The sequence below is a fragment of the Cupriavidus pauculus genome (genome assembly GCF_008801835.1).
In the GTDB taxonomy this organism is placed as follows: Bacteria; Pseudomonadota; Gammaproteobacteria; order Burkholderiales; family Burkholderiaceae; genus Cupriavidus; species Cupriavidus pauculus.
Map to the genome: position 1 here is coordinate 56506 of NZ_VZOW01000009.1, position 110814 is coordinate 167319.

The following is a 110814-nucleotide window of genomic DNA, read 5'->3' on the forward strand; positions in this document are numbered from 1 at the left end:
TAGCGAAACGGCTCGCTGCCTTCGGCGGCAAAGCGCGCTAGCGTCACGTCGTCGGCTTTCAGGTAGCACTGGCCGCCGCTGACCAGCGCGAACATCAGGCCATCGTAAAACAGACCGTGCCCGCCAAACATGCGTTTGGCCGTGATCGGGCCGATGCCGGACGCCAGCGGCGCCATCAGTTCGAGCAGGTGCTCGACGAACGGATCTGGGCGGCGCGCGGCGGGCATTGCAGGATCGGCGGCGGTGGGCGGCGTTACAGCTTCAGCCGCTGCCAGATCGCCTTGGTGGCCGCGGCGGTATTGAGCGTGTAGAAGTGCAGGCCTGGCACGCCGGCGGCCAGCAGGCGCTCGCACAAAGCGGTCACCACATCGAGGCCGAAGGCGCGGATCGCTTCCTTGTCGTCGCCGAACGATTCGAGCCGCTTGGCCACCCAGCGCGGCACTTCGGCGCCGCACATCTCGGAAAAGCGCATCAGCTGCGAGTAGTTGGTGATCGGCATGATGCCCGGCACGATCGGCACGTCCACGCCCATCTTGCGCACGTCGTCGACGAAGCGGAAGTACGCGTCGGCGTTGTAGAAATACTGCGTGATCGCCGAGTTGGCGCCGGCCTTCACCTTGCGCACGAAATTGTCCAGATCGTGCTTGGGCGAGCGTGCCTGCGGATGGTATTCGGGATAGGCGGCGACTTCGATGTTGAACCAGTCGCCGGTCTCCGCGCGGATGAATTCGACCAGTTCGTTGGCATAGCGGAACTCGCCGATCTCGCCCATGCCGGACGGCATGTCGCCGCGCAGCGCGACAATATGGCGGATGCCGCCGTCGCGATACGTCTGCAGGATATTGCGGATGCTCTCGCGAGACGATCCCACGCACGACAGATGCGGCGCGGCTTCGATGCCTTCGCGCTGGATTTCCAGCACGGCGTCGAGCGTGCCTTGCTGCGTGGTGCCGCCCGCGCCAAACGTCACGGAGATGTACTTGGGCTGCAGCGGCGCCAGTTGCGCGCGCGTGTTGCGCAGTTTCTCCGCGCCTTCCGCCGTCTTGGGCGGGAAGAATTCGAAGCTGTAGTAGCGATCAGTCATGGTTGGCACGCCGCATTCGCGGCGCCCGATAAGAATCGTTGAAGCAGGCCATCGGCGCCGCGCGGGGCGCCCGGACGGCTGGTCAGTTGCGCTCGCCCAGCAACACGCTGGAGAGGATCCACGAGATCACGCTGTACAGGATCGAGCCCAGCAGCGCGGCGCCAAACCCGTTCACGACGAATCCCTGCAGCAGGTTGCCGACGAACAGGAACAGCAGCGCGTTGATGACGAAGATGAACAGACCCAGCGTCACCAGCGTGACCGGCAGAGTCAGGATGACCAGGATCGGCCGGATCAGCGTGTTGACCAGACCCAGCACCAGCGCGGCGATCATCGCGGCGCCGAAGCCTCCGAGATGGATTCCGCTGATCAGGCTGCCTACCAGAAACAGTGCAGCGGCATTGATGATCCAGACGGCCAACAGTCTCATTGCGACTCCTTTGTTTTCAGGGCGATGCAATCGCTTGCGAAGGCGATCGACGTCGATCGATCGCGTCGGCCGGCGAGCGTCGCGCCCGTCGGCCAGTAGAGAAGGACCGCGCACCGCGGCGCCGGTTCATCGGGCGCGGCCGCCGCTTGATCGCGCCGCAGGTTTGGCCGCCCGCGACGCCGGATCGAGCGGCCGCCAGCGCCGAGACGCCGGTGCGCGTTCCACGCCCCTCGTCCGCCGCGTGGCGGGAGGGGCACCGCCAATCAATAGCGGTAGTGGTCGGCCTTGTACGGGCCTTGCTTCTGCACGCCGATGTAGGCCGCCTGCTGGTCGGTCAGCTCGGTCAGTTGCGCGTTGAGCTTCTTCAGCTGCAGGCGCGCGACCTTTTCGTCCAGGTGCTTGGGCAGCACGTACACGCCCACCGGGTACTTGCCGCTGTCACGCTCGGCCCACAGTTCGATCTGCGCGATCGTCTGGTTGGCAAACGAGCTGCTCATCACGTACGACGGGTGGCCCGTGGCGCAGCCCAGGTTCACCAGGCGGCCCTTGGCCAGGATGATCAGCTTCTTGCCGTCCGGGAACACGACGTGGTCGACCTGCGGCTTGATTTCGTCCCATTCGTACTTTTCGATCGACGCGATGTCGATCTCGTTGTCGAAGTGGCCGATGTTGCAGACGATGGCCTGGTCCTTCATCTTGACCATGTGGTCATGCGTGATCACGTGGTAGTTGCCGGTGCAGGTCACGAAGATGTCGCCGTGTTCGGCAGCGTAGTCCATCGTGACGACGCGGTAGCCTTCCATGGCGGCCTGCAGCGCGCAGATCGGGTCGATTTCCGTGACCCAGACCTGGGCCGACAGCGCGCGCAGCGCCTGTGCGCTGCCCTTGCCCACGTCGCCATAACCCGCCACCACGGCGACCTTGCCGGCGATCATCACGTCGGTGGCGCGCTTGATGCCGTCCACCAGCGATTCACGGCAGCCGTACAGGTTGTCGAACTTGCTCTTGGTGACCGAGTCGTTGACGTTGATGGCCGGGAACTTGAGTTCGCCCTTTTGCGCCATCTGGTACAGGCGGTGCACGCCGGTGGTGGTTTCCTCGGTCACGCCGCGGATGGCTGCGAGGTTGCGGCTGTACCAGCCCGGATCCTTCGCCAGCTTTTCCTTGATGGCGGCGAACAGGTAGGTTTCTTCCTCGCTGGTCGGCTTGGCGATCAGCGACGCATCCTTTTCGGCGCGCGCGCCCAGGTGCAGCAGCAGCGTGGCATCACCGCCGTCGTCCAGGATCATGTTCGGCGTGCCGCCGTCGGCCCAGTCGAAGATGCGGTGCGTGAAGTCCCAGTATTCCTTGAGCGTCTCGCCCTTGAACGCGAAGACCGGCGTGCCCGATGCGGCGATGGCGGCAGCGGCATGGTCCTGCGTCGAATAGATGTTGCACGATGCCCAGCGCACGTCGGCGCCCAGCGCCTTGAGCGTCTCGATCAGCACGGCGGTCTGGATCGTCATGTGCAGCGAGCCGGCAATGCGCGCGCCCTTGAGCGGCTGCGCGGCGGCGAATTCGTCACGGATTGCCATCAGGCCCGGCATTTCGGTCTCGGCGATGGCGATTTCCTTGCGGCCCCAGCCGGCCAGGCCGATATCGGCCACGAGGTAATCTTGCTTCAGGTCGGTCACAGCGTTCATGTTTCACTCCGATGTAAGAGTGGCGCATGGAACGGGAGAAGATGCGGACGCGCCGCGATGATGATCGCGGCGGGCAGACAGGTCGACTCGCGTCCCGTGCAAACCACGGAACAGCGAGCGCCGTTGAGACATTCCGAGCCTGGCGAATGGCGCTGGGACAGGGCGTGACCGCCTGTGCCGCGAAGTCCATCCGTTGCAACGCTCCTCGGAGTGGCGGTATTGTAGCGTCCTGTTTGCGCCCTGCGGCGTGAACCCCTAGTTTTTTTCCTGCTTTTGTTCGCCACCCTCCCCTCACCCCGCGCCTTGCACATGCTCCCCACGCCACCCCGCACCCTGACCATCGCCGGTTCCGATTCCGGCGGCGGCGCAGGCATCCAGGCGGATCTGAAGACTTTCGCCGCGCTGGGCTGCTTCGGCATGAGCGCGATCACCGCCATCACGGCGCAGAACACGCTCGGCGTGACCGGCGTGCACGCGATTCCCGCCGACATGGTCGCGGCGCAGATCGACGCGGTGGCCAGCGACATCGGCGTCGACGCCGCCAAGACCGGCATGCTGGGCACAGCCGCGATCGTCGAAGCGGTGGCCGATGCAGTCGATCGACATGGCATCCGCCGGCTCGTGGTGGATCCCGTCATGATTTCCACTTCGGGCGCCACGCTGTCCGACGATGCAACCAGCCAGGCGATGGTCAGGCTGCTGTTTGCGCGCGCCACGCTGGTCACGCCGAATCTGCCCGAGGCGTCGTATTTGCTGGGCCGGCGCATCGCGCGCCGCGCCGAGATGGAGGCCGCTGCGGCCGACCTGCTGGCCATGGGCTGTCAGGCCGTGCTGCTCAAGGGCGGGCACCTGGAGGACGACGGCCCGGGCGCGGCGGGACTGGACGACCTGCTGATGCTGGCCGACGGCACCGTGCGCGTGTACACGCATCGGCGCATCGACACGCCGAACCTGCACGGCACCGGCTGCACGCTGGCCGCGGCCATCGCGGCCCAGTTGGCGCGCGGCGAGGCGCTGCCCGACGCCGTCAGCACCGCGCTCGATTACGTCGCCCAGGCTATCGCCGCCGGCGCGCAACTGCGCCTGGGCGCCGGCAACGGCCCGCTGAACCACAGCTTCGCGCCGCGCGCGCTGGGATGACCACGATGGAAATGCTGACCGACATCGACCTGCGCCAGGACCCCGACGCGCGCTGGTACGTGAAGGACGAAACCGTGCAGGTGACGTTTGCCGCCGGAGCGGGCGAGCTGATCAGCCGCGAGGGGCCTAACCGCTATGGACGCGGCGACGCCATTGTTACCGGCGCCACCGGCGACCGCTGGGTGGTGTCGCGCGCGCGCTTCGATGCGCGCTACCTGCCGGCCGCATCGCACGCCCATGGCGAGGACGGCGCCTATCGCAACAAGCCGACGCCCGTGCTGGTCAAGGAGATGTCGCGCGCCTTTGCCATCGAGCGATCGGCGGGCGGCGACGTGCTCAACGGCAAACCCGGCGACTGGCTGATGCAATACGCGCCCGGCGACCATGGCATCACCGAGCGCGCAAGATTTCTTGCCGTGTACCGGCCCGCGCCGTCGCAACCGTCGGAACGCGCGGAACCGGAAGATCCGAAGGCCTAGTTGCCGCCCACCAGCTGCACCAGCTTGAACGCGGCGCGGGCCGAGCAAACCACCGTACCCGCGGCGTCGCGGGCCTCGCCCTCGACAAAGGCGATCTTGCCGCCGCGGCGCATGATGCGCGCCTCGAACGTCAGTTCACCGCGCGCGGCGGCCAGGAAATGCGTGGACATGTCGATCGTGATCACGCCCACTTCCAGCGGCGCATGCGAGCGCGCCGCGCCGCTCAGCGTGAAATCGAGCACCGCCATCAGCGTGCCGCCGTGCACGTCGCCACGGCTGTTCACAACGTTCGGGTTGGCGGGCAGCCGGGTGCGGCACAGTCCGTCTTCCATGTGTTCCGGCTGCAGGCCCAGCAGGCGCATCAGCGGGATGTCGATACCGAAATAGGGCTTGTCGGGCGTGCCGGGAGCGGCGGGCTTGATGTCGTGCACAGCTGTTTCCTCTCTGCCGGGTTCCGTAGGTCGGAACCTCATTGCTCTGGTGACTGGACGAGAGAGGATATGCGGATTGGTGGGGCGCTGCCAGATGGAGTGGCCGGTTAGCGCCCAATCTGTCGGATTTCGTGACGCGCCGGCGCCGGACGGGGAATTCGTCGCCGCCCTGCCCCCTTGGCGTCCCCTCAGGGCGCGCCGGGGGCAGGCCGGGCGGCCTCAGGCGAACATGCGGGTCAGGTCCGCCACTGCGGCGGGCACGTCGTCGGCCTCGGTGATCGCGCGCACCACCGCCGCGCTGCCCACGCCCACGGCCAGCACTTCGCGCATATTGCCGGCGTTGACGCCGCCAATGCCGACCAGCGACGGAATCACCGGCTGCATCAGCGCCACATACGACTGGAAGCGCCCCATGCCCTGCGGCTGCGTCGGCATGACCTTGGTGGTGGTCGGGAAAATGGCGCCGAGCGCCAGGTAGCTGGGGCCGATGGCCGCCACGCGCAGCATCTCCGCGTAGCCGTGCGTGGACACGCCCAGACGCAGGCCCGACGCCCGGATCGCATCGAGATCGGCCGCGTCCAGGTCTTCCTGACCCAGATGGATGCCATAGATGCCGCTGTCCCCGCCGCACGCCGCATGGTGGTCGATCGCCACGCGCCAGTGGTCGTTGATGAACAGCCGCGACGACTGGCCCTTCGCCGCATTGGCGGCGCGCACCACTTCGGCCTTCACCGCGGCGGGATCGTCGGACTTGAAGCGCAACTGCACGGTCGGCACCTTCAACGGCACCAGCTTTTCGATCCAGGCCGCGCTTGGCATCACCGCGTACAGGCCCAGATCGGGCGGACACGGCGCAAAAGCGGGCGCGGATTGTCCGGCCGGCACCAGCGCGGCATGGCGCACCTTCGGGAAGCGCGCGAAATCGGTCGGCCACGCCGCACTGCCCGGCTGCCACGCGCGCGCGATGCACAGCGCGTCGTGCGCGGGAAAATGCAGCGACAGCGCCGCGCACAGCACGGCCACGAAGGCCGGCGAATGCGCGGTCTCGTCGTCGGCCGGCACGTCGAGCACCCAGGTGCCCATCGGCGAACGCACCGTGTCGATCCAGCGGCCGCCTTCGCGCTCGGTTTCGATCAGCACCGCATTGGCCGCCGCAACGCGATCGATCGCATTGGTCTCGGCCTCGCCATCGGACAGCACCACGTCGTGGCCGCCCAGCGTGGCCGGCGCATTGGCCAGCGGCCACGCGCGCCATGGCGTGTCATCGCGCCCGAACCTCGCGGCAAAGCGCTCCATCAGGTCTTCGAACAGGGCGGCGTCGATGGCCGCGGCAACACCCGGGCGCGTCATGCGCGATCCTCCGCGCCTTCGGCGTGCCAGAACGGCATGCCGACCACGGGCGTGCTGGCCTGCGCGACTTCGCGCTCGGGCATCGGCCCGGCCAGATAAGCGGTGCGGCCGGCCTGCACGGCCTGGGCGAACGCGCGTGCCATGTTCACCGGATATGCTGCCTGCGCGACGGCGGTGTTCAGCAACACGCCGTCGTAGCCCCACTCCAGCACCTGCGCCGCATGCGACGGCAATCCCAGCCCCGCGTCGACGATCAGCGGCGTATCGGGCAGGCGGTCGCGCAGCGTGCGCATCGCGTGCGGATTGACCGCGCCGCGCCCGGTGCCGATCGGCGCGGCCCACGGCATCAGCGCCTGGCAGCCCACATCCAGCAGGCGGCGGCACAGCACCAGGTCCTCGGTGCAGTACGGCAACACCTTGAAGCCTTCCTTGATCAGCGTTTCGGCCACGGCCGGCATGTTCAGCGTATCGGGCTGCAGCGTGTAGTCGTCGCCGATCAGTTCGAGCTTGATCCAGTCGGTCTCGAACACTTCGCGCGCCATCATCGCCGTATTGACGACCTCGTTGGCAGTGAAGCAGCCGGCGGTATTGGGCAGCACCGGCACGCCCAGCGTGCGCAGCATCTGCCAGAAGGTGTCGCCGCCCAGCGTCTGGCCGTCGCCGCTGCCCACCGCGCTCTGGCGGCGCAGCGCCACGGTGATCATGGCCGGGCGCGACGCCTCGACGGCGGCCTGCAGCGTGGCCGGCGACGGATAGCGGGCGGTGCCCAGCAACAGGCGCGAATCGAACGATTCGCCATACAGCACGAACGGATCGCGCAACGATTCAGCAGGTTCGAATGTCATGATGATTTAGCCTCCCGTCACCGGTTGCACGAGATCGATCTGGTCGCCCGCGTGGAGCGAGGTGGCCGCATGCGCGGTGCGCGGCACGAACTGGCCGTTCACCGCGGCGGCAAACGGCGGCGCGATGGCAGCCGCGCTTACCGCGTCCGCCAGCGTGGCGGCGTCGGGTAGCTGCAGCGGTTTGCCATTGAGCAGGATTTCCATGGTGTTGTCGGATTAATGGAGCAGACCGCCGCCGGCGTCCGGAAAGCCGCCGCGCGCGAGCGACGCCGGTTCGTGCACGGGAGCGATCATGCCGGGCCAGCGCAGCGACGACGGCACCGCGTGCGCGGCCGGATCGCCATCGAGCAGCGCGCGCACCACCTGGCACGCGGCCTCGGTCACCGCCGGCGCAATCAGCCAGCCGTGGCGGTACAGCCCGTTCACGCGCACCACGCGCGACGGCTGGTCGACGCGAATCGCGGGCAGGTGATCCGGGCGCGTCGGGCGGCGCTGCACGTTGAGTTCGAGCACGCGCGCCTCGCCGAACGCGGGATGCAGCGAATGCGCCGCCGAGAGCAGTTCCAGCGCGGATCGCACGCTCATCGGCGAATCGTCTTCGCTTTCGATTTCGGTGGCGCCGATCACGTAGAGATCGTTCGGCTTGGGCGCGATATAGATCGGATAGCGCGGATGCAGCAGGCGCACCGGCCGCTGCAGCTTGACGTCGGGCGCATGCACGCGCACCACCTCGCCGCGCAACCCGCGCAAACCCGGCAAGGCCGCGCGCTGCGCGTCGGTAGCATCGGTCCACGCCTCGCGCGCGCCCAGGCCGCGGCAGTCGAGCACCACGCCCGCGTGGATGCCCATGCCCGGCAGCGCAACGGCATCGATCTCGCCGGCCTCCCAGACGCAATGCATGCCGTGCTCGATGGCACAGGCCAGCAGCGCGCGCATCGCGCCGCGGTTGTCGAGCTGGCCTTCGCCCTGCAGCAGCAGGCCCTGCGTGAAGCGTCCGGCCAGCGCCGGTTCAACCTGGCCCACGCCGTTGCCGTCCAGCGCGCGCAGGCGGTCCTGCACCAGCTCGGGGGGCGCCACGGCGCGCATGCGGCTGGTGAACAGCGAGACTTCGGCGCGGTCGCGCGCATGCCATACCACCAGCGTGCCGTCTTCCTGGAAGAACACGCGCTCGGGCAATTCCTGCAGCCAACTGCGCCACAGATCGACGCTGGCGATGCCAAGGTCGACGATGCGGCGTTCGGCAATGGCGGATTCGGCCAGCGGCGCGAGCATGGCCGCGGCCACATGCGCGGCCGAGCCGCTGCCGTCGGGGCCGCCCCGCTCGATCAGCGCCACGCGGGCGCCGGCGCGCACCAGTTGCCAGGCGGATAACCGCCCGGCGAGACCGGCGCCGAGGATGGCGACATCGAAGGACTGTACTGCTGTCATGGCTTGTATGCCGGCGGCGTTGACAAAGCTGGTACGCCGTCCGGCCTCCTGTTGGGTGAATACCGCCGCGCCGCGTGGGGGCGCCGCGCGCGGGACTCGGGTACTGCGGCACTGCCGGGCGCCGGCGCGAAAGCACGCGCGGCGCCCGTCCTGCAAGGTACGGCTTACGAATAGATCTTGGCGCCCGACTTCACGAACTCGATCGACTTCTCCTCCATGCCGCGCTGCGCATCGGGCAACGACGCCGCGTAGTCGCGCACTTCCTGGGTGATCTTCATCGAGCAGAACTTCGGCCCGCACATCGAGCAGAAGTGGGCGATCTTGGCGCCTTCGGCCGGCAGCGTCGCATCGTGGAAAGACCGTGCGCGTTCCGGATCGAGGCCGAGATTGAACTGGTCTTCCCAGCGGAATTCGAAGCGTGCCTTGGACAGCGCATTATCGCGCAGCTGCGCACCCGGCCAGCCTTTGGCCAGATCGGCGGCATGCGCGGCGATCTTGTAGGTGATGATGCCCTCGCGCACGTCTTCCTTGTCGGGCAGCCCCAGATGCTCCTTCGGCGTGACGTAGCACAGCATGGCCGTGCCCATCCAGCCGATGTTGGCCGCGCCGATGCCGCTGGTGATGTGGTCGTAGCCCGGCGCGATGTCCGTGACCAGCGGCCCCAGCGTATAGAACGGCGCTTCGTAGCAGTGCTTGAGCTCCTCGTCCATGTTGGCCTGGATGCGCTGCAGCGGCACGTGGCCCGGACCTTCGATCATCACCTGCACGTCGTGCTTCCACGCCTTGGCGGTCAGTTCGCCCAGCGTGCGCAGCTCACCGAATTGCGCGTCATCGTTCGAATCGGCGATGCAGCCCGGACGCAGGCCGTCGCCCAGGCTGAACGACACGTCGTACGCCTTCATGATTTCGCAGATCTCGTCGAAGTGCGTATAGAGGAAGTTTTCCTTGTGATGGGCCAGGCACCACTTGGCCATGATCGAGCCGCCGCGCGACACGATGCCGGTCACGCGGTCGGCCGTCAGCGGCACATAGCGCAGCAGCACGCCGGCGTGGATCGTGAAGTAGTCCACGCCCTGCTCGGCCTGCTCGATCAGCGTGTCGCGGAACATTTCCCAGGTCAGGTCCTCGGCGATGCCGCCGGTCTTGTCCAGCGCCTGGTAGATCGGCACCGTGCCGATCGGCACCGGCGAATTGCGCAGGATCCATTCGCGCGTTTCGTGGATGTGCTTGCCGGTGGACAGGTCCATGATGGTGTCGGCGCCCCAGCGGATCGACCACACCATCTTTTCCACTTCCTCGGCCAGCGACGACGTGACCGCCGAATTGCCCAGGTTGCCGTTGATCTTCACGCGGAAGTTGCGGCCGATGGCCATCGGCTCCAGTTCCGTGTGGTTGATGTTGGCGGGAATGATGGCGCGGCCGGCGGCCACTTCGCGGCGCACGAATTCCGGCGTCATGTCTTCCGGACGCAGCGGCATCGACGCGCCCAGCGCGTTGCCCGGATGCTGGCGCAGCAGCGCCTTGTACTCGGGCTTGTCGTACAGCGCCTGCAGGTTCAGCGATTCGCGCAGCGCCACGTATTCCATCTCGGGCGTGATGATGCCGCGGCGCGCGTAGTGCATCTGCGACACGTTGGCGCCGGCCTTGGCGCGGCGCGGGTTGGTCAGCTGGGCAAAGCGCAGGTGCGCGGTGGCGGGATCCTTGGCGCGCGCCAGGCCGTATTCCGACGACAGGCCGGGCAGCACCTCGGTGTCGTTGCGTTCCTCGATCCATTTGGCGCGCACGGGCGGCAGGCCGGCCTTGAGATCGATGTGCACGTCAGGGTCGCTGTACGGACCCGAGGTGTCATAGACCGGGATCGGCGGATTCGCCATTTCGCCCTTGTCGGTGCGCGTGGCGGTTTGCAGGATCGTGCGCAGCGGCACGCGGATATCCGGGCGGCTGCCCGTGATGTAGGTCTTGCTGGAAGCCGGATAGGCAAACTTCTGGTCGAGATCGCTTTCGAGCGATTCGAAAGATGCGGCGGGGGCAGTACGGGCCATGGGTGTCGTCCTCTCTCTTGCGGGGATGGACGAAACCAGGAGCCCTGTGAGCCCGCCAGCGCGGCGGCGCCGGTGGCGGCGTCCTCTGGATGCGGAAGACCCGGGGGACAAGAGCGATTCGGTTCTGTTTGAAACTTCCCACGCCGGTACTAGCCGGATCGGGTTCGAAGGGACTCTCTCAGCCGCCCGGCCCATCCGGACGGCACCCCTGTTTCATCCAACGGGCTGAATTTAAGCACATGGGCCCGACCAGCGCTACCCAAAATTCTGTCGCAACAGTCGTGCATGCCGGTATCGAAGCGATCGTGCTGCACTGCACGACGCGCGCGATGTGTGCGCGCCGACACTTGGAGGCGGGTCGCGCGCCGGGGACATGCACCGATGTTTTGAACGCGGGAGTTGCCGTACCATGGCCGGCACCGGTAGTTCCATGTGCCAACAGCGGCCCGCAGCGCCGCCCCAGGAGATGCCATGACCGCCACGCCCGCCGCCGACGTCGAAAGCGCGCAGACGCACCGCGTCTTCAATCAGGTGCCCGACCTGGCCTACTACAACCTGTTCGACAGCGATCCGGCCCTGCGCGCCGCGCTCGACCGGGTTGGCGGCGGCTGGCATAGCGACGCGCTGTCGCGCTACGGCGCGCGGCTGGGCGAACCGGAAGTGCAGGCGTGGGCCGCCGACGCCAACCGTCTCACCCCTGAACTGCACACGCACAGCCGCATCGGCGAGCGCATCGACCAGGTGCAGTTCCACCCCGCCTGGCACCACCTGCTGGCGTTGCTGCGCAGTCAGCAATTGCAGGCGCTGCCGTTTGCGCAGCCGCGCGCGGGCGCATGGGGCGCGCGCGCGGCCGGCTATTTCCTGCAGGCCCAGGTCGAATCGGGATCGCTGTGCCCCACCACGATGACCTTCGCCAGCATTCCGGTGATGCGTAACGAGCCGGCGCTGTTCCGCGATCTGGAGGCGCGCCTGTTTTCCACCGAACACGACGCGCGCGACCTGCCGTGGCGCGACAAGAGCGCGGTGATGATCGGCATGGGCATGACCGAAAAACAAGGCGGCTCCGATGTGCGCGCCAACACCACCGTGGCCACTCCGCTGCGCGGCGAGGGGCGCGGTGCGGAGTACGCGCTGACCGGCCACAAGTGGTTTTTCTCGGCGCCGATGTGCGACGCGCATCTGGTGGTGGCACGCATGGGCGCCGCCGATGGCCCGCTGTCGTGCTTCTTCGTGCCGCGCTTTCGTGACGACGGCAGCAAGAATCCGATCCTGATCCAGCGCCTCAAGGACAAGCTCGGCAACCGCTCCAATTCCAGCAGCGAGGTGGAATTCCGTGGCGCCACGGGCATCCTGATCGGCGAGGAAGGCCGCGGCATTCCCACCATCATCGAGATGGCCACCAATACGCGCCTCGACTGCGTGATCGGCAGCGCGGCGCTGCTGCGCGCCGCACTGGTGCAGGCGCTGCATCACGCGCGCCACCGCATGGCGTTTGGCAGGCTGCTGGCGGACCAGCCGCTGATGCGCAACGTGCTGGCCGATCTGGCGCTGGAATCGGCCGCGGCCACGCAGATGATGATGGCGCTGGCCCACGCCTTCGAGCACGCCGACGACGATCCACTGGCGGCCGCGTGGAAGCGCGTGATGACGCCGGCCGCCAAGTTCTGGATCTGCAAGCGTGCGCTCGAAGCCACCGGCGAGGCGATGGAAGTCTGGGGCGGCAACGGCTATGTCGAGGAAGGACCGATGGCGCGGCTGTACCGCGAAGCGCCGGTGAATTCGATCTGGGAAGGCTCGGGCAACATCATGTGCCTGGACGTGCTGCGCGCGCTGCAACGCAATCCCGACGATGGCCTGCGCATCCTGCAGGACCTCGCGCGGCTGTCGAACGGCGACGCGGCGGTGCGCGCGGAGCTGGCGTCGCTGCAAGCGATGCTGCATGCACCGGCCGACACGCTCGAAGCCAACGCGCGCCGCTTTGCACAAGGTCTGGTGCTGACCGCGCAGGCCGCGCTGATGATCGCGCATGCCGACCCGACATCGGCCAGCCACTTTGTTGCCAGCCGGTTGGGGCGGCAGCATGGACGCGTGTTCGGCACGCTGGATGCCGATGTCGGCACTTTGGCGCGCATCGCCGAAGCTGCCTGGCCGGCCTGACACGCAAAACTGTGCGGCAATCGCACAGCAACGGCTGCATCGCTATCCCCCACCTTCAGGGGATATCGCCGCTGCCGTAAACGTTGTGGCGACGGGCTCCCGCCCGCCTGCGAACCAAGTCGTCACAATCGGCGGCGCGCGCCAACCAACGTGCGCCGTAAGCCCCCCATGAATATCAGCAAACGTCTGCTCCTCACGCTGTCCCTTGCGTTGTTCGCCCTGTTGTTTGTCGGCCTAGGTGGTATCTGGCAGATGACCCAGTCGGAAGCGCGCTTCGAATACTTCAACGACAACACGCTCGGCAGCGTGCGCGATCTCAACAATGTCAGCAGCGCGCTGGCCAACGTGCGCGTGGCGCTGTATCGCCATGCGATGACCGACGATGTCGGCGCCAAGGCCGATGCCGAGGCGCTGCTCGACAAGGCCAACAAGCGCTTCGATGAACTGCTGGCCAAGTACGAACGCGACGATCTGTCCGACGATACCGACCGCAAGATGCTCGAAGCGGATCGCGCGGCGATGAAGCTGTATCGCGATCAATTTCCCGCCTTCCTGGAACGCTCGCGCAACAGCGACTTCGCCGCCACGCAGAAAATGCTGACCAGCGGCGAGGTGCACCAGGCGTCGAGCGCCGTGCGCAAGGCGCTCGACGATCACCTGGAATACAACACCAAGCTCGGCGAGGAGGCCGTGGCGCACAACAAGGCGCAGTACCAGACGTCGGTGCGGGTGTTTTCGGTCGTCATCGTGCTGGCCGTGGCGATCACCGCGTTCATGGCCCTCGGGCTCTATCGCCGCATCCGCGGCAGCCTCGCGGAAATCCAGGGCACGCTCGAACATGTGAGCCAGTCGCTCGATCTCGATCACCGCGCGCCGGTGGACCGGCTCGATGAAATCGGCCTCACCGCGCAGTCGTTCAATGCGCTGATCGAGCGTGTGGCCGGCACGCTGCGCGAAGTGCGCCGCTCGACCGATTCGGTCGGGGTGGCCGCCGCGCAGATCGCCGCGGGCAACGTCGATCTGTCCACGCGCACCGAACAACAGGCCGCATCGCTGGAAGAAACCGCATCGAGCATGGAACAGCTCACCGCCACCGTGCGTCAGAACGCCGAGAACGCGCGCCAGGCGTCGTCGCTCGCGTCCAACGCGGCGCAGGTGGCCGACGAGGGCAATCAGTCGGTGCAGCAGATGGTCGATACGATGGGCGCCATCAGCAGTAGTTCGGAGCGCATTGCCGAAATCACCAACCTGATCGAGGGCATCGCTTTCCAGACCAATATCCTCGCGCTCAATGCCGCCGTGGAAGCGGCTCGTGCGGGCGAACAGGGGCGTGGTTTTGCGGTGGTGGCCGGTGAAGTGCGCAGCCTGGCGCAGCGCTCGTCGAGCGCGGCCAAGGAAATAAAGGAACTGATCGAGACATCGGTGGACACGGTGCGCACCGGGTCGGCGCAGGCGCAGGGTGTGGGCGACACGATGACCCATATCCGCCAGGCCGTGAAGCGCGTGTCCGACATCATTGCCGAAATCTCCGCGGCGTCGCAGGAACAAAGCGCCGGCATCGAGCAGGTCGGCCACGCTGTCGGGCAGATGGATCAGGTGACGCAGCAGAACGCCGCGCTGGTGGAAGAAGCGGCCGCCGCCGCGCAATCGCTGGACGAACAGGCAGGCAAGCTGCGCGAGATGGTGAGCCAGTTCCAGATGCGCGGGTGATGCACGCGGCCGGCGCGGCGTGTGTGGCACACGCCGCGCCGGCCTGTTCGAACTGTTCGGCCGGATCGAACTATTCGGCCGCCACGGTCTCGCGAATGCGCAGCGTCACGTGCGGCGCGTAGCGGATCAGGTCGTGGGCGCGCTCGCCGATCATGATCGCTGGCGCGTTGGTATTGCCGCCGATCAGTGTCGGCATGATCGATGCATCGACCACGCGCAGGCCCTCCACGCCGCGCACGCGCAATTGCGGATCGACCACGGCCAGCGCATCCATGCCCATGCGGCAGGTGCCCACCGGGTGATAGATCGAATCGGCGTGAGCGCGGATCAGCGCGCGCGCCGCGTCGTCATCGCTACCATCGAGGCGCAAGCCGTTCGAATATAGTTCGCGCCCGCCGAACGTGGCCAGCGGCGTCTGCGCGAGGATCGCGCGCACGATGCGCAGGCCGGCCAGCATGTCGTCCAGATCGCGCGGATCGGACAGGAAGCGCGGATCGATCTGCGGCGCCGCGCGCATGTCAGCGCTCGCCAGCCGCACCTCGCCGCGGCTACGCGGGCGCAGCACGCAAACATGACACGAGTAGCCGTGCCCGAAGTGGATGCGGCGCATGTGGTCGTCGGCCATGCCGACCACGAAGTGCAACTGCAGGTCGGGCTCCGCCAGCTCGGCGCGGCTGCGCACGAAGGCGCCCGCTTCGGCAAAGTTGGACGCCAGCATGCCCGTGCGGTCGCGCCGATACCGCAGATATTCGCCGAGCAGCCGCCACGCGCCGGACAGCGAGAGGCCGAACAAGCCCGCGTCCGCTACGCGCTTGTGCAGCACGATGTCGAGGTGATCCTGCAGATTGCCGCCGACGCCCGGCAGATCGTGCACCACGGCGATGCCATGCGCGCGCAGATGATCGGCCGGCCCCACGCCGGACACCATCAGCAATTGCGGCGATCCGAATGTCCCGGCGCTGACGATGACTTCGCGCCGCGCACGCAGCACGATTTCGCGCCCGTCGCGCCAGGCCAGCACGCCCACCGCGCGGCGTTTTTCAAACAGGATGCGCAGCACCTGCGTGCCGGTCATCACATGCAAGTGATTGCGCCCGCCGTTGCTGCGGCGATCGCGCGCATTGCCGCCATGCAAGTAGGCGCGCGCGGCGTTCCAGCGCTCGCCGCTGTGCTGCGTGACCTGATACCAGCCCACGCCTTCCTGTTCGTCGCCATTGAAATCGTCGTTGCGCACGATGCCGGCGCGCTGCGCGGCCTCGATGAAATACTGACCGAATGGATTCGGCGTACGCGGATCGCAAACATGCAACGGGCCGGTGCCGCCGTGCAGCGGATCGTCGTCATGGCCAGCCACGCGTTCGTTGCATTCGGCGCGACGGAAATACGGCAGCACGTCGTCCCACGACCAGCCGTCGCAGCCGTGTGCCGCCCAGCCGTCGTAATCGCTGGGACGCCCGCGCATGTAGATCATCGCGTTGATCGACGACGAGCCGCCCAGTCCGCGGCCGCGTGGCTGGTAGCCGCGGCGCCCGCCCAGGCCGGGCTGCGGCACGGTCTGGTAACCGTAGTTGCGCGCCCCGGCGCGCGGCAGCATCGCCGCGCATCCGGCAGGTGTGCGCACCAGCACATGATGATCGTGCGCGCCGGTTTCCAGCAACGCGATCGTGTCGTTGCCGCTATCGGCCAGGCGTCCCGCCAGCGCGCAGCCGGCCGATCCGGCGCCCACCACGAGATAGTCGAAAGTCGTTTCCATCTGTCTCCTCGCACGCCGGGCGCCGGGCCCGTGCCGCACAGCCCTGGCGATTCCCGACGCATGGCTGCCGCGAAAATCCAGTGTAGGCGCTGCCGGGGGGCTGGTGAAGCGGAGCACGGCGTCGCCCGGGGCGGACGGCACTGCGCGCAGCTGCGCCGCGCGTTTGAGAGCGGCGCTCCATTGCGATAACGTGCGCCGTGCCTTATGGTGCGCGATGGCCCATGAAAAGCAGAAGCCGGCAAGGAGACAGCCAATGAGAGAAGTGCCCGCCATGTCCACGGTGTTCGACGCCATGCGCGCCGCGTCACGTCACGACCAATCGCCGACGTGGGATGTGCGCGCCGACCGGCTGCGCCGGCTCAAGCGGCTGGTGCGCGATCACCACGAAGCGATCGCCGCGGCCATCAACGCCGATTTCACGAATCGGCCGCGTCAGGAAACCGCGCTGCTGGAAGTGTTTCCCAGCCTGGCCGGTATCGATGACGCACTGCGGCATGGCAAGCGCTGGATGCGCGTGCGGCGCGCCCGCACGGGCCTGTGGTTCAGGCCCGGCAAATCGCGTCTGATGCCGCAGCCGCTGGGCGTGATCGGCATCGTGGTGCCCTGGAATTACCCGCTCTATCTGACCATCGGGCCGCTGACCGGCGCGCTGGTGGCCGGCAATCGCGCGATGGTGAAGCTGTCGGAATACACACCGCGCTTTTCCGAACTGTTCGCGCAACTGGTGCAGGCGACGTTTGCGCCGGACGAAGTGGCCGTGGTCAATGGCGATGCGGAGGTGGCCGCGGTCTTCAGCGCGCTGCCCTTCGACCATCTGCTGTTCACGGGATCGACCAACGTCGGCCATCACGTGATGAAGGCCGCGGCGGCCAACCTGACGCCGGTGACGCTGGAGCTGGGCGGCAAGTCGCCGGCGATCGTGGGGCCCGGCGCCGATTTCGAGCGCGCCGTCGAACGCATTCTGGTCGGCAAACTGCTCAACGCCGGGCAGACCTGCATCGCGCCGGACTACGTGATGGTGCAAGCCGAGCAGCGCGACCGCTTCGTGGACGCCGCGCGGCGCGTGGCCGGCCGACTCTATCCCGATATCGCGCGCAATGCCGACTACACCAGCATCATCAGCCCACGTCACTTTGACCGTCTGGTGTCGATGATCGACGCCGCAGGCGCGGCCGGCGCGCGCGTCGTGCCGCTGACCGACGCCGCGCCGGACGCCGCCGCGCGCCGTCTGCCGCCCGTGTTGCTGACCGATGTGCCCGATGATGTCCGGGCGATGCAGGAGGAAATCTTCGGACCGGTGCTGCCCGTGGTGACGTATCGCACCGTGGACGAGGCGATTGCCTTCGTCAATGCGCGCCCGCGCCCGCTGGCGCTCTACGTGTTCGACAAGCGCGGCGATGTGGTCGATCGCGTGATGCGGCAGACCGTGGCCGGTGGCGTAACCGTCAACGACACGCTGTTCCATATCGCCCAGGACGACCTGCCGTTTGGCGGCGTCGGCCCGAGCGGCATGGGCGTGTATCACGGCGAGGCTGGTTTCGAGACGTTTTCGAAGCTCAAGCCGGTGTTCCATCAAGCCGGCCTAAATGGCGCGGGGCTGCTGAAACCGCCCTACGGCAAACGGTTCGAATCGATGCTGAAGATGCTGATGCGCTGAATCGCCGGCCGCCTGCGCCACTTGCGGCGCGTGGCGCCCATGCGGCACATGCGGCGGACCGGAGGCAAGAACCGCCTCAGGCGGCCAGCATCGGCTTGCCCAGCATGCGCGACAGCACCGCTTCCGGCGAATGGGTGCGGTCGGCGATGGCGGCCGGATCGAGATAGATCGTCTGCTCCATCATCGCGCGCCCGCGCATCGCCGCGTGCAACAGCTGGTCGCTGAACACGATCCACGTGGCGCCGGGCGGGAAATGGAATTCCTGCTGCGGCACCGTCTTCTGGTAATCGAGGTCCGCCTTGGCCAGATCGTGCAACTGCAGCATGCGATGATCGTATTCGCTGCGCTTGCGCTTGGTGATGTGCAGCGTCTTCATCAGCCAGGCCTGGCCGGGCCACATGCCATGGGTTTTGGGCACGAAGCGTTGCGCGAAATCGGCAAACGGCTCGCCCACGCGCCAGACGCGCGGCGCTTGCGGATCGATGTTGTGGAACACGCGCAGCAGGCGCTTGCCCAGCATCGGATTGGACGGAAAGGAATCGACGTGCAGGCGCGTGTCGTCCTTGCGCCAGCTCACCGGGCGTCCGGCAATCTCGCTCGGCCGCAGCGACGTGCCCGCGCGCGTCATGTGCGGCAGGTATTCCGGCAGCAGCGCGCGAATCAGCGCCTCGCTCGATTCGGCATAGCGGCGGATCAGGTTGTACAGATCGGTCAGGTCCTGCTGGCTGCCCGCCGCGCCGCGCACCGCATGCTCGTTGGCGCGCAGGTTGATGTTCTTGGATTTGCCGTCCGAATAGCGCGAATCGAGAAACCGTTCCTCGCCGGCCTGGAAGTGGAAATGCAGGTTGGGGAAATACAGCACGGCGCCCTGCTCCAGCTCGCGCCGCAGTGTGGCGCGCGTTTCGGGCGATACCTCGGGAGACCAGTCGGTGTACGGCTGGGTGCGGATCAGGTCCAGGGCCATGGCGGTTTTGCGTGAAATCGGTCTGCCCGGATTCTACCCGCATGCAAGCCAGGCCCCGCTGGCGCGCCGTCAACAAAAACCCCCGCGCGGTCCGTCGGACCGGCGGGGTTTTCCGTCAATGCGGGCGAAGCTTACAGGCCGGCCGCGGCGCGCAGGGCGGCCGCCTTGTCGGTGGCTTCCCACGAGAACTCGGGCTCTTCACGGCCAAAGTGACCGTAGGCGGCGCTCTTCTCGTAGATCGGGCGCAGCAGGTCCAGCATCTGGACGATGCCCTTCGGACGCAGGTCGAAATGCTCCTGCACCAGTTCGGCGATCTTCGCGTCCGAGATCTTGCCGGTGCCTTCCGTGTACACGGTGACGTTGATCGGACGGGCCACGCCGATCGCGTAGCTCACCTGCACCTGGCACTGGCGCGCCAGGCCGGCGGCCACCACGTTCTTGGCCACGTAGCGCGCGGCGTAGGCGGCCGAGCGGTCAACCTTGGACGGATCCTTGCCCGAGAACGCGCCGCCGCCATGCGGCGATGCACCGCCGTAGGTGTCGACGATGATCTTGCGGCCGGTCAGGCCGCAGTCGCCCTGCGGGCCACCGATCACGAAACGGCCGGTCGGATTCACCAGGTACTTGGTTTCCTTGAGCATGTCGGCCGGCAGCACCGGCTTGATGATCTCTTCGATCACGGCTTCGCGGATCTGTGCCTGCGAGATGTCCGGCGCGTGTTGCGTCGACAGCACCACGGTGTCCACGCTATGCGGACGGCCGTCCACGTAGCGAACCGTCACCTGCGACTTGGCGTCCGGGCGCAGCCAGGGCAGGCGGCCGTCGCGGCGCAGTTGCGACTGGCGCTCGACCAGGCGGTGCGCGTAGTAGATCGGGAACGGCATCAGTTCCGGGGTTTCGTCGCAGGCGTAGCCGAACATCAGGCCCTGGTCGCCCGCACCCTGGTTCAGGTAGTCGTCCGAGGCGCGGTCGACGCCCTGGGCGATGTCCGGCGATTGCTTGTCATACGCAACCAGCACGGCGCAACCCTTGTAGTCGATGCCGTAGTCGGTGTTGTCGTAACCGATGCGCTTGATGGTGTCGCGTGCGACCTGGATGTAGTCGACGTTGGCCGTGGTGGTGATTTCGCCCGCCAGCACCACCAGACCGGTGTTGCAAAGCGTTTCGGCCGCCACACGCGCGTACTTGTCCTGCGCCAGAATGGCGTCGAGGACAGCGTCCGAAATTTGGTCTGCGACTTTATCGGGATGGCCTTCGGAAACGGATTCCGAGGTAAAGAGGAAATCGTTCGACACGATCAAGTTTCTCCAGATTGGCTATTGCGTGCCACCCTTCGAGATCGTGCGGCGACGCTTTAGCGGTATTTTCAAGCCACCCGGGTAGAGCGGCATCGCCCCGCAAGTTGTCAGTTAACTCGGCGATGGCAGGTATTATACGCGGCTGCCGCGTTCGTTGCAGCGCGCCAATGATGGCAAAGCCACACTCCGGATTGGCCCGGGTTGCGCGGACCTGTTCCCGGGTCGATCGGCCGCGCGCCTGCGGGCTTCCGGTCTGGAGAATCCGGGCCGCACGGCGCTCTGGTTTGGTATTGCCCCCGGATAAATGTCCCTTACGTTGCCATGACTTTTCTTTTCTGGCTCATCTCCCGGCTGCCCCTGCGGGCGCTGCACGCCATCGGCGGCGCGCTGGGCCTGTTGGCCGCGCGGCTGCCGGGCCGCTACGGGCAGCGGCTCACCGAAAACTTCCGCCGCGCCTTTCCCGACGCCACCGACGCCATGCTCGCCGAAGCCGCGCGCCACGCCGGCCGGTTGATCATGGAGATGCCGTATTTCTGGAGCCGCAAGACGATCACCGTCCGCACCGACAATTTCGACGATCACCTCTGGCCCGAACTGGCGCGCCTGGAGGCCGCGGGCAAAGGTGTGATCGTATTGACGCCGCACCTGGGCTGCTTCGAAGTCCTGCCGTTGTCCTACGCACGCCTGCGCCGCGTGACGGCAATGTTCAAGCCGCCGCATCAGCCGTGGCTGCGCGAATTCGTCGAACGGATGCGCACCCGGCCCAACATGGCGATGGCGCCAGCCACGCCGCGCGGCGTTCGCATGCTGGTCAAGGCGCTCAAGCGCGGCGAAGCCGCCGGCATCCTGCCCGACCAGGTGCCGACCGGCGGCGAAGGCACCTGGGCGCCGTTCTTCGGCGCGCCCGCCTATTCGATGACCCTGGTGCACCGCCTGCAGCAACTGACCCGGGCGCCGGTGGTAATGGTCTACGCTGAGCGCCTGCCGCGCGGTGCCGGCTATCGCGGCCATCTGCGCATACTGTGCGACGGCGGCATGCTGCCGGACGACCCGGCCGCGGCCTCGGCCGTGATCAACGCGACGATCGAAGATCTGATCGCGATCGATCCGACGCAATACCTTTGGGGATATAACCGCTACAAGCATCCGGCCGGCGCCGAACTGCCGCCGGAGACCCCGACCGCCATGCAAGCGGTATCCCACGACAATATCCAATGAGCCGCATATTTACCTGGCTTGGCATCGGCCTGCTGACGGTGCTGGGAAAACTCCCATACCCATTTGTTGCACGTTTTGGCGAGGCGCTGGGCGGCCTGCTCTACCACATTCCAAATCCCCGCCGCGAGGTAGTGCGCGCCAATCTGCGCCTGTGCTTTCCCGAGCGCACGGCAGAGGAAATCGACGCGCTCGCGCGCGAGACCTATCGCAAGGTGTTTCGCAGCTTTGCCGAAGGCGGCATTTTCTGGACCAGCGACGAAGCCAAGATGCGCCGCCTGGTGCAAATTAATGACCAGGCCAATCTGGTCGCGCTGGACGGCACGCCCCATATACTCGTCACGCTGCATCTTTCCGGGCTGGAAGCCGGCGCGATCCGCCTGACGATGCACCTGCGCGATAACGTCGGCCGGTCCGGCGCCTCGCTTTATACGGTGCAGAAAAACAAGCTGTTCGACGATTTCCTGAAGGTGGCGCGCGGGCGCTTCGGCGCGAATATGATTTCGCGTAACGACAGCGTGCGCAACATTCTCCGCGTGCTCAAGAAAGGCGAGGCGCTGCAGCTGATTTCCGATATGGATTTTGGCGAACGCGATTCGGAATTCGTGCCGTTCTTCGGCGTGCAGGCGCTGACGCTAACCGCAGTGTCGCGCCTGGCGCGGCTGGCCGGCGCCAAGGTGGTGCCGATCTTCACCGAGCAGTTGCCCGATTACAAGGGCTATGTGCTGCACATTCTGCCGCCGTGGGAGAACTACCCCGGTGACAGCGTGACCGACGATACGCGGCGCATGAATGCATTTTTCGAGGAAGCGATCCGCCCGCGCGTGGCCGATTATTACTGGGTCCACAAACGCTTCAAGCATCGCCCGCCCGGCGAACCCGACATCTACTGATTACAATCGTCGACATGAAACTCCAGTTCACCAAGATGCACGGCGCCGGCAACGATTTCATCGTGCTGGACGGCATCAACCAGCAACTCGATTTGACCGACGCGCAGTGGCGCGCGCTGGCGAGTCGTCATTTCGGCATCGGCGCGGACCAGATCCTGATCGTCGAAAAATCGACGCGCGACGATGTGGATTTCCGCTATCGCATTTTCAATTCGGATGGCGGTGAAGTCGAACATTGCGGCAATGGTGCGCGCTGCTTCGTGCGCTTCGTGACCGACAAAGGTATGACGGATAAGCGCTCGGTGCGCGTGGAAGTCATGAATGGCGTCATCACGCTGACGCTGCAGGACGACGGCCAGGTCACCGTCGACATGGGCGCGCCCGAACTGACCCCGGCGCGCGTGCCGTTCGTGCCCGAAGGGCTGCCCACCCGCGTCGAGGGCGACGACACGCTGTACGGCCTGGAAATCAACGGCCGCACCGAGTGGATTTCCGCGGTGTCGATGGGCAACCCGCACGCGGTGCAGGTGGTGGACGACGTCGAGCAGTTTCCCGTCCTGCAGGACGGCCCGGTGATCGAGCATCACAAGTCGTTTCCGAATCGCGTCAACGCGGGCTTCATGCAGGTGGTCGATCGCCATGCGGTGAACCTGCGCGTGTTCGAGCGCGGCGCTGGCGAAACGCTGGCCTGCGGCACCGGCGCATGCGCGGCGGTGGTGGCCGGCATCCGGCGCGGGCTGCTCGATTCGCCGGTGAAAGTGCGCACGCACGGCGGCGACCTGAGCATCGCGTGGCAAGGCGAGGGGCAGTCCGTGCAGATGACCGGTCCGGCGACGACCGTGTTCGAAGGGTCTATTGACCTCGCGGCGCTACCTGCCTGACCATGGGGCCTGTCCCGCCATCTGGCGGGCCGTGTGGAATGCGGGGTGCCCCACCCCGCCACCGGAGAGCCCATGAGTCTGGACGATTTCCGCATCACCTCCGGCAAGCAATTCAAGCTTGCCAGCTTCGACCCCGGCAGCAAGCCGCTGTCCACGGGCAACAAGACTTCCGACAATGCCCATCTGACCGAGCTGAGCACCCAGCTCGACGCCTTGCAGGATATTTTCTACGCCGAGCACACGCACAAGCTGCTGATCGTGTTGCAAGGCATGGATACGAGCGGCAAGGATGGCACCGTGCGCTCGGTGTTTCGCAGTTTCGATCCGCTCGGCGTGCGCGTGGCCAGTTTCAAATCCCCCACGCCCGAAGAACTGGCGCACGACTACTTGTGGCGCGTGCATGCCCAGGTGCCGCGCAAAGGCGAAATCGCCATTTTCAACCGCAGCCATTACGAGGACGTGCTGATTACGCGCGTGCACGGCTGGATCGACGAGCGCGAATGCGAACGCCGCTACAAACAGATCCGCGCATTCGAGCAAATGCTGGTGGAAACCGGCACGACCATCGTCAAATGTTTTCTGCACATTTCAAAGGACGAGCAGAAAAAACGGCTGGAAGAGCGTATTGCCGATCCACAGAAACACTGGAAATTCGACATGCAGGATCTGGCCGAGCGCAAGTTCTGGAAGGAATACCAGAAGGCTTACGAGGACGCCATTGCCGCGACCGCCACGCCGGATGCCCCCTGGTATATCGTGCCGGCCGATTCCAAGAGCCACCGCAACCTGATGGTGGCTGAAATCCTCAAGGCGGTATTCGACACCATCAAGCCGGCATATCCCCCACCCAACCCTGCGCTGGCCAAAGTGGTGGTCGAATAGCGCGGGGCGATTAGGCGATCGGCGGCGGCCCACGGCTTCAGGTGTCGCCATTGCCGCGATGCACGTCGTGCGTGACGAACGGTCGCTCGGCGCCCGGCATGGCCAGCCAATGCGGATGTTTCAGCGTGTCGCGAATATCGTCGAGCCCGCTGGACCAGTGCTCGTGCATCGTCAGCACGCCAAACTGATAATCCTTGGCGCTGCCCTCGAAAGTCTTGTCGCGATAAATCAGCTGGATGACGTTGCGGCGCGCGTCGCACGCATGATCGGCGGCGCGCCTGTACCAGGGATCGTCGCGTTTTGACGGCGGCACCAGCGCCATCACCTCGCTCAACATGCGGCGATAGTTTTGCTGTTCGCGCATGTAATCGGTAATCGCGCGGGTGCGGCTCGAATACTGGATGTCTTTCTGACGCTCGGCCACATCCAGCAGGTTATGCGGCAGCTTGCCGCGCGCGCTCCATAAATCCACCTGGAAAATCAGCGCATCGCGGCGCGGCTGGGCGGTCAGCACTTCCTGCAACGGCGTGTTCGAAACCAGGCCGCCATCCCAGTAATACTCGCCGTCGATTTCGACCGCCGGAAATCCCGGCGGCAGCGCCCCCGACGCCATGAAATGCTCGGCGCGCAGCGTCATGCGGGTATTGTCGAAATAGGCGAAATTGCCGGTGCGCACATTGACCGCGCCCACCGAGACGCGCATTTCCTTGGGCCGGTTGATGCGGTCGAAGTCGACAAAGCGTTCGAGCGTGGCCTTCAGCGGAGCGGTGTCGTAGTAGCTTGCGCGACCCGGATCCTCGCCGCGCGCCCACAGGTCGGCGATGCCGCGCGGCGTGAAAAAGCCGCGCTGGCCTTCCACCAGCGCCCGTGCGGCGTTCAGGCCATCGAACCAGACGCGGATCGGTTCCGGCCACAACGGCGCCGCCTCGGTCAGCAGGTCGAGCGGCAAGCCGGGCAGCCACGGCTGCGCGCAGATGTATTCCCAGAACGCACGCAGTTGTGCCACGCGGGTTTCGGGCGGATTGCCGGCGATTACAGCCGCATTGAGCGCGCCGATCGAAATCCCCGCTATCCAGTTCGGATGGATGCCGCCCTCCGCCAGCCCCTGATAGACGCCGGCCTGATAGGAGCCAAGCGCACCGCCGCCCTGCAACACCAACGCGCGGATCGCATAGGCTTCATGCGCGGGGCCGTCGTGTGCCGGTTCATCCGCCGCGCAATGCTCGAGCGGCGGGCGGCCACGCGTGGCGGCCGACGCCGTGCGAGCCTTGGCCGGCGTGGCCGCATCGGGCGCCGAATCCTGCGGCGGCGCGCCCTGCTCGCCAATCTCGCGTTTGATCGCCTGCCGGTCCTGCTGGTCCTGCCGCCGCTTTTGCGCCACGCCGATGCTCCCCTGGAAATGAAAACGGCCCCGAGCGGGGCCGTGTTTGCCGTCAGACGCCGTACTTCTGACGATAGGCAGCGACAGCGTCGCGAGAGTTCCCGAGCGCCGGGTCCTGCGAGGCATCGAGATAGGCCAGCAGATCCTTGAGCGTGGCGATGGCGATCACGGGCACGCCGTATTCGCGCTGCACATCCTGGACCGCGGAATGCGTGCCGATGTTGTCGGCCGTGCCGCTTTTTTCCATGCGATCGAGCGCGATCAGCACCGCGGCCGGCTCTGCCCCCGCGGCGCGAATCAACTGCATCGACTCGCGCACGGAAGTACCGGCCGAGATCACGTCATCCACGATCACAACCTTGCCGCTGAGCTTGGCGCCCACCAGCGTGCCGCCTTCTCCATGGTCCTTGGCTTCCTTGCGGTTGTAGGCAAAACCGACGTCGCGCCCCATGCCCGCCAGCGCTACCGCGGTGGCCGACGCGAGCGTGATGCCCTTGTAGGCCGGGCCGAACAGCACATCGAACTGCAGGCCCGAGCCAAGCAGGGTCTTCGCGTAGAATTGCGCCACCTGGCCGAGCATCGCGCCCTGGTTGAACAAGCCGGCGTTGAAGAAATACGGCGACTTGCGGCCAGCCTTGGTCACGAACTCGCCAAAGGACAGCACGCCCGCATCCAGTGCAAAGCGAATAAAGGACTGGCTAAGGTCGTCCGGCGTGGTCTGCTGCGTCATTTTCACTCTCTGAATTCAAAATTTCCCGAGATGTTACGGATTATCAGCGCCAACCTCAACGGCATCCGGTCGGCCGCCAAGAAAGGTTTTTTCGACTGGATGGGCAAGCAGGAAGCGGACATGGTCTGCGTACAGGAACTGAAGGCGCAGGAAGCCGACATGACCGAAGCTTTCCTTGCGCCGCATGGGTATCACGGCTATTTCCATTACGCCGAGAAAAAGGGCTACAGCGGCGTGGGCCTGTACACGCGCCACAAGCCCGAGCGCGTCATCACGGGCTTCGGCAACGCGGAATTCGACGCGGAAGGCCGCTATGTCGAGGTGCAGTATCCGCACCTCGCCGTGATTTCGGTGTATGTGCCGTCCGGGTCCAGCTCCGAGGAGCGCCAGCAAGCGAAATTCCGTTTCATGGAATCGTTCCTGCCCCATCTGCTGCAGTTGAAGGCCAGCGGCCGGGAAATCGTCCTGTGCGGGGATGTGAACATTGCGCACAAGGAAATCGACATCAAGAATTGGAAGGGCAACCTGAAGAATTCCGGCTTCCTGCCCGAAGAGCGCGCATGGATTGGCGAGCTATTCGACAACCATGGCTATGTGGATGTGTTTCGCCAGCTCGATCCCCGGCCCGAGCAATATACCTGGTGGAGCAACCGCGGCCAGGCATATGCCAAGAACGTGGGGTGGCGCATCGATTACCACCTGACCACCGCGAAGATCGCCGCAACCGCCAAGGTCTGCTCGATCTACAAGGACGAAAAGTTCAGCGATCACGCGCCACTGTCGATCGACTACGACTTTCCCCTGTAAGCCCGCGCTTGTAACGCGGCGAAACTACCCTGACTGGTGATTTTTGGCCGGTTGGAACCGTGCCGGACGGCAATGGGCGGTTTTGGCGTAAACCCTGCGTCCGGCCCTCAACCTCGCTACAATGCAGGTTCGCCATCCGTTCGGACAGGCGATTTTTCGCATTTTTCAGAGTGAGTCCGCCATGGTTTTCAAAGTGTTCGTCGATGGTCAGGAAGGCACCACCGGTCTCCGGCTGCTTGACTATCTCTCGGGCCGCTCCGATGTGGAGCTGCTGCGCATTGCCGATGACAAGCGCAAAGACCCGCAGGAGCGAGCACGCTTTCTGAACGCCTCGGATGTGTCGTTCCTGTGCCTGCCGGACGTGGCCTCGCGCGAGGCCGTGTCGCTGGTGACCAATCCCGATACCTGCGTGATTGACGCCAGCACGGCGTTCCGCACCTCGGACGCCTGGGCCTACGGCCTGCCGGAACTGACGCGCGGCCAGCGCGACAAGGTGCGCGCCAGCAACCGCATCGCGGTGCCGGGTTGCCACGCCAGCGCCTTCGTGCTGGCGGTGCGCCCGCTGGTGGAAGCGGGCCTGATGCCGGCCGACTACCCGGTCACGGCGTTTTCGCTGACTGGCTACAGCGGCGGCGGCAAGTCGATGATTGCCGAGTTCGAAGCGGGCGGAAATCCGAAGCTGATGAGCCCGCGGCCCTACGCCTTGGGCCTCGCGCACAAGCACTTGCCGGAAATGCGCGTGCAGGCCGGGCTGACGCAGGCGCCGATCTTCAACCCGATCGTCGGCAACTTCCTCAAGGGCCTGGCCGTGACGGTGCCGGTGTATCCGTCGCTGCTGTCGCGCAAGGCCGACGCCGAGGCCATTCTCGACATCTATCGCAAGCACTACGAAGGCGAACAGTTCGTGCGCGTGCATCCGTTCAACAGCGATGCCAACCTCGACAATGGTTTCTTCGATGTGCAGGCCAGCAACGACACCAATCGCGTCGATCTGTTCGTGTTCGGCAATGAAGAACGCCTGAATCTGGTGGCTCGGCTGGACAACCTGGGCAAGGGCGCAGCCGGCGCAGCGGTTCAGTGCATGAACGTGCGCATTGGCGCCGACGAGGCGGCCGGCCTGAAGGCTTGATCCGCCGCGCCGCGGTCAACGAAAAAAAGCCGGCTCACTGCGAGCCGGCTTTTTTGTCGTCCGGGGTTTCCAGCTTCAGCGGCTTGCGCTGGTCGTCGTCGCCGTTGTCGACCGGCGCACCACCAAGATTGGCCATGTTGGTCTGGTAGGGCGAGAGCTTTTCCATCGGCATTTCCATCGCCCGGGCGTACAGCGGCAACACTTCCTTCATATGGGCTTCCAGCACCGCAATGCGGCTGCGTCCGGACGGATGGGTCGACGAGAATTCGTCGCCGGCCCGCAGGAACTTGCCCATTTTCTGCCACAGCGTGATGGCCGCGCGCGGGTCGTAGCCGGCGCGCGACGCGATGTCCATGCCGATCAGGTCCGCCTCGGTTTCTTCCTGGCGCGAAAAACGCAGCGACAGCATCTTCGCGTTCGATCCAATGTCCATGTTGCCCAGATTGCCAAACCCGGTCAGTTGCGACACCACGTTGGCGCCCAGATTGGAGATCTCGGCCTGCGCGGCGCGCTGGCGCGCATGTTCTTCCAGCGCGTGGGCGATCTCGTGGCCCATCACCATCGCCACTTCGTCGTCGGTGAGTTTCAGGTCGTTCAGCAAACCCGTGTACACGGCCATCTTGCCGCCCGGCATGCAAAACGCGTTGACCTGATCGGCGCGAATCACGTTGATTTCCCACGCCCAGCGGCCGGCGCGCGGATTCCACAGCACGGTCTGCGGCAACAGCCGGACGCCGATCTCGCGCAGGCGCAGCACCTGGGGATCGGAATCGTCGAGCAGCGTATGCCGGGCGATGGCTTCCTGCTTGACCTGTTCGTATTCGCGCGCCGCCTGCTGGTCGATGACCGCCATCGGCACAATCTCGCGCACGCGGGATTCGCGCCGCGCCAGCTGCACGCCATCGGTGGGCGCGGCCACCTGCGACAGCTCCTGCGCACTGGCGGCTGCCGCGGCGGCACATATCGCAACCGCCAGGGCGGCGCGCAAGCAGAACTGACGCATGGTCTCGGGTGCGATGGAATTTACGGCAGGGGTCGATGCGAAAGAACTCGCGGCGGTTCACAAGGCGGCGCGAACGGTGATGCAATAATACACGCCAGCCCAGGCGCCACCCCATCATGAATTTCCACACTTATCTCGACATTTTTCGCAATCGCCGCATCGGCGCGATGCTGACGCTTGGCTTTGCGTCCGGATTGCCGCTGGCCCTGACGTCCGGCACCTTGCAGGCCTGGATGACGGTGGAAGGCCTGGACATCAAGACCATCGGATTTTTCTCGCTGGTCGGGCAAGCCTACATCTTCAAATTCCTGTGGGCCCCGCTGATGGACCGCTACACGCCGCCGCTACTGGGCCGGCGGCGGGGCTGGCTGATGCTGACGCAGCTTGGCCTGGTGGCCGGCATTGCGGCGATGGCGTTCTGCCCGCCCCATCAGGCGCTCTGGGCGCTGGGCGCTCTGGCCGCGCTCGTCGCGTTCCTTTCGGCCTCGCAGGACATCGTGTTCGACGCCTACAGCACCGACGTGCTGCGGCCCGCAGAGCGCGGCGCCGGCGCGGCGGTCAAGGTGCTGGGCTATCGGCTGGCGATGCTGGTGTCGGGCGGGCTCGCCCTGTATCTGGCGGATCGCGTACTGGGCTGGTCCAGCATGTACCTGCTGATGGCCGCGCTGATGAGCGTTGGATTGCTGACGCTGTTCTGGGCGCCGGAGCCGGAGGCCGCCGCGCGCGCGCCGCGTTCGCTCGAGGAAGCGGTGCTGGGGCCGCTGCGCGATTTCTTCGGCCGGCAGGGCGCATGGTGGCTGCTGCTGCTGATCGTGCTGTACAAGCTTGGCGACGCCTTCGCCGGCAGTCTGTCGACGGCATTCCTGATCCGCGGGCTGGGGTTCGATCCGGGCCAGGTGGGCATCGTCAACAAGACGCTGGGCCTGGCCGCGACGATTATCGGCGCGCTGTTCGGCGGATCGCTGATGGTGCGCCTGGGCCTGTACCGGTCGCTGATGCTGTTCGGCATCCTGCAGGCCGTGTCCAACCTCGGCTACTGGATCCTGGCGGTGACGCCGCCGCACCTGTGGTCGATGGGCGCGACCATCGCCGTGGAAAACCTCTGCGGCGGCATGGGCACGGCGGCCTTTGTGGCACTGTTGATGACGCTGTGCAACCGCTCTTTCTCCGCCACGCAATACGCGCTGCTGTCCGCGCTGGCGTCGATCGGCCGCGTGTACGTGGGGCCGACGTCGGGCTATATGGTGGAAGCATGGGGCTGGCCGCCGTTCTACCTCGGCACCGTGGTGGCGGCGGTGCCCGGCGTGGCGCTGCTGTGGGCGATGCGCAGCACCGTGGATCGCTACGAGGCGCAGGCGCGCGAACCGGCCGAGACACCGGCGGCGCGCCCCGCCTGAGATCATTCCTTGTAGTAGACGATCTGGTGCGAGGTTGCCAGCAGGTCGCCGGACGGACTCCAGATCTCCGCGGTCTGGTCGAAAAAGCCCTGCCGGAACACCCGCGCCTGCGCGCATCCGAGCACGTGACGATCGCCCACCGCCGCGAGCGTGGCCGCATCGGCATGGAAATAGGTGGTCAGTGACACGGTGCCCGCCGGCACGAAGCCGGCGCGCTTGAGAAAGATGCGCGGATAAAACGCGTCGCACCAGGCGGCGACCGATACGTAATCGGGCGTGCGCGGCGGTTCGTCGCGGATCCAGAACCGGGTCAGGCTATCGGGGTTTTCGGTGCCGGCCGCGACATTGGGCTTGGCCCCGCGCACCGCGCGCATATCGTAGCTGCCAATCCACTTCACCGGCGCAAACGCGCTCATGCGCGGCAGCGTGTCGGCGGCGGGCACGGCCGGCATCCTGGCCTCGCCGCTGTTCCAGGTTTCGCGGCGCACCGCGAATACCGCACTGCCCGTGGTGGTGATCTCCCCGTTCTGCAACAGCTCCAGATGCCAATGCTGGGTCGACCGGTTGGTGCGCGACGGCCGCGCGACGATTTCGAACGCGCCCTCGGCAATCGGCCCGGCGAAGTTGACCGTCAGCGCGCTCGGGTCGCCCAGCCGCTCCGGATGGTTCAGCGCCGCCTGCAGCATGACGGCTGCGGTGGCTCCGCCAAACGGGCCGATCATGTTCCAGTAGGCGTGGCTGGTATGGCCCAGGAACCGGTGGTCGCCGGCGGGCTCCAGGCTTACGGCCTGGTCGAGTGGATGCAGGGGCGCTTGCGTCATGACGAAAAAAGTACGGTCGTTCGGTAATGCCGTACGGTATGCCCGCCAGAGGCTTGCGTCAAGCTAGGGACTTTTGCCGCCGCCGCAGTCGTGCGCCGTATCGGCCGGAAAGCCGTTGCTGGCACATGCCCGCGGCGCAACTCAGGACACCGCGGTGACGCGATACACGGCCAGGCTGCCGCGCCAGTTGACGCCCCAGTTCACCGTCACGCCTTCATGCATCACCACGCGATCGAGCACGCGCAGCCCTACCTTCGGCGCCAGCTCCTCGAAATCGCCGATAGTCAGCACGCGCACGTTCGGCGTGTTGTACCACTGGTACGGCAACGATTCCGACACCGGCATGCGGCCGCGGAACACCGACAGCCGATGCGGCCAGTAGCCGAAGTTCGGGAACGAAACGATGCATTCGCGCCCGACGCGCAAGGTATCGCGCAACACCTGCGCGGTGTTGTGAATCGTCTGCAGCGTTTGCGACAGGATCACGGTGTCGAAGCTCTTGTCCTCGAACAGCGCGAGACCGCCTTCCAGATCCTGCTGGATGACGTGCACGCCCTTCTGCGCGCAGGCCAGTACGCCTTCGTCACGGATCTCGATGCCGTAGGCATGCACGTCGAGTTCGTCCTGCAACACGCGCAGCAGACTGCCGTCGCCACAGCCAGCGTCCAGCACGGTGGAATTCGGTTCGATCCAGCGCGCGATGGCGCGGAAATCTGGCCGCAGCGCGAGAATATTCGGATTGGCAGCGGCGTTCATACTCCGATCTCCTCGGCAATGCGATCGTAATAGGCGCGCATCAGGTTGTGATAGCGCGCGTCCTCCAGCAGGAAGGCGTCGTGGCCGTGCGGCGCGTCGATTTCCGCGTACGACACCGGACGCTTGTTATCGAGCAGGGCCTTGACGATCTCGCGGCTGCGGTTGGGCGCGAAACGCCAGTCGGTGGTGAAGCTGACCACCAGAAAGCTCGACTGCGTCTGCGCCATCGCGCGCGTCAGATCGCCGTTGAAGGACAGCGCCGGATCGAAGTAATCGAGCGCGCGCGTGATCAGCAGGTAGGTGTTGGCGTCGAAATACTCGGCAAACTTGTCGCCCTGATAACGCAGGTAGCTTTCCACCTGGAATTCGACATCGAAAGAAAAGCGGATGTCGTCGGACTTCAGCGCGCGGCCGAATTTCTCGGCCATGTCCTCGTCCGACAGATAGGTGATATGGCCGATCATGCGCGCCACGCGCAATCCACGCTTGGGCTTGACGTTGTGCGCGTAGTAATTGCCGCCATGGAAATCGGGATCCGACAGGATCGCACTGCGCGCCACCTCGTTGAAGGCGATGTTCTGCGCCGACAGCTTCGGCGTGGACGCCACCACGATGCAATGGCGCAGGCGATCCGGATACATCAGGCTCCACGCCAGCGCCTGCATGCCGCCCAGGCTGCCGCCCATGACCGCGGCAAATTGCTGGATGCCGAACATGTCGGCCACGCGCGCCTGCGCGTTGACCCAGTCCTCGACCGTGACGACTGGAAAGAGCGCGCCGTACGGCGCGCCCGTGGCCGGATTGATACTCATCGGCCCGGTCGACCCGAAGCACGAGCCCAGGTTGTTCACGCCGATCACGAAGAAGCGATTGGTGTCGAGCGGCTTGCCCGGACCCACCATGTTGTCCCACCAGCCGATATCGCGCGGATTGTCGGCGGCGATGCCGGCCACGTGGTGCGAGGCGTTCAATGCGTGGCACACCAGCACGGCGTTGGTGCGCGCCGCGTTGAGGGTGCCGTAGGTTTCGACCATCAGGTCATAGCCGGCCAGCTGGGTGCCGTTGCGAAGTTGCAGCGGCTCGGCAAAATGGATGCGCTGGGGCGTGACGACGCCGACGGAGTCGGTCGGCACATCGAGTACGCCAGCGGGAGGTGCGACATCGGTCATGGAACAGGCCCGCATCGGATGCGCAGGCAATAAAAAAACCCGACCGGCAATGCGTGGGTTCGCAGCCAAGTCGGGCTTTTCGCGGTGTTCCGCGTGCCGGCGCCAAAGCGTGGATGATCTATCCGCGAGGCACCGACCCAACCTCTTTAGCCGCATTTATATTGGCACCGGGAAGTCTTTTCCCGGGTGCCGCGCGCCCGCAAGCCAGTCATCAAATCGGCGCGACCCGCAGATTATAGTGCAATTCGCGCCGCGTGCCCGCGTCGATCTCCGGCCAGCGGTGGTGCCAGCGCCGATCAGCCCAGCAGCACGCGCAGCTGCGCATCGATGTTGTCGCTCGGCATCTTGCGCAGACCGCTCTTGGCAAATCGATGCCAGTGGCCCTGCACCGCGGCCATGATCAGCGACACGCGCATGGCGATGTCGGCATCGGCCGGAAACGCGGCCTGCGTGACCGCCACCTTCAGGCACTGGCGCAGCGACGCCTCGATGCGGTCGATCATCTGGTTGATGCGTTCCTGCAGGCGCTCGTGCTCGCCCACCAGCGCCTCGCCGGTCAGCACGCGCGTCATGCCCGGATTCTTCTCGGCAAACGACAGCAGCATGCGCACGATGGCGTGCACCTGGCGCAGGCCATGGTCTTCCTGCGTGGTGATCTGGTTGATCAGGCCGAAGACGGTCTGCTCGATAAAGCCGATCAGTCCTTCGAACATCTGCGCCTTGCTGGCGAAGTGCCGATACAGCGCGGCTTCCGAAACCGACAGCTTGGCGGCCAGGGCGGCCGTGGTGATCTTTTCCCCGCGCGGGTGTTCGAGCATGCCGGCCAGGGTCTGCAGGATCTGGATGCGGCGCTCGCCCGGGCGCGGACGCTTGCGCGCTGGGGCTTCCGGATCGATGACCGACTGGACGGCCGGTGTGGGCGCCTCTGCGTGGCGTGCGATGGTTTGCGTCATGACCCGATTCCCCGCTTTTGTTTCAGGAGTTGATGCATCGATTGTACTTTTATGTCCACATAGCCCGGGCGATTCACCATGCGGGCGCGTGTTTTGGGTGCGTGGTCGGGCTGCATCTGTGGCGCCGTTGCCGCACTCTGCCCGCCGGACGGGTCCTGGCTCTCGGCGGCGACCAGCGTGACCGAACGCTCCTGCGCCGCATGCCCGACATGCTGCCGATCCTCGGCGGCCAGCGTCGAGCGCGTCGCCGCATCGCGCGTGGCGCCCGACTGCACAGCCACCGGATGGGGACTAGACGGCGCCAGCTTGCGCAGATAGCCGGTGATCCAGGCCGTGCGGATGCCAAGCCCCGCATAGTGCTTCAGGTGCGAGACCGTATCCTCGACCAGCACCGCGCGATGCGGCGCGACGCGGGTCTGCGCCAGCAGACGCCGCAGCATGCGCCGGTCGGGCTTGGGCCGCAGATGGCCGTGCACCCACATGTCCTCGATCGCCACCACGCGCTCGAAGCAGCGCTCGATGCCGGCCACGCGCATCACGGCAAGCGCATAGTCGCGCGGCGCGTTGGTGACCAGGATCTTGCGGCCGGGCAATTGCCGCAGCGCCGCCACCAGGCCGCGGCGCACGCGCACCATGTCGGCCAGTTCGGGGAAGTCGTGCGCGGCGCGCAGGAAATCCGCCGGATCCACCTGATGATGGCGGATCATGCCCAGCAGGGTCGCGCCGTAGCGCTGCCAGTACTGAACCCGCACCCGGCTGGCCGTGGCCTCGTCGCTGCCCAGCACGCGCGCGACGTAGGCCGTCATCAGGCGGTTGATGGCCGGAAAGATCGCATGCGACGCGTCGTGCAGCGTGTTGTCCAGATCGAACAGCCACACGATTTCGCCGGACGTGTTGCCCACCGCGTCGCGCAGCAGATGCCGGCGTGGACGACGAACGGGCGATGGGCGAGCGCGGACCGCGCCGCGACGCTGGGTGGGCTGTCGAATAAACACGCCTGGATTGTGGATGAAGGGATGGGATGAGGGAAATCCGCGCGATGCACGGATTTCCCGATGGCGCGCTCAGTGCGAGCGGATCATCGTACCGAACGCCTGCTCGGTAAGGATTTCGAGCAGCAGCGAGTGTTCGATGCGGCCGTCGATGATGTGTACCGAATGCACGCCGCTCTTGGCGGCGTCCAGCGCGGACGAGATCTTCGGCAGCATGCCGCCGGAAATCGTGCCGTCGGCGAACAGTTCCTCGATCTCGCGCGCGGACAGGTCGGTCAGCAGGTTGCCCTTCTTGTCCATCACGCCGGGGATGTTCGTCATCATGACGAGCTTTTCCGCCTTGAGGATCTCGGCCATCTTGCCGGCTACAACGTCGGCATTGATGTTGTAGGCCTGGCCGTCGTCGGAGAAGCCAATCGGCGAGATCACCGGGATGAACGCGTCGTCCTGCAGCGCCTTGACCACGGCCGGGTTGATGGCCTCGATATCGCCGACAAAACCGATGTCGATGAAGGCGCCGGGGTGTTCGCGGTCGGGCATCTGCAGGCGCTTGGCGCGGATCAGGCCGCCGTCCTTGCCGGTCAGGCCTACAGCCTGGCCGCCGTACTGGTTGATTAGCATGACGATGTCCTGCTGGACTTCGCCGCCGAGCACCCACTCAACCACTTCCATGGTTTCCTCGTCGGTGACGCGCATGCCCTGGATGAACGTGCCGACCTTGCCGACCTTCTTCAGCGCTTCGTCGATCTGCGGACCGCCGCCGTGCACCACCACCGGGTTCATGCCCACCAGCTTCAGCAGGATCACGTCGCGCGCGAAGCCGTGCTTGAGCTTTTCCTCGGTCATCGCATTGCCGCCGTACTTGACCACAATGGTCTTGCCGTGGAACTTGCGGATATAGGGCAATGCCTCGGCCAGGATTTCGGCCTTGAGAGCGGGGGCGATGGCCGCCACCGTCGTGGCGGCAGGCCCAGGATTGTCAGCGTTCATGGCTTCGGACATTCCGTGTGTGTGGAGCAGGTATCATGGCGAACCGTCCGCCGGATAAGGCGATACGGGCGAGGCCGGCGTTGCGGCAAAACCGTCTGGGAACATGGTCACTGCGGGGGATCGCACCCCGGAGTGCATCATCCGGCCACGGCAGGCGCCGATTTTACAAGAAACCGGCGGCCACATTGCAATCGCGGCATTGCAACAAAAATCTCAGCCATGACCGATCCGTCGACGATCCAGACCGGCCAGTTGCGGCCCGTCGAGCATTGCAGCGTGTGCGGCGCGGCATTTGTGTGCGGCTACGTGGCCGGACTGCCCGCCTGCTGGTGCGCCAGCCAGCCGTTGCTGCCGTCGCGCCAGATCGTGGCGGACCAGCGCTGCCTGTGTCCGGCCTGCCTGAAACGGCGCCAGGCCGCGACAACTCTCAATCCATCCTGAAAATTTTGTTGTCTGCGTGCTGCGAATGACAAAACGGGCCCAGTCCGGTTTAACATTCGCCACATGAATAGCCTACGCGGAATCGATCTCAACCTGCTGGTGGTGCTCGAAGCACTGCTGGCCGAACGCCATATCTCGCGCGCCGCGCTGCGGCTGCAATTGAGCCAGCCGGCCGTGAGCCATTCGCTGGCGCGGCTGCGGCAGTTGCTCGACGACCCGTTGTTGGTGCGCGGCCAAGGCGGGCTGGTGTTGACGCCCCGCGCGCACGAGCTGACCGGCCCGCTGGCCGAGGCGCTGGCGCAGGTCCGCATCCTGCTGGGCCCGGGCGGCTTTGCCCCGGCCACGGCGCGCCGCACGTTCCGCCTGGCGATGTCTGATTATGGCGCGCTGGTGGTGCTGCCCCGCCTGCTGCGCGCGCTGCGCAAGGCCGCGCCCAATATCGACCTGGTGGTCACGCAGTCCAGCCGCGAAACGATGACCGCTCAGGTAGCAGACGGCCAGCTCGACATCGCGCTGGGCGCCTTTGCGTTCGAACCCGAAGGCGTGCGCACCGCGGTGCTGTTCGATGACGATTTCGCCTGCGCGGTCGATGCGGCCACGGTGCGCGACACGGGCCGGCTCGACCACGTAGCCTACCTGGCGCGTTCGCACGTGCTGGTCACCGCGGCCACCGAACGTGGCGAAGCGGTCGACGCGGCCGTCACGCGGCTGGGCGGACGCCGCAAGATCGCCTGCTCGGTGCCGCACTGGAGCGTGGCGCCGGGCCTGATCATCGGCACCAACCTGGTCCTGACCACCGCGCGCCGCAGCCTGGAAGCGCTGGCAGACGGCCGGCTGGCGATCTTCGAGGCGCCGTTCACGATTCCCGGCTTCACCTACAGCATGATCTGGCCCGAAAAGGCCGACGCCGACCCCGGCCACACCTGGCTGCGCGAACGCGTGCAGCAGGCCGCCGCCGCGCCCGAGGCCGACAGCGAAGCGGCCATCAGCCTGCGCGGCTGACCGACCGGACCCAGGCCGAACTGACATTACGCGCCGACCCGGCGGGGCCAACACGCGCCGACGACCCGAGCACGAACAACAGGCGATGACGATAGGCGCTGACGGGCCCGGCATTCCCCGCCAGCCGTCACCGCACCGGATGGCCGCTCAGTGCTTGTGGTCCATATGGCCGCCGCCCATCTGCCCCGAAGCCGTCATGTCTCGCACCTGGGCCTGGACGGTCTGCTCGGTCACCTTGCCGTTCTGCTCGATCTTCAGCGTGATGGGCACCGTGTCGCCGGCCTTGAGTTGCTGCTTCAGGCCCATCAGCATCACGTGATAACCGCCGGGCTTCAATTGCACGTCCTGCATCTTCGGCAGATCCAGCGACGGCAGCGCGCGCATGCGCATCACGTTGTTTTCCATCTTCATTTCATGCAGCTCGGCGGTGCCTACGGGCGACGACACGCCGACCAGCTTGGCCGTGTCGTGCGCATGCAGCGTCATGAAGGCCCCCGACGCGGTCTGCGCCGGTACGGTGCCGCGCACCCATGCATCGCTGACATCGACCTGCGCCATGGCGTGCGCGCTGACCAACAGGCCCGCCAGGGCGACGGTGACGATCGAAGCGGCGCGCGCTGCGCGGACTTTGGCTTGGATAGGGAACATATGGATCATCTCCACGAAACTCGAAAGGACGGGATCAGGGGGCGAACATTAGACCATGACGATGCCGCCCTGTCCCGCCGCCGCGTAACCGCATAGTCTGGCAGCGTCGCCGCGCGGCCTGAATGCGGCACGGTGTCGCACGGCAGGCAGGCCGCGCCGGCATTGCTACACTCGCGCAATGCAAGCCTTCATCGACATGTCATCCGCCCCGTTTTCCGCCGTGCCGGGCCTGCCGTCCCAACGCCACAGCCTGGTCAGCATGCGCCGCCTGTGCTGGCTGCGCTGGGCGCTGCTGGCCGGACAGGCGTTGCTGCTGCTGTCGTGCGAATCGCTGGCCGGCATCGTCCTGCCGTACAAGCCGCTGCTGTACCTGTTTGCGATGCAGGCCGCGTTCAACGTGTTTTGCGTGGCGCGGCTGCGTTGGCATGCGTCGCGCAATTCGATGCCCGCCGACGGCGAACTGATGGTGCAGATGATGGTGGACCTCACCGCGCTGTCGGCGATCCTGTTCTATACCGGCGGCGCCACCAATCCGTTCGTGTCGTTCTACCTGCCGGGACTGGCGATCGCCGCGGCCATCCTGCCATGGCGGCTGGTGCTGGGCCTGGCCGTGTATGCGCTGTCGTGCTATTCGCTGCTGCTGCTCGAATATCTGCCCCTGCATCTGCACAATCCCGACAACGCGGTGAACTATCACCTGGCGGGCATGTGGCTCAATTTCGTCGCCAGCGCGGTGATGATCGCGTTCTTCGTGGCGCGCCTGTCCAACGTGCTGCGCCAGCGCGATGCGCAGCTGAACGAAGCGCGCGAGCTGCTGCTGCGCGAAGCGCGCGTGGAAGCGCTGAACGACCAGGCCGCCGCCGTGGCCCACGAGATCGGCACGCCATTGGCCACGCTGGCGGTGATTGCGGGCGAACTGCGCGCCGACGCCGAGGACGGCGGGCGCGGCAAGACCGCCGTGGCCAGCTATCTGCCCGACCTGCGCACGATGGAGCAGCAGTTGGACCTGTGCCGGTCGATCCTGGCGCGCCTGCGCGAGGACCATCAAACGCTCGCGCCGCAACGCATCGACACGTGGATCGCGGCGTTTGTCGAACGCTGGCAGTTGCGGCACCCGCAGGCCAGCCTGCACGCCGAGGTGGCGCCCGACGCCGGCGTACAGGCCGTGGATACCGCGCGCGTCACGCAGATTCTGACCATCGTGCTGGACAACGCCGCGCGCAGCCAGCAAGCCACGGAGCACGATGCAAACCCCGGCCCGCCGCTGCATCTGCGGATTTCATGCGAGGCCGGCGCGTTGCTGTGCCGCGTGACCGACCACGGCCACGGCATTGCGCCAGCGCTGCGCGTGCAACTGGGCGAATCGCCGGTGGTCAGCGCGCACGGCGGCCAGGGCATCGGCTTGTATCTGGCCCAGAGCGCCGCGCGCCAGCTGGGCGGACAACTGGCCTGGCACGACAATCCCGCGGGCGGCACCATCACCGAATTGCGCCTGCCGCTGGCGGGCGCCAACGATCGCTTTCCGATTTCCCACACCGATTTCCAACCGTGATGACCGACGCCAATGCGCCCCACGGCGCCACGCCCTTCCTTGTGATCGACGATGACGAGGTCTTCGCCGACACGCTGGCTCGCGCCCTGACACGCCGCAGCTATGCCGTGCAGGTGGCGCGCAATGGCAGCAGCGCCCTGGCGCTGGCCGCCCGCACCGCGTTCGCGTATGTCACGCTCGATCTGCATCTGGGACCGTCGCCCGATGCCGGAGGCACCGCGCCGGCCGAATCGGGACTGCATCTGGTGGGGCCGCTGCGCAACGCTTTGCCGGACGCGCGGATCCTCGTGCTGACCGGCTATGCGAGCATCGCCACGGCGGTGGCGGCGGTCAAGCAGGGCGCGGACGAATATCTGGCCAAACCGGCCAATGTCGATTCGATCCTGACGGCGCTGATGGCGGGGATTTCGGAGGACGCCGCCGAAGCCGCGCTGGAAGAGCCGATGCCGCTATCGGTGGCGCGACTCGAGTGGGAGCATATCCAGCGCGTGCTAACCGAGCATGGCGGCAATATATCGGCCACGGCGCGCGCGCTGAACATGCATCGGCGCACGCTGCAACGCAAGCTCGGCAAGCGGCCGGTGTCGCGCTGAGCCAGCGGTGCGCCTCACAGGCGCAACTGCACGTAATCCCAGCCCAGGTCGTCCTGACGCGTATCGTCCGAGGCGTCGGCCATGCGCACCGCGTCCGCGGCGTGGCGATCGGCCAGCGTCACCAGCGCGCCCGAGGCCATCGCTTCGGCAGCCACCGCGGCGCGGCGCTGGGACCGATCGGCAGTGGCCGTATCAGTGGACGCCGGCGAGGCCGCGGCGGCATCATGCGGCACGGCTGCGGGGCGGATGCAGAGGAACACCGTGGCGGCGGTGATGGCGGCCACGACGCCGGCCGTGGCGCCGGCAACGCGGCGCTTGCGCACGCGGTTGCTCTTGAAGAAGGGCGTACGCGATAGATGGCGTGACATGTCTGGCTCCCTTTAGGTTTTTTTGTGCAGGATGCGGTGGCTCCCGCATCGGTCCATTCGACCAACAAGGTGCGCAAGGGTCTCATTTCTGTCCCGACGCGCGCCAGCGTCCTTACCAATGCTTACCAAGCTTACCGACGCGTGGCACGGCGACGATGCGCGGGCTACACGCCGGTCATCGCGCCGACATATGCCGCGCCATACGCTACGGTGCGGCGCCACGCCGCACGGCTGGCGCGTCGATTGACGCTAGACTGGCGCGTTTGCACATTCATCCCGCACCTGTCATGACCTTGCGCACCCTTGCCGCCGCCTTGCTTGCACTTGCCACCCCGCTTGCTTTTGCCCATATCGTGTTCGAACAGAAGCAGGCGCCCGCCGGCAGCTACTTCAAGGGCGTGCTGATGGTGGGACATGGCTGCAACGGCAGCGCCACCAAATCGGTCAGCGTGACGATTCCAGAAGGCGTGCAGGGCGCCCATCCGCAGCCCAAGGCCGGATGGCAGCTCGATGTGCAACGCGCGAAGCTGGCCAAACCGTACGCCTCGCACGGCAAGACCGTGGAAGACGATGTGCGCACGATCCGCTGGTACGGCGGCACGCTGGCCGACCAGCATTTCGATGAATTCCGCATCCTGATGAAGCTGCCCGAACAGGCCGGCAAGCTTTATTTCCCGGTGGTGCAGGAATGCGAGAACGGCAAATCGGAATGGACGCAGATCCCGGCCGACGGCCAGAATCCGCGCGAGCTGAAATCGCCCGCGCCCGCGCTGGAGGTGATGCCCGCCGACGCGCACGCCGGCCACGCGCACTAGGCGCACCGGCTCGTCGGGCAACAAAAAAGCCGGACATGACGTCCGGCTTTGCTGGTTGGCACAGCGCCTGGCGTTACAGCACGTAGCGCGACAGGTCCTCGTTGCCGGCCAGGTCGGACAGGCGCTCGTCCACATACGCGGCGTCGATCGTCACGGTATTGCCCGATGACTTGGTCGCATGGAACGACAGGTCTTCGAGCAGCCGCTCCATCACCGTGTACAGGCGGCGCGCGCCGATATTCTCGACCTTCTCGTTGACCGAAAACGCGATCTCGGCCAGCCGGCGAATTCCGTCCGGCGCGAATTGCAGGTTCACCTCCTCGGTGCCCAGCAGCGCCTGATACTGCTTGGTCAGGCTGGCGTCGGTCTGCGTCAGGATGGCCTCGAAATCCTGCACCGACAGCGATTCCAGTTCCACGCGGATCGGGAAACGGCCCTGCAGTTCGGGAATCAGGTCGCTCGGCTTGGACAGGTGGAATGCGCCCGAGGCGATGAACAGGATGTGGTCGGTCTTGATCATCCCGTACTTCGTATTCACCGTCGTGCCTTCCACCAGCGGCAGCAGATCGCGCTGCACGCCCTGGCGCGACACCTCGCCGCCGCCCACGTCGCTGCGGCTGGCGATCTTGTCGATTTCGTCCAGGAACACGATGCCGTTCTGTTCGACGTTGGCGATCGCCTTGTGCTTGAGTTCTTCCTCATTGAGCAGCTTGGCAGCCTCTTCGTCGATCAGCAGCTTGAACGCTTCGCGCACCTTCATCTTGCGGCGCAGCTTCTTGCCCTGGCCCAGCCCGGCAAACATCGTGCGGATCTGCTCGGTCATGTCTTCCATGCCCGGCGGCCCCATGATGTCCATGTTCGGCATGCCGGCGGCCACTTCGAGCTCGATGTCCTTGTCGTCCAGCTCGCCCTCGCGCAGCTTCTTGCGGAACACCTGGCGCGTGTTCGAATCCTTGTCCTCCTGCTGGGCAAAGCCGATATCGCGCGGCGGCGGCAGCAGTACGTCGAGCAGGCGGTCCTCGGCCGCGTCCTCGGCCTTGGTGCGCACCTTCTTCATTTCCGATTCGCGCGTCTGCTTGACGGCCATCTCGGCCAGATCGCGCACGATGGTATCGACATCGCGGCCCACATAGCCCACTTCGGTGAACTTGGTGGCCTCGATCTTGATGAACGGCGCATCGGCCAGCTTGGCCAGGCGGCGCGCGATCTCGGTCTTGCCCACGCCGGTGGGGCCGATCATCAGAATGTTCTTGGGGGTGATTTCCTGGCGCAGCGGCTCGGCCACCTGCTGGCGGCGCCAGCGGTTGCGCAGCGCCACGGCCACGGCCTTCTTGGCCTTGTTCTGGCCGATGATGTGCTTGTCGAGTTCGGAAACGATTTCCGACGGGGTCATGGTTTGCGACATGGGAATCCGTTGGGGCGCGTCAGTCGAGGGTTTCGATGACGAAGTTGGTGTTCGTGTAGATGCAGAGTTCGCCGGCGATGGTCAGGGCCTTTTCGACCACGTCCTTCGGCGCCAGTTCGGTGTTCTCGACCAGTGCCTTGGCTGCCGACTGCGCATACGCGCCGCCCGAGCCGATGGCCGCGATGCCGCCTTCCGGATCCAGCACGTCGCCGTTGCCGGTAATGACCAGCGTGGTGTCGCGGTCGGCCGTGATCAGCATGGCTTCCAGGCGGCGCAGCGCGCGATCCGAGCGCCAGTCCTTGGCCAGGTCGACCGCTGCACGGGTCAGGTTGCCCTGGTATTTCTCGAGCTTGGCCTCGAAGCGGTCCAGCAGCGAGAACGCGTCGGCCGTGCTGCCGGCAAATCCCACCAGCACCTTGCCGTTATAGATGCGCCGGACCTTGCGGGCCGTGCCCTTCATCACGATATTGCCCAGCGTGACCTGGCCGTCACCGCCCAGTGCGACCTGGTTGCCGCGGCGGACGCTGACGATGGTGGTGCCGTGATACTGTTCCATGATGCCTTTGCGTGATAGGTGTCAGGCCGATAGGTGGCGTCGCCTGCCGCGCTTTCAAGGGCCGATTTTCGGTCGGGCCGACGCGGCGGGCAGCGTTTCCCACTATAGGAAATCTCGCCTCGCCCACGCTCAAGACAACAAAAAAGCCACGCTCCCGCGTGGCTTTGCACAGCATCTGAAGCGGTCCGAATCAGTCCGCGTACACGCCTGCCTTCTTGATCACCGGCGTCCACTTGTTGATTTCCGCCGTCAGGAACGTGCGCAGCGAATCGGGCGTGGCGCGTTGCGCCGGCACCGCTTCGGCGCCCAGTTCGGCCATCTTGGCGCGGAAGTTCGGATCCTGCACCGATTTCTGCAGCGCGGCCGACAGCTTGTCGATCACCGGCTTCGGCGTGCCCTTCGGCGCATACATGGCGTGCCAGATCTTCACTTCGACGCCCGGCATGCCTTGCTCGGCGGCGGTCGGAATGTCCTTGAACGCCTCGACGCGGCGCGACTGCATGGCCGCGTACGGCTTGAGCGCGCCTGCCTTGAGCTGGCCCGCGATATTGGTGGTCTGGTCGCACATCAGGTTCACCTGACCGCCCAGGATGTCGGTCAGCGCCGGCGCGGTGCCCTTGTACGGCACGGTGGTCAGCTCGGTCTGCAGCGCGCTCTGGAACAGCAGGCCGCACAGGTGCGAGGCCGAGCCGATGCCGGCGTTGGCCAGCGACAACTTGCTGGCGTTGGCCTTGATATACGGCAGCAGTTCCTTGAAGGTGGCCGGCGGCAGTTGCTTGTTGCCGACCAGCACCATCGGCACGTCGGCGATTTCGCCCACCATTTCGAAATCCTTGAGCGGATCGAAGCCGAGGTTGCGATACAGCGCCGGCGCCGTGGACATGCCGATGTGATGGATCAGGATCGTGTAGCCGTCGCCCTTGGACTGCGCGACCTTCTTGGCCCCGATGGTGCCGCCGGCGCCACCCAGGTTTTCGATCACGATCGTACTGCCCAGATGCTTGGACATGATCATGGTGAGTTCGCGGGCCACCTTGTCGGTCGGGCCGCCGGCCGCGAAGGGCACCACCGCCTGCACCGGCTTGCCGGCCGGAAATTCCTGAGCCTGGGCCCCCGTGAACGCGCCTGCGCCCGCAACGGCCAGCGCGGCCGCGATCTTCAATGCAACTCGTTTCATGTACGTCTCTCCTGTTCCCTCTGGATTCCCCGTCCTGCGCCGCGCGCGCCCCCGGCAGTCCCGCTTGCGGCGGCAGCCGATCCGCGTCGATCCATTTCGGAAAAACGCGGTGACCATGGGCACGATGTATGGATGGCATGCAGCGCCAAACCCCGCCGACAGGCGGAGCCGGACGTGGATGTTAGCAATGGCAAACAAGTACGAGGTATAGGGGCTAACCCGCGACGAAACGGCCTAGGCAAAGAAGCCGAGCATGTCCTCGAGCAGCGTGGCGGGAGCCTCTTCGGGCAGGTAATGTCCGCATGGCAGCGTGGCGCCCGTGACGTCCGCGGCAACCTCGCGCCACAGCTTCAGCGGCTCGAAGCAGCGCGCCACCACGCCGTGCTCGCCCCACAGCACGCGCACCGGAAGCGCCAGCTTGCGTCCGGCCTCGCGGTCGGCGCGGTCGTGATCGAGATCCACGGTGGCGGCGGCGCGATAGTCCTCGCACATGGCATGCACGCGCGCCGGATCGCGCATCGCGCCGACATAGGCGGCCATCGCGTCCGGGACGAACGGGCTGATCGCCCCGGCGCCGGCGTGACGCAGGCCCAGCAGCCTGTCGACGAAGAACTCGGGTTCGGCGTTGATCAGCGTTTCGGGGAATGGCGCGGGCTGGATCATGAAGAACCAGTGCCAGTACGCCGCCGCAAACACCATATCGGTGGATTCGTACATCGCCAGCGTGGGTGCGATATCGAGAAGCATCACGCGCGACACCACATCGGGATGATCCATGCAGAGCCGATGTGCCACGCGCGCGCCGCGGTCGTGCGCGCACAGCGCAAAGCGCCAGTAGCCAAGCTGGCGCATCACATCGACCTGGTCCTGCGCCATGACACGCTTGCAGTAGGTTTCGTGCCGGTCCCCGCCGGCCGGCGCGCTGCTGCTGCCGTAACCGCGCAGGTCCGGCGCGATCACCGTGAAGCGGTCGGCCAGCGCCGGCGCCACCTTGTGCCAGATGAGATGGCTCTGCGGAAACCCATGCAACAGCAACAGCGGCGGCCCCGAACCGCCGCGCACGCCGCCGATCTCGACCTCTCCCACGGTCAGCCGGAACCACTCGAAGTTGGGAAACAGCAACGCGCTGGCGTCGTTCTGCATGGTCAGGGTCTCCGCGATGTCTTTGGGTTTCCTGCCGATCATAGGCGCTATCGACGACCGGCGGCAGCGCGGGCGCAGGCGAAAGACCCTGCTTGTGCAACTGAATTGCAACTCGGCGGGGGCTATGGTTAAATCGTCCGCATGACCCGCCCCACTTCCCACCCCGCTGCCACGCAGGACCCGGCGCGGCCCGGCGACACGCGCGCCGCCACGGCCGAAGCGGCGCAACTGCGCCTGCGCCAGCTTGGCGCGCGCGTGACGCAGCCGCGTGTGGCCATCCTGGCGTGCCTGATCGACGCCGCGGAGGCGTTGACGCACCAGGCCGTGATCGACCGCCTGCCCGCCGACGGCGAAGTCGACCGCGTCACCGTGTACCGCGTGCTGGACTGGCTCGTCGAACAGGGTGTGGCGCAGAAGCGCGCCGGCAACGACCGCGTGTTCCGCTTCACGCTGGTGGAGCACGTTGCGGCGCGCGCCGAAGTCTATCGTCAGCACAGCCACTTTCACTGCACCCGCTGCGACCGCACGTTCTGCCTGGCCTCGGCGGGCAAGTCCGTCGCGCCCAAGGTACCCAGCGGCTTTGCGGTAGAGCATGTCGAGCTGACCGTCAACGGCGTCTGCGCGGAATGCGGCAAGACCCGCAGCGACGCGGACCACTGAATCCACGGGCGATCTCTTTTCACGGAGTACCACACATGTCAAAACTCATTCCGGTCACGATCCTGACTGGCTTCCTCGGCAGCGGCAAGACCACGCTGCTCAAGCGCATCCTCCATGAGCAGCACGGCATGAAGATCGCCGTGATCGAGAACGAATTCGGCGAGGAAAACATCGACAACGAAATCCTCGTGCAGGACGGCCGCGAGCAGATCGTGCAGATGAGCAACGGCTGCATCTGCTGCACGATCCGCGGCGATCTGGTGCAGGCGCTGTCGGACCTCGTCACCCAGCGCGACGAAGGCAAGCTCGATTTCGACCGCGTGGTGATCGAGACCACGGGTGTGGCCAATCCCGGCCCGGTTGCGCAGACCTTCTTCATGGACGAGGAAATCGCCTCGCGCTATCTGCTGGACGCGGTGATCACGCTGGTCGACGCCAAGCACGGCAACCTGCAGCTCGACAAGCAGGAAGAAGCGCAGCGCCAGGTGGGTTTTGCCGATGCCATCTTCATCACCAAGTCCGATCTGGTCGCGCCGGCCGACGTGGACGATCTGCGCCATCGCCTGCTGCACATGAACCCGCGCGCACCGATCAACACCGCGCATTTCGGGGAGGCGCCGATCGACACGATCTTCGACCTGCGCGGTTTCAACCTCAACGAGAAGCTCGAGATCGATCCCGATTTCCTGCGCGCCGACGATCATGAACACGACCATGATCACGGCCACGAGCACGGCGAGCACTGCGCAGACGATTGCGGTCACGATCACGATCACGACCACGGGCACGATCACGCCCATGGCCACGGGCATGCGCACGATCACCACCACCACCACCATCACACCGATCGCATCGCATCGTTCGTCTTCCGCAGCGACAAACCATTCCACTACGGCAAGCTCGAGGAATTCCTGTCGGGCATCCTGTCGGTCTATGGCGAGAAGCTGCTGCGCTACAAGGGCGTGCTCTATATGGAAGGCGTGGACCGCAAGGTAGTGTTCCAGGGCGTGCACCAGCTGATGGGCAGCGATGTCGGCGCCAAGTGGGAAGACGAAACCCCGGGCACCAAGATGGTCTTCATCGGCGTCGATCTGCCGCGCGACGCCATCCTCAAGGGCCTGGCCGCCTGCCTGGCCTGAAGCGGCGGCACAAACCCCCGCTGTGCGCCCGCCGTCACCCCATATGACGGGGGCGCAGCCCCGCCGGGCAGCGCCCGCTACCCTCCCATCGGGTGGGATTACCGGGAAAACTCCTGTCTCTTGTCCGGCTTTCTCCCATATCTCGGACAAATTTGTTCAAGTACAATAGGCCGGATTTGATACCGGCGACGCACCTCGGACGCCGCCGGCATCTGCAGGGCGGCGGTCGTCGTCAGCATGAGGCGGGCCGCCAGCAGGCGCGGTCGTTGGCTTCGTGCGGAGACCGCCCTCCGCTTGGGGATCCACGATCCATGCGCCGTCACTCTTCGACGCGTAGAGAGAGGTGTCCCCATGACAGCCGCAACAAAGACCAAGGAAAGCCGCAGCAAGACTGTTACCGCTGCGGCGGAGACGCTCAAGGCGCAGCCCGAAAAGGCGACGCCAGCTCCCCGCGGCAGTACGGCGCACGCCGAAGCGGGCGAGGCTAAGGGAGGCACGCGAAGCAGCAAGACTGCAGCCAGCCAGAGTGAAACAGCCGCACCGCGCAAGCGGACGGCCACTGCACCCGAGCGGACGAAGACACCGCCGGTCGCATCAACAAGAGAATCAGCAGGAACCATGAGCAGCAACAAACTTCTGACTGAAGCTGAAATCCTGAAGATGAGCGACAAGGATTACATGAACGAGGCGCAGCTTGCCTTCTTCAAGAATCGCCTTGAGCAGCTTCGCGACGAGATCCTCAAGAATGCGGACCAGACGACGGAACACCTGCGTGAAACGGTGATCGTGCCGGATCCGGCCGACCGCGCCACGATCGAGGAAGAACACGCACTGGAACTGCGCACGCGCGACCGCGAGCGCAAGCTGCTGAAGAAGGTCGAACAGTCTCTGCAGCGCATCGAATCCGGCGACTACGGCTGGTGCGAGGAAACCGGCGAGCCGATCGGCGTGCCGCGCCTGCTGGCCCGGCCGACTGCCACGCTGTCGCTGGAAGCGCAGCAGCGCCGCGAACTGCGTCAGAAACTGTTCGGCGACTGATCGCAGCGTCCGATGCAGTACAGGCGGCCCGGCGTTCCCGGGCCGCTTTGCTTTGCGGCACTGCATTTGCCTTTGTGGCGTCACGACTACGACATAACATTGCCAACGTGCGGGGCCTGTCGCCCCGACTGGCTTTCTGCTACAGTCGCAACTTTGTTGCAATAACCCGCTCCCGTCGCCATGGCCGCTCGCCTGCCCGTCACCGTGTTGTCCGGATTCACCGGCGCCGGCAAGACCACTGTGCTGCATCAGTTGATGTCGCAGTTGGGCCTGCGCCTGGCCGTGATCGACAGCCATGACGACCTGCTGGCAAGCGTGGCGCGCCTGGCGCAGACCGGCGCTCACGACTTCGCCGTGATCGAGGCCGACGCGACCGACGAGCCGCTTGGCATTGCCGAAGCTTTCGCCTTTGAAGACGAACACGGCGATGGCGCGCCGCGCGTGGCCCATCTGGATACGCTGGTGACCGTGGTCGACGCCAGCCGCTTCCTGCAGGATTATCACGACGCCGAATTTCTGTCGGCGCGCGGGCTGGCCACGCACGACGAGGACGACCGCACCGTGGTGGATGTGCTGATCGACCAGATCGAAGTCAGCGACGTCATCGTCCTCAACAAGATCGACCTCGTCGATGCCGGCCAGCTGGGCCGCCTCCACGTGGTGCTGCGCGCGCTCAATCCGCGCGCCGAACTGGTCGACGCCAGCCACGGCAATGTGCCGGCCGCGCGCGTGCTTGGCACGGGACGCTTCGACATCGACGCCACGCCGAACGCCGCGGGCTGGCAGGCCGCCCTGCAGGGCGACGCCGTACCGGACGCCGCGGGCGTCTCGACGCTGCTGTATCGGCGGCGCCGGCCATTCCATCCGCAACGCTTTGCGGACCTGATCCATACCGAATGGATGCGCGAGCATGGCGACGTGCTGCGTTCCAAAGGCCTGTTCTGGCTGGCCAGCCGCATGGACATCGCGGGCGACTGGAGCCAGGCAGGCGGCGTCTGCCGCCCCGGCGCCGCGGGCGCATGGTGGGCTGCGATCGATGCCACCGAATGGCCCGCCGACGGCCCGGCGCGCGCGGCCATCGAAGCCGATTTGGTCGATGACGGCCTGCCCGCCGAATATGGCGATCGCCGCCAGGAACTGGTGCTGATCGGCGCGGATCTCGATGTATCGGCGCTCGAAGCGCGGCTGGACGCCTGCCTGCTCTCCGATGCCGAGATGGCCGAGGGCCCCGACGCGTGGGCCGCGTACCCCGATCCGTTCCCCGACTGGGGCGATGCGTTCGGCGACGATCACGATCACGGTCATGACCACGACCACGCGCACGATCACGGCGACGGTCCCTGCGATTGCGGGCATGCACACTGAGCTTGCTCTGATCTCTCGCTGGCGCGCGCGCGGCATCGGGCTGTCGGCGGTGCTGTGGCTCGTGGCCTGTCTGCTGCTGGCGCAGCACGCGGGCCTGATGCACCGCATCGTGCACGGCGGGCTGCTGAACGCGCCGCCAGCCGCGGCCGCGGCAATCGCACAAACGGCGCAGCCTGACGCTGACCCGACAGACACCGCCCATGCCGAATCGTTTTCCCTGAAGCTCGGCCTGCATTCGTGCGTGCTGTTCGATGGCGCCACGCTGGCCGACACACACCCTGGCGGCGTCACGCTGCCGCTGCTTGCCTTCGGCAAACCGGTCAAGCCCGCCAACCTGGCGTGGCGCTGGCCCGATCTGCCCGCCGCGCAACCTTTCCACTCCCGCGCTCCACCGGCCGCCTTCGCATTCGCCTGACTGCCGGGCGCGTGGCCGCTTGCCACGCGTCCGCGCCTGCCTTGCCGAGCGTGCGGACCGACGGCCAATGCCGCGCCACATGCTCGCTCAACCGAATTCGAATCGCGAGCCATGTACTCGAACTTCACCCGTATTCCGGCGGTGCGCCGCACCCCGCTGGCGGCGCTCGCCGCCTTGATCGCCGCTGGCCTGTCGTCGCATGCCGTCGCCCAGGACGCCCCGGCCCCCGCCGCGCCCGCGCCGTCCGCGCCTTCGCTCAAGGAAGTGGTCGTCACCGCCAATCCGCTCGGCAGCGATCTCAACGAAATGGTCGCGCCGGTTTCCACGCTGGGCGGCGACGCCCTGACCGTGCGCCAGGCCAGCACCATCGGCGAGACGCTGAACAATCTGCCCGGCGTGTCCTCGTCCTACTTCGGCCCGAATTCCAGCCGGCCGATCATCCGCGGCCTGGACGGCGACCGCATCAAGATGCTGCAGAACGGCGGCTCCACACTCGACGCCTCGACGCTGTCCTACGATCACGCGGTGCCGATCGATCCGCTGGTGGCGGAGAAAATCGAAGTGGTGCGCGGCCCGGCGGCGCTGATGTACGGCGGCAACGCGGTGGGCGGCGTGGTCAATGTGATCGACAACCGCATTCCGCGCGATCCGATCACCGGGGTGAGCGGCGCGGCCGATGTCAGCGGCACGATTGGCGGCGACAAGGGCCGCAATGCCAGCGGCATGCTCGAAGCGGGCAACGGCAAGTTCGCCGTGCACGCCGACGCGTTCGTGCGGCAGACCAGCGATCTGCGCATTCCGGGCTACGCGCGCAGCGGCAACCTGCGCGCCACGCAGCCGTTGCCCGAGGGCGAAAGCGAAGCGTACGGCAAGATCCCCAACACCAGCGCGCATCAGGAAGGCGGCTCGATGGGCGGATCCTATACGTGGGCCGACGGCTTCGTCGGCGCCAACTACTCCACCTATCGCAACGACTACGGCACGCCGGCCGAGGAAGCCGCGCGCATCAAGATGCGCCAGGATCGCATTGCGCTGGAAGGCGAGGCGCGCAACCTGGCCAGCCGCACCAACGGCGTGATCGAGTCGGTCAAGGGCAAGTTCAGCTACACCGATTACGAGCATCGCGAAATCGAGAACGGCGTCACCGGCACCACCTTCAAGAATCACGGCTGGGATGCGCGCCTGGAAGCCACGCACGGCAAGATCGGCAACATGACCGGCGTGTTCGGCACGCAGTTCGGCCACACCGACTTCTCCGCGCTCGGTGAAGAGGCGTTCGTGCCGAGCACCGCCACCGACAACGCCGCATTCTTCGTCTTCGAGGAACTGCCGCTGATCGCCTCGGGCGATCTGAAGCTGAATCTGGGCGGCCGTCTCGACCACAGCAGCGTGAAGGCCAGCGCCAACGGCAACGACCGCTTCAGCGACGCCCAGCGCAGCTTCAACGCCGGCAGCGCGTCGGCGGGCCTGCTCTACAAGCTCACGCCGATCTGGACGTTGACCTCGAACCTGTCGTACACCGAACGCGCGCCCACCTTCTACGAGCTGTATGCCAATGGCCCGCACCTGGCCACCGGATCGTTCGAAGTGGGCGATCCGAACGCCAGCAAAGAGCGCGCGACGTCGATCGATTTGGGCGTGCGCTTCAAGCAGGGCGACCACAGCGGCAGCGTGTCCGGTTATTACAGCCGCTTCCAGAACTATCTTGCGCTGATGAACACGGGCGGCTATCGCGATGCCGAGGGCAACGTGGTGGCTGCCGGCAGCGAAGGCGCGCTGCCGGTGCTGCAGTACATGGGCGTGCCGGCGACGCTGTACGGCTTCGAGGCCGAAGGCCGGACCCGTCTGTTGCAGAAGATGCTGACCACCAGCGACACGCTCGACTTCGAGGCGCGCGCCGACTACGTGCACGGCGAGAACCGCAACACCGGCGAAGCGCTGCCGCGTCTGTCGCCGCTGCGCCTGGGCGGATCGCTGATCTACGGGGCGGGGGCTTGGGGCGCGCGCATCAACGTGGACTGGAACGCGCGCCAGAGCCGCGTGCCGTCCGGCGATACGCCGACCGATGCGTACACGATGCTGGGCGTGGCGCTGACGTACAAGATGAAGCTGGCCGGCACGCAGACGCTGTTCTATCTGCGCGGCGACAACCTCACCAACACCGAGGCGCGCAGCGCCACGTCAATCCTGCGCGATATCGCCCCGCTGCCGGGCCGCAGCGTGCGCATCGGCATGCGCACGCAGTTCTGACGACGCCCGCGAGGCCGGTATCGCCGATGCCGGCCTCGCGAGGCGCCATCTCGGTCATGAGGGGACGGAAAATGACTCGGGCACCAGCGAGTACACGGCCGCCGCGACGGGCCGCCCGCGCAGGATCAGACGGTTCCGGGCGATGCATTCGAACTCGGCACCGATCTTCTCGGCGACGGCGCGGCTTGCGTGGTTGGTCTCGACTGCCACGATTTCCAGACGCGTAAGCCCCAGCGCGTGAAAGCCATGGCACGCCATCATCGCGGCTGCACCCGACGCCAGGCCGCGATGCTGGCGGCTTTCGCGAATCCAGTAACCGAGATTGCCGAGATTGTCTTCGCGGCGGATCTGGTTGATGGCCACGCTGCCGTACAGGTCGCGCCCGTCTGGCGAAAACACGCCGATGTCATAGGCGGTGCCTTCCTCCATGGCGGCCGCGCACCGCGCAAACCATTCCTGCGCGTCAAACACCGAATAATCGGCGCGCGCCCATGGCATCCACAAGCCCACGGTGGACATCGATTCACGCACCGCCATCACCAGTTGCGCCTCGTCGCTGACGCGAAACGGGCGCAGTTGAAAATGCGTGCCGCGCAGTGGTTGCATGATCAATCCCGGTTGACGACCTGATCGCCTTCGAGCACCAGCGCGCCGACGCGGGCCAGCGCCTGCAGCGTCTGATCGAAGATGTCATCGAGCGATTGCGCCGGCATGAAACGCCGATGAATGCGCTGCATTAGCGGCGTGGCACGCATCCACTCGGCCAGCGTGTCGCGCGGCAACGCCTGCGCTTCGAGCAGCTTGAATTTCACCAGCACGCGGATCGCATGCGTGGCGTTGCGCAGCGGATCGCCCTGCAGATAGTCGAGCCGGCCTTTCGCGCGCGCCACGGCGCCGGCCACGTCCGCGAAGACGCGGCCATGCCCCGGGATCACCACGCGCGCGTCGAGCGTTTCGATCAGGGCCAGGATCGCCGCTTGTTCTGCAAAGCCGCTCTCGCCGTCGAGCTCCGGAAAGATCACGCCGAAGCCGTTTTCCCACAGCGCGTCGCCCGAAATCAGAATGCCGTGCGCCGGCGCGAACAGCATCACCGCGTGGGGATCGTGTCCCGGCGCGGCAATCGCCCGCCAATCGATCGCGCCCAGCCACAGGCTGTCGCCGTCGCGCACCACATCGTCAAACCCGAAGCGCGCGCACTGCTGGCCCGTGGCCTCGAAACTGAGCGCCTGCGCGTCCCAGGCCGACACCGCGGCGGCCTCTGCCGCCGGAATCGATGTGCGTACCGGCCAGTTGGCCTGCAGCGCGGCATTGCCGCCGCAATGATCGGAATGCAGATGGGTATTGATGACGCGCCGCAACGGCCGGCCGTCAAGCGCCGCGCGCACCAGCGCCACGGTCTGGTGCGCATGCGTGACATAGCCCGTGTCGACCAGCGCGGCGTCGTCATTGGCGTCATCGACGAACAGCACATTGTTGGCCGACAGCCACCCGCGTTCGAACACGCGCATGGTGTGCGGCAGCGTCGGCGCGCTCATGCCTCGGTGTCCTACGCGCACAGGCGCGGCACTCGCGCGGGCAGCAAGGTCCAGACATGGCGGCGCTGGCCATCGTCGGCCTTCGACCATGCGGCGATTTCCTCGATCGTGCGCAGGCATCCCTCGCAATAGCCGGTGGCCGCGTCCATCTTGCAGACGCTGCGGCATGGCGACGGCACAGGCGACACGATCTGCGCCGCCGCGGCGCCGCGGATCAGGTCTGCGAGCAGGCGGCGATGGGCCGGTGTCATGCCGGGGCCCGATCCTGTGCCACGTCGGCCACTTCCGCGCCGGTCATGGCCTGCAGTTGCTGCGGCGTCAGGTTGAACACCGCGTGCGGATGGCCGGCGGCGGCCCACAGGCTCTGGTACTGGAACAGGTCGGCATCGAGCAGCATCACGGGCTTGACCGCGTGGCCGACCGGGCAGACGCCGCCGATCGCATAGCCGGTTTTCTCGCGCACGAACCTGGCGTCGGCCTTGCCCAGCGCGCCCACGCGCGCGGCAACCTTGGCTTCGTCCACCCGATTGATGCCGCTGGCGATCACCAGCACCGGCGCATCGTCCTTGACGCGCCGGAAGATGATCGACTTGGCGATCTCGGCCACGCTGCAGCCCAGGCCCGCGGCCGCTTCGGCCGAGGTCTTGCCGGTTGCCGGCAGCATCACCACGGGGCGGTCATGGCCGATGCCGGCCAGCAGATCGGCCACGCGTTGCGCAGATTCGGGAAGCGCAGGGGTTTCGCTCATCGCAGATATTCTCCTTGGTCAGACACAGGCGCCCGCATCGGCCGCCGACGCCCACTTGGTCAGCAGCGCCTTGCCCACGCGCGAGCTGTTGGGCCGGCCGATGGCCTGCGAAATATAGTCGCCCGCACGCACCACGGCGTCCAGGTCGATACCGGTATGCAACCCCATGCCGTGCAGCATGTACAGCACGTCCTCGGTGGCCACATTGCCGGTTGCGCCTTTGGCATAGGGGCAGCCGCCGAGCCCCGCCACCGACGCATGGAAGATGGCGATGCCCACTTCCAGGCTGGCCAGGATGTTCGACAGCGCCTGGCCATAGGTGTCGTGGAAATGGCCCGACAGGCGATCCATCGCGAATTCGGCCGACACCGCGCGCATCACGTCGCGCACCTTCAGAGGCGTGCCCACGCCGATGGTATCGGCGATGTCGATCTCGTCGCAGCCAAGCGCGCGCATGCGGCGCACCACATCGACCACGGCACTGACCGGCACTTCGCCCTGATAGGGACAGCCCAGCGCGCACGAGATGCTGCCGCGCAGCCGCATGCCGGCTTCCTTGGCCGCGGCGGCCACGGGTTCGAAGCGCGCGATCGATTCCGCGATCGAGCAGTTGATGTTCTTCTGCGAAAACGCCTCGCTGGCCGCGCCGAAGATCACCACTTCATCGGCATCAGCGGCCACCGCACCCTCGAAGCCCTTCATGTTCGGCGTGAGCACTGAATACAGCGTGCCGGGACGCCGTTCGATGCGCGCCATCACCTCGGCGCCGTCGGCCATCTGCGGCACCCATTTCGGCGAAACGAACGACGCCGCTTCGATATTGACGAAGCCCGCATCGGTCAGCTTGTTGATCAGCGCGATCTTGACGTCGGTGGGCACCATCGCCTTCTCGTTCTGCAAGCCGTCGCGCGGGCCCACTTCGACGATCTTCACGTATTGGGGCATTGTCATGCGTGTCTCCTCGTTGTGCGGCGTCGGGGCGTGCAACGGATCAGTATCCGCGCTGCAGATCCACCACGCCGGCGATTTCCTTGCCTTCGGCCAGCAGCCGGATCTTGCTGGCGATCTGCGCGATGCTGTCCTCGCGCAGCGTCAGCGCGGAGATATGCGGCGTGATGGTGATGCGCGGCTCCTGCCAGTAGGGATGTTCGGCGGGCAGCGGTTCGGTGCGGAACACATCGAGCGTGGCGCCGGCAATCTGGCCTTCCTGCACGGCGGCAAGCAGGTCGGCCTCGACCAGATGCTGTCCGCGCGCCACGTTGATCACATACGCGCCGCGCGCCAGCCGGTAGAGCAGCCCGGTGTCGATGATGTCCTCGGTCTCGGGCGTCAGCGGCAGCACGTTGACCAGCACCCGCAACCCGTCCAGAAACGCCGCCTGGCCCGCTTCGCCATGGAACGGCTGCACGCCTTCGACGGTCCGGGCCGAGCGGCTCCAGCCGCGCACCGGGAAGCCGAAACCGGCCAGCGTGCGGGCGATCTGCGATCCCAGCGTGCCGATGCCCATCACGCCAATGGTGAAGTCGTCGCGGCGATGGGGTTTCAGGAATTTCCACGTACCGGCCCGCTCCTGCGCGTCGTAGGCGTCGAGCTTGCGGAAATAGCGCAGCACGGCGGCGGTGACGTATTCGCTCATCTGCGCGCCCATGCCGGCATCATCGAGCCGCACGATCGGCACGCCGGCCGGCAGCGCCTGCGGATCGTGGTCTCGCAGCCGCAGAATGCCATCCACCCCGGCGCCAAGATTGAACACGGCCTTCAGATCGGTGCGGCCGCGCAGCATTTCCAGCGGCGGACGCCACACCACGGCGTAGTCCACGCTCTGCCCCTGGCTCTCTTCCCAGGTCAGGCATTGCGCTTCCGGCAACACCTCGGCAAAGCCCTCGATCCACGGCGCATAACGCCCATCCGGCACGAACAACTGCAACTTCATCTCGACTCCATTCTTCTTCGGGGGTGTGATGGGGGCATTTTGGCAGAGGTCGGCCGACAGCGCTGGAATTGCGGGATGGCGTTCCGCATCGCGGATCATGGAGGCGATGCGGCTGCGGCGCCCTTTCCCGGCCGTCCATGCCGCACGGCGGGAAGGGGGGCGCGCTTGGCGGGCGGCTAGACGCCGGCCGTTTCTTCCACGGCGAATGCCAGCAGTTGCGCACCTTCGGCAACCTGTTCGCCGATGCCGTACAGCACTTCGCTGACCACGCCGTCGGCCGGCGCGGCGATGGTGTGTTCCATCTTCATGGCTTCCATCACCAGCAGCGGCGTGCCGCGCGTGACCTTGCTGCCGGGCTCGACCATCACCGCGATGACCTTGCCGGGCATCGGCGCGGTGAGCTTGCCGCTTTCGCCCTCGGCTTCGCCCGCGTGGGCCAGCGGATCGAGCCACGTCAGCACCGTGTGGCGGCCCGCGTGGAACACGTGGAACGTGTCGCCCTCCAGATGCACCTGACCGTGCGTGCGACGCGTGCCGAGGTCGACACGGATGTCGTCGGCGTTGAACGTGTAGGCGAACGGCGCCGCCTGGTCGGCATAGATCAGCGTGCTCTTGCGCGTATCGCGCGCGTCGCCCTTGAGCACGGCTTCAAGCCGATGGCCGCCGGCTTCGAAATGCAGCGTGCGCGCGTCGCGGCTGTTCAGGCGCCAGCCGCCCGCCTGCGTCCAAGGCGAATGGCGGTCGGCCTCGTCGACATGGCGCGTGCGCGTTTCGCGCTCCAGCAGCGCGGCCACGGCCAGCGCGACGGCCTCGATGCCGACCGATTTCTGCGGCGGAAACAGCGTGGTGTGATTGCGCTCGATCAGGCCCGTGTCGAGATCGGCCTTGCTGAACGCCTCGGACTTCACCAGCCGCTGCAGGAACGCGATATTGGTCGACAGCCCCACCACGTGATAGTTGGCCAGCGCCTGGCTCATGCGCGCCAGCGCTTCGTCGCGGTCGCGTCCCCAGACGATCAGCTTGGCGATCATCGGGTCGTAGAACGGGCTGATGGTGTCGCCCTCGCGCACGCCCGCATCGATGCGCACGCCGGCCGGGCCGTGTGCGTCGCCGCCGCGCATGAACTGCACGGCCGGCGGCGTGCGCAGGAAGCGCAGCGTGCCCGTGGATGGCAGGAAGCCTTTCTCGGGGTTTTCGGCGTAGACGCGCGCTTCGAGCGCGTGGCCGTTGATCTGCAGTTGGTCCTGCGCCAGCGGCAGCGGCTCGCCCGCTGCTACGCGCAGTTGCCACTCGACCAGATCCTGGCCCGTGATCATCTCGGTGACCGGGTGCTCGACCTGCAGGCGCGTGTTCATCTCCATGAAATAGAACGAGCCGTCCTGATTGGCGATGAACTCGACCGTGCCCGCGCCGACGTAGCCGACGGCGCGCGCGGCGGCCACGGCGGCCTCGCCCATCGCGCGGCGGCGCTCCTCGGTCATGCCCGGCGCGGGCGCTTCCTCCAGCACCTTCTGATGGCGGCGCTGCACCGAGCAGTCGCGCTCGAACAGGTACACGCAATTGCCGTGGGTGTCGGCAAACACCTGGATCTCGATATGACGCGGGCGCGTCAGGTATTTCTCGACCAGCACCTTGTCGTCGCCGAAGCTGGCCGACGCCTCGCGCTTGACCGACGCCAGCGCGGCCTCGAAGCCGTCGCCCGCCTCCACCACGCGCATGCCCTTGCCGCCGCCGCCGGCGCTGGCCTTGAGCAGCACCGGATAGCCGATGCGGTCGGCCTCGCGGCGCAGCAGCGCGGCGTCCTGGTCTTCGCCGTGATAGCCGGGCACCAGCGGCACCGCGGCCTTTTCCATCAATTGCTTGGCCGCGCTCTTGCTGCCCATCGCATGGATGGCCGACGCGGGCGGACCGATGAAGACGAGACCGGCCTCGGCGCAGGCGCGCGCGAAATCCTCGTTTTCGGACAGGAAGCCGTAGCCCGGGTGAATCGCCTGGGCGCCGGTTTCCTTTGCCATCTCGATGATGTGGTCCGCGCGCAGATAGCTGTCGCGCGCGGCGGCGCCGCCGATATGGACGGCCTCGTCGCAGAACGCAACATGCCGCGCGTCGGCATCCGCATCGGAATACACGGCCACGGTACGAATACCGAGCCGGCGGCACGTGGCCGCCACGCGGCAGGCAATCTCGCCACGGTTGGCGATCAGGATCTTGTTGAACATGGCTCCTCCTTTGTCTCGGTAGGGCGAGCCGGCTCCGTCAGATCGGCAGCGTTGGTCCTGTCAGCCCGCGAAACCTTCCGCGCGCATGTCAAGACGTGCAAGCAGCGCGCGGTCGCGCTCCGCTTGCGGGTTGCCGGTCGTCAGCAGCTTTTCGCCATAGAAAATGGAATTGGCGCCGGCCATGAAGCACAGCGCCTGCAAGGCTTCGTCCATGGCCTCGCGGCCGGCGGACAGGCGCACCATGGCGCGCGGCATCGTGATGCGTGCCACTGCAATGGTGCGAACGAACTCGAACGGATCCAGCGCCTCGGTGCCCGCCAGCGGCGTGCCTTCCACCTGAACCAGATTGTTGATGGGCACCGACTCCGGATACGGATCCATGTTGGCCAGCTGCGCGATCAGCCCGGCGCGCGCCTCGCGCGCTTCACCCATGCCGACGATGCCGCCGCAGCAGACGTTGATGCCGGCGTCGCGCACATGGCCGATCGTGTCCAGCCGATCCTGATACGTGCGCGTGGTGATGATCTTGCCGTAGAACTCCGGCGACGTATCGAGGTTGTGGTTGTAGTAGTCCAGCCCGGCGTCCTTGAGCCGCTGCGCCTGTTCGGCCTTGAGCATGCCCAGCGTCACGCAGGTTTCCAGGCCCATCGCCTTGACCTCGCGCACCATGTCGATCACCGGTTCGAGGTGGCGATCCTTCGGGCTGCGCCATGCCGCGCCCATGCAGAAGCGCGTGGCGCCATTGGCCTTGGCGGCGCGCGCGGCGTCCAGCACGGTATCGAGGTCCATCAGCTTTTCAGCCTTCACGCCCGCTTCATGGTGCGCGCTTTGGGGACAGTAGCCGCAATCCTCCTCGCAGCCGCCGGTCTTGATCGACAACAGCGTCGACAGTTGCACGGTGTTGGCGTCGAAGTTCTCGCGATGCACCTGTTGTGCACGGAACAGCAGGTCGTTGAACGGCAGCGCAAACAGCGCGGCCACGTCTTCCACGCGCCAGGCATCGCCTGCCTTGGGCGCCGCGGCGGCGATGTTGCGCGCGGACTGGCGCAGGGTTTCGGCGGAGATCGTGGCGACGGTATTGGTTTGAGCGATTTGCGACATAAGAGTATTTCGTATTCGGTTCAATGGAAGCGGGTCATGGCGCCTGGCTTCAGGCGTGACGCGGCGACGCGGTGGATGGGGACGCAACCGGCGGCATGCTGGCCAGCAGCGGTGCGAGATCCAGATACTGCGCGGCAACGGCAGGCGCCACCTGCCAGGGCAGTTCGCCCAGCATCGGTGCGTCCAGCGCGTCCTGCAGCGTGACGATGTTTTCGGCGGGCAGCAGCATGTCCGGGTCAATGCGATTGGCGATCCATCCGGCCAGCGTCAGGCCGCGCGCGCGCACCGCCTCGGCGGTCAGCATCGCGTGGCTCAGGCAGCCCAGCCGGACGCCGACCACCATGATCACCGGCAGCCCGAGCATGGCGGCCAGATCGGCGGTGTTCCAGCGCTCCGGGCCCACATCGAGCGGCACGATAAAGCCGCCCACGCCTTCGACCACCACCGCTTCGGCCTGCTGGCGCAGCGCGTCGAATGCGGTCTGGATCGGCTCGCGCGTGATGCGCTGACCTTCCAGCGCGGCCGAAAGGTGCGGCGACGCGGGCGTGCGGAAGAAGAATGGGCACATCGCTTCCTGCGGCACGATGACCGAACCGGCCGCGCGCAGTTGATCGACGTCGTCGTTCTGCCAGCGGTCGTCGAGCCATTCGCCGCCGGCGGCCACGGGCTTCATGCCGACGGTGCTGTATCCCGCGCCATGCAGCGCGTGCAGCAGCGTGGCCGTGGCGTGCGTCTTGCCCACGCCGGTATCGGTGCCGGTCACGAAGCACGCGAATCGATCGGGTCGGTTGGCGATCATGCGGCCTCCTTGTGCGCTGCGCGGAGCGCGGACGACTGCGGCATGGCGCGCGCGAGTGCATCGAGCAGGCGCGTCACGTCGTCGGCCGTATGCGATGCCGACAGCGTGATGCGTAGCCGCGCCGTGCCGGCGGGTACGGTCGGCGGACGAATCGCGCCCACGCGGATGCCTTCGGCCTCCAGCGCGGCGGACAGCGCCAGCGCGGTGGCGTTGTCGCCGACGATCAGCGGCTGGATCGCCGTGTCGCTGGCGCCCAGCGTCCAGCCAGCCCGCGCCGCCAGCGCATCGAGACCGCTGCGCAATTGCGCGATCAAGGCGGCCAGATGCGCGCGACGGCTGCGACCTTCTTCACCGGCGATGATTTGCAGGCTCGTCAGCAACGCATGCGCGACCGCCGGCGGCGCGGCCGTGGTGTAGATATACGGCCGCGCGGTGTTGACCAGATGTTCGACGACGGTCGCGTGGGCGGCCACGAACGCGCCGGCCACACCGGCCGCCTTGCCCAGCGTGCCGATGTAGATCAGCCGTTCCGAGCACAGGCCAAGATGCTCGAGCACACCGCGGCCGTGCTCGCCGAGCGTGCCGAAGCCGTGCGCATCGTCGACCACGATCCACGCATCGTGGCGCTCGGCCAGCGCCAGCAACTCGACCAAAGGCGCGATATCGCCATCCATGCTGAACACGCTGTCGGTCACGATCAGCTTCAGCTCGCACTGGCTGGCGCGCAGCAGCACGTCGAGCGCCTCCGTGTCGCCATGCGGATAGCGCTGGACGTCGGCCTTTGCCAGACGCGCGCCGTCGATCAGCGACGCATGGTTCAGCGCTTCGCAGAACAGTGTCGCCTGCGCCGTGCCCAGCGCGGTCAGCACGGCGAGGTTGGCCATGTAGCCGGTGCAGAAATACAGCGCCTGCGCCTGCGGAATGTAGGGCGCAAGCCAGCGTGCGAGTTCTTGCTCCAACTGCGCGTGGGCCAGCGAATGGCCGCTGACCAGATGCGATGCGCCGCTGCCGGCGCCGTAGCGGTGTGCGCCTTCGGCCAGCGCGTGCGCAATCGATGCGTGATTGGCCAGCCCAAGGTAATCGTTGCTGCAGAACGTCAGCAGCGGTGTCGGCGTGGCGTCGAGCGCGCCGACCGACTGATGCGGCGCGCAGGCGGAATGGGCGATGCGACGGCGGCGCGTCAGCGCTTGCGCCTCGCGCTCTGCGGCGGCGCGCTTCAGATGTTCAAGCAGCATGGCGCGCCTCCTGTTGCGGATGCGCCTGCGGGTGCGCAAGCACCGCGTGCAGCGTGTCGCGCAGTTGTTCGCCAAGCCAGTTGGCCAGCGCGGCGTCGAACACATAGGGCGGCATCACGTAGAGCGTATGGCCGATCGGCCGCACCAGCACGCCGCGCTCGCGCGCGGCAAGGTGAAAGCGTGCGGCAAAGTCGGCTCCGGCCGCAGCCGCGTCGATATCGGCGGCCCAGATCATGCCGCGCTGGCGCACATGCGTAACACGCGGATCGGCCGCGATGCCGGCCATGGCGTCGCCCAGCCAGCGCGCGCGCTCGACGTTGCGCGCCAGCACGTGATCGGATTCGAACAAATCGAGCGTGGCCAGCGCCGCGCGGCACGCGAGCGGATTGCCGGTGTACGAGTGCGAATGCAGGAAGCTGCGCGCGACGTCGTCGGCGACGAATGCGTGCTGGATCTCGGGGCGCGACAGCACAATCGACAACGGCAGGTAGCCGCCGGTGATGCCCTTGGAAAGGCACAGAAAATCGGGCCACGCATGCGCGGGCACCGCCGCGCCGCCGCGCGCCTGTTCCCATGCGAAGAACGTGCCGGTGCGGCCGCAGCCGACGGCAATTTCATCGGCGATCAGATGCACGCGATAGCGGTCGCACAGGGCGCGCGCGCCTTCCAGATACGACGGGTCGTACATGGCCATGCCGGCCGCGCCTTGCACCAGCGGCTCGACGATCAGCGCGGCGATCTGTCCCGCACGCTCGCGCAGCAGCGCCTCGAGTTCGCCCAGCGCGCGTCTGGCCACGTCGGCGGCCGATTCGTCCTCGCGCGCCTGGCGCGCGTCCGGCGACATCACGACATGCGCGCGGCGCGTCAGCGGATCGTAGGCATCGCGAAAGATCTCGACATCGGTCACGGCCAGCGCGCCGACCGTCTCGCCGTGATAGCCATGACGCAGGCACACGAATTCGCGCTTGGCGGTCAGGCCCGTGTTGCGCCAGAAGTGAAAGCTCATCTTCAGCGCGATCTCGACGGCCGATGCGCCGTCGGACGCATAGAACGCATTGCCGAGCGCGCCCTGCGTCAGCGCCGACAGGCGCTCGGCCAGCTCCACCGCCGGCGCATGCGTGCAGCCGGCCAGCATGACGTGTTCAAGCGTCTGCAGTTGCTGCACGAGCGCCGCGTTGATAGACGGATTGGCGTGGCCGAACAGGTTGACCCACCACGAACTGATGGCGTCGAAATAGCGCTTGCCGTCGGTGTCGATCAGCCAGGGGCCGTCTCCGCTGGCGATGGCCAGCGGCGGTTCGTTGGCCGCCGCATCGGGCCGCAGGCGCGTGCACGGATGCCAGACGGCGCGCTGGCTGCGCACCGCAAGCGTCGTGTCGCCGCCCGCCGATGGAATAGGGACAGGATGTGTCAAAGGGACCCTCCTTGAATTGCCATGGCCGTCCACCATTGCGCGCGCCACGGCAAAGGCGGCGGCGCGAGGCGTTGCGGACCAATTGGGAGGCTCATGGTAGGAAGGTCCTGGTTGTCTTGGCAAACTTGCCCCGGATGACACGTTGACGACGATTTCAGCGAACTTGCGCGAAGTTGTCTGCCTCGGTGTCTTGCATCGCACCTGCGGGTGATCTTCTCGCTGGTAATGTCGGCTAACAGCGCGCTAAAAAAAGCGGCGTGGATGCATCGCGCCGCCGTCCGCCCGCCGTTCTCCGGCGATGGGCGCGTCTGGCGCGACGCATGGAATGCGCGCCATGTGGCGCGTCATGCGCTCACCTTCCACGACGGCGGCCGTTTTTCAAGGAACGACCGCACGCCTTCGCGTCCTTCGTCCGAAGCACGGATCGCCGCGATGCGGTTTGCCGTATCTGCCAACAGGCCGCTGTCGATCGCGCGGCCCGCGACTTCCTGCACCAGCCGCTTGCTTTCGCGCACGGCGTTGGGGCTGTTGTTGACCAGCGTTGCGGCGATCTCGGCGACGCGCTCATCGAGTTCCTGCGGCGCCACCACCGCATGCACAAAGCCCAGGCGCAGCGCTTCGGCCGCATCGAAACGTTCGGCGGTGATAAAATAGCGGCGCGCGGCCTGCTCGCCCATCGCGCGGATCACATAGGGGCTGATGGTTGCGGGCAGCAATCCGAGGCGCGCTTCGGACAGGCAGAAGTTGACGCCATGCGCCGCCACGGCGATATCGCACGCGGCCACCAAGCCCATGCCGCCCGCGTAGGTGTCGCCCTGCACGCGCGCGATGACGGGGTTGGGGCACACCCAGATCGTGTGCAGCATCTGCGCCAGCGTCAGTGCATCGGCGCGGTTCTCTTCGTCCGAGTAGCCGGCCATCTTCTTCATCCAGTTCAGGTCCGCACCGGCACAGAAGGCCGGACCGTTGCCGGTCAGCACGATGGCGCGCACGTCGGGCGTATCGCCGAGCGCGCGGAACGCGCCGGTCAGTTCGGCAATCACCGTCTCGTTGAAGGCATTGCGCACGTCGGGCCGATTGAGCGTGACCGTGCCGATATGGCGTTCGGCGGTAACGGTAAGCGTGGTGAACTGCATGTCTGTCTCCTGCTGATGATGTGCGTTGTCAGGACGTCTGGCCGGCCGCGCCGGCGCCCGGCGTGGTCGAGCCATCCGGCGCGTCGTCGAAGGGCAAGCCGAGTTGTCGGAAAAAGCGCGCCACTTCCGGCAGCCACACGGCCACGCCGGCGCGATTGCTGAACAGCCGGTGCGAATCGCCGTCGAATTCGCCCACATCGACAAAGCGCGCATCGGCCGCCGCGCCGCCGGCATGGGCCTTGTAGCTGTTGAACATGCGCTCGGGCAACGGCCACGGCCAAAAGCTGTCGTTGTCGCCGTAGATCCACAGCGACGGATAGCGCGCCGCGCGTCCGTAATCGCCAAACGCGTCGATCAGGTTGTTCTCCCAGCCCACGCAGTTTTCATTGCGCAGGCCGCCCGCAAAATTGATCACGCCAACCACGCCCGGATAGCCGATCGCCGACAACGCCATGGTCGACAGGCCGCCATGCGACTGGCCGACGACCACGATGCGGGTCGGGTCGACGTAGGGCTGCTGCACGAGGTAGTCGAGCGCGGCCACCACGTCTTCGGCCTGCATCATGCCGTTGTCGCGCACGTTGCAACTGCCGCCCACATAGACGCCACCGGACTTGCTGAAGCCCTGCCGCATCGGCAGCGCGACCACATAGCCGCGCCGCACGAATTCCGCGGTTTGCGCGGCAAAGCGCGCGCGGCCCTGGAAGGCCGGCTTGCCGGGCGATTTGCCGTGGTTGATCACCACCAGCGGAAATGGCCCATCGCCGGGCGGACGAAAGATGGTGGTTTCCAGGTCCACAGTGGTTTCCGCGCCGATCTTCGGCACCATCACAACCTGTTCGACCGTCTGCGCCTGCGGCGCGGCCTGGGCGAGGGACGGCACGCATCCCGCGATACAGGCCAGCGCGGCCAGCACGCCGCAGACGGTGGAAACAACACGAGACATGACAACAACCTACCTTCGTCCAGACAAGAAAACTGCAATGACACAACAGATGACTACATGCGGAACACGCCGAACTTCATGTCGCCGATCGGCGCGTTGAGACTGGCGGACAGACCAAGACCGAGCACGGTGCGCGTTTGCGCGGGATCGATCACGCCGTCGTCCCACAGCCGCGCGCTGGCGTAGTACGGATGGCCCTGGCGTTCGTACTGGTCGCGGATCGGCGCCTTGAACGCTTCCTCGTCGTCGGCACTCCACTGCCCGCCACGGGCCTCGATGCCGTCGCGGCGCACGGTAGCCAGCACGCTGGCGGCCTGCTCGCCGCCCATCACGGAGATCCGCGCGTTCGGCCACATCCACAGGAAGCGAGGCGAATAGGCCCGTCCGCACATGCCGTAGTTGCCCGCGCCGAACGAGCCGCCGATGATCACCGTGAACTTCGGCACTTGCGCCGTCGCCACGGCCGTCACCATCTTGGCGCCGTTGCGCGCGATGCCTTCGTTCTCGTACTTGCGTCCCACCATGAAGCCGGTGATGTTCTGCAAAAACACCAGCGGAATCTTGCGCTGGCAGCACAGCTCGATGAAGTGCGCGCCTTTGAGCGCCGATTCAGAAAACAGGATGCCGTTGTTGGCGACGATGCCGACCGGGTAGCCCCAGATCCGTGCGAAGCCGCACACGAGCGTGGTGCCGTAGCGCGCCTTGAACTCATCGAACTCGGACCCGTCGACGACGCGCGCGATAACTTCGCGCACGTCGTAGGGCTTGCGCGTGTCGGTGGGGATTACGCCGTACAGTTCTTCGACCGGATACAGCGGCTCCTGCGGCGCGTGCAGGCGGATCTGGTCCGGCTTGCGGCGATTGAGGTGCTGCACGATATTGCGCGCCAGGCTCAGCGCGTGATGATCGTTCTGCGCAAAGTAATCGGCCACGCCCGACAGCCGCGTGTGCACGTCGGCGCCGCCGAGGTCTTCGGCGCTGACTTCCTCGCCGGTGGCAGCCTTCACCAGCGGCGGGCCGCCCAGAAAGATCGTGCCCTGGTTCTTGACGATGATCGATTCGTCGCTCATCGCCGGCACGTATGCGCCGCCCGCCGTGCACGAGCCCATCACCACGGCGATCTGCGGAATGCCCTTGGCCGACAGATTGGCCTGGTTGTAGAAGATGCGGCCGAAGTGGTCGCGGTCGGGAAATACGTCGTCCTGGTTGGGCAGGTTCGCGCCGCCGGAATCGACCAGATAGATGCACGGCAGGTTGTTCTGTTCGGCGATTTCCTGCGCGCGCACGTGCTTCTTGACGGTCATCGGGTAATACGTGCCGCCCTTGACCGTGGCGTCGTTGCAGACGATCACGCATTCCTGGCCCGCGACGCGGCCGATGCCGGTGATGATGCCCGCGCCGGGCGCCGCATTGTCGTACATGTCGTACGCGGCCAGTTGCGACAGTTCCAGGAACGGCGTGCCCGGATCGAGCAACTGCTGCACGCGCTCGCGCGGCAGCAGCTTGCCGCGCGACAGATGCTTGTTGCGCGCGTCCTCGCCACCGCCCTCGGCCAGCGCGGCGATCTTCTGCCTGAGGTCCGCCACCAGCGCCTGCATCGCCTCGGCATTGGCCTTGAACGATTCAGCGCGTGCGTTCAGTTTGGTTTCCAGCGTGGGCATGTCTGTTCCTGTGATGTCTCGATGTCTCGATGTCTCGATTTCTCTTTCTTGCCGCGTCGCGCATCGGGGCACGCGTGGTCAGTCGGGCGTTTTCAGGTCGCCATCCACATACAGCCAGCGCGCGGTCGTGCCCGGCTCGCGCGGCTCGAACACGAAGCGGCTCAGTTCTTCCAATCGATGCGCACGTCCGCCGACCTTGTAGCGCGCCACAAACGCCACCGTGGCGTGCGTGCTGTCCTGCTGCGCGTGCGACTTCACGGCCAGGCCCAGCCAGCGCGTGCCGGGATCGACGGCCAGATCGTCGGGGCACGTGGACATGTGCCAGGTCTGACGCAGCCAGCCGGTGTCGCCCAGCACATAGGCGCTATAGCGCGAGCGCATCAACGCCTCGGCCGTCGGGGGCATCGCCTCGCCGCGATGAAAACGGCCGCAGCACGCCGCATACGGTCCGTTGCCGCAGGGGCACTGCGGCGCCGCCGCGCCCGATGCGCGCCGGGCGGTCATGCCACCAGCTCCGGCAGGTCACGCATGTCGTCGAACGTGACCCGCACGCCCACCGCGCGCAGTGCGTCCGCATCGGTCCGCGCGGTGTAGCCGAACACGGTCATGCCCGCGGCCACGCCCGCCGTGGCGCCGGTCGGGCTGTCTTCCACAACGGCGCAGCGGGCCGGATCGACGCCCATCGTGCGGGCGGCCAGCAGGTACACATCGGGCGCGGGCTTGCTGTGCTCGACTTCGGTGGCCGAGAAGATGTGCTCGCGTGCATCGTCGTCGGTGAACAGGCCGATCAGGTCGGTATGCTTCAACTGCAGCTTCACCTTGACGCGATCCGCGCCCGAAGCCACGCACACGGGCAGGCCGCGTGCCTTGATGGCCTCGATGGCCTGGCGGATATGCGGCACCGCTTCCAGTTCCTCGATCAGCGCGGCGTCGCGCCGCACGAACCATTCCGACAGGAAATTACGCGGCAACGGCTTGCCCAGCCGGGCTTCGATATTGCCAAGCTCGTCGCGCACCGCGCGCCCGAGGAACCATTTCATCGACTCCTCGAGCGTGATGTCGATGCCCAGTTCGTTGAGCACGCGGTTCAGCACGCGATGGACGATCGGTTCGCTGTCGACGAGTACGCCGTCGCAGTCGAAGATCACGCAATCGAAGCGTGCGGCCTGTTTTGCTGCGGTCATGCGGGTTTCTTTTCCTTGTTGAGTTCGTTGCCGCCGACGGCGCGCAGTTCGGTCTGACGACGGCTTTTCAGATGGGCCTCGACCTGCTCGAAGCGATCGAAGCCCCAGAACGGTTCGCCGTCGATGATGACGAATGGCGAACCGAACACGCCCTTGGCCATCGCGACTTCGATCTCGGCCTTGAGCTGGTCCTTGATCTGGTAGCTGGTCGCGCCTTCGTTCATCGCGTTCGGATCGACGCCGAGCGGTTCGGCCAGGCGGGCCAGTTCGGCCGGCTCGGCGATATTGATGTCATCGACGAACAGCGCGCGATAGACGGCCTTGGCAAAAGCCGTGGCCACATCGGCACCGTGATGGTTCTGCAGCCACAGCACGGCACGCGCGGCGTGCTGCGTGGGCAGCGGAAAATGCGTGGGGCGTTTGTATTCGATATTGTGGAACTGCGCGGTGCGTTCGAAATCGCGCCAGCAGTATTCGCCCTTGAGCGGAATCGACGGCAGCGGCGACGATCCGGTGGTCTTGAACACCACGCCGAGCAGGATCGGATGCCACATCACGCCGCGCCCGTATTTCTGGGCAATCTCGTCGATGCGCGTGCTGGCAAAGTAACCGTAGGGCGAAGAAAAATCGAAATAGAAATCGATGGGGGCGGTCATCTTCAATAGGCTCCGGTGCGGTTCAGGTTCGGGACTGCGGTGTTTGGATACTGCAGGTGCTTCAGCCCAGCGCGCGGGCGATCAGGATCTTCTGGATATCGCTGGTGCCCTCGTAGATCTGGCACACTCGCACATCCCGGTAGATCCGCTCGACCGGGAAATCGTTCACGTAACCGTAGCCGCCGAATACCTGGATCGCGTCCGAGCACACGCGCTCGGCCATCTCGCTGGCAAACAGCTTGGCCATGGCGGCTTCCTTCAGGCACGGGCGCCCGGCGTCCTTGAGCGATGCCGCGTGCCACACCATCTGGCGCGCCACGTCGATCTGCGTGGCCATGTCGGCCAGGCGGAACTGCACGGCCTGGTGCTGGAACAGCGGCTGGCCGAAGCTCTCGCGTTCCTTGGCGTAGGCCAGCGCCGCATCGAACGCCGCGCGCGCCATGCCGATGCTTTGCGACGCGATGCCGATGCGCCCGCCCTCGAGCCCCGACAGCGCCATCTTGTAGCCGGCGCCCTCTTCGCCCAGCAGGCAGTCGGCGGGAATGCGGCAGTCCTCGAACACGATCTGCGCGGTATCGGACGAGTGCTGGCCGAGCTTGTCCTCCAGGCGCGCGACGATATAGCCCGGCGTCGACGTCGGCACCAGGAAAGCGCTGATACCGCGCTTGCCCGCCGCCTTGTCGGTCACCGCCATCACGATCGCCACGTCGGCATGCTTGCCGCTGGTGATGAACTGCTTCACGCCATTTAGCACGTAGTGATCGCCGTCGCGCGTGGCCGTGGTGCGCAGCGCCGCCGCATCGGAGCCGACGTGCGGCTCGGTCAGGCAGAACGCGCCGAGCATTTCGCCACGCGCCAGCGGCACGAGCCAGCGCTGCTGCTGCGCATCGTTGGCAAAGGCCATCAGCATGCTGCAGACCGGGCAGTTGTTGACGCTGATGACGGTCGACGTGCCGCCGTCGCCGGCGGCGATCTCTTCCAGAATCAGCGCCAGGGAAAGATAGTCGAGTCCGGCGCCGCCGAGTTCTTCCGGCACCGCCACGCCATAGGCGCCCAGGCGGGCCAGTTCCCGGTGCACGTCCTTGGGAAACGTCTTGTCGCGGTCCCACTGCGCGGCCTGCGGTGCGATGACGTCCTGCGCAAACTGGCGCACCGCATCGCGGATCATTTCCTGTTCGGGGGTCAGCAGCATGGCGCGATGCCTTTACCAGGGGATGGGCGTGCCATCGTAGTTATGGAAGCTGCCGTTGTCGTTGCGGGTCAGCCCGGCCAGCGTACGGCGCATGCCGGTCACGCTCTGCGTCGGCGTGAGGTCGGCCTGGGGGCCGCCCATGTCGGTCTGCACCCAGCCCGGATGCAGCGCCACGCAGATCGCATGGTGCGCGTCCAGCGAAACGGCCTTGATCGCCGCGTTGGCCGCCGCCTTGCTGACGCGATACAACCAGCTGCGGTTGCTGTCCATCGCGCCGATGCTGCCCATGCGCGACGACAGCACGGCCAGCACGCCGCCGCGCCCGTGATTGCCCGCCTCCACGAACGGCAGCAGCAGCGGCAGCGCCATCATCGGCCCCATCACGTTGGTATGCATCACGGCGTCGAAGTCCTGCTGCTGCACCGGCTGGGCGCCTTCCGTGCGCGGGCCGATCACGCCGGCGTTGTAGATCGCCACGTCGAACGTCTCGCCATCGAGCTTCCAGCCCAGACCGGCGACAGCGCCTGCGTCGGTGAGGTCCACCTTGTGGGCTTCCGCGCCAAGTTCCTTGAGCGCGGCCACGCCTTCGTCGCTGCGCGCGGCGGCGATCACGCGCCAGCCATCGGCACGGTACTGTCGGACGAATTCAAGACCCAGTCCGCGCGAGGCGCCGAGGACGAGAGCTGTTGGCATGGCGAGACTCCTTTTCCTGTTGTTGAACGCGGCGACGCCGCCGGCCGCGACAGATGCGGATCAGACGATTTCGATACCCACGGCCGTGGCCTCGCCGCCGCCGATGCACAGGCTGGCCACGCCGCGCTTGCCGCCGGTCTTGCGCAGCGCGCCGATCAGCGTGGTCATGATGCGCGCGCCCGAGGCGCCGATCGGATGGCCCAGCGCGCACGCGCCGCCGTGGATGTTGACCTTTTCGTGCGGAATCTTCAGATCGTGCATCGCCGCCATCGGCACCACGGCAAACGCTTCATTGATTTCGAAGAGATCGACGTTCTCGCTGTGCCAGTCGAGCTTGCGATACAGCTTGGCGATCGCCTCCACCGGCGCGGTGGTGAACCAGCCCGGCGCCTGCGCGTGCGAAGTGTGGCCCAGCATGCGCGCGATCGGCTGCAGGCCCAGCGACTTCGCCGTGGACTCGCGCATCATCACCAGCGCCGCGGCGCCGTCGTTGATCGACGACGACGAGGCGGCGGTAATGGTGCCGTCCTTGGCGAACGCGGGCTTCAACGACGGAATCTTGTCGACCTTGATGCGGCGCGGACCTTCATCGGTGTCGATCACGGTGTCGCCGCCCTTGCCCGATACCGTCACCGGCGTGATTTCCCAGCGGAAGTCGCCCGATTCGGTGGCGCGCTGGGCGCGGCGCACCGATTCCATCGCGAACGCATCCTGCTGTTCGCGCGTGAACTGGTACTTAGCGGCGCAATCCTCGCCGAAGGTGCCCATCGCACGGCCCTTGTCGTAGGCGTCTTCGAGGCCGTCCAGCATCATGTGGTCGTAGATCATGCCGTGGCCGATGCGATACCCGCCGCGCGCCTTGGGCACCAGATACGGCGCGTTGGTCATGCTTTCCATGCCGCCGGCCACCGCGATGTCGAACGATCCGGCCAGCAGGCCGTCGTACACGGTCATCGCCGCGCGCATGCCCGAGCCACACATCTTGTTGACGGTGGTGCATGCCACGTCCAGCGGCAGGCCGGCGCCCAGCGCGGCCTGGCGCGCTGGCGCCTGGCCCTGGCCGGCGGGCAGCACGCAGCCAAACACCACTTCCTGCACCTGCTCGGGCTTCAGCCCCGCGCGCTCGACCGCCGCGCGGATCGCGGCCGCGCCAAGCTGCGGCGCGGTCAGACTGGCAAGCTCGCTTTGAAACGCGCCCATCGGGGTGCGCGCCGCGGAAACGATAACGATCGGATCTTGTTGCATGTCTGTTGTCTCCTGATGAGGCAGGTGGGGAAGTCGGTGCCGCGCGATCAGCGAATCGACGCCTGCGGCGGATCGCCGTACTGGCGCAGCGCCGCGGCGATCTGCTCCTGCAGTTCGTCGTTGTTGCTGGCCGCCACGCCGAGGTCGCGCAGCAGGCCGTCGGACACGCCATAGACCCAGCCGTGCACGGTCACCTGCTGGCCGCGCGCCCAAGCGTCCTGCAGCACGGTGGTCTGGCTGATGTTGTTGACCTGTTCGATCACGTTCAGCTCGCACAGGCGCGTGTGGGCGTCGTCCTCACGCAGCACAGTGCCAAGGTAGGCGGCGTGCTTGTCGGCGACATCCTGCACATGGCGCAGCCAGTTGTCGGCCAGACCGACGCGCTGGCGCTTGAGCGCCACCTTGACTCCGCCGCAGCCGTAATGGCCGACCACGGTGATGTGGCGCACCTTGAGCACATCGACGGCGAACTGGATCACCGACAGCGCGTTCAGGTCGCTGTGCGCGATCACATTGGCGATATTGCGATGAACGAACACCTCGCCGGGGGCCAGGCCAAGAATCTGGTTGGCCGGCACGCGCGAATCGGAGCAGCCGATCCACAGGTACTCGGGCGCTTGCTGGTTGGCCAGGCGCGTGAAAAATGCCGGGTCTTCGGCGTTGACGCGGTCGACCCATTCGCGGTTGTTGCGGAACAGCTGGGCGATGGCGTCACTCATGCCGCTCTCCTTGAAACGTCGGTTGATTCAGCGCCGTAGCGGTGGATGAAGCGTTCTTGAGTCTGGTAGGCAAAGAAGTCATGGACATGGCCGGCCAGCAACCGGTCCTTGTGGTGCTGCCACATCGTGGCGTCAAAGAAATCAGGATGATGCCGCTCGAACGCGGCCCGCACGCGCGGATCGCCCAGCAGGAACGTGCGGTACGTTTCCGGAAAAATGTCGTGCGGACGTACGGTGTACCACACCTCGCCGGACATTTCCTCTTCCTCGTTGCGAGGCTCGGGCACGCGGCGGATATTGCAGTCGGTCAGGTATTCGATTTCGTCGTAGTCGTAGAACACCACGCGGCCGTGGCGCGTTACGCCGAAATTCTTGTAAAGCATGTCGCCCGGAAAGATATTCGCGGCGATCAGTTCCTTGACGGCGTCGCCGTATTCGCGAATGCCGTGATCGACCTGCGCATCTGTGCCTTCCTGCAGCCAGATGTTCAGCGGCGTCATGCGGCGCTCGATATACAGATGGCGCACCACGATTTCGTCGCCGCCATCCTGGGCGCGCTGGTATTCGATCATCGACGGCGCGTGCAACTCCAGTTCGCGCACCAGCGCTTCATCAAAGCGCGACAGCGGAAACGCCACATCGGAATATTCGAGCGTATCGGCCATGCGGCCCACGCGGTCGTGCTGCTTGACCAGCCGGTATTTGGATTCGACCAGTGCGCGCGTGGTCTCCTTGGGCGGCGCAAACGCGTCGCGGATCACCTTGAACACATAGGGAAACGACGGCAGCGTGAACACCAGCATCACCAGGCCCTTGATGCCCGGTGCGCTGATGAACTTGTCGGACGAATGCTGCAGATGGTGCAGGAAATCGCGGTAGAACAGGTTTTTGCCTTGCTTCTGCAAACCGAGCGACGTGTAGATCTCCGCGCGCGCCTTGCGCGGCAACAGATCGCGCAGGAACGTGACGTAGGCCGACGGGATTTCCATATCGACCATGAAATAGGCGTGCGCGAACGAAAACAGGATCAGCAGTTGTTCCGGCCGCAGCAGCACGGTATCGAGCACGAGCTTGCCGCTTGCACCGTGGATCACCGGGATCACCATCGGGTAGGTATGGTCGCCGTTGATCACGCGGCCGATGATAAAGGCCGACTTGTTGCGAAAGAACAGCGACGACAGCGTATGGACCTGGAAATTCGGCGCGGTGCGGAATTCGCCAAAATGTTCGTCGATGGCGCGCAGCACGTAGCCGATATCGCGCTTAAGGTCCTCGAAAGGCAGCGTCAGCTGGAAATTGTGCACGACGCGCTCGAAACACGCCGCCATACCTTCGCGACTGCCCGGGTAATACGCGCGATAGGTCGGCTTGACCGGGGATTCCTCATTCTCGATGTACTCGGTCGAGATCGCCGGGCGTACGAAAATGAAATCGTTGTTGAAATACGAGCGATGCAGGATGCGCGTGCAGACCGAATTGAAGAACGTCTCGGCCAGCTCGGGCTGATGATGGTTGGTCAGCAGGCCGATGTAATGGAGCTTGATCTGCTGCCAGATTTCATCGTCGATCCGCTCGGCGTCGTATTCGTCCTGCAACGTCACCACGGCTTCGTGCACACGGTCGTTGTAGAACGCGATGCGGTCGCGCTGGAGCTTCTGCAGCCCATGCCAGTCCGCCGCCTCGAAGCGCGCCTTGGCCTCGATGCTGGCTTCGCGGAACAGCCGGTAATGCTTGTCGAACCCATCCAGCATGGTGCGCGCCACATCATAGGCAATCTGCGAAGACAGCAGCTTGGGGAAGTGGGACATGGACTCGAAGACTCTGGACCGGGCGGCTTGCAGTCGGGATTGTAATGGCGTTCGGCACTGACCTCCGGGTCGCACCGAACGCCGCTGGCGTCACTTTTTGCGTCGTTACATCGTTTCGGCAAACAACTCGCGTCCGATCAGCATGCGGCGGATTTCCGAGGTGCCGGCGCCGATTTCGTACAGCTTGGCGTCGCGCCACAGGCGGCCGACCGGATATTCGTTGATATAGCCGTTGCCGCCGAGAATCTGCACCGATTCGCCGGCCATCCAGGTCGCCTTCTCGGCCGTGTACAGGATCACGGCGGCGCAATCCTTGCGCACCTGGCGCACGTGGTCCGTGCCCAGCGCATCAAGATTCTTGCCGACCGTGTACAGATAGCTGCGCGCCGCCTGCAGCGTGGTGTACATGTCGGCCACCTTGCCCTGGATCAGCTGGAATTCGCCGATGCTTTGGCCAAACTGCTTGCGGTCGTGAATGTAGGGTGTCACCACGTCCATGCACGCCTGCATGATGCCGACCGGGCCGCCCGACAGCACGGCGCGCTCGTAGTCGAGCCCGCTCATCAGCACTTTCGCGCCGCCATTTTCCGCGCCGAGAATGTTCTCGACCGGCACTTCCACGTCCTGGAACACCAGCTCGCCGGTGTGCGACCCGCGCATGCCGAGCTTGTCCAGCTTCTGCGCCACCGAAAAGCCCTTCATGCCTTTTTCGACGATGAAGGCGGTCATGCCGCGCGCGCCCAGGTCCGGCTCGGTCTTGGCATAGACCACCAGCACGTCGCAGTCCGGCCCGTTGGTGATCCACATTTTGGTGCCGTTGAGCACGTAGCGGTCGCCCTTGAAGTCGGCGCGCAGCTTCATGCTGACCACGTCCGAGCCGGCGTTCGGCTCGCTCATCGCCAGCGCGCCGATCCAGTCGCCGGACACCAGCTTCGGCAGGTACTTGGCCTTTTGCGCGGCCGTGCCGTTGCGGTGGATCTGGTTCACGCACAGGTTCGAGTGCGCGCCATACGACAGGCCCACCGACGCCGAGGCGCGGCTGATCTCCTCCATCGCGATCATATGGGCCAGGTAGCCCATGTTGGCGCCGCCGTATTCCTCGGCCACGGTGATGCCCAGCACGCCGAGATCGCCCATCTTCTTCCAGGCATCCATCGGGAACTGGTCGGTCCGGTCGATCTCGCCGGCGCGCGGCGCCAGTTCGGCCTGGGCCCAGTTGCGCACGGATTCGCGCAGCATCTCGATGTCTTCGCCGAGGTCGAATTTCAGGCCGGGAAGGTCGGTCATGGTGATGTCTCCTCTGTCTGGCGCGTGCGTCGCGCGTCGAATCGTGGGTGCCGGAAGCGTCCGGACGTTGCGGCTATTTTATTGACGTTTACGTAAACGTCAATCAGGTCCGATGCGATGTGCCGAATCGATATCGTATTCAGATTGCGCCGGTCTTTTCGCGGCCATGATGCGCAGCCAGCAATGCCTTGCACTGACGCTCGTGCTGGTCGATTTCCAGCAACTGCGCCTGCAGGTCCTCCAGTTGGCGCTCCAGCGTGCCGCGGTGCTGGGCCAGCAGGTGCAGAAAGCGCTCAAGCTGAGGCGCGGTGTCGCGCGGGGACTCGTAGAGATCCAGAATTTCGCGGATTTCGTTGAGAGTAAGCCCTAACCTTTTGCCGCGCAGCGTGAGTTTCAGGCGGGTGCGCTCGCGGCCGTTATAGACGCGCTTGCGCCCGCTGGGGCCTTCGCGGTCGGGCGCCAGCAGGCCTTGGTCCTCGTAAAAGCGGATGGCGCGCGGCGTGATTTCGAATTCGCGCGCAAGATCGGTAATCGTGTAAGTGGCTGTGGATGGCTGAGCCGACATGTGGCGCCCCCGAAAAGTGAACGGTCGTTCGTACATTCGTTGCGCGATCAACTTTTCGTCTAAGATGACGAACGCGACTCGCAAATTGACGTTAACGTTAGCGTCAATGCCGTCGCCTGACAATCCACAATGAAGCGCGCGCCCGGATCTTGGCAGCGCGCCAGCCTTCTTGACGAGACAAAGCCCCATGAACGCACTCGAACATCAGCTCCAATACCCGTTTGGCGAGACCATGCCCGAACCGGGCGCGCGCCAGGAAGTGGCGCCGGGCGTGTACTGGCTGCGCATGCCGCTGCCGTTCGCGCTGGACCACATCAACCTGTGGTTGCTGCGCGACCGCATCGAAGGCCGCGACGGCTGGACGATCATCGATTGCGGCATCACCAACGACGCGATCAAGGCGCATTGGGAAACCATCTTCGCCAACGAACTGGACGGCCTGCCGGTGCTGCGGGTGCTAGTCACCCACTGCCATCCCGATCACGTGGGCCTGGCGCATTGGCTGTGCAAGCATTGGGACGTGCGCCTGTGGATGAGCCTGGGCGACTACATGTCGGCGCGCGTCATGGCGGGCGGCTCGGGCGTGGGATCGAATGCCGGCGGCGACTTTGCCGCCAGCCACTTCGCACGGCATGGCCTGACCGACCCCGACAGCCTCGAAAAACTGCGCGCGCGCAAGAGCTACTATCCATCGCTGGTGCCCGACCTGCCCACGCAGTACCGCCGCCTGATGGATGGCGACACGGTGCGCATCGGCGCCGATCCGACCCGCTCTGCGTGGCGCGTGATCACCGGCTACGGCCATGCGCCCGAGCACGTCGCGCTCTATAACGCGGACACCAACGTGCTGATTTCCGGCGACATGGTGCTGCCGCGTATCTCGACCAACGTCAGCGTGTTCGATATGGAGCCGGAAGCCAATCCGCTACAGCTTTATCTCGATTCGCTGGCCAAGTACGAGCCGCTGCCCGACGACGTGCTGATCCTGCCGTCGCATGGGCGGCCATTCCGCAATATCCACACGCGGATTGCCCAGCTGCGCGCGCACCACGTCGACCGCCTGGCCGAGACGCTCGATGCCTGCGCCGCCAAGCCGTGCAACGCCTTCGATATCGTCGGCGTGATCTTCCGCCGCCAGTTCGACATCCACCAACTGACCTTTGCGATCGGCGAAGCGCTGGCGCACCTGCACGCACTCTGGCATCGCGGCGAACTGGTGCGGCAGATTGGCGAGGACGGCGTGGTGCGTTTTTCGAAGACGCAGCCAGCCGGCTGACAGCGCGTCAGATGCCGGCCGTGGCCAGATGCTTGAGGTAGCCGAGCCCGGCCACGGCCCGGCTGCCGTACCACGACAGCATTTCGCCATCGACCAGCAGCACGGGCTTGCCGATCTGGCGCTCCAGCGCATCGGCATGATCTTCCGTAAAGCGATACGGCTCGGTCGACAGCAGCACGGCATCGAGCCCGCGCACCAGCGCATCGTTCCATTTGAAGGTGGGATAACGCTCGCCCGGCGCGTTGGGGCGGGCACAATCGCCATCGACGCAGGCCTGCGGCGCCTGCGCACCATCGGGCCACGTCTGCCAGTTGACCAGCGCCAGCATCTGACTGATGTAAGTGGCGCGCGACACGGTCATCCACGGGTCCTGCCAGATTGCATAGAGCACGCGGCGCGCGGGCCAGGCTCGGGCCTGCAGCGCGTCGAGCCCCGCTTGCAAATCGGCGGCAAGCCGCGCGGCTTCGGCCTGGCGGCCAAAGATGCCGCCCAGCATGGCGTACAGCGCGAGATTGTCGGCCGGCGCGCACGGATGGGTGACGATCACGTGCGGCACGAAGCTGCGAATCTCGTCGACCGTCTCGCGGCGGTTTTCGTCGATATTGACCACCACATGGGTCGGCGCCAACGCGCGCAGCGTTTCGAGCTTCACGTCCTTGGTGCCGCCGACCTTCGCCACCGCGCGCACCGCCGGTTCCGGATGGATGCAGAAACCGGTGCGCGCCACGATGCGGTCGGCCAGGCCCAGGTCGAACAGCAGTTCGGTGATGGACGGCACCAGCGACGCGATGCGCACCTCGCCGGTTGCGGCATCGTGGCTCTGGCCCGTCGCGTCGGTCCACATCATGCGCCCCCGGTCTGGCGCGGCTTGCGCGGCGCGCGACGGAACAGCGCATCGTAGAGCCCGCGTGGCAGCACGTGCAGCACTGCTGCCACAACGCCCATCTGCCACGGGATCACCGTGAAGCGCGCGCCGCCGGCGATTTTTTCGATCGCCTTGCGCGCGAACACGTCGGCATCCATCAGAAACGGCATCTTGTACGGATTGTGCGCGGTCATCGGCGTGCGGATGTATCCCGGCGCGATGGTCACCACGCGGATCCGGTCGTGCAGCAATTCCACGCGCAGGCTTTCCAGCAACTTGATCACCGCCGATTTGGACGCGCTGTACGCACCGCCGCCCGGCAGGCCGCGCACACCGGCCACGCTGGCGATGCCGACCAGCGTTCCGCGCCATCCGCCGGCACCTGGCGCACGCGCGCGCATGGTGTCCAGAAACGGCTGGAACGTGGTCAGTGTGCCGAACCAGTTGGTGTCCATCACGGCGCGGAATACGTCCAGGTCCTCCCGCTCGCCGGCCGCGGTGCCGACCGAGATGCCGGCATTGGCGATCACCACGTCCGGGCAGCCGACATGGGCCAGAAAATCGGCCGCGGCCGCCTGCATGGCGTCGGCATCGCGCACATCGGCGGCATAAACCCGGACCGCGGCCGGATTGGGCAGGCTGTCGGCAAACGCGCGCAGCGCATCTTCGCGACGGCCCACTATGCCCAGCACCGCGCCCTGCTGCGCATAGGCCCGCGCCAGTGCCTGCCCGATGCCGCTGGAGGCACCGGTGAGAAAGATTTTTTGAGGTTGCATGGGCGTGAATATAGCGCGCGCCGTACCAGGCGCGCGAAGTTGGCGCTAACACGGGCGCGGCCGATCCTCGCCGGCGGCCGGAAAACAAAAAACCCGATGCGATTTCCCGCATCGGGTCTTGTAGCGAGCCTGGCAGCGCCGATCAGAGCTTCTTGTCGCGCACGCCGGTAACCAGGAAATCCATCGCCTGGATAGCGCCGGACTTGGTGCCGGCAATCGACGGCGACGTTTCATACTTGCCCTGCACCACCACGGTCGGCACGCCGTCGATCTTGTACGAATCCGCGATCTTGTTGGCGCGCTGGGAGTTGGTGGTCACCGAGAACGAGTTGTAGGTGTCCAGCCACTGCTTGCGGTCGATGCCGTTGGCGGCCATGAAATCGGCGATTTCATTGGTGTCGACCATGCGCTTGCGCTGCTTGTGGATGGCGTCGAACACCTTGCCGTGCAGGGCGTCCAGCTTGCCCAGCGATTCCAGCGCATAGAAGATCTTGGTGTGCGGCAGCAGATCTTCGCGGAACGCCACCGGCACGCGCTTGAACACCACGTCCTTGCCCTGCTTCTTGACCCAGGCTTCCAGATCGGGTTCGAAGTCATAGCAGTGCGGGCAGCCATACCAGAAGAACTCCGTCACTTCGATCTTGCCGGCCGGCACGGGCTGCGGCGCTTTCAGTACCGTGTAGTCCTTGCCTTCGGTCGGCGCGGCCATGGCGGCGGGCGCGGTCATCAGCAGACCGCTCACGGCGGCGGCGGTGGCAATCAGTGCGGCGATTTTCTTCATGTCAGAAGGGCCTTACGGGTTGAACGTGCAAACGAATGCGTCTATGACCGCACGCCCGCGCAATGGTTCACAACCACGCGCCGCGCACGGTCAGTCACGGGATTTACTGCTTGGTGAAGCGGATGACCGATGCATCGAAGCCCGACGATTGCAGGCGGTCGCGCGCGCGGTTCATGTCCTCGATCCGGTTGAAGGGTCCCAACCGGACGCGATACATCTTCACGCCGTTGACATCGCGATCCGTCACCTTGGCCTCGAAGCCCTGCATGGCGAGATTCGCTTTCTGGCGATCGGCATCATCCTGCGACCGGAACGCCCCCACCTGCAACAGGTATCCGACCTTGTTGGCATCGGCCTGGGCAATTTCTGCGATCGGGTCGGCCACCGGCTTTTCCGCCGGACGCGTTGCGGGCTTCTCGGCGGGTTTTTCGGCCGGCTTGTTGTTGGCCACGCTGCTGCCGGCGCTGGCGCCGTTGGCGGCGTCCGCCGGACGCGTGGCGGCCACCGGCGGCTGCGGCGCCGTGGCAGGCTGCTCGGGCTGGCCCACCGGCTTGGGCGGCGTCTTGCTCCACAGCGGCTTGTTGGGATCGCTCGGTTCGGTGTTCTGCTGGGCCTGCTGGGTGGGATTGGGCAGGGTGCTGGCCACGTTGCCGGGTTCGGTCGGACGCGGTGCGGTGGCGTTGCCGTTGCCGCCCTTCTGCTGGAACGGCGCGGGCGAGCGGGTGATATACAGGGCGATGACCACGGCAATGGCCAGGCCGACGATCAGCCCGAGCACAAGGCCCAGGAACGTGCCGCCACGCTGCGTCTGGTTGTGGCGGACGGTGCGCGGAACGCGCTTGCGTTGCTGTTGCATGAAGTCCTCTTCGGTGATGCCGGGGATTATAGGGCCACTCCCGGCGCGCACAGATTCGGAATGGTCTCAATTCATGGTGAGACCATTCCGACGGCGCGTCAGTTTGCCGGCGTTTCGCGATCCATGCGCTGCGGCGCGGAAACCCCGATCACGGCCAGACCATTCTTGAGCACCTGGCGCGTGGCTGCAAGCAGCGCCAGGCGCGCGCGCTTGACGGTCTCGTCGTCGACCAGCACCCGGTCGGCGTTGTAGAACGCGTGGAAGTCGCCGGCCAGGTCGCGCAGGTAGAACGCCACGGCATGCGGCGCCAGTTCACCGGCGGCGGCGGCCAGCATGTCCGGGAACTCGGCCAGGCGCCGGCCCAGCGCAATCGCTTGCGGGCTCACCTCGGCAGCGGTCACCGCGGCCAGATCGACACTGGCCAGCTCCGGCAGGCGAGCCTGCCAGTCCGCGCCGCCCCAGGCCTCGAAGATCGAGCAGATGCGCGCATGGGCGTACTGCACGTAGTACACCGGGTTTTCGTCGTTCTGCTTCAGCGCCAGGTCGACGTCGAACACGAATTCGGTGTCGGCCTTGCGCGACAGCAGGAAGAACCGCACGGCGTCGCGGCCGCGCGTGAAGTGCGCTGGCCAGTCGGCCACGCCGGCTTCCAGGCAGGCGCGAATGGTTTCGTCGCCGCCGTTGCTCCATTCGATCAGGTCGCGCACGGTCACATACGATCCGGCGCGCTTGGAGATCTTCACCTCTTCGCCGTTCTTCATCACGGTGACCATCTTGTGCAGCACGTAGTCGGGGTAGCCCTGCGGGATGCCGATGTCCAGACCCTGCAAGCCGGCGCGCACGCGCGCGATGGTGCCGTGGTGGTCGCTGCCCTGCACGTTGATGACCTTGGCGAAGCCGCGTTCCCACTTGGTGGTGTGATACGCCACGTCGGGCACGAAATACGTGTACGTGCCGTCCGACTTCTTCATGACGCGGTCTTTGTCGTCGCCGTCGTCGGTGGTGCGCAGCCACAGCGCGCCTTCGTTTTCGTAGGTCTTGCCGCGGGCGATGAGCGACTGCACCGCGCTGTCGACGCGACCGTCGCTGTACAGCGACGACTCCAGGTAGTAGCGGTCGAATTTCACGCCGAACGCCTGGAGGTCGATGTCCTGCTCATTACGCAGGTAGGTGACCGCGAACTTGCGGATCGACTCCAGGTCCTCGACATTCCCCGACGCGGTGACCGGTTCACCGTCGGATGCCGAGACGGTCTTGCCCGCGAGGAAATCGGCCGCGATATCGGCGATGTAGTCGCCGTTGTAGGCCGATTCCGGCCAGCCCGCATCGCCCGGCTTGAGGCCGCGCGCGCGTGCCTGCACGGAAACCGCCAGCGTGTGGATCTGCACGCCCGCGTCGTTGTAATAGAACTCGCGATGCACCGACCAGCCCTGCCATGCCAGTAGATTCGCCAGCGCGTCGCCCAGCGCGGCCTGGCGGCCGTGGCCGACGTGCAGCGGTCCGGTCGGATTGGCCGACACAAACTCCACCAGCACCTTGCCATGCTCGCCGGCCGGACGCGCGCCGAAACGGTCGCCGTCGGTCAGCACCGCGCGCAGCACCTCGGCGCGCGCCTCGGGGCTCAGCCGCAGGTTGATGAAGCCCGGCCCGGCGATCTCGAGCGCCGCCACCAGTTGCGCGGCGCGCGGATCGGCCTTGACCGCGTCGACCACCTTCTGCGCCAGTTCACGTGGATTGGTCTTCAGGGCCTTGGCCACCTGCATGGCGATATTGCAGGCCAGGTCGCCATGGGCGGCCGCCTTGGGGCGCTCGAACGTGACCGCAGGCAGGTTGGCATCGGCCGGGGCGAGCGCGCGCACGGCGTCGGTGAACGCGGCGGCAATTTGAGAGGTCTGAACTGGCAGCATGGATATCTGGGGCCTTGAGGCTGAATGCTTCCGGCTGGCGGCGGCGCCGAAGTGGAGGCCGCGCCGCGTGACCGGCAGTGGAAATCGGGAAACGCGGAATTTTATCAGGTGCTATGCTGACATCATGCGACGGCCTGTACGCCTGGCGCGTGCGACGTCTTCACTCATGAAAGGAAACATCATGCTGATCACCTTCAAATCCCACGCCTCGCAAGACCTGATCATGATGAAGGATCTTGCCATGACGCTGCTGGGCATCATCGGCAAGCATCTGGGCGAACGCGGGGTGATCACGTCCGAGGAAATGCCGGCGGCGATCCGCAAGCTCGAAGCCGCCGTCCTGGACGCGAAGAAGGTCCATCCGGCCGACACCACCGTACACCCGGGCAAGGACGATGACCGGGAAGAAGAACCGCTGCATCTCGGCCAGCGCGCCTATCCGTTCCTGGATATGCTGCGCGCTTCCGCCAAGGAAGGCACCGACGTGATGTGGGGCGTGTAGCCACCTGCTCCGGCTGCCAGTCCGCGGCTACTCGAATTGCCCGGCGCCGACGCCTTCGCGCGGCGCCGGGCTTCCCTCGCGGGGCGCGCCACTTCGGCCGCGCAGCCCGTCCTCCCGCCTCATATCGCCCCGCTCGGAAAAACAATCCCGTCGAAACGCCGCCGTGCCGATCGCCGCGTCGCGGCATTCACGCGCAAAAAAAGCCCGAACACCATGAAGATGTTCGGGCGTCCCGGATCAGGGATATATCCGGAAAGGGGGTTGCTGCAGGGGTAAGGAAAGATTCCTCGTATTCGTTGGCTCGATGACCGGTGACGTCACTCGCCGTTGCGTCGACCTGCCAGCAGCAGGCCGACGAAAGCGCCCACCAGCGCGGCGATGCCCACCGCCTTGAGCGGCGATTCCACCACGCGCTGACGTCCGTGATCGACCGCCACGTCTACGTGGTCGCGCGCCCAGTGGACGCCCTCGCGGCCGCGTTCACGCAAGCGCTCTGTCAATTCGTTGGCGCGCACGCGCAGTCGACGGCCCGCGGCCATGCTTTCGGCCGAGCCTTCGCGCGCCAGCACGTCGATGGTTTGTTGAAGCTGGCCGATCAGCGCCTTGACTTCATCAGATACCGGTCCCACGGCATCGCGGGTATCGCGCGCGGCATGCTTGATCTGGCGTACTGCCGCATCGGCGCTGTCCTGCAGATGATTGATTTCCTTGCGGATCTTGGGGTTCTGCGTGAGCATGGGTACTCCTGTTTCCGATTGAGGGCTTCAGGACCCTGCCCACCGCCACGGCGCCAGGCCGTCGGCCGCGGGCAAGTGTCCTGAATGCTTGGTGCTTACCGTCGGCGCACCAGTCCCATCACAAAGGTGACCAGGGCCACGACCAAGAAAATAAAGAACAAAATCTTGGCGATTTCCACCGCGCCGGCTGCAATCCCACCGAAACCAAAGATGGCCGCCACCAGTGCGACGATAAAAAAGACGAGTGCGTAGTACAGCATGACCAGTCTCCCTAGGGTTAGAGAACACGCCAGTTGGCGGTACGTTCGGCTTGCACCGACGTGCGCAAGCTCATAGCCTCATCGTAGGGTTCCACCCCGGCACCGCACACCGAAACGCCACCGATTCACGTGTCAGCCAAGTCCTACAGCGCACGACATGCCACACCGGATGCGACGTCCGGCCCGCACGGGTACGATTGACCCCACTGACGCGATGTGATTCCATGGCCCCTCGCCGCCAATCGCCCACCCTCGCCTGTCTCGCCGCGGCGCTCAACCGGTACTTCCCCATGGCCAAGCATTCCCTTCTCTTGCGAAACACACTGCTGCTTGCAGGCGGCATCGTGCTGACACTGGCCGTCCTGATAGCATCGGAAACCGGCAACCTACGACTACGCCAGGGCTATACGGAAGCGATCCGCTCCCAGCAGCTCCAGAGCGATCTGGGCGAGCTGGCCGCCGAACTGGTCAACGCCGAGGCGGGCCAGCGCGGCTTCCTGCTGACCGGCAAGGACAGCTATCTCGATCCGTACTACAAGGCGCTGCCGCACATCAACGAACTGATGGCGCGCATCCGCCAGCACTATGCCGAGGATCCGGAAGGCTTGCGGCAATTTGGCGAGGCGTCGCAATTCGTCACGCGCAAGCTCAACGAGATGGCGCTGACACTGGTCTATGGCAAGCGCGATGTCGACGTGGCGCTGGACATGATCCGCACCGATTTCGGCAAGCAGACCATGGAAAGCGCGCGACGCGGCATCGAACAGTTGCAGGTGCGCGAGTCCGCCACGGTCACCCACAACCTCGAGGCCGCCGAGCACGACCTGCAGCTTTCGCGCTATGGCATCGGCCTGCTCACCGCCATCAATATCCTGCTGCTGGTGGCCGTTGGGCTGGGCCATCAGCGGCGCATGACGATGGCCGAGGCGGCGCGCGTGCAACTGGAAGAGGAAAGCGCGCGGCTCGATCGCAAGGTGCGCGCACGCACGCGGCAACTGTCCGCGCTGGCGGCGCATTTGCAGCGCGTGACCGAAGACGAAAAGACGCGCCTGGCGCGCGAGCTGCATGATGAACTGGGCGCCATTCTCACGGCGATCAAGCTGGATCTGCATTGGGTGAAGATGCGCGTGCAGGCCACGCATCCCGAAGCGCGCGACAAGATCACGCGCGTGATGCAGCACGCGGACCAGGCCATCCAGATCAAGCGCGGCCTGATCGAGGACCTGCGGCCCACCGTGCTGCTGAACCTTGGCCTGCGCGAAGCAATCGTGCAGCACGTGGAAGACGTCGGCGCGCGCAATCAATGGGAAACGCGCCTGGAACTGCCCGACTCGCTGCCGCAACTGCGCGACAGCGCGGCCATCGCGCTATATCGGATCGTGCAGGAATCGCTGAACAACGCCAGCAAATATGCCGAAGCAAAACATGTCTGCGTCTCGCTGGCCTGCACGGACCGCCTGCTGACGCTGACCGTGAGCGACGACGGCCGCGGCCTGCCGCCGGACTTCGACGCGGGCAGCACCGCGGGGCATCATGGACTGCTGGGCATGGAACAGCGCGTGCTGGCGCTCGGTGGCACGATCCAGGTGGACTCGGCGCCGAACCAGGGCGTCACGATCCGCACCGAGGTGCCGCTGACGACCACTGTGCTGGCGCCGCCCGAGGAAACCGCCGAGATCTGATCGGCGACGAGGGCCGCCGCGCGCGGCCCGATGTACCTACGAGGCGGACGTCGCGTAATCCTCGATCACGCGGAACACCTGCTCCAGTTCCAGCGATTTGTCGAAGAAATAGTCGGCGCCCGCGTCGGCGCATTGGCGGCGGTACATCGAAACCTGCGCGTGATTGGTGTAGACGATGCGGATGCCGGACAGACCGGCCTTCTGCATTTCGCGCAGGACATTGATGCCGTTGCCCTGGCGCAGTTGCAAATCGACGATCACCACGTGGTAGTCGCCGTGCGTGGCCAGGCGGATGGCCATGCTTTCGGTATCGGCCCAGTCCACGTTTTCGACGAACGGAAACGCGGTCAGATATTCCAGCAGCATACCCCGCAAGACTTCGGAGTCCTCGATCAGGAGGACTCTCAACGAGCGATTGGGGGAAGCCGTGGCTTGCTCCGGCATGGTCTGTGGACGGCTGTCAGGCGAAAGGGTGGGCAAATAACGACTGTGTTTCGATAAGCATCGACGGGCCTTATTCCACCAGGCCGTTCTTGATGGCGTAATACGTCAGGTCGGCGTTGGTCTTCATGCCCATCTTCTCCAGAATGCGGGAGCGGTAGGTGCTCACGGTCTTCACGCTCAGGAACAGCTCGTCGGCGATCACGGACACCGACTGGCCCCGCGACAACTTGCAGAAGATCTGGAATTCGCGCTCCGACAGCGTCTGATGCACCGGCTGTTCGGTCGGCTTGTCGAGCCCGCCGATCAGCAGGTCCGCGACCGTGGGGCTCACGTAACGACGGCCCTGCGCCACGGTGCGGATCGCCTTGACGAGATCGTCGGGCGCCGACTCCTTGGTCAGATAGCCGGACGCACCCGCGCGAATAAGGTTGATCGCGTACTGGTCTTCGGGGTACGTCGACAGAATCAGCACAGGCAGATTCGGCAGGCGCTGTCGGATCAGCTTCAGCACATCGATGCCGTTGCGGTCCGGCATGGAAATATCGAGTACGAGGACATCGAACTCGCTGTCGCGCAACTGCGCCATCACTTCGTCGCCGCTCGCGGCTTCGCCCGTCACCTTGATGTCGGGCTCCTCTGAAATGAACTGGCGCAGACCGGCGCGCACGATCTCATGATCGTCGGCGATCAAGACGCGAATCATCGGTGTCTCCACGGTGAGGGGTCCAACCCGCGTGCAATGCACGGTCCGGGCCGGTTTCCTGCATTGTAGTGCTGGCGCCGCGTGGAAGATGTCGGTGTCAGGCTGACATGACGCGCCACCGCGACACCGCCCAGCGCGCTGCCGCGGGTGGCTGGCAGGCATTTCGCCGCGGCGTGATGTTGCGATGCGGCGCGACGCAAACGAAAAACGGGCGCCATGTGGCGCCCGCGGGTCAATTTGGCGAAGGGGCTCACGCGGCCTGGAGGTCCCGCCCGGCCCCGTCGCCATCAAGCGACGTTCACGACGTCACTGGATCTTGGTACCGGCATCCGCACCGGCGCCGGCATTGGCGCCGAGCTCCTTGGTGTCGCCCTGCTTCGACTTGGATTTGGCATGCGTGCCGTGCTTGCTCTTCGACGAATGGGTCTTGGCGCCCGCGTCTGCATTGGCGCCGAGATCGGCACGCGCGCCAGAGTCGGCAGCCGCACCCGGCGATACGGCGCCACCCGAAGTCGCGCCGCCGGCATTCACGCCAGCATTCACGCCAGCGTTGGCGCCGGTCGAGACCGCAGGGGTGCTTACCGATGCGCCAACGCCGGATTGCGTGCCGACGGTGGCGCCAGTACCTTGCGCCATTGCCAGGGACGAGGCGGCGGCAATCGACAGGGCGGACAGGGAGATCAGCAGCTTGTTCATGAAAGAGACTCCTTAACTGGAATGCTCCGCAGCGAAACATTCGCTGCGGCATTCACGCGGTGTCACGTGAACTGAGGCCCAGTCTATGGAGCCCGCCCATATCGGTCTGTGAGCACTTGTAATGCCCTGTAAGCAGTAGTGAATACATTGCGGACATTGCCGCCCTGCCTCCGCGCGCTGCCACACGATAACGTCGGCATCGGCATCCGTTGCCAGTCAAAGGCTTGCGCACGGCGCAAAAAAACCGGGCGCCGCGGGAAAGCGGCAGCCCGGCCCTTGCAACTGCTTACAGCTGCTGCTTAGCGATTACAGGTTCGGCGCCAGTGCGCGCTCCAGAGCCAGCCGATCCTCGCCGCGTCGCGCCACCATGTCGTCGAGCTGGTCCTGGCCGATCTTGCCGACGCTGAAATAGGTCGAATCGGGATGCGACAGGTAGAAGCCGCTGACCGATGCCGCTGGCGTCATGGCCAGCGAGTCGGTGATGCCCATGCCGATCTCGGCCGCATCGAGGAACTCGAACATGCGCGCCTTCACGGTGTGCTCAGGGCATGCCGGATAGCCCGGCGCCGGGCGAATACCGCGGTAGGCCTCGGCGATCAGCTGGTCGTTGTCCAGCGTTTCGGCGGCGTCGTAGCCCCACAGGTCGGTGCGAACGCGCTGGTGCAGGCATTCGGCGAAGGCTTCGGCCATGCGGTCGGCCAGCGCCTTGAGCATGATTGCGCTGTAATCGTCGTGATCGGCTTCGAACTGCTTTTCCTTCTTGTCCACGCCGATGCCGGCCGTCACCGCGAACATGCCGATGTAGTCGGCCACGCCGCTCGACTTCGGCGCGATGAAATCGGCCAGGCAGCGGTTCGGCCGTTTGACGCCGTCGACCACCGGACGCTCGCTCTGCTGGCGCAGGTTGTGCCAGGTCAGCGCCACCTTGGTACGCGACTCGTCGGTGTAGATCTCGATATCGTCGTCATTGACCGAGTTGGCCGGCAGCATCGCCAGCACGCCGTTGGCCGTGAGCCAGCGGCCCTGGATCAGCCGCGCCAGCATGCTCTTGCCGTCCGAATAGACGCGGCGCGCCGATTCGCCGACGATCTCGTCGTTCAGGATGTCGGGGAATTTGCCCGCCAGGTCCCACGTCTGGAAGAACGGCGCCCAGTCGATGAAGTTGGCCAGCTCGGACAGATCGTAGTTGCGGAAAATGCGCCGGCCGATGAATTTCGGACGGGGCGGCACGTAGCTGGACCAGTCGATCGGCGTCTTGTTGGCGCGCGCCTGAGCCAGCGTCACCATCGGCGTGGCCTTCTTGTTGGCGTGCTGCGTGCGGATGCGGTCGTAGTCGGATTTGAGATCGTCCAGATACTTGGCCGCGCCCTCGTCGGACAACAGGCTCGACGCCACGCTGACTGACCGCGACGCATCGGGCACGTACACCACCGGGCCCTCGTAGTTCGGCGCGATCTTCACCGCCGTATGGACGCGCGACGTGGTGGCCCCGCCGATCAGCAGCGGAATCTTCTTCACGCGGAAGTAATCGTCGCGCTGCATCTCCGACGCCACGTAGGCCATTTCTTCCAGCGACGGCGTGATCAGCCCGGACAGGCCGACGATGTCCGCACCCTCGACCTTGGCGCGGGCCAGGATCTCGTTGCACGGGACCATCACGCCCATGTTCACCACTTCGAAGTTGTTGCACTGAAGCACCACCGACACGATGTTCTTGCCGATGTCGTGCACGTCGCCCTTCACGGTGGCGATCACGATCTTGCCGCGCGCGCGCACATCGCCGCCCGCTTCGGCCAGCAAGCGCTTTTCCTCCTCGATGAACGGCAGCAGATGCGCCACCGCCTGCTTCATCACGCGCGCGCTCTTGACCACTTGCGGCAGGAACATCTTGCCTGCGCCGAACAGGTCGCCAACGATGTTCATGCCATCCATCAGCGGGCCTTCGATGACCTCGATGGGACGGCCGCCGCGCGCGGCGATCTGCTGGCGCGCTTCCTCGGTGTCCTCGACGATGAAGGTAGTGATGCCGTGCACCAACGCATGCGCCAGGCGATCGCCCACCGACACCGGCTGCTCGGGCGTGCCGCGCCAGGCCAGGTTTTCTTCCTTCTTCTGGCCGCCGCCCTTGAAACGGTCCGCGATCTCTAGCAGGCGGTCGGTGGCGTCTTCGCGGCGATTGAGCACCACGTCTTCCACGCGCTCGCGCAGCTCCGGATCGAGCTGGTCATACACGCCAAGCTGTCCGGCGTTGACGATGCCCATGTCCATGCCCGCCGCGATGGCGTGATACAGGAACACGGTGTGGATCGCCTCGCGCACCACATCGTTTCCGCGGAACGAGAACGACACGTTCGACACGCCGCCGCTGACCTTCGCGTACGGCAGATTCTGTTTGATCCAACGCGTCGCTTCAATGAAATCGACCGCGTAGTTGTTGTGTTCCTCGATGCCGGTGGCCACCGCGAAGATGTTCGGATCGAAGATGATGTCTTCGGGCGGGAAGCCCACTTCGTTGACCAGGAAGTCGTAGCTGCGCTTGCAGATCTCGATCTTGCGCGCGTAGGTGTCGGCCTGGCCCTGCTCGTCGAACGCCATCACCACCGACGCCGCGCCGTAGCGGCGGATCAGTTCGGCGTGATGGCGGAATTGCGCCTCGCCTTCCTTCAGCGAGATCGAGTTCACCACGGGCTTGCCCTGCACGCATTGCAGGCCGGCCTCGATGACTTCCCATTTGGACGAGTCGATCATGATCGGCACCCGCGCGATGTCGGGCTCCGATGCGATCAGATTCAGGAAGCGCACCATCGCTGCCTTGGAATCGAGCATCGCCTCGTCCATGTTGATGTCGATGATCTGCGCGCCGTTTTCCACTTGCTGGCGCGCCACGGCCAGCGCCTCGTCGAACTGGCCGTTCAGGATCATGCGGGCAAAAGCCTTGGATCCGGTGACGTTGGTGCGTTCGCCGACATTGACGAACAATGTGTCGTCATCGATCGTGAACGGCTCCAGACCGGACAGGCGCATCGGACGCGGGGGCAGGTTGTTCTGGCTCATGATGTTTTCTCTGTGCGTACGATGGTCAGGCTGCCTGTCCGGCGGGCTCGCGGTATTGGCCCGGCCACGTGCGGGGCTTCTTGTCCGCCACGCGCTGGGCGATGGCGGCGATGTGGTCGGGCGTGGTGCCGCAGCATCCGCCCACCAGGTTCACCAGCCCGGACGCGGCGAATTCCTCGACCAGCGACGACGTGACTTCCGGCGTTTCGTCGAAACCGGTGTCGCTCATCGGATTCGGCAGGCCGGCGTTCGGGTAGCACGACACGGCGGCGTCGCAGACCTTGGCCAGCTCGGCGATATACGGACGCATCAGCGTCGCGCCCAGCGCGCAGTTCAGGCCGAACGTGACGGGCCGCGCGTGGCGAAGGCTATTCCAGAACGCTTCGACGGTCTGGCCCGACAGGATGCGCCCCGATGCATCGGTCACGGTGCCGGAAATCATCACGGGCACGCGTTCGCCGGTGTCCTCGAACAATTGGTCGATCGCGAACAGCGCAGCCTTGGCGTTGAGCGTGTCGAAGATCGTCTCGACCAGGAACACGTCTGCGCCGCCTTCGAGCAACGCCTTGCCCTGCTCGTAGTACGAATCGCGCAGTTCCTCGAACGTGACATTGCGCGCGCCCGGGTCGTTGACGTCGGGGCTGATGCTGGCGGTCTTCGGCGTCGGGCCGAACGCGCCGGCCACGAAGCGCGGCTTGTCGGGCGTGCTGAACTTGTCGCAGGCCGCGCGCGCCAGGCGGGCCGCCTCGACGTTCATCTCGTAGGCCAGATGCGCCATCTTGTAGTCTTCCTGCGCCACGCGCGTGGCGCCGAAGGTGTTGGTTTCGATCAGGTCGGCGCCTGCGGCCAGGTATTGCTCGTGGATCTCGCTGATGACTTGCGGACGCGTCAGCAGCAACAGTTCGTTGTTGCCCTTGACGTCGACATGATGATCGGCGAAGCGCTCGCCGCGATATTCGGCCTCGCCAAGCTTGTAGCGCTGGATCATCGTGCCCATCGCTCCATCGAGAATCAGAATGCGTTCACGCAGCAGCTGCGGCAGGCTGGCAGCCCGCGTGTAGGGGCGAGGGGCGAATTGGACGGCGCTCATGGTGGGGCTTTGGTGGTGTCGCGCCCGGGCCGGAGGCCAATGCGCGCAATTTAGGCAAGACGGCGATTTTATCAGGTAGATCAAGGGATTGCGGGATGCCCCCGCGACGGCTGACGGCGCGACGGGCACCGCAGCGCATGGCGGCGTGGAGGACGGCCGCGGATGCGCCGCGATGGCGACGCGCCGCGGTTGTCAGCCCCCGCCGGGCCGCCTACACTGAGAGACGCATTCGTCACGATCTTCACACACTTTGCGCTTTCCGCGCTTTCGCCCGCTTCCATGCAACACCTGAGCCCCAACGACGCCCGCCAACTGCTCGACGCCGAGCCCGATGCGCTGTTCATCGATTGCCGCAGCGAAATGGAGTATCTGTTCGTCGGCCATCCACGCGGGGCGCACAACGTACCCTGGAACGACGGCCCGGACTGGGAAGTCAATCCGCATTTCGTGCAGGCGGTGAAAAAGCTGGCCGGACAGGTTTCGGCGCGCCCGGTGGTGCTGATTTGCCGCAGCGGCAACCGCTCATCGGCGGCGGCGCGCGCGCTGGAGGGTGCGGGCTTCACCACTGTGTACAACGTGCTGCATGGCTTCGAAGGCGATCTCGATGCGCAGCGCCATCGCAATACGGTCAATGGCTGGCGTTTCGAAGGCCTGCCCTGGGAGCAATACTGAATCGATGAATTGGTGAATCGGGCAAATGTGCGGTGCCCGGCTTGGCGGAAGCGCCGCCCCGGAGACCCGGCAAAAGAAACGCCCGCGACCGCGGGCGTTTGTGTTTGCGGCGATACCGCGGCTGGCGTCAGTGCATGACCAGCGGGTTGTTCATCACGGTATCGAACTTGCCGAGAAATTCGTCAACTTCTTCCACGGATGGCTCGCTTTCGATCAGACGGGTCACGTCGGCGCGGAAGGTCTCGGCCATATGGCCGCCGAGGAAAATCTCGCGTTTCAGGTTCTTGTCGACGATTTCGTAGCCGCCCGAGGCAAGGGTCGCATGCTCGACATCTGCTCCAAACTCGACAATGCAATAGTTGTCGCTGTTGTAGATCATTTGCATCGCACTACCTCCTGGCGTATGGTTGGCGCCCATTCCACGCATCGCTGCGTTGGCACAAGGCCGTTGGAATCGACGCGATTTCCTCTCCAAGCTGAGGGTGGCCGTCCGTAATTCAAGTTGTGGTGCCGGACGGGCCTTGCGTGCCTTTGCTGCCCTCGTATAGTTGGGCATCGGCGTTTGGCGCAAGTTCTTGAGCGCCGTGCCCCATCGAGCATTACTGTGTTGCGATCTTCGCAATGCGGTTACGGAATATCACACTGCCCGCCACATGCCGCATGCCCCAGGAACGCGTCGAAGATCGCATGGAAGCGTTCCGGTTGTTCGATAAACGACAGGTGCGCGGCGTCAGGCAAGACTTCCAGCTGCGCACCGTGAATCTTCTGCGCGATCGATTGGGCCATCGACACCGGCGACCCTTCATCGTTTGCCCCTACCACCACCAGGGTCGGGCAATGGATCCGCGCGATGGCGTCAGACAGATCGAAGGCGATGATTGCCTGTGCCACGCCCACATAGCCGTGCACCGGTGTGGCCTTCAACATTGCGGCGATCTTTTCGACGACTTCGGGGTGCCTTTCGCGAAAGCCGTCGGTGAGCCAGCGCTCCATCGTCGATGCCACCATGCCAGCCATGCCATGCGCCTCGGCCTGTCCAATGCGGTTAGCCCACATCGGATGCGCCGTCATCGGCGTGCTGTGAATCGTGTCGACCAACGTTAATGACAATAGGCGATTTGCGTGCCGGACGCCCAAAGTCTGGGCGACCATGCCGCCGACAGACACCCCACAGAAGTGGGCCTGGGCGATATCGAGCGCGTCCATCAATGCCACGACATCGTCGGCCAGGCGCGCCATCGTATAGGCGCCGACTGGCGCGTCGCTGCCGCCGTGGCCGCGCAGGTCGAAACGCAATACGCGATAGCGCGCGGCGAGGCGAGCGGCGGTGTTGTCCCAAAGCGTCAGATTGGCGCCCAGCGCATGGGCCAGAATGACCCACGGGCCCTCGCGGCCGTCGATGCGGACCTGAAGTTCCACGTCGCCAGCCCTGATCCGCTGCGTCTGTGCCGCCAAGTCAGACATATTGCAGTCTCCGTGTTGTCACACCGTCGGCTTCGTTGGGGCGCGGCCAAAAAGCTCAGCGCCCTTCACTACTACGATAGACGAGATCGATCTGAGTGCCATCGGGCTCCGTCTGACGCAGCCGCGCAGGCATCCAGTTCAGCGTTGGCGCGAGCCAGATTTCCACGCGGCGGCGATCGTTGGCGTGGCGCGGCAGCCGCATGAAGTGCTTGGTACGCACCACCCCGGTGCCAATATCGATGTCTTCCTCGCCGACGTATTGCACCTGCATCGCCTCCACTTCCCTGGTGTCGGCCACGTTGAAGGTGTCGGTCACGCCGGGTCTCGCATAGCGCTGCGGATCGCCGCGCGCCCATCCCACGAGTTGCAGGAACACGCTGAAACGATCCTGGAAGGAAGGCGGCATCGGCACCTGTCCGCCGCGCGTTTCAAACACCACCGTGTTGGCGGCGTGATCGAAGCGCGCGACTTCCACCTTGCTGCGCCGCGCCTCCTCGTAGCGCGTCGGCGACAGGCCGCGCGCGTCGAGATCGCCCGTGCTCTGGAATGCGAAGCGGAACCACAGCACGCGCGTTTCCACCGCCAGCCGATAGTGCTTGCCGTCCTGTTCCCAGCGAATGATGCCGTCCGGGTTCTGCACGCCGTTGACGAAGCTGGCGTAACGCATCGTCACGGATTCCGGCGCCGCATAGCTGGGCGCTGGCGGCGCAGCGGGGCTGGATGCGGCCAATGGCGCGGCGGCGGCCGACGCGCCATTGGCCGCAGCGCCGGCACCACCTGCGCCGGCATTGACTGTCGCATCGGCATTGGACGTGGTGGCCAGCGCAGGTGCTGCGGGCTCGGGCATGGGTTCGGCCGGCGCAGGCGCTGGCGGCGTCTGTGGCGCCGCGGGCCGTGGCGAGGGCCGGACAACCGGGCGCGCGGGCGACCGGGCCGGTGGCGCGGGCGGCGGCGGTGGCAGCAGGATCGCTTCGATGGCCGGCATCTGGCTGGTATCGGGCAAGCGCGGGAGCGGCATGCGCACCAGGCCGAACAGCACCAGCACATGCAGGATCGCCACCAGCGCGATCACCGCCAGCCAGCGACGCCGGCGCCGGCTGCGGCTAAGAGGGTTGGCCGTCCTGTCCGGCCGGTTGGCTGCCGCCAAGGTAACCGAGTTCCGATGAAATTCGTTGCGCGATATCGCGCACGCGGCGGTCTACCGCGCCGCCCCATTCTGCATCGAATACGCTTTGCGCGCCGAGCACGATCAGCGCCATCGACAAATGCCCGTTGGCATCGAAGACCGGCGTGGAGATCGCATTGATGCCCGGCAGCACGCCGCCGCGCGTGCGCGCCGCGCCATGGCGGCGCACGTCGTCGCAGATGGCGTCGTATTCGGCCAGCGATGCGGGCATGTCGGGCAATGCGACGTCGCCGCGCGTGGCAAGTTCCCGCTCGATCAGCGGCAGCGTCTGACGCCGCGACAGATAAGCGCCGTACAGGCGTCCGGTGGCCGAATTGAGCATCGGCATCACATCGCCCAGCCGCAGGCTCACGCTGACCGGATGACTCGATTCTTCCCAGTGCACGATGGTCGGGCCGTGATTGCCCCACACGGCAATGCCGGCGGTCTGGTCCATTTCATCGCGCAGTTGCGACAGGATCGGCCGCGCCTTGCGCACCGGATCGAGCCGGTTCAGGCCCGCCAGTCCAAGCTGCAGCGCGAACGGCCCGAGGTCGTAGCGCTGGCTCACGGCGTCCTGCGTGACTGCGCCCAGACGCTGAAAGCTGACCAGGTAGCGATGCGCCTTGGCCGGGCTCATGTCGGCGGCCGCGGCCAGGTCGCGCAGCATCATCGCGCGTGGCGATGCGGCCAACGCCTGCAGCAGCCGGAAGCCCACCTCGATGGACTGGATGCCGGCGCGCCGGGCATCATCGCGCGCGTCGTCGTGTGCGTCATCGCGCGCGTCGTCCCTGGAATCGTCGTCAGCCGTTGTCATGCGTGATGGGCAAACCAAAATGTGATGCCGGCCATTCTATACAAGCGCCGTCGAGCGCCTCCGGTAGACTACCGCCCATCCATTTCCGCCCATGTTCGAATTCGCATGAAACTCGCCACCCTGAAGGATGGTTCGCGCGACGGCCAGCTCGTCGTCGTGTCGCGCGACCTGAAAACCGCGCACTACGCCACCGATATCGCCGGCAAGCTGCAGACTGCGCTGGACGACTGGAATTTCTACGCCCCGCAGCTTCAGGACCTCTATGACGCGCTGAATGCGGCCCGCGCGCGGCATCCGTTCCCGTTCCAGCCCAAGGATTGCATGGCGCCGCTGCCGCGCGCCTATCAATGGGCGGACGGCTCGGCGTACGTGAACCATGTCGAACTGGTACGCAAGGCGCGCGGCGCGGAGATGCCGCCCGAATTCTGGAAGGATCCGCTGATGTACCAGGGCGGCTCCGACGACTTCATCGGCCCGCAGGACGACATCGTGTGCGCCAGCGAAGCGTTCGGCATCGATTTCGAGGCCGAGGTCGCGGTCATCACCGGCGACGTCCGCATGGGCGCCACGCCCGAGCAGGCCGGCGAGTCGATCCGGCTGGTGATGCTGGCCAACGACGTTTCGCTGCGCAATCTGATTCCGGCGGAACTGGGCAAGGGCTTCGGGTTCTTCCAGAGCAAGCCCGCCACGGCGTTTTCGCCGGTGGCGGTCACGCCCGACGAGCTTGGCGAGGCATGGCGGAACCGCAAGGTCCATCGCCCGATGGTGGTTCACTGGAACAGCCGCAAAGTGGGCTCGCCCGATTGCGGCACGGACATGGTGTTCGACTTCGGCCAGCTGATCGCCCATATCTGCAAGACGCGCAACGTGCGCGCCGGCAGCATCGTCGGCTCGGGCACGATCTCGAATGTCGACCGCAGCAAGGGCTATTGCTGCATCGCCGAGCAGCGCATGATCGAGACCATCGAGCACGGCAAGCCGGAAACGGAATTCATGAAGTACGGCGATGCCGTCCGTATCGAGATGTTCGACGCACAAGGACACTCGATCTTTGGCGCCATCGACCAGGTGGTGGCGGCGCGCTAGGCGTCGGCCGGGCGCGCCACGGCTACCTCGGCCGCTCAGGCCAAACCCCGACTTGCTCAACCCCACGCGGTTGCGCCTATAATTCCCCGACCGCTTGGTCGGGGAATTTTTTCGTGGTTGCTTCCCGTCCCGGCCAGGTCCGATTTCTTCCACGAAAAAGGTAGCCCCCGATGCCCTCCGACGACGCCAACGCCAACGCCAGTACGCTGTCTCCCCGCCTGGCCCGCTATCAGGCGCTCACGCTGCGCCGGCACGGCCCGGTGCTCGAAATCATCATGGGCGCGGATCAGGCGGCCAACCGCAAGCTTGCGACAGCCGACGCCAGCATGCATCGCGAACTGGCCGAGATCTGGCGCGACGTTTCCGCCGATCCCGATATCCGCGTGGCGCTGATTCGCGGCGAGGGCAAGGGCTTTTCGGCCGGCGGCGATCTGGCGCTGGTCGAGCAGATGGCCAACGATTTCGAGACCCGCACCCGTGTCTGGCACGAGGCGCGCGACCTGGTCTACAACGTCATCAACTGCGACAAGCCCATCGTCTCGGCGATGCACGGCCCGGCCGTGGGCGCCGGGCTGGTGGCCGGTCTGCTGGCCGACATCTCGATCGCGGCGAAGACCGCACGCATCGTCGACGGCCATACCCGGCTTGGCGTGGCCGCTGGCGATCACGCCGCGATCGTGTGGCCATTGCTGTGCGGAATGGCCAAGGCCAAGTACTATCTGATGCTGTGCGAGTCGGTCAGCGGCGAGGAAGCCGAGCGGATCGGCCTGGTGTCGTTGGCGGTGGAAGAAACCGAACTGGTGGCAAAGGCCTTCGAGGTGGCCAACCGGCTCGCGGCGGGATCGCAGTCCGCCATCCGCTGGACCAAGTACGCGCTGAACAACTGGCTGCGCATGGCCGGCCCCGCGTTCGATACCTCGCTGGCGCTTGAATTCATGGGCTTCGCGGGGCCCGACGTGCACGAAGGCATGGCGAGCCTGCGCCAGAAGCGGCCGCCCGAATTCCAGTAACCGGCCGTCCGGACCCGCGTCGTCGGGGCGGCCATGTCAGAGGGAGTGGCGCCACCATGTTCGGACAGATCCCCGATTTCACCAACAGCTTCGAATTCCTGCGCAACATGTGGGCGCGCAGCAGCGGCATGCCCAGCGGTTTGATGCCTGGCCTGGGCGCGATGACGCCGCCGATGGATCTCGACGAGGTCGACAAGCGCATCCACGACCTCAAGGCCGTGGAAAGCTGGCTGCAGCTGAACGTCAACCTGCTGCGCACGACCATCCAGGGCCTGGAGGTGCAGCGCGCCACGCTGGTGGCGCTGCAGACGTTTGGCAACGCGCTGTCGCCCGAGGCGATGCAAAGCGCCATGGAGAACGTGGCGCGTGCGGCCAATGCCCCGAGCGCCCATCCACCGCAGCATCCACATCACTTTGCCGATAGCGCGACCGTTTCCGAAGAACAGGCGGACGCCGAAAACGACGAAGCGGAAGACGACGACGAAGCGCCGCCCGACGACGACCGCACGCGCGCCGACGCAGCTGATCGCGCAGCTTCTGCGAACGCCGCCGATCGCGCTGCGTCGGCCGCCGACGGCGCCGCGCCGCTGCCGCCCAATGCGGCGCTATGGTGGGATCTGCTGCAACGGCAGTTCACGCAGATCGCCAGCAGCGCGGCCGCCGCCAGCACCATGCCGTTCGGCAACGTGACCGGAATGCCGGGAATGCCTGGCATGGCCGGGTTCGGCGCGGGGGCCGACGGCGTGGAGCCGGAAGCCGCGGGCGCGCGGCCCGGCGCATCGGCTGCCGGCAAACCCAAACCGGCCGCCAAGAAACCCGCCGCGAAAAAACCTGCCGCGCGCACTACTGCGGCAAAGCCGAAGGCCAAGCCGGCCGCGAAGAAGTCATCGACCAAGCCGTCGTCGACCAAGCGGCCGGCCGGCAGCACGCCCGCGCCCGGCACGCCCGAGGATACGTTCGAGTGAATCGGGCTCATGCCGCCAGCGCATCGGCGCGGGCCATTCAGCGACAGAGCACCGCGCTGGTCATGATGGGGGGCGGTGCGCGCGCCGCATACCAGGCCGGCGTGCTGTCCGGCATCGCCAAGATCGCCGCACGCCACGGGCTGGATCACTGCCCGCTGCCGTTCGGCATCATCGCGGGCACCTCGGCCGGCGCCATCAACGGCGCGGGGCTGGCCACCGGCGCGGCGGATTTCCGCACTGCCACCGACACCCTGGCCGGACTTTGGCAAAGCCTGCATGCCGACGACGTGTACCGTACCGACGTGATCCAGATGGGCGCGTCGGGCGCGCGCTGGCTGTCGTCGCTGGCGTTCGGGTGGATCACGCACCGGGCGCCGCGCGCGCTGTTCGACAACGGGCCGCTCGGCAGCTTCCTGACCGAACTGTTCGAGCCGCCGCGCGTGCAGGCGAGCCTCGACAGCGGTGCGCTCAACGCGTTTGCAGTGACTGCGCTGTCATACAGCACGGGCCGCCACGTCACGTTCTACCAGTCGCACCGACGCATCCATCCATGGCAGCGCAGCCAGCGCATGGCCGTCGAAGCGTCTATCGGCGTCGATCATCTACTGGCATCGTCGTCGATTCCGTTTCTTTTCCCGGCCATGCCGCTGGAACTGGAAGGCCATCACGAATGGTTTGGCGATGGCACGATGCGCCAGATGTCGCCGCTGTCGCCGGCCATCCATCTCGGCGCGTCGCGCATTCTGGCGATCGGCGCGGCATCGCGGCAACGTGCGGGCTGGTTCGACACCGTACCGTCGGGTGGTTACCCCTCGCTGGCGCAGATCGGCGGGCAGGCGCTGGCCAGCATCTTCCTCGATGGCCTGCAGGCCGATGTCGAGCGCCTCATGCATATCAACCGGCTGCTCTCGCGCATGCCCGAGATGGCCAACGACGCCGAAGGCTGGCGGCCGGTGCAGGTGATGACGATTTCCCCGAGTGAGCCGATCGAAGCCATTGCCGCGCGGCATCTCGATCGCCTGCCGCGCACCGTGCGCGCCCTGCTCTCGCCGCTGGGCGGCACCGAGGCGCGCGGCGCGGCGTTTGCGAGCTATCTGCTGTTCGAACCCGAGTTCACGCAGGCGCTGCTGGCGTTGGGCGAGGCCGACGCCAGCGCCCAGGCGGACGAGATCGCGGCGTTTCTCTACGGCGTGGTGCCGGAAACCAAGCTGGCCGCACACGAGGCGACAGAAGTGTCGTAGACGCACCACTTTTGGGCCTTCCGGGCGGTTCCGCTGTTGCAATCCATCGCATCCCGCCTAAAACGAAGTAGAGAAAACATTCGAGAATGATTCTTGTCTGGTAGAATCCGCCCGTAATTTCAAAGGCTTAGCATGCTCTACCCCGAACTGTTCAAATCGTTGGAAGCGGTCCGTTGGCACATGGACAAGGACATCCCCTGGGATACGTTCGACGCCAGCCTGCTCACCGACGATCAGGCGAAGACCATCCGCATGAATGCCATCACCGAATGGTCGGCTCTGCCTGCCACGGAGATGTTCCTGCGCGACAACCGCCATGATTCCGACTTTTCGGCATTCATGAGCATCTGGTTTTTCGAGGAACAAAAGCATTCGCTGGTGCTGATGGAGTACCTGCGCCGCTTCCGGCCGGACCTGGTGCCCACCGAGGAAGAACTGCACGCGGTGCGTTTCGAATTCGACCCGGCGCCGCCGCTTGAAACACTGATGCTGCATTTCTGCGGCGAGATCCGCCTCAATCACTGGTACCGCCGCGCGGCCGAATGGCACTCGGAACCGGTGATCAAGCACATCTATCGCACGCTGTCGCAGGACGAGGCACGCCACGGCGGCGCGTACCTGCGCTACATGAAGAAGTACCTGTCCCAGTTTGGCGACACCGCGCGCGCGGCATTCGCCAAGATCGGCGTGCTGATGGCGTCGGCCCGCCGCACCGAAAAGCCGCTGCATCCGACCAACCTGCACGTCAACAAGGCGCTGTTCCCGAACGACACCGTGCAGTCGCGCCTGCCCGATCCCGACTGGCTGGAACACTGGCTGGACGAGCAGATCCGCTTTGACGAGGTGTGGGAAAAGAAGGTGATCGAACGGATCCTGCACAACATGTCGCTGCTGTTCGAACGCACGTTCGATTCGGTACAGGACCTGAACCGCTACCGCAAGGAACTGAACGCCAGCCTGCAGCAGCCCGCCTGAGCGTTGCCCCGCACGGCTTGCCCCGCGGCCCGCATGCCGCGGCAGTCCAGACCCCATCGGATACGATGGGGTTTTTCATTGGCGCTCCGCCTTTTGACCCGTCACCCATGACCGCACCCGCCTTCGAATCCAAACTGGTCCCGGCCGATGACGTGGCCGCACTGCATGCCGCAGTCGCCGCGCTGCCGCGTCCGCTGGTCTTTACCAACGGCGTGTTCGACATCCTGCATCGCGGCCATGCCACGTATCTGGCGCAGGCGCGCGCCATGGGCGCCAGCCTGGTGGTGGGCGTGAACAGCGACGCTTCCGTGAAGATGCTCGGCAAGGGCGACGACCGGCCGCTCAATCACGAGGGCGATCGCATGGCACTGCTGGCGGCGCTGGCGTCGGTCGATCTGGTGGCGATGTTCCGCGAGCAGACGCCCGTCGAACTGATCCGCCTGGTGCGTCCCGATATCTATGTGAAGGGCGGCGACTACGACATCGACACGCTAGAAGAAACCCGCCTCGTGCGCAGTTGGGGCGGCGAGGCCTACGCGATCGAGTTCCTGCACGATCGATCGACCACCAAGCTGCTGACCAAAGTGCGGCAGCAGCGTTGAAGCGGCTTGCCCTGGCGCCAGCCGCGCCCTATCCCGCCCGGGCGGCGCTGCGCCCGTCGCGGGCCTGCGTCATGCCGTTGCACGCTTGCAGGACTTCCGCGCCATAGCGTGCGCGTACTTCGTCCATGCGCATGCGCACGGCCTCGCTGGCGTGCGGCACGCGGAGCCACTGGCGCGGCACCGCGCGCGGCGCATCGCTGATCAGCGCCGTCCGCACGCCCTGCGCACGCAGCGACTCCAGGAATCTGTCGGCACGCTCGCGGTCGCGGAACAGCCCCAGCGACACCGTGAACGACGCGGCATCCTCGCCTGACACCACCGACACATCCGTGACCTTGCGGCGACGCAGTTCCGCCAGCTTGCGCTCGGCGTTTTCGCGCGTCGCCTGCGCGGGCAGATGCACCCACCAGCGCACCTGTTCGCTGCGCTCGAACTGATCGACAGGCATGGGCGCGCCCGCCGCGATGGCGCTCAGGTCTTCCCTGGCGCGCTGCGCGGTCTGCATCGTGAAGCCGCCCATTTCCATGCAGCCATCGCCGGGCGCCGCGGCCAGCGTGACGCTGCCCGGCGTTGCGCCGCGCGGCGCGGGAGCGGAGGCGGGCGCCGCCGGCGCCGAGGCATCGGCGGGCGGCAGCAATTGCATGCGATCGCCGCGCACCTGCTGTTCGACGCGCTGCGGTTCGCGCGGGCTTTCCAGCATGCCGGCCAGCGGTTGCGGACCGAACGCGCCCAGCAACGCCGCCAGCAGCAGCGCATTGGCGATCAGCAGGATCAGCAGCAGAACGGTCAGGCCTCGCCGGGACATGGATGCGCTGGAGCGTGTGTGAAGGGTGAGGTGGAACGGGGGCGGATGGCGCGCGCCGTGGGGCTCAGCCCCGCGCCATCGCGTGCAACCCAAGCAGCACAAGATTATCGTGCATCTCGAACGGCATCGCGAGCGCATTCGCCACGACATGCCGCGCGCCGCCGGACAGCAGGCAACGCACCGGCCCGCGTTCGCCCAGCGCGCGCCAGGAACGCTCGATGGCGCCGGCCTGCGCGGCCAGACAACCGGCGGCAATCGCGTCGCGGGTGTTGTCTGCGCCCAACGCCCGCACCGCGCGCGCAGCGCCCGCGCCGGTGTCCAGCACATCGAGTTCGGGCAGTTGCGCGGTGTTGCGCGCCAGCGTGCCCAGCATCAGCGCCAGACCGGGTAGGATCAATCCGCCCTCGAAGCGGGCGCCATTGGGGCCCGCCGTGACGATATCGAGCGTAGTGGCCGTGCCGGCCGTGACGATCAGCAGGTTTTCTCCCGGCAGCCAGCGATGTGCGCCGATGCATCCGGCCCAGCGGTCCACGCCGAGCTGCGTCGGCTCGCGGTAGCCATTGACCAGATCGCCATGCGTGGTAGCCGTGCGTACCCATTGCAGCGCCACGCCCGTGCCGAACGCGTCGGTCAGCAGCGCATCGACCTCGCCGGCCAGCGTCGGCCCGGCGACATTGGCCACCCACACCTCGGGCGCCTTGCCCGCCGCCAGTCGTCGCCAGGCGCCGACCAGCGCGGCGCGCTCAGTCGGCATCGCATGCGTGGCGGCGCCCGCGTGCTGCCACGGCGTGGGCAACGCGCCGGTCGGCGCAGCAGGCGCGCTGGCATCGCACCAGGCCCATTTCAGCCGCGTATTGCCGATATCGATCAGCAGCGCGCTCATGCGCCGGCTCCCCGCAGCGACACCTCGCCGCTGGCAATCCGTTCCAGTCCCGCCGCCGTTTCCAGCAGCAGATGACCTTCGGCGTCGACGCCACGCGCCACGCCCTCGGCCAGCACCGCGCCATCGTGCAGCAGGCGCACGGGTTCGTCGCGATATGCATCGCGCGCCGACCACGCCTGCGCCATCGGCGCGAAACCGTCGGCCACGAATCGGGTCCGCATACACGCCAGGCGCTCAAGCACCGCACCCAGAATGCGCGTGGGATCGCGCTGCGCATCGAACGGCGTCATCGCCTCGGCCACGCCCGCCAGCGCGCGGCCCAGCGCCGCCTCCATGCGCGCATCGCGCACCAGGTTCAGACCGATGCCGATCACGGCCCATAGCCGCTGCGGCCCGGCCGGCACCGATTCGATCAGGATCCCCGCCAGCTTGCGACCGTCGATCTGCAGGTCGTTGGGCCACTTCAGGCCGATGCGCGCCCCGAGCGCGGCATCGCATTGTTCCAGCGCTTCGGCCACCGCCAGGCCCACGGCAAGGCTCAGGCCGCTCAGGCGCGCCGGCGGCAGCGCCAGCGGCATTGCCACCGAAAACGTCAGCCCTGCCTGCCCCTGCCACGGACGGCCCTGCCGGCCGCGCCCCGCCGTCTGCCGATAGGCAACGCGCACGCGCACGCCGTCCTCGTCCCACGTTGCCGCGCGGCAGGCCTGTGTCAGGTCGGCATTGGTCGAGCCGGTCTCGTCTACCACCTCGACCCGCCAGTGGCGCGCCGCACCCGCATCGAGCATGCGACGCAAGGCGTTCTGGTCGATGCGCCAGGCCGGCAAGGCGGCGGCGTCAGCGGCGCGGGCGGGGACGGGGCGGTCGGAAAAATCAGACATTGCGTGTGGGAATCGGGAGGACCGCGCCGGTGCGGCGCGCGCTTGGCGAGATTGTAGCCGCGGCCGTGTCAGAGGATGTCCGGTCGCAACGACTCGCTTGGTAGCATAGAATCGGGACTCAGCCATCACATCGCCCCGACATTTGGACCGCCCGCCAACGCCCGCCATCGACATCTCTCGCCAGGACGGAGCCTGCAGCGTACAACTGCAAGGGGACTGGACCGCACTTGCATTGGCCGAGTGCCACGAGGCGCGCGGCCTGCGCGCCCAGCTACGCAAGCTTGCCGAAGCGCCCGATCATGCCAGCTGGTCGCTGGCCGGAATTACGCGGCTCGACCACATCGGCGCGCAACTGATCTGGCAGGCATGGAACGGCCGTATGCCGGAGCGCGTGGAGCTCAACGACGGACAGCGGCGCGTGTTCGACCGCATTGCCGGCCTGCGCACCGACGGCTGGAAGAAACGCATGGTCGACCGCTTCAATCCGGTGACGCTCCTCGGCGCCGGATTGCTGTCGCTGGTCTCGCAGCTCGGCGTCGGCATCACCCTGCTGGGCCAGTTGGCGTTCGACCTGCTGCGTTTCCTGCGCGCGCCGCAACGCGGGCCGTGGCGCGAGATTTCGGCCAACATCTACAACATCGGCTACAAGGCGCTGGGCATCACCGCGCTGGTGGGCTTCCTGATCGGCATTGTGCTGTCCTACCTGTCGGCCAACCAGCTGCGGATATTTGGCGCCAGCACGTTCATCGTCAACATCCTGGGCATGGCCGTGATCCGCGAACTCGGTCCGGTGCTCGCGGCAATCCTGATCGCCGGCCGTTCGGGTTCGGCCATCACCGCGCAGATCGGCGTGATGCGGGTGACCGAGGAACTCGATGCGATGAGTGTGATGGGCATCTCGCACGGGTTCCGGCTGATCATGCCGCGCGTGATCGCGCTGGCCATCGCCATGCCGCTGCTGGTGGCGTGGACCGACCTGATGGCGTTGCTGGGCGGCATGACCGCCGCGCGCTTGCAGCTCGACATCAGCTTTGCATTCTTTTTGCGCCAGTTGCCCGACGCCGTGCCGGTGGCCAATTTGTGGCTGGGGCTGGGCAAGGGTGTCGTGTTCGGCATGCTGATCGCGCTGACGGCCTGCCACTTCGGGCTGCGCATCAAGCCCAACACGCAAAGCCTGGGCGAAGGCACCACGGCGTCGGTGGTCACCTCCATCACGGTGGTGATCCTGGCGGACGCGATCTTCGCCATCATCTTCAAGGACGTGGGCTTATGAGCGCCAATGCGAACGCCGATTCCATGGTGGCGCGCGACACGCCGCGCGAGCGCATCATCGAGGTGCGCGATCTGGTCAAGCGCTACGGCGACAACGTGGTGCACGACGGGCTCAACCTCGACGTCTATCGCGGCGAAGTGCTGTCGATCGTGGGCGGCTCCGGCACCGGCAAGACCGTGCTGCTGCGCCAGATCGTCGGGCTGGACAGGCCCACGTCGGGCACCATCAAGGTGTTCGGCGAAAATCCCGCCAGCCTGACGCCCGCGCAATTGCAGGCGCTGCGTAATCGCTGGGGCCTGCAGTTCCAGCGCGGGGCGCTTTTTTCCGCGCTGTCCGTGATCGACAACATTGCGTTGCCGCTGCGCGAAATGCGGGCGCTGCCGGACAACCTGATCTGCCAGGCGTCGCTGCTGAAGCTGCAGCTGGTGGGCCTATCGGCCAAGGACGCCGACAAGATGCCGTCGGATCTTTCCGGAGGCATGATCAAGCGCGTGGCTCTGGCGCGCGCGCTGGCGCTGGAACCCGAACTGGTGTTCCTGGACGAACCCACCGCGGGCCTGGACCCGATGGCGTCGGACGACTACGTCTCGCTGATCCGCGAACTGCGCCGCGAACTGGGCCTGACCGTGGTGATGATCACGCACGACCTCGATACGCTGGTGGCGCTGTCGGATCGCGTGGCCGTGCTGGCCGATCGCAAGGTGCTGGCCGCCGCGCCAATCGCCGAGGTGATCAAGGTCGATCATCCATTCATTCGCGAATATTTTCTGGGCGAACGTGCCCAGCGCGCGCTGCAGGCGCTGCCCGCTCCCCATGCGGACGGCGGCGCGGCGGCGCATACCGGAGAAGTCTGATGGAAAACAAGTCAAACGCCTTCCTGGCCGGCGTGTTCACCATCGGTCTGGCAGTCCTGGTGCTGTTCTCGCTGTTCTGGTTCAGCAGTGACCACGCCGTGCGCGTGCCGTACGACCTGATCACGCGGTCCACGGTGAACGGGCTGGGACCGCAGGCCGACGTGAAGTATCGCGGGCTCGACGTCGGCAAGGTGGTGTCGATCAAGTTCGATCCGCAGGTGCCGGGGCAGATCATCGTGCGCATCAACGTGAACCAGGACACGCCGATCACGCGCACCACCTACGCCACGCTGGGCTTCCAGGGCGTCACCGGCATCGCCTACGTGCAGCTGGACGATACTGCGCGCGAGCAGGGATCGGACGCCAGTTCGCCGCGCCTGACGACATCGGCGCGCGAGCCGGCGCGCATCGTGATGCGGCCCGGGTTTTTTGAGGAACTGGAAAAGCGCGGCGATTCGCTGCTGACGCAGACCGAATCGCTGATGACATCGCTCAACGAGATGTTCAAGACCGAGAATCGGGACGAACTGATGGCGGCGATCCAGTCCGTGCACAAGACCGCCGACGACTACTCGAAGCTCGCCGCGTCGTTGCAGCCGGCCGCCGCACGCCTGCCTGCGGCCGTGGAAAACCTCAATGCGACGTTGCAGTCCACGCGCCGGCTGGCGGACGACCTCGCCAGTCCGAATGGCACCGTGATGCGTACGGTCAATCGCGTTGGCGAGAACATGCAGGGCGCTGCCGATTCGGTGCAGCAGGCCGCGGGCATCTTCACGCAGGAAACGCTGCCGCAGCTCAACGGCCTGGCGCGCGATGCGCGGCAGACCGCGCGCAGCATCGACCGTGCTGCGGGCCAGTTCAACGATAAGCCGAGCAGTGTGTTGTTTGGCGGGCCGTCGCCCGCGCCTGGTCCGGGCGAACCCGGCTTCCAGTCGCCTTGAGCACGTCCAGGCCGCCAGGCGCGCAACCATGAACATTCCGGCTGCGCGTATCGAACGCAGCGCCTTTTGATACGTCCAAAGATCCGATTGCCGAGATCCGCCATGACCCAAGTTTCCGCCCTCGCCCGACTGTCGACTCGACGAACCGCCCGGCCGCACGCCGCGTCCGATGCTGCCCCCGGCATCGCCGGCCGCGTCGCGCCGATGGCCCGCTTGGCCGCGCTGGCCCTGCTGGCGGCGCTGGCCGGCTGCAGCGTGTTTTCGTCGGGATCGCAAAGCACCACCACCTATGACCTGGGCCCGCTGGCCGCCGCGCCGTCGCAGGCGCCGGCCCGCCTGCCCAAGCTGCGCGTGGCCGAGACCGATGGGCCGACATGGATGGATGGACGCGGCGTCTATTACCGTCTGCAATACACGCAGGCGCAACGGCTGCAGGCGTATTCGACGCAACGCTGGGTCGATGCGCCCACGCGCCTGTTCGACGACCGCCTGCGCGACGCGGTGTCCGGGCGCGGCGCACTGACGTGGTACGGCGACACCAGCGTGCCGGCCATCAAGGTCGATCTACTGGGCTTCGAACAGGTCTTCGATTCGCCCACCAGCAGTCGGGGCGTGGTGCGGGCGCGCGCGACGGTATTCCACAAGGGCTTGCTCGGTCAGAAGACCTTCGTGGCGGAACAGCCCGCGCCCAGCGCCGACGGCGCGGGCGGCGTGAAGGCGCTGTCGGCAAGCGCCGATGCGGTGATCGCCGCGATCCTTGACTGGGCCGCCACGCTGCCGCTGGAAGTCGCCGCGGCGAGCGGTCCGGCCCAGTTGCCGCGCGCCAATCCGCCCGCGCGCGATGCGGTGCCGCTGCCGACCGCGCAAACGCCAAAGCCGACGCCGCCGCGCCCGTGACGCATATGGCGCGCATCGGGCAGTAGCAACACATCCACACGATCATGGCCATGGAAGCGCCCCCGCCATCGCCGCCAGAGCTGCCGCGCCAGGCCGAACTGGAAGGCTGGCTGCCGCGTCATTCGCCGCTGGCGCGCGTGGGACTGATCTGTTTCACGCTGCTGGTGGTGTATGCCAGCCTGTATCCGTTCAGCGGCTGGGTCAATAACGGGATTTCACCCTTCGCATTCCTGACTGCGCCAAAGCCGCGCTACATCACGGAATTCGATCTGCTTACCAATGTGCTCGGCTATTGTCCGTTTGGCGCGCTGGTGGTGCTGTCATTGCACCCGCGCATATCGGGCGCGCGCGCGACGCTGATCGCGCTGGTGGCCGGCGCATTGCTGTCGGCGGTGATGGAAGCGCTGCAAACCTGGCTGCCCACGCGCATCTCGTCGAATATCGACCTGATCACCAATGCGCTGGGCGCGTTGCTGGGCGCCGCGATGGTCGCGCCGTTCACCAGCGCGCTGATCGACCGTGGCACGCTGACGCGCCTGCGCATGGCGTGGTTCGAGCCGCATGCCAGTTTCGCCATCATCCTGATCATGCTGTGGCCGTTTGCGCAGGTGTTTCCGCAGGAGCACCTGTTCGGCATGGGCGGCATCGTGCGCGAATGGCTGACCGATCCCGATTCATGGCCGATGGCGTGGGTGCAGGCGTACTTTCCGTCGCTGATCGAATGGCAGGACAACATCGGCGTGCGTCCCGACGACATGCAGAGCCAGTTGCTGCTGGAAACCCTGGTCACGGCCACCAGCTGGATCGGCACGGGCCTGTTCGCGTCGATCGCGATGCGCCGCAGCGCGCCGATGCTGCGCATCCTCGCGGGCCTGCTGACGGCCGCACTGATCATCAAGGCCGCCGTGGCCGAACTGCAGTTTCCCGATGACAACGCATTCATCTGGCTGTCCGAAGGCGGACGCTTTGCGCTGCTGACCAGTTCTCTGGTGCTGGTCCTGCTACTGCGCCTGCCGCGCTGGCTGCGCGCCATCCTGGCAACCGTGTCGCTGATTGCGCTGGTGGTGCTGACCAACGTGCTGCCGCCCAATCCCTACGCATGGATTTCCGAACAGGGCTGGCGCATGGGCCGCTTCATCCATTTCAACAGCCTCGCGCAATGGCTTGGCTGGCTGTGGCCATTCATGGCGTTCTTCTACGTGGTGTGGCGTTTCGAGCAGATCAACGTGCGACGCCGTCTGCAAAAGCGCGCCCAGCGCCGCGCCGCCGCCCGCGCCGTGGCCGCCGCCACGCAGCACCGCCACGAATCGAAGCAACCATCCGGCGATTAACTGATCGTCACGCATCCCATCGTTTGTGACGCTACGCGACGTCTTCGAAGCGCTTCGGACCCACCGCATGCACTATGACTCGATCCTGTGCCTGTTCTGCCGGGAATCGATCTTTCGCGATGGCGCGTCTTACCATGCGATAACGCCGGGATTTGGCTAAGCGCAACCAAGTACTTCCGTGCATCGCTGAGTATTTCCGGTCGCGGCCAATCACTGGCCGCACGCAAATACCGC

The 110814-nt window shown here is 66.1% G+C and carries 109 protein-coding genes and 2 riboswitches (1 of these 111 only partly in view); of the genes, 38 read left to right on the forward strand and 71 right to left on the reverse strand.

What is annotated here, in order from left to right; all coding sequences use genetic code 11:
* From F7R19_RS12050 to ahcY, 4 genes are all read right to left on the reverse strand, one after another.
* A protein-coding gene (locus F7R19_RS12050) for a TfoX/Sxy family protein (protein WP_150980834.1) crosses the window boundary here: on the reverse strand, positions 1-227 show its 5' portion. Its footprint begins 136 nt before the window's first position; only the first 227 of its 363 coding nucleotides appear in the window; it begins with the start codon at positions 225-227; its stop codon lies off the left edge, out of view.
* Positions 228-253: 26 nt separating this feature from the next.
* Positions 254-1084, reverse strand: a complete 831-nt coding sequence (metF, locus tag F7R19_RS12055) for a methylenetetrahydrofolate reductase [NAD(P)H] (protein ID WP_061956226.1) — start codon at positions 1082-1084, stop codon at positions 254-256.
* Between the two features lie 82 nt (positions 1085-1166).
* Complete coding sequence (locus F7R19_RS12060) at positions 1167-1514, reverse strand: phage holin family protein (protein WP_061956228.1); 348 nt, start codon at positions 1512-1514, stop codon at positions 1167-1169.
* Positions 1515-1777: 263 nt separating this feature from the next.
* Complete coding sequence (ahcY, locus tag F7R19_RS12065) at positions 1778-3196, reverse strand: adenosylhomocysteinase (RefSeq protein ID WP_061956230.1); 1419 nt, start codon at positions 3194-3196, stop codon at positions 1778-1780.
* 108 nt (positions 3197-3304) lie between these two features.
* Positions 3305-3409: riboswitch (S-adenosyl-L-homocysteine riboswitch) on the reverse strand.
* A gap of 96 nt (positions 3410-3505) precedes the next feature.
* Here ahcY and thiD point away from each other — a divergent pair.
* The gene (gene thiD / locus F7R19_RS12070; protein ID WP_061956232.1) at positions 3506-4336 is read left to right on the forward strand and encodes a bifunctional hydroxymethylpyrimidine kinase/phosphomethylpyrimidine kinase; all 831 of its coding nucleotides are present in this window, start codon (positions 3506-3508) and stop codon (positions 4334-4336) included.
* A 5-nt stretch (positions 4337-4341) separates the two neighbouring features.
* Positions 4342-4815, forward strand: coding sequence for a PGDYG domain-containing protein (locus tag F7R19_RS12075; protein ID WP_061956381.1), 474 nt, complete (start codon positions 4342-4344; stop codon positions 4813-4815).
* On the opposite strand, the gene F7R19_RS12080 is transcribed toward F7R19_RS12075, so the two are convergent.
* The 6 genes from F7R19_RS12080 to thiC form a co-directional block, all read right to left on the reverse strand.
* Entirely contained in the window at positions 4812-5246 is a 435-nt protein-coding gene (locus tag F7R19_RS12080; RefSeq protein WP_061956234.1) for a PaaI family thioesterase, read from the reverse strand. The genes F7R19_RS12075 and F7R19_RS12080 overlap by 4 nt on opposite strands.
* A 219-nt stretch (positions 5247-5465) precedes the next feature.
* Positions 5466-6596, reverse strand: a complete 1131-nt coding sequence (locus tag F7R19_RS12085; RefSeq protein WP_150980835.1) for a thiamine phosphate synthase — start codon at positions 6594-6596, stop codon at positions 5466-5468.
* On the reverse strand, positions 6593-7441 hold the full coding sequence (locus F7R19_RS12090; protein WP_061956238.1) for a thiazole synthase: 849 nt from the start codon (positions 7439-7441) through the stop codon (positions 6593-6595). Before F7R19_RS12090 ends, F7R19_RS12085 begins: the two co-directional genes overlap by 4 nt.
* Positions 7442-7447: 6 nt before the next feature.
* Positions 7448-7645: a sulfur carrier protein ThiS gene (thiS, locus tag F7R19_RS12095; protein WP_061956240.1), complete on the reverse strand. Its 198-nt coding sequence runs from the start codon at positions 7643-7645 to the stop codon at positions 7448-7450.
* A 12-nt stretch (positions 7646-7657) separates the two neighbouring features.
* Positions 7658-8869, reverse strand: coding sequence for an FAD-dependent oxidoreductase (locus F7R19_RS12100; protein ID WP_150980836.1), 1212 nt, complete (start codon positions 8867-8869; stop codon positions 7658-7660).
* Between the two features lie 164 nt (positions 8870-9033).
* Positions 9034-10911: a phosphomethylpyrimidine synthase ThiC gene (gene thiC / locus F7R19_RS12105; RefSeq protein ID WP_150980837.1), complete on the reverse strand. Its 1878-nt coding sequence runs from the start codon at positions 10909-10911 to the stop codon at positions 9034-9036.
* Positions 10912-11029: 118 nt separating this feature from the next.
* Positions 11030-11131, reverse strand: a riboswitch (TPP riboswitch).
* Between the two features lie 251 nt (positions 11132-11382).
* Here thiC and F7R19_RS12110 point away from each other — a divergent pair.
* Together F7R19_RS12110 and F7R19_RS12115 are read left to right on the forward strand one after the other, a co-directional pair.
* Entirely contained in the window at positions 11383-13068 is a 1686-nt protein-coding gene (locus F7R19_RS12110) for an acyl-CoA dehydrogenase family protein (protein WP_150980838.1), read from the forward strand.
* Positions 13069-13236: 168 nt separating this feature from the next.
* Positions 13237-14778 carry a methyl-accepting chemotaxis protein gene (locus tag F7R19_RS12115; RefSeq protein WP_150980839.1) on the forward strand — a complete coding sequence of 514 codons (1542 nt, stop codon included), beginning with the start codon at positions 13237-13239 and terminating at the stop codon, positions 14776-14778.
* 70 nt (positions 14779-14848) lie between these two features.
* Here the strand turns inward: F7R19_RS12115 and F7R19_RS12120 are convergent, their stop codons facing one another.
* On the reverse strand, positions 14849-16531 hold the full coding sequence (locus F7R19_RS12120) for a GMC family oxidoreductase (RefSeq protein ID WP_150980840.1): 1683 nt from the start codon (positions 16529-16531) through the stop codon (positions 14849-14851).
* A gap of 214 nt (positions 16532-16745) precedes the next feature.
* Between F7R19_RS12120 and F7R19_RS12125 the strand changes: the two genes are divergently transcribed.
* Positions 16746-18188, forward strand: a complete 1443-nt coding sequence (locus tag F7R19_RS12125; RefSeq protein ID WP_150980841.1) for a coniferyl aldehyde dehydrogenase — start codon at positions 16746-16748, stop codon at positions 18186-18188.
* A 76-nt stretch (positions 18189-18264) separates the two neighbouring features.
* Here F7R19_RS12125 and F7R19_RS12130 read toward each other — a convergent pair whose 3' ends face one another.
* Together F7R19_RS12130 and metK are read right to left on the reverse strand one after the other, a co-directional pair.
* A complete protein-coding gene (locus tag F7R19_RS12130) occupies positions 18265-19152 on the reverse strand; it encodes a Kdo hydroxylase family protein (protein ID WP_061956253.1) in 888 nt (295 codons plus the stop codon).
* A gap of 131 nt (positions 19153-19283) precedes the next feature.
* The gene (gene metK / locus F7R19_RS12135; protein WP_061956383.1) at positions 19284-20447 is read right to left on the reverse strand and encodes a methionine adenosyltransferase; all 1164 of its coding nucleotides are present in this window, start codon (positions 20445-20447) and stop codon (positions 19284-19286) included.
* Positions 20448-20771: 324 nt separating this feature from the next.
* Between metK and F7R19_RS12145 the strand changes: the two genes are divergently transcribed.
* The 4 genes from F7R19_RS12145 to F7R19_RS12160 all read left to right on the forward strand — a co-directional run bounded on the left by F7R19_RS12145 (position 20772) and on the right by F7R19_RS12160 (position 24321).
* Complete coding sequence (locus F7R19_RS12145) at positions 20772-21668, forward strand: lysophospholipid acyltransferase family protein (RefSeq protein ID WP_150980842.1); 897 nt, start codon at positions 20772-20774, stop codon at positions 21666-21668.
* Positions 21665-22558 carry a lipid A biosynthesis lauroyl acyltransferase gene (locus F7R19_RS12150; protein ID WP_061956257.1) on the forward strand — a complete coding sequence of 298 codons (894 nt, stop codon included), beginning with the start codon at positions 21665-21667 and terminating at the stop codon, positions 22556-22558. Before F7R19_RS12145 ends, F7R19_RS12150 begins: the two co-directional genes overlap by 4 nt.
* A 14-nt stretch (positions 22559-22572) precedes the next feature.
* Positions 22573-23439 (forward strand): diaminopimelate epimerase, encoded by an 867-nt coding sequence (dapF, locus tag F7R19_RS12155; RefSeq protein WP_150980843.1) that lies wholly within the window; start codon positions 22573-22575, stop codon positions 23437-23439.
* Positions 23440-23511: 72 nt separating this feature from the next.
* Positions 23512-24321, forward strand: coding sequence for a polyphosphate kinase 2 family protein (locus tag F7R19_RS12160; RefSeq protein WP_150980844.1), 810 nt, complete (start codon positions 23512-23514; stop codon positions 24319-24321).
* A gap of 37 nt (positions 24322-24358) precedes the next feature.
* Here the strand turns inward: F7R19_RS12160 and F7R19_RS12165 are convergent, their stop codons facing one another.
* Together F7R19_RS12165 and pyrE are read right to left on the reverse strand one after the other, a co-directional pair.
* Complete coding sequence (locus tag F7R19_RS12165; protein WP_061956263.1) at positions 24359-25702, reverse strand: DUF3734 domain-containing protein; 1344 nt, start codon at positions 25700-25702, stop codon at positions 24359-24361.
* Positions 25703-25754: 52 nt separating this feature from the next.
* A complete protein-coding gene (gene pyrE / locus F7R19_RS12170) occupies positions 25755-26432 on the reverse strand; it encodes an orotate phosphoribosyltransferase (RefSeq protein WP_061956265.1) in 678 nt (225 codons plus the stop codon).
* 30 nt (positions 26433-26462) lie between these two features.
* Here pyrE and F7R19_RS12175 point away from each other — a divergent pair, with 30 nt between their 5' ends.
* Positions 26463-27239, forward strand: coding sequence for an exodeoxyribonuclease III (locus F7R19_RS12175; protein ID WP_061956267.1), 777 nt, complete (start codon positions 26463-26465; stop codon positions 27237-27239).
* 181 nt (positions 27240-27420) lie between these two features.
* Positions 27421-28368, forward strand: coding sequence for an N-acetyl-gamma-glutamyl-phosphate reductase (gene argC, locus F7R19_RS12180; protein WP_061956269.1), 948 nt, complete (start codon positions 27421-27423; stop codon positions 28366-28368).
* Positions 28369-28402: 34 nt separating this feature from the next.
* On the opposite strand, the gene F7R19_RS12185 is transcribed toward argC, so the two are convergent.
* Positions 28403-29371 carry a M48 family metallopeptidase gene (locus F7R19_RS12185; protein ID WP_150980845.1) on the reverse strand — a complete coding sequence of 323 codons (969 nt, stop codon included), beginning with the start codon at positions 29369-29371 and terminating at the stop codon, positions 28403-28405.
* Positions 29372-29487: 116 nt separating this feature from the next.
* Here F7R19_RS12185 and F7R19_RS12190 point away from each other — a divergent pair, with 116 nt between their 5' ends.
* A complete protein-coding gene (locus F7R19_RS12190) occupies positions 29488-30768 on the forward strand; it encodes a muropeptide transporter (protein WP_150980846.1) in 1281 nt (426 codons plus the stop codon).
* A 2-nt stretch (positions 30769-30770) separates the two neighbouring features.
* Here F7R19_RS12190 and F7R19_RS12195 read toward each other — a convergent pair whose 3' ends face one another.
* The 6 genes from F7R19_RS12195 to argB form a co-directional block, all read right to left on the reverse strand.
* Positions 30771-31589: an acyl-CoA thioesterase gene (locus tag F7R19_RS12195; RefSeq protein WP_150980847.1), complete on the reverse strand. Its 819-nt coding sequence runs from the start codon at positions 31587-31589 to the stop codon at positions 30771-30773.
* Between the two features lie 141 nt (positions 31590-31730).
* Positions 31731-32345: a methionine biosynthesis protein MetW gene (metW, locus tag F7R19_RS12200; protein WP_061956276.1), complete on the reverse strand. Its 615-nt coding sequence runs from the start codon at positions 32343-32345 to the stop codon at positions 31731-31733.
* The gene (gene metX, locus F7R19_RS12205) at positions 32342-33514 is read right to left on the reverse strand and encodes a homoserine O-succinyltransferase MetX (protein ID WP_061956278.1); all 1173 of its coding nucleotides are present in this window, start codon (positions 33512-33514) and stop codon (positions 32342-32344) included. Before metX ends, metW begins: the two co-directional genes overlap by 4 nt.
* Positions 33515-33810: 296 nt before the next feature.
* Positions 33811-34467, reverse strand: coding sequence for a nucleoid occlusion factor SlmA (gene slmA / locus F7R19_RS12210; protein ID WP_150980848.1), 657 nt, complete (start codon positions 34465-34467; stop codon positions 33811-33813).
* A complete protein-coding gene (locus F7R19_RS12215; protein WP_150980849.1) occupies positions 34464-35462 on the reverse strand; it encodes a pyrimidine 5'-nucleotidase in 999 nt (332 codons plus the stop codon). The genes slmA and F7R19_RS12215 overlap by 4 nt, the downstream gene beginning before the upstream one ends.
* A 69-nt stretch (positions 35463-35531) precedes the next feature.
* Positions 35532-36449, reverse strand: a complete 918-nt coding sequence (gene argB, locus F7R19_RS12220; RefSeq protein WP_061956385.1) for an acetylglutamate kinase — start codon at positions 36447-36449, stop codon at positions 35532-35534.
* A 219-nt stretch (positions 36450-36668) separates the two neighbouring features.
* On the opposite strand from argB, the gene F7R19_RS12225 reads away from it, so the two are divergent.
* Positions 36669-36890, forward strand: coding sequence for a cysteine-rich CWC family protein (locus F7R19_RS12225; RefSeq protein ID WP_061956285.1), 222 nt, complete (start codon positions 36669-36671; stop codon positions 36888-36890).
* Positions 36891-36953: 63 nt separating this feature from the next.
* Positions 36954-37892, forward strand: coding sequence for a LysR family transcriptional regulator (locus F7R19_RS12230; RefSeq protein WP_150980850.1), 939 nt, complete (start codon positions 36954-36956; stop codon positions 37890-37892).
* Between the two features lie 147 nt (positions 37893-38039).
* On the opposite strand, the gene F7R19_RS12235 is transcribed toward F7R19_RS12230, so the two are convergent.
* Positions 38040-38531: a copper chaperone PCu(A)C gene (locus tag F7R19_RS12235; RefSeq protein WP_150980895.1), complete on the reverse strand. Its 492-nt coding sequence runs from the start codon at positions 38529-38531 to the stop codon at positions 38040-38042.
* Between the two features lie 205 nt (positions 38532-38736).
* Between F7R19_RS12235 and F7R19_RS12240 the strand changes: the two genes are divergently transcribed.
* On the forward strand, positions 38737-40092 hold the full coding sequence (locus tag F7R19_RS12240; protein ID WP_223505634.1) for an ATP-binding protein: 1356 nt from the start codon (positions 38737-38739) through the stop codon (positions 40090-40092).
* Positions 40092-40685 carry a response regulator transcription factor gene (locus tag F7R19_RS12245; RefSeq protein WP_150980852.1) on the forward strand — a complete coding sequence of 198 codons (594 nt, stop codon included), beginning with the start codon at positions 40092-40094 and terminating at the stop codon, positions 40683-40685. Before F7R19_RS12240 ends, F7R19_RS12245 begins: the two co-directional genes overlap by 1 nt.
* Positions 40686-40699: 14 nt before the next feature.
* Here the strand turns inward: F7R19_RS12245 and F7R19_RS12250 are convergent, their stop codons facing one another.
* The gene (locus F7R19_RS12250; RefSeq protein ID WP_150980853.1) at positions 40700-41053 is read right to left on the reverse strand and encodes a hypothetical protein; all 354 of its coding nucleotides are present in this window, start codon (positions 41051-41053) and stop codon (positions 40700-40702) included.
* A gap of 287 nt (positions 41054-41340) precedes the next feature.
* On the opposite strand from F7R19_RS12250, the gene F7R19_RS12255 reads away from it, so the two are divergent.
* The gene (locus F7R19_RS12255) at positions 41341-41868 is read left to right on the forward strand and encodes a YcnI family copper-binding membrane protein (protein WP_150980854.1); all 528 of its coding nucleotides are present in this window, start codon (positions 41341-41343) and stop codon (positions 41866-41868) included.
* 73 nt (positions 41869-41941) lie between these two features.
* Here F7R19_RS12255 and hslU read toward each other — a convergent pair whose 3' ends face one another.
* The 4 genes from hslU to F7R19_RS12275 all read right to left on the reverse strand — a co-directional run bounded on the left by hslU (position 41942) and on the right by F7R19_RS12275 (position 46149).
* The gene (gene hslU, locus F7R19_RS12260; RefSeq protein ID WP_061956296.1) at positions 41942-43273 is read right to left on the reverse strand and encodes an ATP-dependent protease ATPase subunit HslU; all 1332 of its coding nucleotides are present in this window, start codon (positions 43271-43273) and stop codon (positions 41942-41944) included.
* A gap of 19 nt (positions 43274-43292) precedes the next feature.
* Entirely contained in the window at positions 43293-43829 is a 537-nt protein-coding gene (hslV, locus tag F7R19_RS12265) for an ATP-dependent protease subunit HslV (protein WP_061956298.1), read from the reverse strand.
* A 190-nt stretch (positions 43830-44019) separates the two neighbouring features.
* Positions 44020-45006, reverse strand: a complete 987-nt coding sequence (locus tag F7R19_RS12270) for a tripartite tricarboxylate transporter substrate-binding protein (protein WP_061956300.1) — start codon at positions 45004-45006, stop codon at positions 44020-44022.
* 234 nt (positions 45007-45240) lie between these two features.
* A complete protein-coding gene (locus tag F7R19_RS12275) occupies positions 45241-46149 on the reverse strand; it encodes an alpha/beta fold hydrolase (RefSeq protein WP_150980896.1) in 909 nt (302 codons plus the stop codon).
* Positions 46150-46290: 141 nt separating this feature from the next.
* On the opposite strand from F7R19_RS12275, the gene F7R19_RS12280 reads away from it, so the two are divergent.
* From F7R19_RS12280 to F7R19_RS12305, 6 genes are all read left to right on the forward strand, one after another.
* Entirely contained in the window at positions 46291-46809 is a 519-nt protein-coding gene (locus F7R19_RS12280) for a Fur family transcriptional regulator (RefSeq protein WP_150980855.1), read from the forward strand.
* 35 nt (positions 46810-46844) lie between these two features.
* Positions 46845-47948 (forward strand): CobW family GTP-binding protein, encoded by a 1104-nt coding sequence (locus tag F7R19_RS12285; protein ID WP_150980856.1) that lies wholly within the window; start codon positions 46845-46847, stop codon positions 47946-47948.
* A 351-nt stretch (positions 47949-48299) separates the two neighbouring features.
* Positions 48300-48986 (forward strand): RNA polymerase-binding protein DksA, encoded by a 687-nt coding sequence (gene dksA / locus F7R19_RS30160; RefSeq protein WP_249043153.1) that lies wholly within the window; start codon positions 48300-48302, stop codon positions 48984-48986.
* A gap of 180 nt (positions 48987-49166) precedes the next feature.
* The gene (locus F7R19_RS12295; protein ID WP_150980857.1) at positions 49167-50351 is read left to right on the forward strand and encodes a GTP-binding protein; all 1185 of its coding nucleotides are present in this window, start codon (positions 49167-49169) and stop codon (positions 50349-50351) included.
* Positions 50290-50766: a hypothetical protein gene (locus F7R19_RS12300; protein WP_223505632.1), complete on the forward strand. Its 477-nt coding sequence runs from the start codon at positions 50290-50292 to the stop codon at positions 50764-50766. Before F7R19_RS12295 ends, F7R19_RS12300 begins: the two co-directional genes overlap by 62 nt.
* Before the next feature lie 111 nt (positions 50767-50877).
* Positions 50878-53016, forward strand: coding sequence for a TonB-dependent receptor (locus F7R19_RS12305; protein WP_150980858.1), 2139 nt, complete (start codon positions 50878-50880; stop codon positions 53014-53016).
* Positions 53017-53070: 54 nt separating this feature from the next.
* Here the strand turns inward: F7R19_RS12305 and F7R19_RS12310 are convergent, their stop codons facing one another.
* From F7R19_RS12310 to F7R19_RS12425, 24 genes are all read right to left on the reverse strand, one after another.
* Positions 53071-53622, reverse strand: a complete 552-nt coding sequence (locus F7R19_RS12310) for a GNAT family N-acetyltransferase (RefSeq protein ID WP_150980859.1) — start codon at positions 53620-53622, stop codon at positions 53071-53073.
* Between the two features lie 2 nt (positions 53623-53624).
* The gene (locus F7R19_RS12315) at positions 53625-54551 is read right to left on the reverse strand and encodes an MBL fold metallo-hydrolase (protein WP_150980860.1); all 927 of its coding nucleotides are present in this window, start codon (positions 54549-54551) and stop codon (positions 53625-53627) included.
* Positions 54552-54562: 11 nt separating this feature from the next.
* Entirely contained in the window at positions 54563-54802 is a 240-nt protein-coding gene (locus F7R19_RS12320) for a DUF1289 domain-containing protein (protein WP_150980861.1), read from the reverse strand.
* Positions 54799-55299, reverse strand: a complete 501-nt coding sequence (locus F7R19_RS12325) for a YbaK/EbsC family protein (RefSeq protein ID WP_150980862.1) — start codon at positions 55297-55299, stop codon at positions 54799-54801. The genes F7R19_RS12320 and F7R19_RS12325 overlap by 4 nt, the downstream gene beginning before the upstream one ends.
* An 18-nt stretch (positions 55300-55317) precedes the next feature.
* Entirely contained in the window at positions 55318-56250 is a 933-nt protein-coding gene (locus F7R19_RS12330; protein ID WP_061956320.1) for a hydroxymethylglutaryl-CoA lyase, read from the reverse strand.
* Between the two features lie 40 nt (positions 56251-56290).
* Positions 56291-57232 carry a 2-hydroxyacid dehydrogenase gene (locus tag F7R19_RS12335; protein WP_150980863.1) on the reverse strand — a complete coding sequence of 314 codons (942 nt, stop codon included), beginning with the start codon at positions 57230-57232 and terminating at the stop codon, positions 56291-56293.
* A gap of 176 nt (positions 57233-57408) precedes the next feature.
* Positions 57409-59451 (reverse strand): acetyl/propionyl/methylcrotonyl-CoA carboxylase subunit alpha, encoded by a 2043-nt coding sequence (locus F7R19_RS12340; RefSeq protein WP_150980864.1) that lies wholly within the window; start codon positions 59449-59451, stop codon positions 57409-57411.
* 60 nt (positions 59452-59511) lie between these two features.
* Positions 59512-60552, reverse strand: a complete 1041-nt coding sequence (gene bioB / locus F7R19_RS12345; protein WP_061956323.1) for a biotin synthase BioB — start codon at positions 60550-60552, stop codon at positions 59512-59514.
* Positions 60553-60601: 49 nt separating this feature from the next.
* Positions 60602-61351 carry a dethiobiotin synthase gene (bioD, locus tag F7R19_RS12350; protein WP_061956325.1) on the reverse strand — a complete coding sequence of 250 codons (750 nt, stop codon included), beginning with the start codon at positions 61349-61351 and terminating at the stop codon, positions 60602-60604.
* Complete coding sequence (bioF, locus tag F7R19_RS12355) at positions 61348-62586, reverse strand: 8-amino-7-oxononanoate synthase (RefSeq protein ID WP_150980865.1); 1239 nt, start codon at positions 62584-62586, stop codon at positions 61348-61350. The genes bioD and bioF overlap by 4 nt, the downstream gene beginning before the upstream one ends.
* Complete coding sequence (gene bioA / locus F7R19_RS12360) at positions 62576-64000, reverse strand: adenosylmethionine--8-amino-7-oxononanoate transaminase (protein ID WP_150980866.1); 1425 nt, start codon at positions 63998-64000, stop codon at positions 62576-62578. The genes bioF and bioA overlap by 11 nt, the downstream gene beginning before the upstream one ends.
* Before the next feature lie 344 nt (positions 64001-64344).
* On the reverse strand, positions 64345-65136 hold the full coding sequence (locus F7R19_RS12365) for an enoyl-CoA hydratase/isomerase family protein (RefSeq protein WP_150980867.1): 792 nt from the start codon (positions 65134-65136) through the stop codon (positions 64345-64347).
* Positions 65137-65164: 28 nt separating this feature from the next.
* A complete protein-coding gene (locus F7R19_RS12370) occupies positions 65165-66082 on the reverse strand; it encodes a dienelactone hydrolase family protein (protein ID WP_061956335.1) in 918 nt (305 codons plus the stop codon).
* 53 nt (positions 66083-66135) lie between these two features.
* Positions 66136-67743: a carboxyl transferase domain-containing protein gene (locus tag F7R19_RS12375; RefSeq protein ID WP_150980868.1), complete on the reverse strand. Its 1608-nt coding sequence runs from the start codon at positions 67741-67743 to the stop codon at positions 66136-66138.
* A 78-nt stretch (positions 67744-67821) separates the two neighbouring features.
* Entirely contained in the window at positions 67822-68247 is a 426-nt protein-coding gene (locus F7R19_RS12380) for a YchJ family metal-binding protein (RefSeq protein WP_061956339.1), read from the reverse strand.
* Entirely contained in the window at positions 68244-68927 is a 684-nt protein-coding gene (locus F7R19_RS12385; protein ID WP_061956341.1) for an HAD family hydrolase, read from the reverse strand. The genes F7R19_RS12380 and F7R19_RS12385 overlap by 4 nt, the downstream gene beginning before the upstream one ends.
* Positions 68924-69583, reverse strand: a complete 660-nt coding sequence (locus F7R19_RS12390; RefSeq protein ID WP_150980869.1) for a 2-hydroxychromene-2-carboxylate isomerase — start codon at positions 69581-69583, stop codon at positions 68924-68926. Before F7R19_RS12390 ends, F7R19_RS12385 begins: the two co-directional genes overlap by 4 nt.
* Before the next feature lie 61 nt (positions 69584-69644).
* A complete protein-coding gene (locus F7R19_RS12395) occupies positions 69645-70775 on the reverse strand; it encodes an acyl-CoA dehydrogenase family protein (protein WP_150980870.1) in 1131 nt (376 codons plus the stop codon).
* A 12-nt stretch (positions 70776-70787) separates the two neighbouring features.
* On the reverse strand, positions 70788-71468 hold the full coding sequence (locus tag F7R19_RS12400) for an SDR family oxidoreductase (RefSeq protein ID WP_150980871.1): 681 nt from the start codon (positions 71466-71468) through the stop codon (positions 70788-70790).
* A gap of 60 nt (positions 71469-71528) precedes the next feature.
* Positions 71529-72713, reverse strand: coding sequence for an acetyl-CoA C-acetyltransferase (locus F7R19_RS12405; protein WP_061956349.1), 1185 nt, complete (start codon positions 72711-72713; stop codon positions 71529-71531).
* A 47-nt stretch (positions 72714-72760) separates the two neighbouring features.
* The gene (gene can, locus F7R19_RS12410) at positions 72761-73432 is read right to left on the reverse strand and encodes a carbonate dehydratase (protein ID WP_061956351.1); all 672 of its coding nucleotides are present in this window, start codon (positions 73430-73432) and stop codon (positions 72761-72763) included.
* A complete protein-coding gene (gene aceK, locus F7R19_RS12415) occupies positions 73429-75240 on the reverse strand; it encodes a bifunctional isocitrate dehydrogenase kinase/phosphatase (RefSeq protein WP_150980872.1) in 1812 nt (603 codons plus the stop codon). The genes can and aceK overlap by 4 nt, the downstream gene beginning before the upstream one ends.
* Positions 75241-75345: 105 nt before the next feature.
* Positions 75346-76527, reverse strand: coding sequence for an isovaleryl-CoA dehydrogenase (locus tag F7R19_RS12420; RefSeq protein WP_061956355.1), 1182 nt, complete (start codon positions 76525-76527; stop codon positions 75346-75348).
* A gap of 139 nt (positions 76528-76666) precedes the next feature.
* Positions 76667-77092 carry a MerR family transcriptional regulator gene (locus F7R19_RS12425; protein WP_150980897.1) on the reverse strand — a complete coding sequence of 142 codons (426 nt, stop codon included), beginning with the start codon at positions 77090-77092 and terminating at the stop codon, positions 76667-76669.
* Positions 77093-77279: 187 nt separating this feature from the next.
* Between F7R19_RS12425 and F7R19_RS12430 the strand changes: the two genes are divergently transcribed.
* The gene (locus F7R19_RS12430; RefSeq protein ID WP_150980873.1) at positions 77280-78368 is read left to right on the forward strand and encodes an MBL fold metallo-hydrolase; all 1089 of its coding nucleotides are present in this window, start codon (positions 77280-77282) and stop codon (positions 78366-78368) included.
* Between the two features lie 7 nt (positions 78369-78375).
* On the opposite strand, the gene F7R19_RS12435 is transcribed toward F7R19_RS12430, so the two are convergent.
* From F7R19_RS12435 to argS, 5 genes are all read right to left on the reverse strand, one after another.
* Entirely contained in the window at positions 78376-79212 is an 837-nt protein-coding gene (locus F7R19_RS12435; RefSeq protein ID WP_150980898.1) for a helical backbone metal receptor, read from the reverse strand.
* Positions 79212-80009, reverse strand: coding sequence for an SDR family oxidoreductase (locus F7R19_RS12440; RefSeq protein WP_150980874.1), 798 nt, complete (start codon positions 80007-80009; stop codon positions 79212-79214). The genes F7R19_RS12435 and F7R19_RS12440 overlap by 1 nt, the downstream gene beginning before the upstream one ends.
* Before the next feature lie 142 nt (positions 80010-80151).
* Positions 80152-80790, reverse strand: coding sequence for a thiol:disulfide interchange protein DsbA/DsbL (locus F7R19_RS12445; RefSeq protein ID WP_061956366.1), 639 nt, complete (start codon positions 80788-80790; stop codon positions 80152-80154).
* A 103-nt stretch (positions 80791-80893) separates the two neighbouring features.
* Positions 80894-81646: an SPOR domain-containing protein gene (locus F7R19_RS12450; RefSeq protein ID WP_061956368.1), complete on the reverse strand. Its 753-nt coding sequence runs from the start codon at positions 81644-81646 to the stop codon at positions 80894-80896.
* Positions 81647-81744: 98 nt separating this feature from the next.
* Positions 81745-83553, reverse strand: coding sequence for an arginine--tRNA ligase (gene argS, locus F7R19_RS12455; RefSeq protein ID WP_061956370.1), 1809 nt, complete (start codon positions 83551-83553; stop codon positions 81745-81747).
* Between the two features lie 181 nt (positions 83554-83734).
* Between argS and F7R19_RS12460 the strand changes: the two genes are divergently transcribed.
* Complete coding sequence (locus F7R19_RS12460) at positions 83735-84055, forward strand: DUF1840 domain-containing protein (protein ID WP_061956393.1); 321 nt, start codon at positions 83735-83737, stop codon at positions 84053-84055.
* 317 nt (positions 84056-84372) lie between these two features.
* Here F7R19_RS12460 and F7R19_RS12465 read toward each other — a convergent pair whose 3' ends face one another.
* Both F7R19_RS12465 and F7R19_RS12470 read right to left on the reverse strand, forming a co-directional pair.
* The gene (locus F7R19_RS12465; RefSeq protein ID WP_061956372.1) at positions 84373-84792 is read right to left on the reverse strand and encodes a DUF883 family protein; all 420 of its coding nucleotides are present in this window, start codon (positions 84790-84792) and stop codon (positions 84373-84375) included.
* A 95-nt stretch (positions 84793-84887) separates the two neighbouring features.
* Complete coding sequence (locus F7R19_RS12470) at positions 84888-85052, reverse strand: DUF1328 domain-containing protein (protein WP_084003954.1); 165 nt, start codon at positions 85050-85052, stop codon at positions 84888-84890.
* A 290-nt stretch (positions 85053-85342) separates the two neighbouring features.
* On the opposite strand from F7R19_RS12470, the gene F7R19_RS12475 reads away from it, so the two are divergent.
* Positions 85343-86734, forward strand: a complete 1392-nt coding sequence (locus F7R19_RS12475; protein WP_150980875.1) for a sensor histidine kinase — start codon at positions 85343-85345, stop codon at positions 86732-86734.
* 36 nt (positions 86735-86770) lie between these two features.
* On the opposite strand, the gene F7R19_RS12480 is transcribed toward F7R19_RS12475, so the two are convergent.
* The 5 genes from F7R19_RS12480 to F7R19_RS12500 form a co-directional block, all read right to left on the reverse strand.
* Positions 86771-87178, reverse strand: coding sequence for a response regulator (locus F7R19_RS12480; protein WP_061956397.1), 408 nt, complete (start codon positions 87176-87178; stop codon positions 86771-86773).
* Between the two features lie 70 nt (positions 87179-87248).
* Positions 87249-87881, reverse strand: coding sequence for a response regulator (locus tag F7R19_RS12485; protein ID WP_061956399.1), 633 nt, complete (start codon positions 87879-87881; stop codon positions 87249-87251).
* A 306-nt stretch (positions 87882-88187) separates the two neighbouring features.
* The gene (locus tag F7R19_RS12490; protein WP_150980876.1) at positions 88188-88577 is read right to left on the reverse strand and encodes a hypothetical protein; all 390 of its coding nucleotides are present in this window, start codon (positions 88575-88577) and stop codon (positions 88188-88190) included.
* Between the two features lie 306 nt (positions 88578-88883).
* Entirely contained in the window at positions 88884-91631 is a 2748-nt protein-coding gene (metH, locus tag F7R19_RS12495) for a methionine synthase (RefSeq protein WP_061956403.1), read from the reverse strand.
* Positions 91632-91656: 25 nt separating this feature from the next.
* Positions 91657-92721, reverse strand: coding sequence for a homocysteine S-methyltransferase family protein (locus tag F7R19_RS12500; RefSeq protein WP_061956406.1), 1065 nt, complete (start codon positions 92719-92721; stop codon positions 91657-91659).
* 279 nt (positions 92722-93000) lie between these two features.
* On the opposite strand from F7R19_RS12500, the gene F7R19_RS12505 reads away from it, so the two are divergent.
* Positions 93001-93393 carry a rhodanese-like domain-containing protein gene (locus F7R19_RS12505; protein ID WP_061956408.1) on the forward strand — a complete coding sequence of 131 codons (393 nt, stop codon included), beginning with the start codon at positions 93001-93003 and terminating at the stop codon, positions 93391-93393.
* Positions 93394-93520: 127 nt separating this feature from the next.
* Here F7R19_RS12505 and F7R19_RS12510 read toward each other — a convergent pair whose 3' ends face one another.
* From F7R19_RS12510 to F7R19_RS12525, 4 genes are all read right to left on the reverse strand, one after another.
* Complete coding sequence (locus tag F7R19_RS12510) at positions 93521-93778, reverse strand: BTH_I0359 family protein (RefSeq protein ID WP_061956410.1); 258 nt, start codon at positions 93776-93778, stop codon at positions 93521-93523.
* Positions 93779-94020: 242 nt separating this feature from the next.
* The gene (pcaD, locus tag F7R19_RS12515) at positions 94021-94857 is read right to left on the reverse strand and encodes a 3-oxoadipate enol-lactonase (protein WP_150980877.1); all 837 of its coding nucleotides are present in this window, start codon (positions 94855-94857) and stop codon (positions 94021-94023) included.
* Positions 94858-94912: 55 nt separating this feature from the next.
* Positions 94913-96004, reverse strand: coding sequence for a DUF3108 domain-containing protein (locus tag F7R19_RS12520; RefSeq protein WP_317851297.1), 1092 nt, complete (start codon positions 96002-96004; stop codon positions 94913-94915).
* Entirely contained in the window at positions 95961-96839 is an 879-nt protein-coding gene (locus F7R19_RS12525; protein WP_223505629.1) for an IclR family transcriptional regulator, read from the reverse strand. Before F7R19_RS12525 ends, F7R19_RS12520 begins: the two co-directional genes overlap by 44 nt.
* A 105-nt stretch (positions 96840-96944) precedes the next feature.
* Here F7R19_RS12525 and F7R19_RS12530 point away from each other — a divergent pair, with 105 nt between their 5' ends.
* The 6 genes from F7R19_RS12530 to rfaE2 all read left to right on the forward strand — a co-directional run bounded on the left by F7R19_RS12530 (position 96945) and on the right by rfaE2 (position 102718).
* A complete protein-coding gene (locus F7R19_RS12530; protein WP_150980878.1) occupies positions 96945-97925 on the forward strand; it encodes a fumarylacetoacetate hydrolase family protein in 981 nt (326 codons plus the stop codon).
* Between the two features lie 170 nt (positions 97926-98095).
* On the forward strand, positions 98096-98935 hold the full coding sequence (locus tag F7R19_RS12535; RefSeq protein WP_150980879.1) for an enoyl-CoA hydratase/isomerase family protein: 840 nt from the start codon (positions 98096-98098) through the stop codon (positions 98933-98935).
* Between the two features lie 56 nt (positions 98936-98991).
* The gene (locus F7R19_RS12540; protein WP_150980880.1) at positions 98992-99900 is read left to right on the forward strand and encodes a PhaM family polyhydroxyalkanoate granule multifunctional regulatory protein; all 909 of its coding nucleotides are present in this window, start codon (positions 98992-98994) and stop codon (positions 99898-99900) included.
* A 62-nt stretch (positions 99901-99962) separates the two neighbouring features.
* Positions 99963-101141 carry a patatin-like phospholipase family protein gene (locus F7R19_RS12545; protein ID WP_211922730.1) on the forward strand — a complete coding sequence of 393 codons (1179 nt, stop codon included), beginning with the start codon at positions 99963-99965 and terminating at the stop codon, positions 101139-101141.
* A gap of 132 nt (positions 101142-101273) precedes the next feature.
* Entirely contained in the window at positions 101274-102116 is an 843-nt protein-coding gene (locus F7R19_RS12550; RefSeq protein WP_061960221.1) for a ferritin family protein, read from the forward strand.
* 107 nt (positions 102117-102223) lie between these two features.
* Positions 102224-102718 (forward strand): D-glycero-beta-D-manno-heptose 1-phosphate adenylyltransferase, encoded by a 495-nt coding sequence (rfaE2, locus tag F7R19_RS12555; RefSeq protein ID WP_061960220.1) that lies wholly within the window; start codon positions 102224-102226, stop codon positions 102716-102718.
* Between the two features lie 28 nt (positions 102719-102746).
* Here rfaE2 and F7R19_RS12560 read toward each other — a convergent pair whose 3' ends face one another.
* The 3 genes from F7R19_RS12560 to F7R19_RS12570 all read right to left on the reverse strand — a co-directional run bounded on the left by F7R19_RS12560 (position 102747) and on the right by F7R19_RS12570 (position 105284).
* Positions 102747-103523 carry an SPOR domain-containing protein gene (locus tag F7R19_RS12560; RefSeq protein ID WP_150980882.1) on the reverse strand — a complete coding sequence of 259 codons (777 nt, stop codon included), beginning with the start codon at positions 103521-103523 and terminating at the stop codon, positions 102747-102749.
* A gap of 64 nt (positions 103524-103587) precedes the next feature.
* Positions 103588-104406 (reverse strand): type III pantothenate kinase, encoded by an 819-nt coding sequence (locus tag F7R19_RS12565; protein ID WP_150980883.1) that lies wholly within the window; start codon positions 104404-104406, stop codon positions 103588-103590.
* Positions 104403-105284, reverse strand: coding sequence for a biotin--[acetyl-CoA-carboxylase] ligase (locus F7R19_RS12570; RefSeq protein WP_150980884.1), 882 nt, complete (start codon positions 105282-105284; stop codon positions 104403-104405). Before F7R19_RS12570 ends, F7R19_RS12565 begins: the two co-directional genes overlap by 4 nt.
* Positions 105285-105456: 172 nt before the next feature.
* On the opposite strand from F7R19_RS12570, the gene F7R19_RS12575 reads away from it, so the two are divergent.
* From F7R19_RS12575 to F7R19_RS12595, 5 genes are all read left to right on the forward strand, one after another.
* Positions 105457-106557, forward strand: coding sequence for an MlaE family ABC transporter permease (locus tag F7R19_RS12575; RefSeq protein WP_223505933.1), 1101 nt, complete (start codon positions 105457-105459; stop codon positions 106555-106557).
* Positions 106554-107411: an ABC transporter ATP-binding protein gene (locus tag F7R19_RS12580; RefSeq protein ID WP_061959823.1), complete on the forward strand. Its 858-nt coding sequence runs from the start codon at positions 106554-106556 to the stop codon at positions 107409-107411. The genes F7R19_RS12575 and F7R19_RS12580 overlap by 4 nt, the downstream gene beginning before the upstream one ends.
* Positions 107411-108352 (forward strand): MlaD family protein, encoded by a 942-nt coding sequence (locus tag F7R19_RS12585; RefSeq protein ID WP_200899103.1) that lies wholly within the window; start codon positions 107411-107413, stop codon positions 108350-108352. The genes F7R19_RS12580 and F7R19_RS12585 overlap by 1 nt, the downstream gene beginning before the upstream one ends.
* A 102-nt stretch (positions 108353-108454) precedes the next feature.
* Positions 108455-109249 carry an ABC-type transport auxiliary lipoprotein family protein gene (locus F7R19_RS12590; RefSeq protein ID WP_407648695.1) on the forward strand — a complete coding sequence of 265 codons (795 nt, stop codon included), beginning with the start codon at positions 108455-108457 and terminating at the stop codon, positions 109247-109249.
* 44 nt (positions 109250-109293) lie between these two features.
* A complete protein-coding gene (locus tag F7R19_RS12595) occupies positions 109294-110580 on the forward strand; it encodes a VanZ family protein (RefSeq protein WP_150980886.1) in 1287 nt (428 codons plus the stop codon).
* The last annotated feature ends 234 nt before the right edge of the window (positions 110581-110814 follow it).

What these genes read in the sequence shown, in the direction of transcription:
- metF (WP_061956226.1), bottom strand. Translation starts at nt 1,084, where the DNA reads ATGACTGATCGCTACTACAGCTTCGAATTCTTCCCGCCCAAGACGGCG.
- F7R19_RS12060 (WP_061956228.1), bottom strand. Translation starts at nt 1,514, where the DNA reads ATGAGACTGTTGGCCGTCTGGATCATCAATGCCGCTGCACTGTTTCTG.
- ahcY (WP_061956230.1), bottom strand. Translation starts at nt 3,196, where the DNA reads ATGAACGCTGTGACCGACCTGAAGCAAGATTACCTCGTGGCCGATATC.
- thiD (WP_061956232.1), top strand. Translation starts at nt 3,506, where the DNA reads ATGCTCCCCACGCCACCCCGCACCCTGACCATCGCCGGTTCCGATTCC.
- F7R19_RS12075 (WP_061956381.1), top strand. Translation starts at nt 4,342, where the DNA reads ATGGAAATGCTGACCGACATCGACCTGCGCCAGGACCCCGACGCGCGC.
- F7R19_RS12085 (WP_150980835.1), bottom strand. Translation starts at nt 6,596, where the DNA reads ATGACGCGCCCGGGTGTTGCCGCGGCCATCGACGCCGCCCTGTTCGAA.
- F7R19_RS12090 (WP_061956238.1), bottom strand. Translation starts at nt 7,441, where the DNA reads ATGACATTCGAACCTGCTGAATCGTTGCGCGATCCGTTCGTGCTGTAT.
- thiS (WP_061956240.1), bottom strand. Translation starts at nt 7,645, where the DNA reads ATGGAAATCCTGCTCAATGGCAAACCGCTGCAGCTACCCGACGCCGCC.
- F7R19_RS12100 (WP_150980836.1), bottom strand. Translation starts at nt 8,869, where the DNA reads ATGACAGCAGTACAGTCCTTCGATGTCGCCATCCTCGGCGCCGGTCTC.
- thiC (WP_150980837.1), bottom strand. Translation starts at nt 10,911, where the DNA reads ATGGCCCGTACTGCCCCCGCCGCATCTTTCGAATCGCTCGAAAGCGAT.
- F7R19_RS12110 (WP_150980838.1), top strand. Translation starts at nt 11,383, where the DNA reads ATGACCGCCACGCCCGCCGCCGACGTCGAAAGCGCGCAGACGCACCGC.
- F7R19_RS12115 (WP_150980839.1), top strand. Translation starts at nt 13,237, where the DNA reads ATGAATATCAGCAAACGTCTGCTCCTCACGCTGTCCCTTGCGTTGTTC.
- F7R19_RS12120 (WP_150980840.1), bottom strand. Translation starts at nt 16,531, where the DNA reads ATGGAAACGACTTTCGACTATCTCGTGGTGGGCGCCGGATCGGCCGGC.
- F7R19_RS12125 (WP_150980841.1), top strand. Translation starts at nt 16,746, where the DNA reads ATGGCCCATGAAAAGCAGAAGCCGGCAAGGAGACAGCCAATGAGAGAA.
- F7R19_RS12130 (WP_061956253.1), bottom strand. Translation starts at nt 19,152, where the DNA reads ATGGCCCTGGACCTGATCCGCACCCAGCCGTACACCGACTGGTCTCCC.
- F7R19_RS12145 (WP_150980842.1), top strand. Translation starts at nt 20,772, where the DNA reads ATGACTTTTCTTTTCTGGCTCATCTCCCGGCTGCCCCTGCGGGCGCTG.
- F7R19_RS12150 (WP_061956257.1), top strand. Translation starts at nt 21,665, where the DNA reads ATGAGCCGCATATTTACCTGGCTTGGCATCGGCCTGCTGACGGTGCTG.
- dapF (WP_150980843.1), top strand. Translation starts at nt 22,573, where the DNA reads ATGAAACTCCAGTTCACCAAGATGCACGGCGCCGGCAACGATTTCATC.
- F7R19_RS12160 (WP_150980844.1), top strand. Translation starts at nt 23,512, where the DNA reads ATGAGTCTGGACGATTTCCGCATCACCTCCGGCAAGCAATTCAAGCTT.
- pyrE (WP_061956265.1), bottom strand. Translation starts at nt 26,432, where the DNA reads ATGACGCAGCAGACCACGCCGGACGACCTTAGCCAGTCCTTTATTCGC.
- F7R19_RS12175 (WP_061956267.1), top strand. Translation starts at nt 26,463, where the DNA reads ATGTTACGGATTATCAGCGCCAACCTCAACGGCATCCGGTCGGCCGCC.
- argC (WP_061956269.1), top strand. Translation starts at nt 27,421, where the DNA reads ATGGTTTTCAAAGTGTTCGTCGATGGTCAGGAAGGCACCACCGGTCTC.
- F7R19_RS12185 (WP_150980845.1), bottom strand. Translation starts at nt 29,371, where the DNA reads ATGCGTCAGTTCTGCTTGCGCGCCGCCCTGGCGGTTGCGATATGTGCC.
- F7R19_RS12190 (WP_150980846.1), top strand. Translation starts at nt 29,488, where the DNA reads ATGAATTTCCACACTTATCTCGACATTTTTCGCAATCGCCGCATCGGC.
- F7R19_RS12195 (WP_150980847.1), bottom strand. Translation starts at nt 31,589, where the DNA reads ATGACGCAAGCGCCCCTGCATCCACTCGACCAGGCCGTAAGCCTGGAG.
- metW (WP_061956276.1), bottom strand. Translation starts at nt 32,345, where the DNA reads ATGAACGCCGCTGCCAATCCGAATATTCTCGCGCTGCGGCCAGATTTC.
- metX (WP_061956278.1), bottom strand. Translation starts at nt 33,514, where the DNA reads ATGACCGATGTCGCACCTCCCGCTGGCGTACTCGATGTGCCGACCGAC.
- slmA (WP_150980848.1), bottom strand. Translation starts at nt 34,467, where the DNA reads ATGACGCAAACCATCGCACGCCACGCAGAGGCGCCCACACCGGCCGTC.
- argB (WP_061956385.1), bottom strand. Translation starts at nt 36,449, where the DNA reads ATGAACGCTGACAATCCTGGGCCTGCCGCCACGACGGTGGCGGCCATC.
- F7R19_RS12225 (WP_061956285.1), top strand. Translation starts at nt 36,669, where the DNA reads ATGACCGATCCGTCGACGATCCAGACCGGCCAGTTGCGGCCCGTCGAG.
- F7R19_RS12230 (WP_150980850.1), top strand. Translation starts at nt 36,954, where the DNA reads ATGAATAGCCTACGCGGAATCGATCTCAACCTGCTGGTGGTGCTCGAA.
- F7R19_RS12240 (WP_223505634.1), top strand. Translation starts at nt 38,737, where the DNA reads ATGTCATCCGCCCCGTTTTCCGCCGTGCCGGGCCTGCCGTCCCAACGC.
- F7R19_RS12245 (WP_150980852.1), top strand. Translation starts at nt 40,092, where the DNA reads ATGACCGACGCCAATGCGCCCCACGGCGCCACGCCCTTCCTTGTGATC.
- F7R19_RS12250 (WP_150980853.1), bottom strand. Translation starts at nt 41,053, where the DNA reads ATGTCACGCCATCTATCGCGTACGCCCTTCTTCAAGAGCAACCGCGTG.
- F7R19_RS12255 (WP_150980854.1), top strand. Translation starts at nt 41,341, where the DNA reads ATGACCTTGCGCACCCTTGCCGCCGCCTTGCTTGCACTTGCCACCCCG.
- hslU (WP_061956296.1), bottom strand. Translation starts at nt 43,273, where the DNA reads ATGTCGCAAACCATGACCCCGTCGGAAATCGTTTCCGAACTCGACAAG.
- hslV (WP_061956298.1), bottom strand. Translation starts at nt 43,829, where the DNA reads ATGGAACAGTATCACGGCACCACCATCGTCAGCGTCCGCCGCGGCAAC.
- F7R19_RS12270 (WP_061956300.1), bottom strand. Translation starts at nt 45,006, where the DNA reads ATGAAACGAGTTGCATTGAAGATCGCGGCCGCGCTGGCCGTTGCGGGC.
- F7R19_RS12275 (WP_150980896.1), bottom strand. Translation starts at nt 46,149, where the DNA reads ATGCAGAACGACGCCAGCGCGTTGCTGTTTCCCAACTTCGAGTGGTTC.
- F7R19_RS12280 (WP_150980855.1), top strand. Translation starts at nt 46,291, where the DNA reads ATGACCCGCCCCACTTCCCACCCCGCTGCCACGCAGGACCCGGCGCGG.
- F7R19_RS12285 (WP_150980856.1), top strand. Translation starts at nt 46,845, where the DNA reads ATGTCAAAACTCATTCCGGTCACGATCCTGACTGGCTTCCTCGGCAGC.
- dksA (WP_249043153.1), top strand. Translation starts at nt 48,300, where the DNA reads ATGACAGCCGCAACAAAGACCAAGGAAAGCCGCAGCAAGACTGTTACC.
- F7R19_RS12295 (WP_150980857.1), top strand. Translation starts at nt 49,167, where the DNA reads ATGGCCGCTCGCCTGCCCGTCACCGTGTTGTCCGGATTCACCGGCGCC.
- F7R19_RS12300 (WP_223505632.1), top strand. Translation starts at nt 50,290, where the DNA reads ATGACCACGACCACGCGCACGATCACGGCGACGGTCCCTGCGATTGCG.
- F7R19_RS12305 (WP_150980858.1), top strand. Translation starts at nt 50,878, where the DNA reads ATGTACTCGAACTTCACCCGTATTCCGGCGGTGCGCCGCACCCCGCTG.
- F7R19_RS12310 (WP_150980859.1), bottom strand. Translation starts at nt 53,622, where the DNA reads ATGCAACCACTGCGCGGCACGCATTTTCAACTGCGCCCGTTTCGCGTC.
- F7R19_RS12315 (WP_150980860.1), bottom strand. Translation starts at nt 54,551, where the DNA reads ATGAGCGCGCCGACGCTGCCGCACACCATGCGCGTGTTCGAACGCGGG.
- F7R19_RS12320 (WP_150980861.1), bottom strand. Translation starts at nt 54,802, where the DNA reads ATGACACCGGCCCATCGCCGCCTGCTCGCAGACCTGATCCGCGGCGCC.
- F7R19_RS12325 (WP_150980862.1), bottom strand. Translation starts at nt 55,299, where the DNA reads ATGAGCGAAACCCCTGCGCTTCCCGAATCTGCGCAACGCGTGGCCGAT.
- F7R19_RS12330 (WP_061956320.1), bottom strand. Translation starts at nt 56,250, where the DNA reads ATGACAATGCCCCAATACGTGAAGATCGTCGAAGTGGGCCCGCGCGAC.
- F7R19_RS12335 (WP_150980863.1), bottom strand. Translation starts at nt 57,232, where the DNA reads ATGAAGTTGCAGTTGTTCGTGCCGGATGGGCGTTATGCGCCGTGGATC.
- F7R19_RS12340 (WP_150980864.1), bottom strand. Translation starts at nt 59,451, where the DNA reads ATGTTCAACAAGATCCTGATCGCCAACCGTGGCGAGATTGCCTGCCGC.
- bioB (WP_061956323.1), bottom strand. Translation starts at nt 60,552, where the DNA reads ATGTCGCAAATCGCTCAAACCAATACCGTCGCCACGATCTCCGCCGAA.
- bioD (WP_061956325.1), bottom strand. Translation starts at nt 61,351, where the DNA reads ATGATCGCCAACCGACCCGATCGATTCGCGTGCTTCGTGACCGGCACC.
- bioF (WP_150980865.1), bottom strand. Translation starts at nt 62,586, where the DNA reads ATGCTGCTTGAACATCTGAAGCGCGCCGCCGCAGAGCGCGAGGCGCAA.
- F7R19_RS12365 (WP_150980867.1), bottom strand. Translation starts at nt 65,136, where the DNA reads ATGCAGTTCACCACGCTTACCGTTACCGCCGAACGCCATATCGGCACG.
- F7R19_RS12370 (WP_061956335.1), bottom strand. Translation starts at nt 66,082, where the DNA reads ATGTCTCGTGTTGTTTCCACCGTCTGCGGCGTGCTGGCCGCGCTGGCC.
- F7R19_RS12375 (WP_150980868.1), bottom strand. Translation starts at nt 67,743, where the DNA reads ATGCCCACGCTGGAAACCAAACTGAACGCACGCGCTGAATCGTTCAAG.
- F7R19_RS12380 (WP_061956339.1), bottom strand. Translation starts at nt 68,247, where the DNA reads ATGACCGCCCGGCGCGCATCGGGCGCGGCGGCGCCGCAGTGCCCCTGC.
- F7R19_RS12385 (WP_061956341.1), bottom strand. Translation starts at nt 68,927, where the DNA reads ATGACCGCAGCAAAACAGGCCGCACGCTTCGATTGCGTGATCTTCGAC.
- F7R19_RS12390 (WP_150980869.1), bottom strand. Translation starts at nt 69,583, where the DNA reads ATGACCGCCCCCATCGATTTCTATTTCGATTTTTCTTCGCCCTACGGT.
- F7R19_RS12395 (WP_150980870.1), bottom strand. Translation starts at nt 70,775, where the DNA reads ATGCTGCTGACCCCCGAACAGGAAATGATCCGCGATGCGGTGCGCCAG.
- F7R19_RS12400 (WP_150980871.1), bottom strand. Translation starts at nt 71,468, where the DNA reads ATGCCAACAGCTCTCGTCCTCGGCGCCTCGCGCGGACTGGGTCTTGAA.
- F7R19_RS12405 (WP_061956349.1), bottom strand. Translation starts at nt 72,713, where the DNA reads ATGCAACAAGATCCGATCGTTATCGTTTCCGCGGCGCGCACCCCGATG.
- can (WP_061956351.1), bottom strand. Translation starts at nt 73,432, where the DNA reads ATGAGTGACGCCATCGCCCAGCTGTTCCGCAACAACCGCGAATGGGTC.
- aceK (WP_150980872.1), bottom strand. Translation starts at nt 75,240, where the DNA reads ATGTCCCACTTCCCCAAGCTGCTGTCTTCGCAGATTGCCTATGATGTG.
- F7R19_RS12420 (WP_061956355.1), bottom strand. Translation starts at nt 76,527, where the DNA reads ATGACCGACCTTCCCGGCCTGAAATTCGACCTCGGCGAAGACATCGAG.
- F7R19_RS12425 (WP_150980897.1), bottom strand. Translation starts at nt 77,092, where the DNA reads ATGTCGGCTCAGCCATCCACAGCCACTTACACGATTACCGATCTTGCG.
- F7R19_RS12430 (WP_150980873.1), top strand. Translation starts at nt 77,280, where the DNA reads ATGAACGCACTCGAACATCAGCTCCAATACCCGTTTGGCGAGACCATG.
- F7R19_RS12435 (WP_150980898.1), bottom strand. Translation starts at nt 79,212, where the DNA reads ATGTGGACCGACGCGACGGGCCAGAGCCACGATGCCGCAACCGGCGAG.
- F7R19_RS12440 (WP_150980874.1), bottom strand. Translation starts at nt 80,009, where the DNA reads ATGCAACCTCAAAAAATCTTTCTCACCGGTGCCTCCAGCGGCATCGGG.
- F7R19_RS12445 (WP_061956366.1), bottom strand. Translation starts at nt 80,790, where the DNA reads ATGAAGAAAATCGCCGCACTGATTGCCACCGCCGCCGCCGTGAGCGGT.
- F7R19_RS12450 (WP_061956368.1), bottom strand. Translation starts at nt 81,646, where the DNA reads ATGCAACAGCAACGCAAGCGCGTTCCGCGCACCGTCCGCCACAACCAG.
- argS (WP_061956370.1), bottom strand. Translation starts at nt 83,553, where the DNA reads ATGCTGCCAGTTCAGACCTCTCAAATTGCCGCCGCGTTCACCGACGCC.
- F7R19_RS12460 (WP_061956393.1), top strand. Translation starts at nt 83,735, where the DNA reads ATGCTGATCACCTTCAAATCCCACGCCTCGCAAGACCTGATCATGATG.
- F7R19_RS12465 (WP_061956372.1), bottom strand. Translation starts at nt 84,792, where the DNA reads ATGCTCACGCAGAACCCCAAGATCCGCAAGGAAATCAATCATCTGCAG.
- F7R19_RS12470 (WP_084003954.1), bottom strand. Translation starts at nt 85,052, where the DNA reads ATGCTGTACTACGCACTCGTCTTTTTTATCGTCGCACTGGTGGCGGCC.
- F7R19_RS12475 (WP_150980875.1), top strand. Translation starts at nt 85,343, where the DNA reads ATGGCCAAGCATTCCCTTCTCTTGCGAAACACACTGCTGCTTGCAGGC.
- F7R19_RS12480 (WP_061956397.1), bottom strand. Translation starts at nt 87,178, where the DNA reads ATGCCGGAGCAAGCCACGGCTTCCCCCAATCGCTCGTTGAGAGTCCTC.
- F7R19_RS12485 (WP_061956399.1), bottom strand. Translation starts at nt 87,881, where the DNA reads ATGATTCGCGTCTTGATCGCCGACGATCATGAGATCGTGCGCGCCGGT.
- F7R19_RS12490 (WP_150980876.1), bottom strand. Translation starts at nt 88,577, where the DNA reads ATGAACAAGCTGCTGATCTCCCTGTCCGCCCTGTCGATTGCCGCCGCC.
- metH (WP_061956403.1), bottom strand. Translation starts at nt 91,631, where the DNA reads ATGAGCCAGAACAACCTGCCCCCGCGTCCGATGCGCCTGTCCGGTCTG.
- F7R19_RS12500 (WP_061956406.1), bottom strand. Translation starts at nt 92,721, where the DNA reads ATGAGCGCCGTCCAATTCGCCCCTCGCCCCTACACGCGGGCTGCCAGC.
- F7R19_RS12505 (WP_061956408.1), top strand. Translation starts at nt 93,001, where the DNA reads ATGCAACACCTGAGCCCCAACGACGCCCGCCAACTGCTCGACGCCGAG.
- F7R19_RS12510 (WP_061956410.1), bottom strand. Translation starts at nt 93,778, where the DNA reads ATGCAAATGATCTACAACAGCGACAACTATTGCATTGTCGAGTTTGGA.
- pcaD (WP_150980877.1), bottom strand. Translation starts at nt 94,857, where the DNA reads ATGTCTGACTTGGCGGCACAGACGCAGCGGATCAGGGCTGGCGACGTG.
- F7R19_RS12525 (WP_223505629.1), bottom strand. Translation starts at nt 96,839, where the DNA reads ATGACAACGGCTGACGACGATTCCAGGGACGACGCGCGCGATGACGCA.
- F7R19_RS12530 (WP_150980878.1), top strand. Translation starts at nt 96,945, where the DNA reads ATGAAACTCGCCACCCTGAAGGATGGTTCGCGCGACGGCCAGCTCGTC.
- F7R19_RS12535 (WP_150980879.1), top strand. Translation starts at nt 98,096, where the DNA reads ATGCCCTCCGACGACGCCAACGCCAACGCCAGTACGCTGTCTCCCCGC.
- F7R19_RS12540 (WP_150980880.1), top strand. Translation starts at nt 98,992, where the DNA reads ATGTTCGGACAGATCCCCGATTTCACCAACAGCTTCGAATTCCTGCGC.
- F7R19_RS12545 (WP_211922730.1), top strand. Translation starts at nt 99,963, where the DNA reads ATGATGGGGGGCGGTGCGCGCGCCGCATACCAGGCCGGCGTGCTGTCC.
- F7R19_RS12550 (WP_061960221.1), top strand. Translation starts at nt 101,274, where the DNA reads ATGCTCTACCCCGAACTGTTCAAATCGTTGGAAGCGGTCCGTTGGCAC.
- rfaE2 (WP_061960220.1), top strand. Translation starts at nt 102,224, where the DNA reads ATGACCGCACCCGCCTTCGAATCCAAACTGGTCCCGGCCGATGACGTG.
- F7R19_RS12560 (WP_150980882.1), bottom strand. Translation starts at nt 103,523, where the DNA reads ATGTCCCGGCGAGGCCTGACCGTTCTGCTGCTGATCCTGCTGATCGCC.
- F7R19_RS12565 (WP_150980883.1), bottom strand. Translation starts at nt 104,406, where the DNA reads ATGAGCGCGCTGCTGATCGATATCGGCAATACGCGGCTGAAATGGGCC.
- F7R19_RS12570 (WP_150980884.1), bottom strand. Translation starts at nt 105,284, where the DNA reads ATGTCTGATTTTTCCGACCGCCCCGTCCCCGCCCGCGCCGCTGACGCC.
- F7R19_RS12580 (WP_061959823.1), top strand. Translation starts at nt 106,554, where the DNA reads ATGAGCGCCAATGCGAACGCCGATTCCATGGTGGCGCGCGACACGCCG.
- F7R19_RS12585 (WP_200899103.1), top strand. Translation starts at nt 107,411, where the DNA reads ATGGAAAACAAGTCAAACGCCTTCCTGGCCGGCGTGTTCACCATCGGT.
- F7R19_RS12590 (WP_407648695.1), top strand. Translation starts at nt 108,455, where the DNA reads ATGACCCAAGTTTCCGCCCTCGCCCGACTGTCGACTCGACGAACCGCC.
- F7R19_RS12595 (WP_150980886.1), top strand. Translation starts at nt 109,294, where the DNA reads ATGGCCATGGAAGCGCCCCCGCCATCGCCGCCAGAGCTGCCGCGCCAG.